We start from the raw sequence: 111,202 nt of genomic DNA, 5'->3' as shown, positions 1-111,202 counted from the left end.
CTCCAGCTCCAGGTATGCCGCTGAGCCGGGCGGCAGCGTCCCCAGGCGGCGCGTTCCCTTGATGAGTTTCCAGAATTCGAGGAACAGGCCGCCCAGCTTGAAGTACGTGTCGAGATCCTCGGCGAACGTTTTGGACGGAACGTTCCTCGCCGTCTCGATCTGGCCGACGAACTGCGGGCTGTAGCCCAGGGTCTCCGCGAGTTCGGTCCTGGTGAGGCCGGCGGCCTCGCGCATCTTCTGGAGCGCGATACCGAACGCTTGAATCGCCGGAGAGTCATGCGGATCGCGTTGCGCTGCCATGAGAAATGGGGCTCCTGTCCGTAAATGTCGCATCGCCGTATATCGCGGTTTCGCGTATCAGCATTGCGAGGACGGACTTATATGTCACCATTCCCAGGTACTTCTGGAACTTCTCCCCCTGGAGTGTGCGCCGATGAACATCAATGAGTCGCCCGACCCGCGATCGTCGCTGTGGGCATTCATGGCTTACCTGCTGCGCTTTCACCGGATGGAGCGCGGCATGTCCGGCGCCGCGCTGGCCGACCTGCTCAACTGCGCCCGCTCGTCGATTTCCCGACTGGAGAACGCCGACGCCAAGCTCACCGAGGCGCAGGCCGCGCAGGTGGACGACGAGTGGAGGACCGGCGGCCTGTTCGGCGTGCTGCTGTTCTTCGCGCGCCTGGGCCACGACCCCAACTGGTTCAAGTCATTCACCGACGCCGAACTCCGCGCCCTGGTCATGAAGATCTACAGCGGCCAACTGATCCCGGCCCTGTTCCAGACCCCCGAGTACGCCAGAGCGGTCCTGACGGCCGGTCGATGGCCGGATGTGGAAGGCGCGGTGGAAGCACGAATGGCGCGGCAAAGACTGCTGACGAAGAAGGACCCGCCCGAGGTCTGGCTTCTGCTCGCGGAAACGGCTCTGCTCGTTCATGTCGGCGGCAAGAAGGGCATGCGCGCTCAACTCGCCCACCTGCTGGAACTCTCGGAGTTGCCTAACGTGACCCTGCGCGTGGTCCCGAACTCGGCAGGCGCGAACTTCGGTCTCGATGGACCTTTCAAGATCGTCACGTTGAGGAAGAGCGTATTGGCTTATGTGGAGGCGCTGAACGGCGGAAGGCTGGTGCCCGAGGAAGCCGAGGTAGGCGAGCTTGAGACGAGATTCGACCGAATCGGGGCTGTGGCCGAGCCCGTAGACTCCTCCCGTCGTCTGATTCGGGAACTGATGGAGACCTATACATGACCTCCCCGGTATGGCGAAAGAGCAGTTGGACGAGCGACGGCACGCAGGGCAACTGTGTGGAAGTGGCGGAGCTACCGAGCGCGGGATTCTCGGGGGAGCGCGATGGACCTTCCACTGACGGAGTTCGAGCCGAGCGGTGACGGTCTGGTCCCGCCGACCCCTCCGCCGCTGAGCGAGCAACTGCCCGAGCGCGTCGTGATGTGCTTCTTCCCCGAGATCGTCGACGGCCTCGGAGAGACGCACGGCGCGCGACGCATCGGCGCGTACTCCCGCGAACTCGGCGGTCACGCCGTCTACCGGCTCGTCCATGACGGTGTGCCGGTCGCCGTGTTCCACCCCGGCGTCGGCGCGCCCCTCGCCGTGCAGCACTTCGAGAAGGCGATCGCCGCCGGCGGACGGTACTTCGTCGCCTGCGGCGGTGCGGGCGCCGTACGGCCCGGCCTGGCGCTCGGTCACGTCGTCGTGCCGGACGCCGCCGTACGCGACGAGGGCACTTCGTACCACTACGCCGCGCCCTCCCGCCTGATGAGCGCCGACCCGTCCGCGGTGGAGACGGCCGTGGCCACGCTCGCCGCACACGACATTCCCCACGTCACCGGCACGACCTGGACGACGGACGCCCCGTTCCGCGAGACCCCCGAGCGCGTACGGGCGCGCCGCGAGGAGGGCTGCCTGACGGTCGAGATGGAGACCGCCGCGTTCCTCGCCGTCGCACGCTTCCGTGACGTGCGCTTCGCTCAGTACCTCTACGCGGGCGACGACGTGAGCGGCCAGGCCTGGGACCACCGCGCATGGACGACGGCCGCCGTACGGCCGGAACTGCTCGGGCTCGCGATCGAGACGGTCACCAGGCTGTGAACGCCAGAGCCGGCCAAGAGACGGCGGCGACCTACGGTGATTCCCACGGAGCCCCGGACCTGACCGGCCACCCGGTCACCCGGCTGATCATCGGGATCAGCCGGGAGGCGACCTTGAGATGGCCCGCGACCGTCGGATGGACCGTGTCGGTGTAATCCGCGGTGCTGTGCCGGTCCAGCCAGCCATCGGTGTCGACGAAGACCATCCGCGGATCGGCGGCGTCCGCCACGTCGGACTGGATCGCGGCCGTGTGCCGGCCGATGAGCGGCTCCATCGCGAAGATCCAGGCATGCGGGTTCGCCGCGCGGACCTCGCTCAGGTAGCTCACGTACGCCGGCGCGAACTGCTCATCCGTGACCGTGCTGTCGTTGGAGCCTTGCAACACCACCACGACGTCCGGGACGAACCCGGAGTCGGCGGGCGATCCGGCGAAGTTGTACGGGAAGGACTCCGGCGCCGTCGGCACGTTGCCGACGCCCTCGCGCATGACGCCCTGCTTGCCGAAGCCCACGAGCTGCATGTCGGCGCCGAAGGCACGGGCGGTGACCGCGGCGTACGTGCGCGTGCCGTCTGCTCCGTCCGGGGTCAGCGGTTGCCCGAGCGCGCGGATGCCCTCGGTGATCGAGTCGCCGAAGAAGGCCATCCGCACGGGCGCCGGCCGCGGCGGCGAAAGCAACCGCCCGCGGGGCGCGAGGCGGAACCCGCGAATGATCACGGCGTCGCCGAGCGGCGGCAGCCAGCGGTTGGTGACCTGGTCGGTGTCCTTGACGTCGACGCGCAGCGTGTGCGCGCCCGGACGCAGCCCGGGCGGTGCGAGGTCGATCTCCGGCCGGTCCACCGTCACCAGTGACCGAGGCCCACCGTCGACGGTCACCCACAGCTGTGGCGGCACCGCGACGGTGGAGACGTCGAACAGGCCGGTCACCTGCCCGCCGGTGAACCGCAGGCGTACCCGCGATCCCGAGTTCACCGTGGCCGCCTCGTCGCCCGCGTAGTGGCGCTCCCAGCGCCCGACGAATCCGATCCGCGGATCGGAGGACGCGACGGTCGTGCTCGCCTGCGCCACCGCGCTGGGCGTGCCGAGCAGTGCTCCGGCCAGCAGGGCGGCCGGGAGTGCCCCGGCCGCCGCTGCCCGATCGCTCCTCATGTCAGCGCGCGGAGAAGGTGATGATCTGAGCGGTGCCCGGAGCCACCGTGATGGTCGACCTGCCGCCGGAGACCCGCACCGGCGTGGTGCCCGGCCGGCCGGACGGGACGCCGCGGTCGGAGAGGGTACGGTCGCCGAGCGAGATGGCGGAGGCGTCCACCGAGGCCAGGCCGTCCGTGGCGGAGGTCCGCAGCGTCACCGCGTCGCCGCTGCGGTAGGCGGACGGAAGGTTCACCGTCACGTCGTCGTCGCCGGTCGAGGCGGCCGGGTCCTGGACGTTGATCAGGACCATCGTCAGCGCCCCGTTCCGCCCTTCGACCGCGTACGCGCGCAGCCGCGACAGGGCGGTGTCCGGCAGGCCGACGTCGAGGAACCTTCCCTCGGGGACCTGGTGGAACGCCCACAGCCCGTAGTACAGCGGCGCGGCCGACAGGCGGTTGGAGTCCAGCGCGTGCTGGTCCGCGGCGCAGAACGCCCCGTAGTACCGGTAGGAGATCGGGTAGTCCTTCGAGTCACGCGCCTTGAAGTCGCCGCAGATCGCCGCGGTGTTGGTGTGGAACTGCACCTGGGAGACACGGCTCTGGGCGGTCTGCAGGAGGTAGTCCAGCGACCACAGGCTGGTCGCGTAGGCATTGCTGACTCCGGGCTGGCCGCTGCAGGACGCGCTGTTGGACTCATTGATCACCGCGGGTATCCCGCTGTTCAGGCGGCCGGTGATGTCCATGATGCCGGTCAGCTTGTTCCGGTCGGTGACGTACGTGTCCGGCGACAGCAACCCCGCGATCGTGGCGTTCGACGAACCGCAGTGGCTCTGCGGGTACAGGTGGTTGGTGAACTCGGCGATCATCTGCCGCGGGTCACTGCCCGTGTCGGCCTGCACGGCGGCGACGAACCCGTCGAGCTGGGTGTTGGTCTTGGCGGTGTTCGCCGACGGTCCGGTGACCTTGATGTTCGCGTGCGGCACCGCCTGCTCGATGGCGGCGTGGTACTGCTTCATCGTCGCGTAGTACTCGGCCGGGGTCAGCGTCGTGACGTTGTCGTACTCGTTGCCGATCTCCACGGCCAGCAGGTCGTCGCCGAGGATCTCGTGCGCCGCCTTCACCTCCGCGACGGCCTGGTCGAGCGTCACCGGCGGGGACGGATCCTTGGTGGGAGACTTGATCTTCGACGGATCGATGATCTTCTTCAGCGGCACGCCGAGGGTGGCCTTCCAGCCACTGTCGCGCAGCAGGGCCTTCAGCCGGATGAGATCGGACCGGTCCACCCGGCCGCCGATCGCCTCCGGGGGCGTGGGGGCGTCGCGGTAGGCGCCGAACGCCGGCCAGACCAGGTCCATCGAGTAGCCGCCCAGCCGCAGCACGCCGTGCCGGCCGAGCGTCTTGAGCCACTGCGACATCCGCGGCTTGGTCAGGAACCCGTGCGCGAGGTCGGCCGACTCGACCGAGAAGCCGAGGTTCTCGCCGGTGATCGCCCCGGTGTCCGGGACGCCTCTCGGGGTCAGGGTGATCGCGGTGGAGTCGGCCGGAGCGGCCGGTGCCGCCACCGCGACCGAGGCGGTCAGCGCGGTCGCCAACCCGACGGCCGACAACGATCTCCGGATGACTCCGCCCGTACCGCGACGACTCACGATCTCTCTCACCATGTGCAGGCTCCCAGTGTCCATGTCGCTGCCGTCGTGAGACGGACTCGTCTGAGGTCAGCCCCGAGAAACCGGTTTCTGAGGGTGCAGTCCAGCACCGTTCGCACCGCGCGTCAATAGATCACCGACCCCCGTTCGGCGGGCCTGACCCGTATCGGCCCTCGTCGCGCCCTCGACGGTTACCGTTGGCGTGTGCCTGCGAAACGCGATCCGTCCGGTGCCGGCGGGCGCCGGGTGACCATCGCCGACGTCGCCCGGAAGGCCGGCGTCTCACGCGCCACCGTGTCACGGGTCCTCAACGGCCAGGACACCGTGGACCCGGTGCTGGCCGGACGTGTCCGCCAGGTCAGCCGCCGCCTCGGCTACCACCCGAGCGCCATCGCGCAGGGCTTGGCGCGCGGGGCGAGCCACACGGTCGGCGTCGTCGTCCCCGACCTGGCCAACCCGTTCTTCCCCGAGGTGGTCAAGGCGCTGACGGTCGCGGCCGGCAAGGACGGCTTCAGCGTCGTGGTCGCCGACTCGGACGAGGACCCCGAGGCCGAACTGCGCCTGATCCAGGACGTCTCCCGCCGGGTGGACGGTCTGGTCCTGTGCTCCCCGCGCGCCGGGATCGCGGACCTGCGCCGCGTCGTCCGCAAGGGGCTGCCGACGGTGTGCACCAATCGGATGGTCGACCCGCCGCTGACCGCCTCGGTCATGATCGACTCAGGCCGGGGAATGCAGGCGGTCATCCGGCACCTGACCGAGCTCGGGCACCGCAGGATCGCCTACCTGGCCGGGCCGTCCTCTTCCTCGTCGAACGCCGACCGGCTGGGCGCGCTGGAGCGGGGCCTGCCCGGCGCGGTCGTGATCCCGACCGGCTCGAAGAGTCAGGAGGGCTACGCCTCGGCCGCCGCGGCGGCCGAGGCCGGCGCCACCGCCGTCATCTGCTTCAACGACCTGGTCGCGTTCGGGGCGCTCGCCCGGCTCCGTGCGCTCGGCGTCGCGGTCCCGGGGGAGATGTCGGTGGTGGGGTTCGACGACATCCCCGCCGCCGACTTCGTCCATCCCGCGCTGACGACCGTCCGCCTGCCAAAGGCCGAGCTGGGCCGGAGGAGCTGGGAGGTCCTGCGCGACCAGCTCGGCGACCACGGGGCCGGCGCGTCGGTCCGCCTGGAGCCGACCCTCGTCGTGCGGGAGTCGACCGGCAAGGCGATCGGTGCCACGGAGGACGCGGTCGCCGTCGGGGAACGCGCGGGCGGCTGAACGCCCGGCCGGATTCACGGCCGGCTATTGACCCCTTCCGTGATCGGTGCTGAACTGCCTCCTCAGAAACCGGTTTCTCGGGGCTGACCTCGGGAGGAGTTCCATGACGGTGAGCCATCGACGCTGCCTTGCCACCCTGATCGCGTTCGGTGCGCTGGTCATCGCGCCCGCCACGAGCGCCGCGGCGGTGTCGTCACCGCCGCGGGCGTCCGTGACCCTCGACCCCGCGCACGAGGACCAGGGCCGCGTCCCGAGCCATTTCGTCGGCTTCAGCGTTGAATGGTCGCTGGTCGAGCGGTACATGGGGCCGGCCGCGCGCAACGCCTTCGCGAACCTGCTGGGCAACCTGGGCACGGGCGTGCTGCGCGTCGGCGGCTCTTCCCAGGACCTCATGCCGTTCGAGCCGGACGCACCCGACAGCGACCAGGTGATCACCCCGGTGGACCTGAACGCCATCCGCTCCACACTCGACGCGGTGAACGGCCGGCGCCGGACCCCGTCGTGGGGCGTCGTCCTCGGCACCGCGATGGCGCCGCCCAGCGCGTCGCGGCCGTTCGCCGGCCCCGACCATGCCCGCGCCTTCGTCCGGCAGGGCGTCGAGCCGGCGTTCGCCGGCGCGGAACGGGACATCGCCGGCATCGAGCTCGGCAACGAGCCGGACCTGTCCTACCACTCCGACCTCGACGCCTACCTGAGCGACCTGAACGCGTACGCCGACCCGGACGTCACGGGTCCCCTCCCCGTGATCGTCCCCAACACCAGCGAGGACATCCTGCCCTGGCAGGACATCGACCAGCGCACCGTGCCCACGCGGTTCTTCTGGGACTGGCAGCGGATCCTCGACACGGCCGCGCCGCTGACGCGGGCACGGGCCGGGGCGTTCGGCGCGTACGCGAGCGACCACTTCTACCCGCTGGCGCGCACCTGCCCGAACAAGCCGTACCGCTGTCCGAGCATCGGCGCCCTGCTCTCCGACGAGCACATGGCGAGCCTGGACTACCAGGTGTACGCCCACGCGGGCGAGGCACGCGATCACGGTCTCGGCTACCGCCTGGAGGAGACGAACACCGCGGCGGGGCGCGGGGCGGACGGCGTGAGCAACGTCGCGGCCGCCGCGGCGTACGGGCTCGACCTGATGTTCCACGCGGCCTGCCCGCAGCCCCCCGCCGACCCCGCCGCGAACGCCACGTGCGGCACCGGCGCCGTCGGGGTCAACTTCCACAACGCCGAGGTACGCGCGTTCTTCGCGCCGGAGGAGGGCAACGGCTACTACAACGCGATCGACTACGACGTCACCCCCGCCATGGGCGCGCCGGCGGCCGCGCCGCTGTACTACGCCGCCCTGGTGTTCGGCCGGTTCGCCCAAGGCGGCACCGGCCTGCGCCCGGTGCCGGTGACGGCGGACGATCCGGGCACGGCGCAGGTCAAGGCATGGCGCGTCGAAGGCGGATCCGGCGAGCGGCGGCTGTTCCTCATCAACAAGGGCGATCACCCGGTGACGCTCACGGTGTCCGCGCCCGGCTCCACCGCGCTGGTCGACCGGATGACCCCCTACGATCCGTCCGGCGCCGGCCGTACGCTCGACGCGCCGCAGGTACGGGTCGACGGCCGCCAGGTCGCCGCCGACGGGAGCTGGCCGGGATTCCGCCCTGCGGCCCAACGGATCCACGGCCACCGGATGACCGTGACCGTCGCGGCCGGCGAGGCCTGCGTGATCACCGGCGGATAGCGCGGTCGCCAGGGCGTGAGCGTCAGTGCAGCGCGGCGTCGGCCGGGCCGAGGACGAAGCCGGTGAACCGTACGGTCAGGCCCTCGCGCTGCGGTGAGCAGCAGAACGGCCCGGCCGCCGCCGTCGCGTCGGGATCGAGCGGCGCGAGCCGGACCATCCGCCACGGCTCGTCCTCGCAGCGCGCCCGTACCGTGACCGCGTCACCGGCCCGGCTCGCCCGTACCGTGACCCGGCGCCCGGACCACTCGGGCACGGGCGCCACCGACCAGTCCGAGACCCCGCGCGTCACGACGGCCCCGAGCTGGGGCAGCCCGTCGCTGACCTCGATCCCGGCCTTGATCCAGGTCTGCGCGTCGACCCGGATCATGAGTCCGGCCTGGTCGTACAGCTCCTCGAACCGCGCGACGAACTCCACCTCGACCGCGGACCCGGAAGGGAAGCCGGTGAGCAGCGCGTGCCCGTCGTCCCGTACGAAGCCGTAGCTCGTCGTACGCCAGAAGTCACTCTCGCGCCGGGTCGTGACCAGCAGCGCGTCCCCGTCCGTCTCGACGCGCAGCGGCGGGTTGAGCCACGCCGCGTCGGACCACCCGACGGTCTCTCGTTCGTCCATGTTCGCCTCCTGAGATCCCGGTCGTGTTCTCGGGGTTCAGCATGATCTATTCGGCGTATGCGGGCGGGGAACTCAGGGTGCAGGCAGCGGGCGGACACACCTCTGAGGGACCCGACCGGCCAGGGCAGGTCCGCGCAGCCGTATGACGACCGGTGCTTGTCGTGGCAGTACGACGCCGGGACCGTGGCGGTGTGGACCGTCGACGGCCGGGTGAAGAACGTTCCCTTCGTCTGTTCTCCGGGTGCGCTCAAGACGCTGCGGGCCTACCGGCAGGGTGAGTCCGATCTGGTCCAGCGTGATGGGGTGTTCTATCTGATCGCCACGTGTGAGGTGCCCGAGGCCGAGCGGCATGAGCCCTCGCGCGTCCGGGATCTCCCTGGATGACCTCAAGGGGATCCGGCAGAGGGTACGGCTCCGCAAGCCCCAACGGGTCACTCTCCATTCCAGGGCCTTCGCCCAGCTCGCAGACTTCATCGTCTACAAAGCCCGGCGGGCCGGTGTGCCCGTGGTCTTCGTCGATCCGGCCTACACCTCACAACAGTGCTGCGAGTGCGGCCACATCGACAGCGACAACCGGGTCAGTCAATCGGTTTTCCTTTGCCGGAACTGCGGGGTCGTTGCCCACGCGGACCGGAACGCCTCCCGCAACATCGCCCGCACGCGTCTCTGTCACCCCATAGAGGTGCCTGAACGGAGGAGCCCACCCAGCGGCCAGCCGGGCGCTACCTCCAAACCCGGTCCATTGGGGCCGGATAAAGTTGACTATCGGACCTCGCTCCGCAGCAACGGTGGATACACGGAGGACGGTTCACCATCGACGGTGGTGCCCGCGAACTGCAGCATCGCCCGCAACGCTCCGTGCATCGGCGCCGGGTAGTCCAGGTCCGGAGCCGACACCTCATCGAGCGTGCGAAGGTGCTCGGGGGTGAGGGCGACCTCCAGGCCGGCGAGGTTGTCCTCCAAGTGGCCCACACGGCGGGCGCCGAGGATGGGCACGACCGTGCCCTCGCGAGCGCGCAGCCAGGCCAGCGACACCGCCGCCGAGGTGGTTCCGAGCTCGTCGGCGACCGCGGCGACGGCGTCGATGACGGTGTACTCGTCCTCACCGGGGCCGCCGACGTAGGCCGTGCGGGCCGAGTCGGTGACCGGCGTGCCACGGCGGTACTTGCCGGACAGGAAGCCGTTCTTCAGCGGGCTCCAGGCGACCAGGGCCATGCCCTGGTCGCGGGCGAGCGGCCCGAGCTCTCCCTCGACGGTACGGGCCAGCAGCGAGTACTCGACCTGCAGCGCGATGAGCGGGGTCCAGCCTCTGAGCAGCGCCGTGGTCTGCGCCTGGGCGGTGACCCAGGCCGGCGTGTTCGAGAAGCCCACATAGCGGATCTTCCCGGCCTGGACGAGGTCGTCGAGGGTGCGGAGGGTCTCCTCGATCGGAGTGTTCCGGTCCCAATTGTGCAACCAGTACAGGTCGAGATGGTCGGTCCGCAGCCGGCGCAGGGTCTGGTCGAGCTGAGCGATGATCGACGAGCGGCCGGCACCGCCGCCGTTGGGGTCGCCGGGGAAGAGGTTGGTGAAGAACTTCGACGCGAGCACCACGTGCTCACGCCGCCCCGGCCGGGCGGCGAAGAAGTCACCGAGGATCTTCTCCGAGTGGCCGTTGGTGTAGAAGTTCGCGGTGTCGATGAAGTTCCCGCCGCGGTCCAGGTAGGTCGCCAGGATCCTCTCGGACTCCTCGACGCCGCACCCGGCGCCACCGGGATCCTCCCCGAAGGTCATCGCGCCGAGGGCGAACGGGCTGACCCGCAGCCCCGACCGGCCGAGGGTGACGTAGTGATCGAGCGGCATGAACGTGCTCCTGTGCCGTGGGGAATGGACCCGCTCATCGAAACGCGCACCGGGTGGTCGGCGGTAGACCGATCCGCGCGAGCTCTTGCCCGATCCTGCCGACCTCGCTCCGATCGGCTTTGCCCCGTGTGCGTGCCTGTGGTTCCGTGAGGTGTGCGCTCCACCTCCGACGTCCTGGACGAGATCCGCCGCCTCATCGCGGTGCACGCCCGGCCGGACCTGCGGGCGCCGATCGACGGGTTGCGGCTGTCGAAGGTGGAGACGGCGCCACCGGACTATTCGCTGACCGAGCCGCTGCTGGTCGTGATGGCGCGGGGCCGCAAGCGTCTCCTGCTCGGTGACCAGGTGTTCGAGTACCGGGCGGGGCAGCTTCTCGTGGTCACCGCCGACCTGCCCGTCACCGGCCACTTCCTCGGTGCCCGCCCGGAGGACCCGGCGCTGGGCCTGGGCCTGGTGTTGCGGCCGGAGGCCATCGCCCCGCTGCTGCTCGACGCACCGCCCGGACGCTGGGCCGAGTCCAGAGCCGGCGCGCCCGCGATCGCGACCGGCGCCGTCGGGCCCGAACTGCTCGACGCCGTGGTGCGGCTGCTGCGGCTGCTCGACCACCCCGCGGACATACCCGTGCTCGCCCCGCTGATCGAGCGGGAGATCCTCTGGCGACTGCTCACCGGGCCGCACGGCGGCATGGTCCGCCAGATCGGACTGGCCGACAGCAACCTGTCCCACATCAGCCGTGCGATCCGGTGGATCCGCGACAACTACGCCGAGCCGATGCGAATCTCCGACCTGGCCCGGCTGGCCGGGATGAGCCCGTCGGCGTTCCACCGGCACTTCCGCGCCGTCACGACCCTGAGCCCCCTGCAGTTCCAGAAACGCATCCGGCTCCAGGAGGCCCGGTCCCTGCTGGTCACCAGCCCCGGTGACGTCGCCGGCGTCGGACATCTCGTCGGCTACGACAGCCCCACGCAGTTCAACCGTGAGTACCGGCGACTGTTCGGCGTTCCGCCGGGCCAGGACGCCACGCGCCTGCGTGCGGACCCCGGCGCGCACGGCACCCGGCACTTGCCCTGACGGCGTCGGACCGCGCTGTCCTGTCTTGTGTGATCCGGGTGGTGTCGTCCGGCAGCGTCTCGCCGTACGCTCATCCGTCATGGAACCGGATGTTCTGGGCGCGGACTACGAGGCGCTGCGGCTGAGTTTCGAGGACGACGGCGAGGGTGAGGTCGTCGCGACGCTGGTACGCCGGCGCGCCCCCGGGCGTAAGGCCGTGCTGTACGTCCACGGCTTCGTCGACTACTTCTTCCAGGCGCACCTCGCGGACTTCTACGTCGAGCGCGGCTACAGCTTCTACGCGCTCGACCTGCGCAAGTACGGCCGGTCGCTGTTGCCGCACCAGACCCCGTACTTCGCCCACAGCATGGCCGACTACTTCCCCGAGCTCGACGAGGCGGTACGGCTGATCCGGGAGGAGAACGACGTACTGCTCGTCAACGGGCATTCGACGGGCGGGCTCATCACGGCGCTGTGGGCCGACCGGGTGCGCGGTCAGGGGCTGGTCGACGGGCTGTTCCTCAACAGCCCTTTCCTGGAGCTGAACGTCCCGGCGGCCGTGCGGGTGCTCGCCGGGCCGCTCGTGCGCGCGGCCGCCCGGGTGCGGCCCAAAGGGGTGTTCCCGGCCCCGTCGGCGGAGTCGTACGTGCGGACCATCCACCGCGACCACGACGGTGAGTGGGACTTCGACCTGGCCTGGAAGCCCGAGAAGGGCACCGTGCGCCTGGGCTGGCTGGCCGCGATCATCCAGGCGCACCGGCAGGTGCACGCCGGGCTCGCCATCGACGTGCCGGTGCTCGTGATGGCCTCCACGCGCAGCGCACGGCGCAAGAACGACGACCGGACCAGCGCGGACGCCGTGCTGAACGCCGACGACATCGCCCGCTGGTCGACGCGGCTCGGACCGCACGTGACCTGCGTGCGCGTCGACGGCGGCCTGCACGACCTGTCCCTGTCCGCCGCGCCGGTACGGGAACGGTTCTTCGCGGAACTGGACCGCTGGCTGGCGGCCTACATGGACGTCAGAACTCCTGCTGCCCACCCTCCTGGCTCACCGTGAAGATGTGCCGGCTCGCGGCGCAGACCGACTCGAGGATGTGCACCGGCGTGTCGTCGGTGGAGTAGGACGCCCGCAGCACCTGGACGGCCCACTCGCCCAGGTCGAGCTCCAGGGCGTCGGCCTCCGGGCGCGTCGCGGGCCGGGCCATCAGGGTCTCCTCCGCGTGGCCGAAGGCGTGCCCCAGCTCCTCCAGGCACTCGCGCAGCGAGGGCCGGACGGGGCCCGGTTCGGCCACGGGCGTGCCCGCGAACAGGTCGGCGCGGAAGTAGGAGGTGACCAGGCGCACCGGCACGTCGTCGGCGAGGATCAGCCGCCGGCGCGCGATGACCTCGTCGCCCGTCTGCACGCGCAGGCAGGTCGCGACGTGCTCGCTCGACGGCTCGGTGCCGACGAACAGCACGCGGTGACCGGGGCGTACGCCCTGGCGCTCCGCCGCGGTGACGAACGCGGCCCCGTTGCCGAGGGCGCCCGGCGCGCTGGGCAGCGCGCGGTGCACGATGACCTGCGGTCTGGTCTCCGGCGGCGGCTGCGGGGCGCGCGACGCCGGGCCCTTGCGCATCTGGGAGATGCGGCCGGGCGAGACGCCGAGGACGCTCGCGATCTCTTCGAGCCGATGGCCGCTCTCGCGGGCTTCGGCGATCGCCTGGCGGCGCATGCGCGCCGCCTCCTCGACGAGGTTCTGCTGTTCGGTCATGGCCCGGCCCAGCGCGCTGGCGCGCTCGATCGGGTCGGAGATCGTGGCGATCTCATGGAGGGTGTTGAGGTTCACTGCGTCGGCACTCCGGTGTTCGAGACGAACTCGGCCCCCTGTTGCATGGTCACACATTGTGGTCGTATGCTCACAGCATAGTTCCTTTACCCTCCCTAAAACTCGGCGTGAAGGGTGATGTCGCCATGCGCGAAACACCGTTCGGTCATCCCCGCGAGCGTGATATAGGCGAAACGGACCCCGGTGGCGGGATCGATGCGGGCACCGGGCGGTCCGGCATCCCGGCCGGCGCCGGCGGGCCGGTGCTCGGCGCGATCACGCTCGCCCGCCGGCCCGAGGAGGTGGCGACCGCCCGCCGGTTCGTCGCCAAGATCCTCGGCGACCGGCCGGAGACCGCCACCGCACTGCTGCTGACCAGCGAGGCGGTCACCAACGCGGTGATCCACACCACCGGTCCGGCCGTGACCGTCGCGGTCGCCGAGACCGCCGCGGGCCTGCGCGTGGAGGTCGGCGACGGCGGGGCCGGCACCGTCCCCACGCTCCATGAGCGCGGCGACCTCCCGGCGGACGGCGAGCTCCGCGAGGGCGGCCGGGGCGTGCTGCTGATCCGGCGGCTCGCGGCCCGCTCCGGCTTCCGCGCCGACGAGAGCGGCCTCACCTACTGGTTCGAGTTATGAGACCGGGGAGGCGGTGAGGTCAGTCGATCTGGGCCAGATCGAAGTTGTCGAACAGCACCTGGGTGCCGTCGCTCGCGCCGTTGTCGAGCCGGGCCATCAGGCCGGCGCCGCCGTTCGCCAGGGGAGCGTCGTCGTCGGTGGTCTCGGCGGCGAGCTTCCCGTTGACCCACAGGCGCAGGCGGACCTCCTTGTCGTCCTGCTCACACGCCGCTTGCAGGCGGTTCTTCGCACCCTTCTTGAACCCCGGCGCGGAGTTCTTCCGCACCAGTTCCTTCGACCCCGCCTTGCCGGCCTCCTTGCGGATCAGCGCGCCCCGTCCGTCGGCCCGGACGAAGAAGTCGTAGGAGGACGAGTCGCTGCCGTCGCCGGCGCCGCGGCAGTAGACGCCCATCAGACCGTACGGCGGGCTCTGCTTGACCGTCGCGTCCGCGCTGACCAGGAGCCTGGTCGGCAGAGCGTTGTCGACCGGAGCCTTCGACCACTGCTCCGCCGAGACGCCGCCCGCGTCGATGCGATAGCCGGTTCCGTAGTAACCGCTGTCGGCGATCCATGTCGAGCCGGACCAGCCGGAGTTCGTGTTGGAGAAGTCGTCGGAGAAGACCGTGGTGGGATTGGACGGCGGCCCGCCGTCCCGCGTGTCCAGGTACACCGCGCCGCCCACCAGGGCCACCAGGACGACCACGGCCGCGGCCAGCACGGGCGGCCGCCGCCACAACGGCTTACCGGACGGCGCCGGCGCCTGCCCCGGCCACGCCTGCGTCCGCGATCCGGGCGGAGACCATCCCTGCGTCGGGCCCGTTCCGGGTGGCGGCGGGCCGTCCGGCACCGTGTGCGCCCACGTGCGGCCGATGGTCTCGGCGGCGGCGGACGCCTCGGCGTGCGGCCGGCCGGTGAGCACGTCGAGCAGCTCCTGCGCGGAGGGACGCCCCGCCGGGTCCTTGGACAGGGCGCGGGCCACCAGGTGCCGCAGGCCCTCGTCCAGACCGTCCAGAGACGGCTCGCCGTGCGTGATCTGGTAGAGCACGGACGGCACGGTCGGGCCGTCGAAGGGCGCCCGCCCCGTGCCCGCGAAGGCCACCACGCACCCCCACGCGAACACATCGGACGCCGGTGAGGCCTTGCCGCCGGAGATCAGCTCCGGCGCCATGTACGCCGGGGTGCCGATGAACTGGCCCGTGCGCGTCGCGCCGGACACGGTGTCCAGGGCGCGCGCGATGCCGAAGTCGATGACGCGGGGGCCGACGGAGGACAGCAGGACGTTCGCCGGCTTGAGGTCGCGGTGCACCACCCCGGCGCCGTGGATCGCCGTGAGGGCGGTGGCGACGCCGACCGCCAGGTGCTCCAGGCTGGAGCCGCGCATCGGACCGCTGCCGGTGACGAAGTCATGGAGGTTCGCGCCGTCGACGAACTCGGTGACGACGAACAGGGTCTCGCCCTCGAGCTCCGCGTCGAGCACCGGGGCGGTGCAGAACCGCCGGACCTTGCGGGCCGACTCGACCTCCCGGCGGAACCGGTCGCGGAACGTCTCGTCGTCGGCGAGCTCGGGACTGATCACCTTGACGGCGGCGCGCTCACCCGTCGCGGACTCGGCGAGGTAGACGATGCCCATCCCACCGCGTCCGAGCCGCCCGACGATCCGATAGTCCCCCAGCTGTTGCGGATCGCTGGGCCGCAGAGGGCTTGTCACGTGGTTTTGGGTCACAGCGGTCCAGATCCTCCCGTGTCAACAGTCGATAAGACTAGTGGGCGGATCGCGCTGGTTCCCGGTGATTGATGCCGAGTGCGATTGAGCGTCTCTGATCAGTTTAGGGATCCGTAGTCACATTGAGTGTTGTGGTTGGGGGATCTGTCCACCGGGGTGGGGTGGCGTGGGCGTGTAGGTGGAAGCCTGCGCCCAGTGCCGCTCCTTTGGGCCGGTGCCGTGGGTGGTGCCGGCGGGTGGTGGGTGTGCTGATCGTGTGCACGCCCTGGTGCCGGCAGGCCGCCCGGGGCGGTCTGGGGTCCGTGTGAGCGTGTCCCTCCGGACGCTGACCCGCCGGCCCGCGGGGGCCGGGGGTGGAGGGTGCCCCGCGTCGCCTGGGCACGGGGCGTGGAGTTCGGCGAGGGGTGGGTCCGGTCTTGGACCGATCACCCCCGCTGGCCTGGTGTTGCCGGGTCGTGGTCGGGGTGATGACCGCGCCCGCTTCGAGCGTGTCGATGACGCGGGGGATGGTCATGTGGCCGGTGGCGCGGTCGATGGTGGTGGTGGGCTGGTGGGTGAGGCCGCGGGCGGCGATGCGCCGCCAGGCGCCGTGGTCGCGGTCGCCTTGCCAGCCGCATTGCGGGTCGGGGCAGATCGCCCATTTCCATCCGGGTGTGGCAGGCCGGTCGGGTGCCTTGCAGTGCCGCAAAGGGACCAGGCACTGCGGGCAGTGCTTGGAAGTGTGGCGGGCCGGGACGGTGACCACGGCGATGCCGGCCTCGGCGGCCAGATGCCGCATGTTCTCGGTGATCTGCCCGCGCACCGTTTGGGAGAGGCGGGTGTTGAGGGTGCGGCCCATGCCTTTGGCCTCCATCGACCGCAGGTCTTCCAGGTAGATCACGCTCGCGCCGACGGCGATCGCCTGATCCACTGCCCAGCGTGCGGCCGACCAGGAAAGCGCGTCGTTCAGCCCCGACCGCCGGTCGGCCACGTGTCGGCGTTCGGCCGTCAGGACGGCGTGTTTGGCGGACAGGTAGTGAGCCCCCTGGCCGCCGGTGAGGCGGGCGTAGGTGCCGGTTTTGGCGTGCAGGTGTTCGCTGTGGCGGCGGAGCCGGTGCTGCCGGGCCATCACCCCGGCGGCCCGGAACATCGCCCCGGCCCCGAGTGCGGTGATGGCGCCGTCATTGTGGCGGCGCACCGCGCCTGCCGACAACAAGGTGTTCAGGCCCCAGTCCACCCCCAAAGCCGTCGTGTGACCCATCGGCTCGCTCTTGGGGACGGGATGGGAGAACGCCAGATCCGCGCGTACTTTGTGGTCTTGGGGGCGGAGTGTGGGCAGGTGCAGCACCGCATCGGGCGGGACGGTGGGCGGCAACGTGAGCGGGCAGGCCACCCAGGTCCAGTCTGCGTAGGAACGCGGATCCGGGCGCACAGGCAGTTGTAGCCGCAGCAGCACCCTGGCCGGGTCGTCTTCGGCGCGTTCCAAGGTGGCCTGCTGGCGGTCGACCGCCGCCAGCACCAGCATCCGCGCCGCCCGCGGCGCCTCTTCCAGTTCGAACACATCGACCGGAAACCGCCCATGCTTCTGGGTGAAGGCAGTGATCTGCCTCGTCCGCGCCTTGATCACGCTACCGGGCAGGGACCGGCCGCCGGGGACCGCTTCACGGACGGCATCCCACTCAGCCGGCGTGCGTTTGCCCGCGTCGGCGGGCCAGGTCCTCAAGATTCCGGTGGTCAGTTGGGCGCGGTGCTGCGCACCACGCAGAATCCGCCCAGCCTGTTCCTGGGCCATCCGCACGATCCGGTCATTGACCCTGAGTCCCGCAGGGACCCTCGCACCCCAGCCCAAACGCCGCAACGCCATCCACGCATTCGACGGCAACACCCGACCCGCTCCATCCACCCCACCGGCCAGCCTGGCCACATCACCGGCATTCCAGCGCTCGGCAAGCAGACCGGCGGTCATCCCCGCGACCAGATCCGCGGCCCACCCCACCCGCTCAGCCACCATCCGCGCCGTCAGGGCCTCCCCGGTCTTCTCATCAACCCCGCCACGCAGCAACATCCGGGCGGTCGCCGTCCGGGCCACCTGACCCTCAGCCAGCGGAAGTTTCCGGCTCATGCGACACGACCGGATGACACGCAACCAAGCATGCACGCACAGTAACAATCCGTGTCGATGCCCCGCGTGACGATTCGAAAATTCAAGCGAAGCCAGCTCGTCAGGACGTCGACCATCTACCCGGGAAACCCCACCGAGCGCACCCCGCCGTCGCCATCTTGAGCAACCACCGCAACTCGACACCCTCTTGTGACCGCTATGTACGAATCCCTAAGCAAACCCGTTAGCCTTTGTCAAGGGAAAACGGCGGCGGCCCCTCGCGGGGCCGCCGCCGAGAATCACGCGTAGACGGCGTCGTCGGTGATGTCCACGCGGGAACGGTCGGGCAGCAGGGCGGTCGCGATCAGCGTCAGCACGGACGCCAGCACCATCATCGCCGAGATCGCCCACCAGCCGTAGTCGTGCAGCAGCCAGGTCGCCAGCAGCGGCGCCGGCCCACCGGCGATCACCGAGGCGAGCTGGTAGCCGATGCCCGCGCCGCCGTACCGGAGTTTGGTCGGGAAGACCTCGGCGATGAGCGAGGCCTGCGGCCCGTACTGCAACGCGTGCGGCACTTCGGACAGCATGACGGTGAGGAAGATGACCACGCCGATGCCGGTATTGATCAGTGCGAAATATGGAAAGGCGATGATCGCGGTCAGGAGTGCCCCGGCGGCGTAGACCCGTTTGCGGCCGAGCGAGTCGCTGAGGTGCCCGGCCACCGGAATGATGACCAGCGCCACGATGGCGGCGGCCGCCACCGCGTTCAGCGCGAACGTGTTGGACCGGCCCGCGTCCTTCTCCATGTACGTCAGGGCGAAGGAGGTGAAGATGTAGAAGGGCGCCTGCTCCGAGCAGCGCAGCAGCGCGCTCAGCACGATCTCCTTGGGGTGGCGCCGGACGACCTCGGCCACCGGCACCTTGGCGACCTGGCGCTTCTCCACGACCTCGGCGAACAGCGGCGTCTCCATGACGCGGAGCCGCACCCACAGGCCGATCGCGACGAGCACGAGGCTGAACAGGAACGGCAGCCGCCAGCCCCAGTTCTTGAACGCGTCGCCGCTCGCGCTCGCCACCGAGGACATCGCGACCGTGCCGAGGATCAGCCCGATCGGCACGCCCATCTGCGGCCAGCTCGCCATGAGGCCGCGTTTCTTACGATCGCCCCACTCCATCGAGAGCAGGACCGAGCCGCTCCACTCGCCGCCGACCGCGACGCCCTGCAGGACGCGCAGCACGACCAGCAGGATCGGCGCGGCCACGCCGATGGAGTGCGTGCCGGGCAGCACGCCGATGAGCGCGCTGGACAGGCCCATGACGACCAGCGTGACGATCAGCGTCGCCTTGCGGCCGAGGCGGTCGCCCCAGTGCCCGAAGATCGCCGCGCCGACGGGGCGCGCGGCGAATCCCACGGCGTACGTCGCGAACGACGACAGCGTCCCGGCGTAGTCGCTCGACGACGGGAAGAAGACGTCCTTGAAGACGACCGCCGCCGCGGTGTTGTAGAGGAAGAAGTCGTACCACTCGATCGATGTGCCGACCACGCTCGCGATCGCGGCCATCCGGACCTGCGCTCCGCGTTCGTCGTCGCCGAGGGAGCGTGCTCGCCGTGCCTCGCCCGGCTCCAGGACCATGGATCCTCCTGTCGCCCCCGATGATCGATGAGAAATCGCCAGGACGTTTACCCGGGTTTCGGGCGACAGAACGCACCTAAAGTGACGAAAAGCACGCCGGACCGTTGGCAAGCCCGGTACGACGTCAGACGAGAGCCGCGGCCCCCTCCACCTGACGCCCGGCCCGTACGAGCAGGCTGAGCAGCGCGGCCACGAACATGATGCCGGCGCTGGCCGTGAACGCCAGGTGCATCCCGTCGATGAACGACAGGTTGCTGGCCCGGACCAGCAGCCGGGCCACCTCCGGCCGGGTGTTCGCGGGCACGGGCGCGACGCCCTGGGAGATGGCCTCCTTCATCAGGTCCACCTGCGCGGGGGTCGGCACCGGCAGGCCGGCGTCCTTCATGTGGCCCGGCAGCACGTTCGCCACCTTGGCGGTCATCACCGCGCCGAGCACGGACGTGCCGAGTGCGCCGCCGACCTGCATCGCCACCTGCTGGAGCCCGCCCGCGACTCCGGCCAGGGCGACCGGGGCGTTGCCGACGATGATGTCGGTGGCGGCCACGAGCACCGGACTCAGCCCGATGCCGAGCAGCGCGAACCACGGCGTCATCGCCCAGAAGCCGGCGTCGACGCCGATGTGGGTCAGCCCGAGGAACGCGACGGCGGCGAACACCATCCCGGCGACCAGCGGAACACGCGGCCCGACCTTGCTGATCAGCCCGCCGGCCGCGGGGGAGGCCACCATCATCGCGAGCATCATCGGCAGCAGCCGTACGCCGGTCTGCACGGGGGACAGCAGGTGGACGCTCTGCAGGTAGAAGGTCAGGAAGAACATCCCGCCGAACATCCCGAACGCCATGAGCATCATCAGCACGGCGCCGACCGACAGCGGGACGGACCGGAACAGCCCGAGCGGCAGCAGCGGCTCGCGGGCCTTGGCCTCCCGCAGCACGAAGAAGGCCAGCAGCACGACGGCCGCGCTCAGGAACGCCAGCGTCTTCACGTCGCCCCAGCCGTACGACGGCGCCTTGATCACGGCCCACACGAGCGAGAACAGCGTGCCCGACAACAGCAGGATGCCGGGGATGTCGAACGAGGAGCCCCGGTCGCCACCGCGGGCGTTCACCAGGAACAGGCCGCCGACCACCAGGGCGACGACGCCGACCGGGACGTTGATGAAGAACACCGACTCCCAGTTGATGTGCTGGACGAGCAGGCCACCGGCGATCGGGCCGGCCGCGGTCGAGGCCGCGATGCAGGCGCTCCAGATGCCGATGGCCAGGTTGAGGCGCTCGGCCGGGAACGCGGCCCGAAGGAGTCCCAGCGCGGTCGGCTGGAGCATCGCCCCGAAGAGGCCCTGAACGACGCGCAGGGCGATCATCAGCCCGATGTCCTTGGACAGGCCGATGCCCGCCGAGGCGAGGGCGAAGCCGACGACGCCGATGAGGAAGACCGGCTTGTGGCCGAGCCGGTCGCCGAGCTTGCCAGCGGTGATCAGCGACACCGCGAGCGCGAGTAGGTATCCGTTCGTCACCCACTGCAGGTCCGGCAGCGAGGCGCCGAGGTCGCGGGAGATCGCCGGGTTGGCGATCGCCACCACCGTGGTGTCGAGGGTGACCATGATCACGCCGAGTGCGACGGCGATCAGCGTCAGCCAGGGATTGCCGTGCCCGCGTCGGGCCGTACGGCCGGATGCGGCGGGTACGGAGTGCTGTGCGACCGGCTGAGACATCCATCCCCCTCGATCGGTATGAGCGCGGTCTCCTCTGAAAGTTATGGCAGCTACTGACAAATGACAAACGTCTCCGAAGAGTCACTTGCTGTCATATGGCAGAATCTGAAGGAGAAAGGGAGGCGAGAGCGCGATGGCAGGCATGACCGACGCCCACGTCGCCGGCCTGCGCGAACGCAAGAAGCAGCGGACACGCTGGGCGCTCGTCGACGCCGCGCTCGACCTGTTCCTGGCCAAGGGTTACGAGGCGACCACGATCGACGAGATCGTCGCCGCGGTCGACGTGTCGCAGCGCACCTTCTTCCGGTACTTCGCCGGCAAGGAGGACATCGCCCTGTCCTTGCTGACCGGCTACGACACCCTCTTCATCGCGGCCCTGGCCGAGCGCCCGCCCGGTGAGCCGCCCGTGGTCGCGCTGCGGGCCTCGCTCGACGTCTCCCTCGACGCCATCCGCGAGAGCGACGATGCGGACACGGCGCGGTTCCGCAAGCTCCACCGCCTGATCGACGGCACGCCCAGCGTCGCCGCCGGGCAGCTGCGCAGGTTCGCCGAGACCGAGCAGGCCGCGGCGCGGATCCTCGCGCGGCGCGCCGGCGTCGACGAGGTGACCGATCCGCGGCCCCACCTGGTGGTCGCCGCGTTCATGTCGGTCGTCCGGGTGGCCTACGAGACCTGCGTACGGGACGAGATCACCGAGCCCGCCGAGGTCGTGCCCCGCGTGCGCGGGTTCGTCGCGCTCGCCGCCGAGACACTGCCCGGCGCCTGGTCCGCGGTGCCCTGAGCCGTCAGGCGAGGGGCGCCGGAAGGTCGCGGGTGTGCAGCACGGTCAGGTGCGACACCGCGCGGGTCAGCACGACGTACAGCCGCCGCAGCCCCGGCGCGATCCCGCCGTCGCCGGGCGCGACGACCGGCTCGGCGTCGGCGATGTCCGCGGGTTCGACGACGATGACCTGGTCGAACTCCAGGCCCTTCGCCTGCGTCGCGGGCGTGAGGACCAGGCGCGCTCCGGCGAAGCCGTCGGTGAGCGTCACGTGGTCGAGCCCTTCGGCGGTCAGCAGCCGGGTGAGCGCGGGCACGCTCGCGTCGGCCGTGATCAGGCCGACCGAGCCCTCGTCGGCGAGCGCCTCCCGGCAGGCGGCCACGACCGCCGCGTCCGCGTCGCCGCCGTCGACCCGGCGGATCTCCAGCGAGCCCGGCGCGGAGCGCACTGAGGTCGGCGGGGCCAGCCCCGGCGCGATCGAGGGCAGCAGCCGGCTCGCGAAGTCGATGATCTGGCGCGGCACCCGGTAGCCGCGGTCCAGGACGGTGCGCTCCGCCTCTGGCTTGCCGAGGTGGCGCAGGAGCGTCGCCCAGTCGCCGACCGCCCACGGCGTCGTGCCCTGGGCGATGTCGCCCAGCACCGTGGCCGAGCCGGTCTCGCACCGCCGTCCCACCGCGCGGCACTCCATCGCGGACAGGTCCTGCGCCTCGTCCAGGACGACGTGGCCGAGGCTGGGCGTCCGGCTGATGATGTCGGCCGCCTCGTCCACCAGCACCGCGTCCGCGCGGGACCAGCGGGCCGACTTGGGGCCACGGGCGGGCCGGTCCCACAGCAGCGCGACCTGCTCGTCGGCGTCGAGCAGCCCGTCGGCCGCCGCGGCGAGGAAGTCCGCGTCGGACAGCAGCCGCATCACGACGCGTACGGGGTCGAGCGCCGGCCAGGCCTGGTCGACCATCGCCTTCACCGGCCGGGTGCGGCGCACGGCCTCGTGCGTACGGTCGTCGCACGCCTCGCCGGCCGACTCCATGCGGACGAGGATCGCGTGCGCGATGCGGTGGGAGAGCAGGTCGCGGCCCGCGCCGTACCGGACGCCGCGGGCCCGCAGCTCACCGGCCAGCTCGGCGACCTCGTACGCCGGGATCCGCCAGCGCCGGGTGCCGCGCGGCAGCACGAGCGCCTCGTCCGGCTCGCGCAGGTGGCTCCAGACCGCCCGCCGCAGCACCTCAGCCATCCGCGCGTCGCCCTTGATCCGCGCGGTCGCGGGGTCGTCCCGCCCCTTCACCGGCACGGCGTCGAGGAGCCCGTCGAGGGTCTCCTGCTTGACGTTGATCTCGCCGAGCGCGGGCAGCACGCCGCGGATGTAGTCCAGGAACGAGGCGCTCGGCCCGATGACGAGCACGCCGCCGCGGCGCATCCGCTCGCGGTGCGCGTAGAGAAGGTAGGCGACCCGGTGCAGGCCGACCGCGGTCTTGCCGGTGCCGGGCGCGCCCTGCACGCACAGGGTGTGCTCGGCGCCGGCCCGTACGATGTCGTCCTGCTCGGGCTGGATCGTGGCGACGATGTCGCGCATCGGGCCCACGCGGGGGCGTTCGATCTCCTCGATGAGGATGCGCGACTCCGCCTGCGTGGTGAAGTCCTCGTCCTCGAACGCGGTCAGCTCGCCGCCGGAGTAGCCGAACCGCCGCCGCAGCACGAGGCCCATCGGGTCGGCCGTGCTCGCCTTGTAGAAGGGCCGGGACATCGGCGCCCGCCAGTCGATGACCAGGGGTTCGCCGCCGTCGTCGTGGACGTGCCGGCGGCCGATGTAGAGGCGCTCGCCCGGATGGTCGAGGCGGCCGAAGAACAGCGCGGTCGAGGGGTCGTCGAGCAGCGCCTCCGCGCGCTTGGCCAGGTCGCGCGCCAGGACCTCCGCCGACACCCAGTCGCCGGCGGACGAGGCGTCGAGCGTGAGGACGTTCTCGCGCATCCGGCCCAGCGCCGCCCGGGAACGCCGGAGATAATCGCGCTCGGCGGTTATCTCGGCCTCGATGTCCTCGGCTTCCTGGGCAGGCATGACAGAACCCTTCCGGTAGGTGGGGGAGCGCAAAGTCACCAACTTAGTACGGGAGACGCGGCGGGCTCACCTCAATTTCCCCGCCGCCCGTGCGCTAAGTTCGAACGGGATCGAACCACCGCTCTGGGAGGTCACATGCGTGCGATCGTCATCACCGAGTTCGGCGGATCCGAGGTGCTCCGGGCCACCGACTACGAGGACCCGCGGCCGGGCCCCGGCGAGATCGTGATCGACCTCATCGCGAGCGGCGTCAACTATCGCGACACCTACGAGCGCACCGGCGCGTACCCCAAGGACCTCCCCTACGTCCCCGGCCTGGAGGGCGCGGGCCGGGTCAGCGCGGTGGGCGAGGGCGTGACCGGTACCGCCATCGGCGACGTCGTGGTGTCGGCCGACATCCAGGGCTCCTACGCCGAGCGCGCCGTCGTGCGCGCCGACCGCGCCGTGCCGGTCGGCGACGCCGACCCCGAGCAGGCCGCGGCCGTGTTCCTCCAGGGTCTGACCGCCCACTACCTCAGCCACTCGACATACGCCATCAAGCCGGGCGACATCGCCCTGGTGCACGCCGCGGCGGGAGGCGTCGGGCTGCTGCTCACCCAGATGATCAAGCTGCGGGGCGGCCGTGTGATCGGGACGGTCTCCACGGAGGAGAAGGAGAAGCTCGCCCGCGACGCCGGCGCCGACGAGGTGGTGCGCTATGACAACTTCGCCGAGGAGGTGCGCCACCTGACCGGCGGCGTGCACGTGGTGTACGACGGTGTGGGCAAGACGACCTTCGACGACAGCATGTCGGTGCTGCGGCCCCGGGGCATGCTGGCCCTCTACGGCGCGTCGAGCGGCCCGGTGCCGCCGGTGGACCCGCAGCGGCTCAACGCCGCCGGGTCGCTGTTCCTCACCCGGCCCACCCTCGTCCACTACACCGCCACCCGCGAGGAGCTGACCCTGCGCGCCCAGGACCTGTTCGGCTGGATCGCCGCCGGCGACCTGTCGGTGCACATCGGCGGGCGCTATCCGCTGGCGGAGGCCCGGCGGGCGCACGACGACCTGGAGTCGCGCCGCACCACCGGCAAGCTGCTGCTCATCCCCTGACCGGCGGGAGCACCCTCCACCGAGTCAGCGTCTCCACCAGGCCGGGGCTGGCCGGGAGGCGGCGCAGCTCCTCCGGGGCGACCCATCGGGCGTCGGACGCGTCGTCGCCGGGCGTGAGCGTGCCGCCCGTCACGACCGCGGCGTAGTCGTGGATGTCGTAGGTCACCCCGGCCGGACCCGCGCGCTCCACCGACCCGACGAGGCGGCCCGGCGCGACGACCAGGCCGGTCTCCTCGGCCAGCTCCCGCGCCACCGCCTCGGCGTCGGACTCGCCCGCCTCGACCCGCCCGCCCGGCAGCGACCACAGGCCCTCACCCGGGGGATGCCCCCGGCGGATGAGCAGGAGCCGGCCCTCGGCGTCGTGGACGATCGCCCCCACGCAACGCACGTGCATGCCGACAGAATGCCCCCGTGAGCGACCGCCGCGCACGCTCCGGGACGAAAGGGGAATCGGCATGACCGCACTGGAGCCGTTTCAGGACAAGCGGATCCGCGACAGCATCGCGCGTCAGACGCTGCTGACGACCCTGGGGCGTCGAGGTCGTCGAACTGGCCCCCGGACGGGTGACGCTGGGGCTGCCCTTCCGGCCGGACCTGTGCCGGCAGAACGGCTTCCTCCACGCCGGCGCCACCCTGATGGCGATCCCCCGTCCCTGACGCCCTGCGCGCCGGGGCATCGCCACCGGTCATCGCGTTACAGTTGTCCTCTCAGGAAAACCGGTTAAGTGAGCGCCGGCACATGGGGGAGTCCGAATGAAGCGTCCCACGATCGCGGACATCGCCCGGCGTGCCGGCGTCACCAAGAGCACCGTCTCGTTCGCGCTGAACGGCCGGCCCGGAGTGTCGGAGGCGACCCGGGCCCGCATCCTCGACATCGCCCGCGAGATGGGCTGGCAGCCGAGCCGGACCGCGCGGGCCCTGTCCGGCGGGCGCGCCGGCGTTCTCGGCCTCGTCGTGGACCGGCCGGCCCGCACGCTCGGCGTCGAACCCTTCTACATGCAGCTCATCTCCGGCATCGAGGCCGAGCTGTCGAGCCGCGACACCGCCCTGCTGCTCCAGGTCACCGACGACGCCGGCGCGCAGGAGGCGACGTACCGGTGCTGGTGGGCCGAGCGCCGCGTCGACGGGGTCTTCCTCGTCGACCTGCGCGTGGACGATGAGCGCACGAAGGTCCTGGCCGAGCTCGGCATGCCCGCGATCGTGGTCGGCGGCCCCCACGGCCTGGGCGGCCTGCCGGGGCTGTGGAACGACGAGATCGCCCCGGTCCGCGCGGTCTTGGAGTACCTGGTGGCACTCGGACACCGGCGCATCGCCCGGGTCGCCGGGCTGCCCGGCCTGTGGCACACGGTCATGCGCGACGAGGCATTCGAGCGGATCGCCCGCGAGCTGGGCGTGACGCCGTCCGGGGGCACCGCCGACTACACCGGCGACGCGGCCGCCCGCGTGACGCGGCGGCTGCTCGCCTCCTCCGCCCCACCGACCGCGATCGTCTACGACAACGACGTCATGGCCGTCGCCGGGCTGGGCGTCGCGGCCGAGATGAACATCCGCGTCCCCGACCGGCTGTCCATCGTCGCCTGGGACGACTCGGTGCTCTGCCGGCTCGTCCACCCGCCGCTGACCGCCGTCGGCCTCGACATCGCCGCGTACGGCGCGGAGGTCGCGCGGCGCCTGGCCGACCTCGCGGCCGGCCGGCCGGTGACGAGCGCCTGCCACGCGACGGCGGTCCTGTCGCCCCGGGGAAGCACCGGACCGGTCCGCTGACGCCGTCTCACATCACCTGTTGACGCTAAACCGGTTTAGTGGTCCGATGCATGGAACCAGAGCCGGGGGCGTCCTCACACGACTGACGGGTGACGGGAGACACAGGTGAAGGCACGCGGAATCGCGGCACTCGCGGCGAGCGTCACGCTCGCCGCCGGGTTGTCGGCCTGCGGCAGCGGCGGAGGCGACGACTCGTCGCCCAAGTCCCTGACCTACTGGGCGAGCAACCAGGGCCGCAGCATCCAGCAGGACCAGCAGGTGCTGGGGCCGGAGCTGAAGAAGTTCGAGGCCAAGACCGGTATCAAGGTCAAGCTCGAGGTGATCGGCTGGCCGGACCTGCTCAACCGGATCCTCGCGGCGACCTCCAGCGGCCAGGGGCCGGACGTCGTCAACGTCGGCAACACCTGGTCGGCCTCACTGCAGGCGACCGGTGCCTTCCAGTCCTTCGACGACGCGACCATCGCCAAGGTCGGCGGCAAGGCGAAGTTCATCCCCTCGACGCTGACCTCGACCGGGGCGGCCGGTAAGCCGCCCGCCTTCGTGCCCCTCTACGGCCTGGCGTACGGGCTGTTCTACAACAAGAAGCTGTTCGCCGACGCGGGCCTGAAGCCGCCGCAGAGCTGGCAGGAACTGGTCGCCGACGCGAAGAAGCTCACCGATCCCGCCAAGAAGCAGTACGGCGTCGTCATGGAGGGCGCCAGCTACACCGAGGGCGCGCACTTCGCCTTCATGTTCGGCCGGCAGAACGGCGCGAACCTGTTCCAGGGCGGGCAGCCCGGCTTCGACTCCCCGCAGATGGTCGCCGGGGTGAAGCAGTACGTCGACCTGATGGCCGGGCAGAAGGTCGTCAACCCGAGCAACGCGGAGTACCTCAACGACGCCGACATGCTCAAGGACTTCGCCGCGGGCAAGGCCGCGATGATGATGATCCAGAGCTACGCGCCCAAGGGTCTCGCGGAGAACGGCATGAAGGCCGGGGAGTTCGGCGTCGTGCCGATCCCGGCGCCCGACCCGCTGCCGCCCGGCGGGCACAAGGTCAGCAGCCACGTCGCCGGCATCAACATCGGAGTGTTCAAGAACACCAAGAACAAGGACGGCGCCCTCAAGCTGATCGACTTTCTGACCAGCCCCGACGAGCAGAAGATCCTCGACACCCAGCTGGGTCCCCTGCCGGTGGTGCAGCAGGCGTACAGCGACCCGAAGTTCCAGACGCCGGAGATCAAGACGTTCCGGGACATCCTCGCCAACGCCTCGGAGACCCTGCCGATGATCCCGCAGGAGGCCCAGTTCGAGACGCTGGTCGGCAACACCGTCAAGCAGCTGATCGCCGACGCCGCCGCGGGCAGGCCCGTCGACGATCAGACCATTCAGAGCCGCCTCGCCGCCGCGAACAAGAAGATGCAGTCCGGCGGATGAGCCGAACCGTCACCGCCCCCGGGGAGGCGCCCTCGCGCGCCCCGGGGGCACCCGCCCACCGGGTCCGCAGGCCCCGCCGCGCGCTACTGCCGTACCTGCTGGTCCTGCCGGCGCTCATCGCCGAGTTGGCCATCCACGTCATCCCCATGCTCGTCGGCGCGTGGATGAGCCTGCTGCACCTCACCCAGTTCTTCATCCGCAACTGGACCGCCGCGCCGTACGGCGGCCTGACCAACTACCGCGTCGCCGTCGACACGAACGGGCCGGTCGCCAAGGACCTCATCCACTCCTTCCTCATCACGGTCGCGGTCACCGTCCTGGTCGTGGCCCTGTCGTGGATGTTCGGGCTGGCCGCCGCGGTCTTCCTGGAGAAGCCGTTCCGCGGGCGCGGTGTGCTGCGGACGCTGTTCCTCGTCCCGTACGCGCTGCCGGTCTTCACCGCGGTGATCACCTGGCGGTTCATGTTCCAGCGCGACAACGGCATGGTGAACGCCCTGCTGTCCGACGAGCTGCACCTCGCCCACGGCCATCCGTTCTGGCTGCTCGGCGGCAACAGCTTCGTCGCGATCGTCGTCGTGAACGTCTGGCGGCTGTGGCCGTTCGCCTTCCTCACACTGATGGCCGGGCTGCAGAGCATCCCCGGCGACCTGTACGAGGCGGCGGCGATCGACGGCGCGGGCTTCGCGCGCCGGCTGCGGTCGGTGACCCTGCCGCTGCTGCGGCCGGTCAACCGGGTGCTGCTGCTCGTGCTGTTCCTGTGGACGTTCAACGACTTCAACACCGCCTACGTCCTGTTCGAACAGCCCCCGGCCGACGCGGACATGATCTCCATCCACATCTACAACGCCTCGTTCCTCACCTGGAACTTCGGCCTGGGCTCGGCGATGTCCGTGCTGCTGCTGGCGTTCCTGCTGGTCGTCACGCTCGGGTACCTGGGCGCCGGTCGGCTGAGGAGCCGTCATGCGTGAGTCGTCGGCGGTGCGCTGGGCGCGCCGGGTCGTGCTGACCCTCCTGACGGTCTTCACCGTCCTGCCGCTGTACGTGATGGTCGTCTCGTCGGTCAAGCCGCTGCGAGACGTGCAGGGCGCCTTCCACTGGATCCCGACGCACGTGACCGTCCGGCCGTTCGTCGACATGTGGCACACCGTGCCGCTGGGCCGTTACTTCATCAACAGCCTGGTCGTGTCGGGCTGCGCGACGGTCTGCTCGGTCATCATCGCGATCTTCACCGGATACGCGGTCAGCCGGTACCGCTTCGCCGGCCGCGGCACGTTCATGACGGCCGTGCTGTCGACGCAGATGTTCCCGGGCATCCTCTTCCTGCTGCCGCTGTTCCTGATCTTCGTCAACATCGACCGGTACACCGGCATCACGCTGTACGGCAGCCGGCTCGGGCTGATCATCACCTACCTCACCTTCGCGCTGCCGTTCTCGATCTGGCTGATCGCCGGCTATTTCGACACGATCCCGCGCGAGCTGGACGAGGCCGCGCGGGTGGACGGCGCCGGGCCGATGCGGACGCTGTTCCGGGTCATCCTGCCGGTGGCCGCCCCGGGCGTCGTCGCGGTCGCCATCTACGCGTTCATGACGGCCTGGGGCGAGGTGCTGTTCGCCTCCGTCCTCACCGACCACGCGACCCGCACCCTCGCGGTGGGCCTGCGCGAGTACTCCAACCAGGGGCAGGTCTACTGGAACGAGGTGATGGCCGCGTCACTCGTCATCAGCCTCCCGGTGGTGGTCGGCTTCCTCGCACTCCAGCGCTTCCTGGTCCACGGGCTGACCGCGGGCGCGGTCAAGTCCTGACGGGCTCCTGCAGAAAGGCACCTCTTTGCACCGCAACTTCGCCAAACTGCCCGGCGCCGCGTGGCTCGGCGTCAACTTCTGGTCGCGTACCGGCGGACCGCTGATGTGGCGCTCCTACGACCCCCGCGTCGTACGGGAGGAGCTGGACGTCCTGCGCGAGCACGGGCTGAACACCACGCGGTCGTTCTTCTACTGGCCGGACTTCATGCCCGAGCCCGACCGGATCGACGAGACCCTCGCCGGGCACTACGCCGACTTCCTGGAGGCGCACGCCGAACGCGCCATGGCGACCATCCCGACGTTCATCGTCGGCCACATGTCCGGGGAGAACTGGGACCCGGCCTGGCGGGCCGGCCGCGACCTGTACGCGGACGTGTGGATGGTCGACCGGCAGGCGTGGTTCGCCGAGGAGATGGCGCGGCGCTACGCCGGGCACCCGGCGGTCGCGGGCTGGCTGATCACCAATGAGATGCCCATCTACGGCGGTAAGGCGCCGACCGAGGAGGTGACGGCGTGGGCCCGGCTGATGGTGCGGGCGGTGCGCGCGGGCGGGGCGACCGAACCGGTCTCCATCGGCGACGGCGCCTGGGGCGTCGAGGTGACCGGGCAGGACAACGGCTTCTCGGTACGCGAGTTGGCCGCCGTCACCGACTTCGTCGGCCCGCACGTGTACCGCATGGAGGACGACCTGGTCCGCCAGCACTACGGCGCGGCGTTCATCTGTGAGCTGGCCGGGACGTACGGCCGGCCGGTCGTGCTGGAGGAGTTCGGCTGCTCCTCGGACTTCGTCTCCGACGACAACGCCGCGCACTACTACCGGCAGGTGCTGCACAACAGCCTGCTCGGCGGCGCGACCGGCTGGCTCGGCTGGAACAACACCGACTTCGACCTGGTGGACCAGCCCCCGTACAGCCACCATCCGTTCGAGCTGCACTTCGGGCTGACGGAGGTCGACGGCACGCCGAAGCCGGCGCTGGAGGAGATGCGCCGGTTCGGCGCGGCCCTCGACCGGATCGACCTGGCGGCCTGCGAGCGTGCCGCGACCGACATCGCGCTCGTCGTGCCCTCGGTGCTCGACGCCGGTTACCCCTTCACCCGGACCGCCGACCGCACCGACGTGTTCGGCGCGCTGCGGCAGGCGTACGTGACCGCGCGGGCCGCCGACCTGCCGGCCGGCCTCACCCGCGAGAGCGACGGCATCGCGCCGGACGCGCGGCTGTACCTCGTCCCGTCGGCCAAGCAGCTCACCGGGCCGGGCTGGCACCGGCTGGAGGAGCTCGCCGCGGGCGGGGCCGTCGTGTACGTCTCCTACTGCGCGGGCTCGCACGGCTGGCAGCGCGGACCGTGGTACTCCCACATGAATGCGATGTTCGGGGTCGAGCACCGGCTCCGGTACGGCCTGGCCGACCCGATCGAGGACGACGTCGTCGAGCTGACCTTCACCGCCGCCCTCGGCCCGCTCGCCGAGGGCACGACGCTGGCGTTCCGCGCCGCCGGCACCGAGCACAGCCGCTCGTACCTGCCGGTCCGGCCCACCACGGCGGAGGTCGTCGCGGTGGACGGGCACGGCCGGCCGGCCCTGCTGCGCCGCCGGCACGGCGAGGGCTCCCTCGTGCTGTGCGCGTACCCGCTGGAGCACATGGCGGCGGTCACCCCGCGGGTGAACCCCGAGCCCACGTACCGCCTGTACGACGCGCTCGCCACGCTCGCGGGGGTGCGCCGCCCGGTCACCGTCGCCGACCCGCGGGTGTCCGCGGACGTGCTGGTCCGCGCCGACGGCGCCCGGTTCGCGGTACTGGTCAGCCAGGCCGATGAGGAGCTCAAGGTGGTCGCCGAGGTCGCGGCCGCGTCCGCCGGGGCGGAACCCGCGCGTGAGGAGGTGGCGCTGGAGCCGTATGGTGTGCACGTGCTGGAGCTTCGACGTTGACCGACGTGCGTGAGACGGCGTCCACGACCCCCGCGACCGCCGCAGAGACCAATGGATCCTCCGTGAGCGAGCGGAGCGAGCGAACCGACGAACACAGCGCCTCTGGTCCCTCCACCGACGAAGGAGGGCTCTTGAGCGTGCTGGCCGTGGACATCGGCGGCACCAAGCTCGCCGCCGCGCTCGTCCACTCCGACGGGCGCATCGGCCCCCTCGCCACCCGCCCGACACCCAAGGGCGACGCCGAGGAGGTGTTCTCCGCCCTGGCGGCCGTCGCCACCGAGGCGGTCGGAGGCGAGGAGGTGTCCGGCGCGGGCATCGGCTCGGCCGGACCGCTCGACGCCATCGCCGGCACGGTCAGCCCGGTGAACATCCCGGGCTGGCGCGGCTTCCCGGTGCGCGACCGGCTCGCCGCCCTGCTGGGCGGCCGCCCGGTCGTCCTGGTGAACGACGCCGTTGCGGGCGCGATGGGGGAGTACCACCACGGCGCGGGCCGCGGCGTCCGCGCCATGCTCGGCATGGTCGTCTCGACCGGCGTCGGCGGCGGCCTGATCCTCGACGGGCGGGTGTACGCCGGGCCTACCGGCAACGCCGGGCACATCGGGCACACGGTCGTCGACCTCGGCGGCGACCCGTGCCCGTGCGGCGCGCGGGGCTGCGTCGAGACGATCACCTCCGGGCCCGCGATGGTCCGCTGGGCGCTCGCCAACGGCTGGTCCGGCCCGGCGGCCACCGGCGTGGCGCTCGCCGCCTCCGCCCGTGACGGCGACCCGGTGGCCCTGGCGGCGTTCGACCGGTCGGCGCGCGCGCTGGCCGCCGGCATCTCCTCCGCCGCCGCGCTGTGCGACCTGGACCGCGTGGTGATCGGCGGCGGCGTCGCACGAGCCTGGGACCTGCTCGAACCCCCGCTGACCGCCGCCATGGCCGACTACGCCGGACTCGCCTTCGTACGCCGCGTGGAGATCGTCCGATCCGCGCTCGACGGGCAGGCCGGCCTGCTCGGCGTCGCCGCCCTCGTCCACGACCCCGAAACGGCCTGAGATGGAACTTCTCGACAACCCGATCCAGGAGTACGCCTGGGGATCCCACGAGGTGCTCGCCGACTTCCTCGGCCGCCCCGGCCCCACCGAGGCGCCGGAGGCGGAGCTGTGGATCGGCGCGCACCCGGCCGCGCCGTCGCGGCTGCGGTCGGGCCGGCCGCTGGGCGACCTCATCGCCGCCGACCCCGGGGCGACGCTCGGCGACGCGGCCGTGTCGGCCTTCGGGCCCCGGCTGCCGTTCCTGCTGAAGGTGCTCGCGGTGGCCGAGCCGCTCTCCCTGCAGGTCCACCCCGACCGGGCGCAGGCCGAGCGAGGCTTCGCCGCCGAGACCGCTCCTGAGGGCGACCCGTCCCGCAACTACAAGGACTCCTGGCCCAAGCCGGAGATCCTGTGCGCGCTGACCGAGTTCCACGCGCTGTGCGGCCTGCGGGACCCGCGTGAGAGCGCCGAGCTGCTGGCCCCGATCGCCGCGCTGCGGCCCGTCGTGGACCTGCTCGCCGCCGGTGACCTGCGGGCCGCGGTCGAGACACTGCTGACCTGGCCGTCGCCGAAGGACGTGGTGACCGAGGCCGCCGCGGTCGCGCCCGAGCCGTACGCCTCGCTCGCCGCGCGTCACCCCGGCGACATGGGCGTGCTCGTCGCCATGCTGATGAGCGAGGTACGGCTCAGGCCGGGGCAGGCGCTGTACGTCCCGCCGCGCCGTCCGCACGCCTACCTCAGCGGCACCGGGGTGGAGCTGATGGCCGGTTCGGACAACGTGCTGCGCGCCGGGCTCACGCCCAAGCGCGTCGACGTGCCCGAGCTGCTGGCCGTCGCGTCGTTCGAGCCGGGCCCGCCGGACGTGCTCGACCCCGAGCACCGCGACGGCGAGGACGTCTTCGTCACCCCGGCGCCGGAGTTCCGGCTGTCGCGTCTCGACGCCGCCCGGCGGCCCGTGCTGCCGGCCGCCGGCCCGCAGCTGCTGCTGTGCGCGGACGGCGGCGTACGGCTCCGCCGCGACGGCGAGGAGCTGGAGCTGCGGCGCGGCGACGCGGTGTTCGCCGGGCACCGCGGCGGCCCCGTCGAGGTGACCGGGACCGGCACGGTGTTCCGCGCGAGCCTGCCCTCCGCGGGGTAGCTCAGGGCGTGAGGCGCTCGGCGAGCCAGGCGAGGGCCGGCGGATAGCGGTACTCGATGGCGCGGTGCCCGGCGTCGAACAGCTCGAAGTGGACATCGTCGTCGGCGACGCCGGCCGCCTCGACCGCGCGCCGGAACGCGACCGCGCCGAAGTCGAGGTGGAACTCATCGCGGGTGCCCGCGTCGATCCAGATGGCGCGCATCGACCGCAGCGCCTCGGCGTGATCGGGGCGCGCGGCCATGAGTACGGGGTCCCGGGCCAGCCAGCGCTCCCAGACCTCGGGGATCACGTCGCCGGTGTCGTCGAAGGGCAGCCGCACGGTCCCGTCCGCGTCGGCGGAGTAGGCCGCGGCGTAGCCGTACTGCTCGATCAGGGCGAAGTCGGTCTCCTTGGTGCCCGCGATGCGACCGCGGAAGTCGGCCAGGAACGCCTCCACCGACCCGTCGTAGGAGTCGCGCAGCTGCCGCGCCACCTTCGGGAAGTGCGGCCGGTAGCAGACGTCGAACAGGGCGTCGCCCGCGTGGGTGGCCAGCGCGCCGAACACGTCGGGTCGCAGCATCGGCGTGACCATGGCGCCGTAGCCGCCGCTGGACTTCCCGCTGATCGCGCGGTGGTCGCGGCTCGCCAGCGTGCGGTAGCGGGCGTCGACGAAGGACACGACCTCCTCGCACAGGTACGTGTGGTACCGCCCGGTGCCGGGCGAGTCGAGGAACTGGCTGCCGCCGACCGAGGTCCAGGCGTCGACGTAGACGACGATGACGGGTGGCGCCTCCCCGTTGGCGAACAGCCGGTCGACCAGCTCGGGAAAGGTCGGCCGCCACGGCGCGCGGTTGTGCCACATGGGCAGCTGGCCGGTGTACCCCTGGATCACGTAGACGGACGGGTAACGCCGCTCCGGCTCCTCGTCGTACCCCGGCGGGACGTACACCTCCAGCGGGCGCTCGTGGGGATCGCCGAGAGGGTTGCCGCGCAGTGCGTCGCTGTCGATGACGTGCTCGTCGAGGCGTCCGGCGGGTGCGGCCGACCAGGGTGGCATCCGTGCTCCTTCGCTCGGGTACGCGTCCGACCGTATCCCGAGCCGGAGACGGCCGCGGGAGATCGACTCCCGCGGCCGCCCGGCGCAGTTACGTCAGTGCTCGCTCACGATTTCGAGGACGCTCACTTCGACGCAGTCCGCCCCCTGCGAGCTGCGGCTGCTCGTACGCCAGCCAATGTCCGCGAGATCGGGGTCGCAACCCATCCCCCAGCTCTCCTTTCGTGGTGAACCGATCATCCCCGTGGGTACGGGGACGTTTTCTTGAGCTCATCCGCGACCGCGGCGATGAAGTCGGTCGACTCGTCCGGCGGTAGCGCGGCGGCTCGTAGATGGTCGAACCAGGTGGTGTGGCGGCGGACGTCTCTGTCCTTCTCCAGGAAGATGTTCCCCGCGGGCGAATCGACGTACACGACGTCCAGATCCGTCGGGTCGGGGAAGCCGATGATGGTGAACGCGCCGCCGAGCCCGGGATGGGCGCCACGGGCGAACGGCAGCACTTGGATCGTGACACTGGGGAGCTCCTCGGCCTCGAGCAGCCGGGCGAGCTGGGCGCGCATGACCGGGACGCCGCCGATCGGGCGGCGCAGCACCGCCTCGTCGAGCACGGCCCAGACCTCCAGGCTTCCGTCGTCGGCGAGCATGGCCTGCCGTCGCTGGCGCAGGGAGATCATGCGGTCGATGTTGGCGGTGCTCTCGGTGGGCCGGCCGACCTTTATCAGCGCGCGGGCGTACTCCTCGGTCTGCATGAGCCCGGGGATGAGATGGGTCTGGAACGTGCGGAGCGAGGCCGCCGACGCCTCCAGCCCGACGTAGGTGTCCAGTCCCGCGGACAGCACCGATTCGTACTCGGTCCACCAGCCTCGCTGCTGGGCGTCCTTGGCGAGGGTGAGCAGCTGTTCGCGCTGGGCCTCGTCGCCGACCTTGTACAGGTCGAGCATGTCGCGCACGTCCCGGATCCGGGCGACGGACTTGCCGGTCTCGATGCGGCTGACCCGCGACATCGAGCACTCGAGGTGTTTGGCGACGTCCTCGATCATGAGGTTGGAGGCCTCACGCAGCCTGCGGAGTTCCATCCCGAGGCGGCGTCGGCGGACGGTTGGGCTTTGCGCGTCGGACATCGAGCACCTCCAGAGCGACCGTCCGGGACGGAGGGGTTGAGCGGGGGCGGTGGACGGAACGAGGGGCCGCGGTGGGCGGTGGCGGCGGATGACGGATCAACTGCCTGGAGTCGCTGATCGCTGCGGAAGCGTGCGCGGGATCGGATCGAGGGGGACGGAGTTTTTGCCCGATACTACCGCTCTGCCTCATTTAAGCGGATTGTCGTGAAAATAAGCGTTACGCGCTGTTGTCGTACGAGTACCTCTTGCCACGACATCGCACTTTACCTGTTCAATGGTATGTCGCTCATCCTTTTGTCGGGTAAGGGAGCCCCGAAAGGGTGATCTGACGGCGGGAGGCGCCGGATCCGCACGGCGCGTCGCGGCCGGATCACCGATCGGTGCCGGGCGCCGCCCTCTTCCCAAAACGTTGAGCCGAACGTATGTTCGATGACGCCTGTCTTCCCCCGGGCACTTTCGGCGGCTTTTTGACCGGGAAGGTGGGCGGTCCGCGTGACCGGAGTCAGCGATCGGCGTCGACGCGACGCGTGGACGGTGTCCGGATGAGCCGGGCGTACGGCGACCCGGTCGAGGTCTGGCGGACCGACGGCCGGCCGTCGCGGTTCGTCTGGCACGGCCGTCTCTACACCGTGCTGCGCGTCCTGGACCACTGGGTGACCACCCGCGACTGGTGGCGCGACCGCAACCCGGAGTCCGAGGAGTCGACCGCCCGGGAGTTCTGGCAGGTGGAGGCCACCCCGGACCATGAGATCGGCGTGTACGAACTCCGCTACGACGAGGCGAGCGACACCTGGATGCTCTCCCGCGCCTGGGACTGATCGCCCGTTAGAGTTCGCCAGTTCCGATGTCGAGGCAGAACGGGAGAGCCCATGAGCCGGGTGGTGTTGCGGCCGGTCGAGGAGAAGGACATCGACGTCTTCGAGGCCGAGTTCGCCGGCCCCGAGGGGACCGGCGTCCACCAGTGGTTCGGGTACCGCAGCCCCCTCGACCTGCGGCGCCGGTTCGCCGAGACCGGCCTGCTCGCGCCGGACGGCGGAACCCTCACGGTCCGCGAGGACGACACCGTCGCGGGCCGGGTCGAGTGGTTCAGGAGCCTGTGGGGCCGCCCGGAGACGTCGTGGTGCTGGACCGTCGCGATCGGCCTGCGGCCGAGCTGCCAGGGCCGGGGTCTCGGCACCGAGGCGCAACGGCTCCTGGTGACCTACCTGTTCGACCACACCCGTGCCCAGCGGATCCAGGCCTTCACCGACAGCGGCAACGTCGCCGAACAGCGAGCGCTGGAGAAGGCGGGCTTCGAACGGGAGGGCGTCCTCCGCCAGGCCCAGTGGCGAGCCGGCGGCTGGCACGACCAGATCCTCTACTCGACGCTACGCCCGTAACCGGAGGCGTGCTAAGTACGTGCCGTACTTGATGTACTTGACGCCGGATGCCACTCTGAAGGCCCGCTCCGACGGAGGTATGCCCATGGGCGCCGTTCACTTCGACAGCTATACGGATGCCCGTGCGCATCTGAAGGCGCTCCTGGACGCGGCTGAGAGAGGCCTGGTGGCCACGGTGCGCCGCGAGTCCGCCACGACCGCCATCGTGGACGTCGAGCGGCTGCGCCACTACCTCGCGACGGTCACTCCGTCTCACGCGCAGGTGGTCCCCGAATCCGGCGGCTGGTCCCTCTTCATCCCGGGACTGCCCGTCGCCGCGGACGGCGCCACCTTCGACGAGGCCGTCGCCGAGATGATCGAAGCGCTGCGTGAGTACGCGGAGGACTGGCAGGACCACCTGCTCGACGCTCCGAGCCACCGTGAGAACTGGGGCCTTGTCCAGCTGATCAGCCTCAGTGATGACGCACAGTTGCGCGACTGGCTGGTGGGCGAGACCCGGTGACCTGGCCGCAACCGACCCGTGAGGATCACGAGCGCTTCTGCCAGACCGAGGGATGGCGTCCGGTACGGACCGCCCGGGGGCGGACGGGGACCCATCGCGTCACCTATGAACTGGACCTCCCCGACGGCCGGATCCTGAGGACCCGGATCTCCCATCCGGTCGACCGGAGTATCTACGGCCGCAGCATCTGGGGTCACCTACTCCGCGATCAACTCCAGGTGGATGAGGCGAGCTTCTGGGCCTGTGTCCAGGACAAGGTCGTGCCCGATCGCGGGATGCCCACGCCACCGCCGGAGGCGCTGCCCGCCGATCTCGTCCATCTGCTGATCTCCAGGGCCGGTCTCGACGAGCGAGAAGTCGCGGCGATGACCAAGGAGGAGGCCATCGCCCGGCTGCACCGGTACTGGATCGACGGCGTCTGATCGCCGGTGGCTTACGCGGGGACCATGGCGCGGATCGCCTTGAGGGTCGGTTCGTCCTTCACTCCGGCGATGAGCAGGGTGGTGACCGGGGAGTCCAGCCACAGCCGCAGGCGTTCGCGGATCCGGTCGAGCGGGCCGAGCAGGGAGATCCCGTCCGCCAGTGCGTCCGGTACGGCCCGGACCGCCTCGTCCCGGCGTCCCGCGAGGAACAGGTCCTGCACTCGTGCGGCCTCCTCGGCGTACCCCAGCCGGCCGATCAGGTCCAGGTGGAAGTTGCGGTCGCGGGCGCCCATGCCGCCGATGTAGAACGCCAGCGGGATCTTGGCCACCTCCAGCGCGGCCGTCAGGTCGTCGGTGACGATCGTGGTGACCGTCGCGGCGATGTCGAAGCCGTCCGGGCGGTCGCGCAGCGACGCGCCGAAGACCGGTTCGATCCGCTCCGGGTCGACGAACAGCGGTAGCCAGCCCTGGGCGATCTCCGTCGACAGCGCGACGTTCTTCGGGCCCTCCGCGCCGAGGTAGATCGGGATGTCCGGGCGCAGCGGGTGCGCGATCGACTTCAGCGGCTTGCCCAGGCCCGTCACCCCGTCGCCCACCCCGTACGACCGCAGCGGCAGGGGGTAGTGCGGGCCGGTACTGGTCACCGGTTCGGCGCGTCGCCACACGTCGCGCAGGATCCGGACGTACTCGCGGGTGCGCGCGAGCGGCCGGGCGAACGGCACGCCGTACCAGCCCTCCACGACCTGCGGCCCGGACGCGCCGAGGCCGAGCGTGAGCCGTCCGCCGGACAGGGCGTCGAGGGTCAGCGCGTGCATGGCGGTGGCGGCCGGGGTGCGCGCCGACATCTGCGTCACGGCCGTGCCCAGGCCGATCCGTGAGGTGCGTGCGCCGTACCAGGTCAGCGTCGTGAAGGCGTCGGATCCGTACGCCTCCGCGGTGAAGACCTGGTCGTAGCCGAGGCGTTCGGCGGCGAGCACGGTCTCGGTGTCGTCCACGGGGTCCCGCTGCCAGTAGCCGAGGTTGATGCCGAGCCTCATGCGCGCCTCCGGGAGAAGTAGAACCTGTTTCATCTAAACAGGAGCAGACCGGCGCACACCTGTCGAGCCGAGATCGGCCGTGTGCCATGCTGTGCATCGGCGGTACGCGGAGGAACCCGGTGAGATTCCGGGGCTGTCGCGCAACTGTGACCGGGGAGTCCGTCCTCAACCGACGGCCACGGCGTGAGCCGGAAGGCCGAGGACGGGCGACGATCCGGCAGCCAGGAGACTCCGGCCGCCACCTGCAGGCCACCTACGGGCGCGCAACCCGAGGAAGGACGAACACCGGGTGAACACCTACCCGTTCTCCGCCGTGGCGGGGCTGGAGGACCTCAAGCTCGCCCTGCTGATCAACGCGGTGTCGCCGTCGGTCGGCGGCGTCCTCGTACGCGGCGAGAAGGGCACCGCGAAGTCGACCATCGTCCGCGCGCTGGCCGGGCTGCTGCCGGCCGTCTCCACCGTGGCCGGCTGCCGGTTCTCCTGCGACCCGGACGCGCCCGACCCCGAGTGTCCCGACGGCCCGCACGACGAGGCGGAGCGGCAGGAGCGGCCCGCCCGGCTCGTCGAGCTGCCGGTCGGCGCGTCGGAGGACCGGCTCGTCGGCTCCCTCGACATCGAGCGCGCGCTCACCGAGGGCGTGCGCGCGTACCAGCCCGGCCTGCTGGCCGCCGCGCACCGGGGCGTGCTCTACGTCGACGAGGTGAACCTCCTCCACGACCACCTGGTGGACCTTCTCCTGGACGCCGCGGCGATGGGACAGTCCTACGTCGAGCGCGAGGGCGTCTCGGTGCGGCACGCCTCCCGGTTCCTGCTCGTCGGCACCATGAACCCCGAGGAGGGTGAGCTGCGCCCGCAGCTCCTCGACCGGTTCGGGCTGACCGCCGAGGTCGCCGCCACCCGCGACCCCGACGAGCGCGCCGAGGTCGTACGCCGCCGGCTGGCCTACGAGGCCGACCCGGGCGGGTTCGCGGCCGACTGGTCGCGCGCCGACGCCGAGCTGGCCTGGCACATCCGTGCCGCCCGTGACCGCCTGCCCGGGGTCGTGCTGTCCGACGGCGCGCTGCGGCAGATCACCGCGGTCTGCGCGGAGTTCGAGGTCGACGGCCTGCGGGCCGACCTGGTGATGGCCCGCGCCGCGATCGCGCTGGCCGCCTGGCACGACCGCGGCGCCGTCACGCCCGCCGACGTACGCCTCGCCGCGCGCCTCGCACTGCCGCACCGGCGGCGCCGTGACCCGTTCGACGCGCCCGGCCTGGACGAGGACCGGCTCGACGACGTGCTGGACCGCACCGGCGACTACGACACCGAGGAGGACCCGCGGCCCGGCTCCACCCGGCCGAAGCCGCCCTCGCCGCCTGTTCCCGAGCCACGGCCACCGGTCGAGGAGGACGACTCAGAGGCCGGCGCCGAGGTCACCACCGAGGACCCCGAGCCCGAGCCCGATCCGGACACCGATCCCGACGGTCCGGGCTCCGGCACGCCCGTGCCCGACGCGGTGGACCTGCCCGCCGAGGGCGCGCTGGTCGACATCGGCCAGGCGCTGTCGGGCAACGCGGGGCCGCGCCCCGACCGGCCGACGACGTCCCCGGCCGACGCCGCCTACCGCCCACGCCTGTTCGTCGTGCCGGGCATCGGCGAGGGCGCGCCCGGCCGCCGCTCCCGCGCGCGCACCCCGTACGGCCGCACGACCGGCGCCCGGCCGGGCTTTCGCACCGTGCACCTCGCCGGCACCCTCTTCGCCGCCGCGCCCCACCAGCGGTCGCGCGGACGCAGCGGACCCGGCCTGGTGATCCGCGCCGATGACATCCGTGAGCCGGTCCGCGAGGGACGCGAGGGCAACCTCGTGCTGTTCGTCGTGGACGCCAGCGGCTCGATGGCCGCCCGGCAGCGCATGCGCGCGGTCAAGGGCGCCGTGCTCAGCCTGCTCCTCGACGCCTACCAGCGACGCGACAAGGTCGGCCTGGTCACCTTCCGCGGCGGTTCGGCCGAGACGGCGCTGCCGCCGACCTCCTCGGTCGAGGCCGGCGCACGCCGCCTGGAGGACCTGCCGACGGGCGGCCGCACGCCGCTCGCCGCGGGCCTGTTGCGGGCCGCGGGCGTCCTGCGCGCCGAGCACCTGCGCGACCCGGCGCGGCGCCCGCTCGTCGTCGTCGTCACCGACGGCCGCGCGACGCACGGCTCGGTCGACGACGCGCTGCGCGCCGCCGCCCTGCTGCGGGAGGCCACCTCGGTGGTGGTCGACTGCGAGAGCGGCCCGGTGCGCCTCGGCCTCGCGGCACGGCTCGCCGAACGCCTCGGCGCCGAGATCGTCCGCCTGGAGGACCTGCCCGCCGACGGCCTGGCCGGCGTCGTACGCGATCGGAGGGTCGCCTGATGCCGCGCGGCAAACCCGAGAACGTCCCGGACGACGGGCTGACCACGCGGCAGCGGCGGAACCGCCCGCTCGTGATCGTCCACACCGGCCAGGGCAAGGGCAAGTCGACCGCCGCGTTCGGGCTGGCGCTGCGCGGCTGGAACCAGGGCTGGCCGATCGGGGTGTTCCAGTTCGTCAAGTCCGCCAAGTGGCGCATCGGTGAGGAGCGCGCGCTGCGCGTGCTCGGCGCGTCCGGCGAGGGCGGGACGGTCGTCTGGCACAAGATGGGCGAGGGCTGGTCGTGGATCCAGCGGCCCGGCACGGAGGAGGACCACGCCGCGGACGCCCGCGAGGGCTGGGAGCAGATCAAACGCGACCTCGCCGCCGAGACGTACACGCTTTACGTCCTGGACGAGTTCACCTACCCGATGAAGTGGGGCTGGGTGGACGTGGACGACGTCGTCGCCACCCTGGCGGCGCGACCGGGCCACCAGCACGTCATCGTCACCGGCCGCGACGCCGACCCCCGGCTCCTGGAGATCGCCGACCTGGTCACCGACATGGGCAAGGTCAAGCACCCCATGGACGCCGGCCAGAAGGGGCAGAAGGGCATCGAGTGGTGATCCCGCGGCTCGTGGTCGCCGCCCCCGCGTCCGGGAGCGGCAAGACGACGGTCGCCACCGGACTGATCGCCGCGCTGGCCGCACAGGGCCTCGACGTCTCGCCGCACAAGGTCGGCCCGGACTACATCGACCCCGGGTACCACGCGCTCGCCGCCGGGCGACCGGGCCGCAACCTCGACCCGTGGCTCACCGCCGAGGAGCTCGTCGCGCCGCTGTTCCTGCACGGCGCGCGGGACGCGGACATCGCCGTCGTCGAGGGCGTGATGGGCCTGTACGACGGCGCGGCCGGCGCGGGGGAGTTCGCCTCGACCGCGCACGTGGCCAAGCTGCTCGGCGCGCCGGTGGTGCTGGTGGTGGACGCCGCGTCCGCCGGCCGGTCCGTCGCGGCCCTCGTGCACGGCTTCGTGACCTACGACTCCGGTGTCCGGGTCGGCGGCGTGATCCTCAACCGGGTCGGCTCGGACCGGCACGAGGAGATCTGCCGCGCGGCGGTGGAGGAGACCGGGCTGCCCGTCCTGGGCGTGCTGCGCCGCCGCGACGACGCGGCCACGCCGTCACGTCACCTCGGCCTGGTCCCGGCCGCCGAACGCCGTCCCGAGGCCCTCGCGACCGTCGAACGCCTGGGCGCGCTCGTCACGGAGAGCTGCGACCTGCGCGGCCTGGTCGCGCTCGCGCACACCGCGGCGCCGCTGGCCGCCGAGCCCTGGGACCCGGCCGTCGCCGCGCCGGCCGGGCGCGCGCGGATCGCGGTCGCGGGCGGCGCGGCGTTCACGTTCGGCTACGCCGAGAACGAGGAACTGCTCGCCGCCGCGGGGGCCGAGGTCGTGCGGTTCGACCCGCTGCGCGACACCGCCCTGCCGCCGGAGACCGGCGGGGTGGTGATCGGCGGGGGATTCCCCGAGACGTACGCCGCGGAGCTGTCGGCCAACGAGCCGTTGCGTCGCGCGGTCGCGGCGTTCCGTGGCCCGATCTACGCCGAGTGCGCCGGTCTGCTCTATCTCGCCCGGCGGCTCGACGACCTGCCGATGTGCGGGGTGTTCGACGCGGAGGCGCGGATGACCGGGCGGCTGACGCTCGGCTACCGGGAGGCGGTCGCGGTGCGCGACTCGCCGGTGGCTCGGGCCGGTGAGCGGGTGCGCGGGCACGAGTTCCACCGCACCGTCTGCTCGCGGGGCGCGGACGCTCCACCCGCCTGGCAGTGGTCCGCCGAGGGACCGGATGGCTTCAGCTCGGCGAATCGCCTTGCCTCCTACCTTCATCTCCACTGGGCTGGGATGCCTCAGATGGCAACGCGTTTCGTGGGGGCGGCCGCATGACTTTCGACGAGGGTGTTCTGCTGGAGACCGAACGGCTGCTGCTGCGGCCCTTCGACAAAGACGATGCGGAGGACCTCCTGGCCGCCAGCCGCGACCCGGAGATCCGGCGCTGGATGCCGTGGGCGTCGGCGCAGACGACGCAGACCGCCGTCGACTGGTGCACGACGCACGCCCACACCGACCCGGCGCGGGCGATGAACTTCGCCATCGTCGCCGGCGAGCGGTTCGCCGGCTCGATCGGCATCGGCCGTACCGACTGGACCGACGGGCGCGCGGAGGTCGGCTACTGGATCGCGCCCTGGGCGCGCCGCAACCGGTACGCGGTGGAGGCGACGCGCGGCGTGGCCGCGTACGCCTTCGAGAAGGGCATGCACCGGATCGAGCTGCTCGCCGCCGTCGGCAACGTCGCCTCCCAGGGCGTCGCGGAGAAGGCCGGCTTCACCCGCGAGTCGGTGCTGCGCGAGGCGATGCTCATCGGATCCGGCCGCCGGTCCGACGCGGTCCTGTTCAGCCTCCTCGCCAGCGAGCTGTCATGACCTTCTTTGAACCCACCACGTTGCGGACCGAGCGCCTGGTCCTGCGGCCGCCCGAGGAGGGCGACGCGCCCGACTGCTTCGCCGCGGTCGACCAGGTCGTGCGGCGGTGGATGCCGTGGGCGCGCGGGTACACGCTGGAGAGCGCGCGCCGGTGGTGCGCCAAGGAGGCGTTCCGCGACCCGCGGCGGGAGGCGTCCTTCGCGATCGTGCCGGAGCGCACCGGCCGGTTCGGCGGCGTGATCGGGTTCAGCCGGGCCGACTGGGAGACGGGCGTGGCCGAGACCGGCTACTGGATCGGGCCCGCCGACCGGCGGCACGGCTACGTCACCGAGGCCGTGCGCGCGGTGGCGCGGTACGCCTTCGGCCTCGGCCTGTACCGGCTGGAGCTGCTCGCCGCCCCGGGCAACGTCGCCTCGCAGCGTGTCGCCGAGCGGGCCGGGTTCACCCGCGAGGGCGTGCTCCGCAAGGCGCGTCCCGCGCCGGACGGCCGCTCCGACATGGTGCTGTTCAGCCTGCTGGAGGGGGAGCTGTGATGGCCGGCTTCGCGCCCACGACGCTCCGCACCGGCCGCCTCACCCTGCGGCCGATCGAGGCGGGCGACGTCGACGCCTATCTCACCGCCGTGGACGACGAGGTCCGCCGCTGGATGCCCTGGTCAGAGGATTTCACGCGGGAGAAGGCCGTGCGCTGGTGCACCGAGGAGGCGGCCGGCGACCTGTCGCGGGCGCTCAACTTCGCGATCGTCCCGGGGGACGCCGGCCGGCTTGAGGGCGGGGTCGGCATCGGCCGGGCCGACTGGGAGACGGGCGTGGCCGAGACCGGCTACTGGCTGGGTCCGGCCGCGCGCGGGCGGGGCTACGCCACCGAGGCGGTGCGCGCGGTGGCACGCCACGCCTTCGGGCTGGGGCTGACACGCGTCGAGTTGCTCGCCGCCGTCGGGAACGTCGCGTCGCAGCGCGTCGCCGAGCGGGCCGGGTTCACCCGGGAGGACGTGCTCCGCGAGGCTCGGCCCCTGCCGGGCGGAAAACCGGCCGACATGGTGCGGTTCCGGCTGCTGAAGGACGAGCTGTGAGGCTCGTCGGCGTCGGGGTCGGGCCCGGCGATCCCGAGCTGGTCACCGTTCGCGGCGTACGGGTCCTGCGCGAGGCGGACCTCGTGCTGGTCCCGGTCATGGCGCCCGGCGAGCAGGGCCGCGCCGAGGCCGTCGTGCGGGCGCACGTCGCGGAGGCCGAACGCGTCGTCTTCGCGCTGAACGACCGGGGCGGGGTGACCGAGCGCCGCGCGAACGCCTGGGACGCCGCCGCGCGCCGCGTCGTCGAGGCCTTCGAGCAGGGCGCACGTACGGTCGCGTTCGCCACCATCGGCGACCCGAACGTCTACTCCACCTTCACCTACCTCGCCCAGGCCGTACGCGAGCGCGCGCCGGGCGTCGAGGTGGAGACCGTCCCGGGCGTCACCGCGATGCAGGATCTGGCGGCGCGCTCGGGCACGGTCCTCGCCGAGGGCACCGAGTCGCTCACCCTCCTGCCGCTCACCGGCGGCGCCGGCGGGCTGCGGACGGCGCTGGCCACCGGAGACACCGTCGTGGCGTACAAGTTCGGCCAGGTCGCGGACGAGGTGCTCGCCGCGGTCGCCGACGCCGGACGGCTCGGCGACGCGGTGTACGGCGCGCGGCTCGGCCTGCCCGACGAGGACGTCCGCCCGGCGAGCGAGATCACCGGCCCGGTGCCGTACCTGTCCACCCTGATCGTGCCCGGACGCCGTACGTCCCTGGGCGGGAAACTGAAGGCGAGGGACTCATGACCGACGGAAGGGTCGTGTTCGTCGGTGCCGGACCGGGCGCGGCGGACCTGCTGACCTTCCGCGCCGCACGGGCGATCGCCGAGGCGGACGTGGTGATCTGGGCGGCGAGCCTGGTCCACGAGGACGTTCTGGCACACGCCCGCGCGGACGCGGAGATCGTCGACTCGGCGGCGCTGCCGATGGAGGGCGTGCTGCCCTACTACGAGCGCGCCGCTGCCGAGGGGCTCACCGTCGCGCGGATCCACTCCGGCGACCCGGCGCTGTGGGGCGCGCTGCAGGAGCAGCTCGACCGATGCGCGGAGCTCGGCCTGGCCACGGAGATCGTCCCCGGCGTGTCGAGCTTCTCCGCGGTGGCCGCGGCGGTCGGCCGGGAGCTGACCATCCCCGAGGTGGCCCAGTCGGTCGTGCTGACCCGTCTCGGCGGTGGCAAGACGCCGATGCCGCCGGGGGAGGAGGTGCGGGAGTTCGCCCGGCACGGCACGACGATGGCGCTGTTCCTGTCGGCGGCCCGGTCGCGGCAGCTCCAGGAGGAGCTGCTGGCGGGCGGCTACCCGCCCGACACTCCGTGCGTGGTCGCCTACCAGTGCACCTGGCCGGACGAGCTGATCGTGCGCTGCCGTCTGGACGAGCTCGCCGAGACCACCCGCGAGCACCGGCTGTGGAAGCACACGCTCGTGCTCGTCGGCCCGGCGCTGGAGGCGGGCGGCACCCGCTCGCACCTGTACCACCCGGGTCACTTCCACGGTCACCGGCGTGCCGACCCCGCGGCGCGGAAGGTGCTCCGTGGCGGCTGAGCGGACCCCGTACGAACCGGACCTGCCCCGGACCATGAAGGTCCGGCAGCAGGCCCTGCGCACCGGCTGGACGACCGGCACGTGCGCGTCGGCGGCGGCCAAGGCGGCGGCCGAGGCGCTCGTGTCGCGGCGGGCGCAGGACGTGGTCGAGGTGGCGCTGCCGTCGGGCCGGCGGGTGACGTTCGCCGTCGACTCGTGCCTGATCCACGCCGACCGGGCCGAGGCAGTGGTGATCAAGGACGCGGGCGACGATCCTGACGTGACGCACGGTGCCCGGCTGACCGCGACCGCCCGCTGGCGGGACGAGCCGGGCATCGAGCTGGACGGCGGCATCGGGGTCGGCGTCGTCACCAAGCCCGGCCTCGGCCTGGAGCTCGGTGGCCCGGCGATCAACCCGGTGCCGCGCAAGATGATCGAACAGGCGGTGGGGGAGTCTGTGGACCTTAAGACGCGAGGGGTACGCGTCGTCATCTCGGTGCCCGACGGCGAGAAGATGGCGCGCAAGACGACGAACAAACGGCTCGGCATCCTCGGCGGGATATCGATTCTCGGCACGACCGGGATCGTGCGCCCGTTCTCGACGGCGTCGTGGCGGGCGAGCGTGGAGCAGGCGGTCGCGGTGATGGGCGCGCAGGGGGAGCGCACGCTCGTCCTGTGCACGGGGGGCCGCACCGAGAAGGGCGCGATGCGGCTGCTGCCGCAGCTGCCCGACGTGTGCTTCGTGGAGGTCGGCGACTTCACCGGGGCGGCGCTCCGCAGGGCCGTGGAGCACGGCGTCACCCAGGTGGTGTTCGTCGGGATGGCCGGCAAGCTGACCAAGCTCGCCTCGGGCGTGCTGATGACGCACTACACGCGCTCGAAGGTCGACACCGACCTGCTCGCCGAGATCACCCGCGTCATGGGCGGCTCGGAGGAGCTCGCCGCGCGGGTCGCGGAGGCGAACACGGCGCGGCACGCGTACGAGCTGTGGGAGGGCGAGGGGCTGCTGGGCCGGGCCGGGCGCGAGCTGTGCCGCCGGGTCGCCGAGGTCCTGGAGCAGTTCACCACGGAGGCCGGCCGGACGATCGCCGCCCAGGTGGTCCTCGTCGACTTCACCGGCCAGCGCATGATCGCGATGTACGGGCGGCTCAGCAGATGATCACGGTCGTGGGCTGCGACGGCTCCCCGCTGCCGCGGCGGGCGATGGACCGGCTGTCCTCCGCCTCCGTGGTGGCCGGGGGACGGCGGCACCTGGAGGCGGTACGCCCGCCGGCGCACGTCCGCCAGGTGGTCATGGGCGACGTCGCCGCGGCCCTCGACCAGGTCGGCGCGGCGGGTGACGCCGTCGTGCTGGCCAGCGGAGATCCCGGCTTCTTCGGCATCGTGCGGGCCCTGCGCGAGCGCGGTCACACGCCGGAGGTGCTGCCCGCGGTGTCCTCGGTGGCGGGCGCGTTCGCGCGGATCGGCCTGCCGTGGGACGACGCGGTGGTGGTGAGCGCGCACGGCCGCGACCCCCGTACGGCGGTGAACGCGTGCCGGGCGATGCCCAAGACGGCCGTGTTCACCGCGCCCGGGTACGGCCCGGCGGAGCTGGGCGCCGGGCTCGCCGGCTGGGACGTCACGCTGTACGTCGCCGAGCGGCTGGGCGCCGGCGACGAGCGGATCACCCGCTGCGCGCCGGCCGAGGCCGCGGCGCGCGCATGGGCCGAGCCGAACGTCGTGCTGGTCGTGCGCGAGTCCGAGTCGGCCGCGCGGACGCACAACCAGCCCGCCGCGCCGCCGGGCGACTGGATCGGCGACGGCTACCGGCACCGCGCCGGGATGATCACCAAGTGGGAGGTGCGCGCGGTCGCCGTGGCCCGGCTCCGGCCGACCCTCGGCATGCTCGTCTGGGACGTCGGCGCGGGCAGCGGCTCGGTCGGCGTCGAGTGCGCCGCGCACCACGCCGCCGTCATCGCGGTCGAGCGCGACCCGTCCGCCTGCGAGCTGATCCGGCAGAACGCCGGACCGGCCGTACGGCTCGTGCCGGGGAGCGCGCCGGAGGCCTTCGAGGGGCTGCCCGACCCGGACGCGGTGTTCGTCGGCGGCGGGGGACTGGCCGCGCTCGGCGGCGTGCTCGCCCGGCGCCCGCGGACCGTCGTCGCCACGTACGCCGCGGTCGACCGCGCCGTGCGGGCCCGCCGCGCGCTCACCGACGCCGGGTACGCCGTCGAGGGCGTGCAGCTCGCCGCCTCGCGCTTCGCCGACCTGCCGGGCGGTTCGTTCCGCCTCGACGCGCAGAACCCGGTGTTCCTGCTGGCGGGGAGGCTCTCATGATCGGAGTGGTCGCCGCCACGGCGGGCGGGCGTACGGCCGCGGCGACGCTTCAGGCGGCCTGGCCGGACGAGGTGCGGCTGCTGACCGACCAGAAGGCCGCCGACGCGCTGCGCGAGGCGTGGCGCACCTGCGACGCCGTGGTGAGCTTCCTGGCCGTCGGCGCGACCGTGCGCGTGCTGGCGCCGCTGCTCGGCCACAAGACGACCGACCCGGCCGTCGTCTGCGTGGACGAGTCGATGACGTTCGCGGTCGCCGTGCTCGGCGGCCACCACGGCGCGAACCTTCTCGCCCACCGGCTGACCGGCGTGCTCGGCTGCACGCCGGTCGTGACGACCGCGAGCGAGGCGAGCAACGTCACCCCGCTCGACTCCTACGGCGCCGACCTGGGCTTCACCGTGCACGACCCCGGGCTGCTCGCGCACGTCGGAGCCGCCGTGCTGTCGGGGGAGCCGGTGCGCCTGGAGGGCGCCGACGGCTGGCCGCTGCCGCCCCTTCCGCCGAACGTCTCGCCCGACGCGCCGCCCGGCGGCCACCGCATACTCGTCACCGACCAGGCCGCGTACGACTGCATGTGCCACGAGGGCCGGTTCGACGGCGCCCTCGTCTACCGCCCGAAGTCCCTCGTCGTGGGCGTCGGCTCGGCGCGCGGGGTGCCCGCGGCCGAGGTGACCGCGCTCGTGGACTCGGTGCTGGCCGAGGGCGAACTGGCGCCCGAGTCGGTGCGGTACCTCGCGACCGCCGACCTGAAGGCCGACGAGGAGGGCATCCTCCAGGCGGCGCGCGAACGCGGCTGGGAGGTCGTCACGCACCCGGCCGACGCGCTGGCCTCCGTGGCGGTCCCGAACCCCTCCGACGTCGTACGCGCCGAGGTCGGCACGCCCAGCGTCGCCGAGGCAGCCGCGCTGCTCACCGCCGGGCCGGGCGCCCGGCTCGTCGTGGAGAAGCGCAAGTCCGCGCACGCCACCGCCGCCGTCGCCCGGCTGAGGCCGCGCGGGCGGCTCGCGATCGTCGGGCTCGGCCCCGGCGCCCGTGACCTGCTCACGCCACGGGCGGTCGCCGTGCTCCAGCGTGCCTCCGTCATCGTCGGCCTGGACCAGTACGTCGAGCAGGTGCGCGACCTCATCCGCCCCGGCGCGCGGGTGCTCGCCTCGGGCCTCGGCCAGGAGGAGGAACGGGCCCGTACCGCCGTCTCGGAGGCGGCGGCGGGCCACGCCGTGGCGCTCATCGGCTCCGGCGACGCGGGCATCTACGCGATGGCCAGCCCGGCGCTGGAGTTCGCCGGGGACGACATCGACGTCGAGGGCGTGCCGGGCGTCACCGCCGCCGTGGCCGCCGCGAACCTCCTTGGCGCGCCGCTCGGTCACGACCACGCGTACATCTCCCTGTCGGACCTGCACACGCCGTGGGAGGTGATCGAGCGCCGCGTCACCGCCGCCGCGGAGGGCGACTTCACGGTCTGCTTCTACAACCCGCGCAGCCGGGCGCGCGACTGGCAGCTGCCCAAGGCGCTGAGCGTCCTCGCCGCCCACCGGCCGCCCTCGACACCGGTCGGATACGTGCGCAACGCCGGCCGCCCCGACGAGTCGGTCACGCTGACCACCCTGGCGGACGTCGACCCCGCGCGGGTCGACATGTTCACCGTCGTGGTCGTCGGTTCCAGCCGCAGCCGTACGGTGGCCGGGCGCTTCGTCACCCCGCGGGGGTACCGATGGGCGTGACCGTGCGCGTCACCTCGCGTTGCACCGGCTGCGGCGCGTGCCTGCTGACCTGCCCCGAACGCGCCATCCGGCCCCGCGCGGGCTGGGCCGGCGACCGCATGAGCCCCCTCCACGTCCTTTCCCGCTGCACCGGCTGCGGTGACTGCGTCGAGGTCTGCCCCGCCGACGCCATCGAGGAGTCTTGACGTCCTCCCCCGCCTGAAGGCGGGGGATTCCAACCCGATCCCCCTACGCAGAAGAGAGAACAGGTTGAGGTTCGCGGTTCATGGCCCCGCCCAGTGGCTGGAGGGCTCCCCGCACGGGGGGTCGGTCGGGGTCGGTTGGTCGGGGCAGGCACGTCACGGCACGCCCTGCCGCGATATTTTTCGCCGCGTTCACGTCCGCGTGATCGACATGCCCGCAGACGCGACAGCGAAAGACCGCTTGGCTCTCACGGTTGTCCGCTGCGCAATGCCCACAGGTATGACAGGTCTGGGACGTGTACGCGGGATCGATCTTCTCCACCCGGCCCGGAGCCTTCTGCTCCAGGCGGGCCGCCAGCCGACCCCACCCGGCTGCGTGGATGGCCCGGTTGAGTCCGGCTTTGGCCCGCGCGTTCTTCCCCGGCGCGGCGGGGGTGCCGCGCGCGGAACGGACCATATTTTTGATCTTCAGGTCTTCGACACGGATGAGGTCGAAGCGGCGGGCCAGATCGGTGGAGGTCTTCTCGACCCAGTCCCTGCGCCGGTCAGCTTCACGCGCCTTCAACCGGGCGATCGCGGTCTTGACCCGCTTGCGCCGGTTCGACCCCCGCTTGGCCCGCGCCAGCCGGCGCTGCAATCGCAACGAACGCCTGGCCTCGGTATTGCGCAGGCCAGGCGCGGGCAACAGCTCACCGGTGGACAGCGCTGCCGAGACGGTCACGCCACGGTCGGCACCGACGACCTCACCCGTACCGGGACCGTCGATCGGTGTGGGGATCATCGCGAAGCAGACGTGCCAGCGTCCCGCCCGATCCCGCTTTACCCGAAACGACTTGGCCTCGGCGGGAACATCGCGGGACCAGCGGAATCGCACCCAGCCCACCTTCGGGACCCTCACCTGACCCACCTTGCGGGACAGGCGACGCACGTCCCAGTGGTTGCCGCGTTGCCCGACGATCCGGAAACCTTCGTGCATGCCCGCTTTACGCCAGGTGGGTCGTCGATGTGTCCCGGCGAAGAAATTCGTCATGGCCTGGGCGAAGTCACGCAACGCCTGCTGCTGCACCGTCTGGGAGCCCGCCGCCAGCCAGGCGAACGCTTTCCTCGCCTCGGTCAACTGGCGGGACTGCGCCATATGGCCCGGCGCGCTCACCCGGCCCGGCCGCCAATGCTGATGCTGCTCGACGGCGAGGTTCCACACATATCGGGCGTGCGCGCAGTGCTCCAGCAACGCCGCCTCTTGGGCGGGCGTGGGCTGGAGCCGAAATCGCATGCCAGGACGCTAACCACCACCACCGACATTCTGAGGAGGGGGCGGCGTTTCCTCCCCGGCCCGAAGGCCAGGGTCTCCACGCCGCGCAAGCGATGAGAACCGTCCACCCCATCGAGGCGCGGTCCCTGGAGATCCTGCGCTCGCGCGTCGACCTCGGCGCGCTGCCACCCCTCACCCGGGCCGTCACCGAACGCGTCATCCACGCCAGCGCCGACCTGGAGTACGCCACCGACCTGGTCACCGACGAGGAGCACCTCCGCCAGGGCCTGCGCGCGCTGCGCGACGGCGCGCCGATCGTGACCGACGTCGCCATGGTCGCCGCCGGGATCACCGCGCGGCCGGCCATCTGCTCGATCTCCGACCCGGCCGCCGCCGGCGTCGAGGGGCTCACCCGTTCGGCCGCGGCGATCCGGCTGTCCTACGCCGAGGCCGGACCGGGCGCGGTCTGGGTCGTCGGCAACGCGCCGACCGCCCTGGAGGAGATCATCGAGCACGGCGTCGCGCCGGCCCTCGTGATCGGCCTGCCGGTCGGGTTCGTCGGCGCGGTCGAGTCCAAGGCCGCGCTGCGCGACAGCGGCCTGCCCGCCGTCAGCAACGTCTCGGAGAAGGGCGGGTCGGCCGTCGCCGCCGCCGCGCTCAACGCCCTGCTGTACTTCGAGGGGGACGCGTGACCGAGCGAAGCGAGGGAACCGGAAAGCGCGCCTCCGTGGTCACCTTCCCCGACGAAGGAGGGCTCGTGACTCCCTTGCTGGTGGTCGGCCACGGTACGCGCGACGACGCGGGCGTGGCCGAGTTCGGCCGCTTCGTCGAACGCCTGCGCGGGCGGCTGCCCGTGGACGTCGCCGGAGGGTTCATCGAACTCTCGCCGCCCCCGCTGACCGACGCGGTCGCCTCGCTGTACGCGGCCGGGCACCGGCACGTCGCGGCGGTTCCCCTCGTCCTCGTGGCGGCCGGGCACGCCAAGGGCGACATGCCCGCCGCGCTGGCCCGCGAGCGCGCCCGTCAGCCGGGCCTGACGTACGCCTACGGCCGTCCGCTGGGCCCGCACCCGACGCTGCTGCGGCTGCTGGAGGAGCGCCTGGACGCCGTGCTTGACCCGGCCGAGCGCGCCGACACCGCGGTACTCCTCGTCGGCCGCGGCTCCACCGACCCGGACGCCAACGCGGAGGTCTGCAAGGCGGCCCGGCTGCTGTGGGAGGGCCGCGGCCTGGCCATGGTGGAGACCGCGTTCGTCTCCCTGGCCCGCCCCAGCGTGCCGGAGGGCCTCGAACGCTGCCGCCGGCTCGGCGCCCGTCGCGTGGTCGTCCTGCCGTACTTCCTGTTCCCGGGCGTGCTGCCGGACCGGGTGGCGGAGGAGGCGCGGGCGTTCACGGGCGCCGAGGTGCGCTGCGCGGAGGTGATCGGCGACTGCGAGGGGCTGGCCGACCTCGTGCTCGAACGCTACGACGAGGCGCTGCACGGCGACATCCGCATGAACTGCGACACGTGCGTGTACCGGCTGCCGATGCCGGGCTTCGAACACCGCGTCGGCGCGCCGCAGCGCCCGCACCACCACCCCGACGACCCGTCCCACGTCCATGCACACTGACGTCGACCTGCGGCACCACGGCGACGCCGAGGTCGGCCCCGGGCTGGTCGACCTCGCGGTGAACGTGCGGCACGGCACGCCGCCGGAGTGGCTCGCCGGCCTGCTGCGCGACAGCGTCGCGGGCCTCGCCGCCTACCCCGATCCCGCCCGCGCGCGGCGCGCGGTCGCGCGCCGCCACGGACGGGACGAGGACGAGGTCCTGCTCACCGCCGGCGCCGCCGAGGCGTTCGTGCTGCTCGCCCGCGTGCTGCGGCCCCGGCACGCCGTGGTCGTGCACCCGCAGTTCACCGAGCCGGAGAGCGCCCTGCGCGCCGTCGGCCACGACGTGGCACGCGTCGTCCTCACCGGCGGCTTCCGGCTCGGCCCGGTCCCCGGCGACGCCGACCTGGTGATGGTCGGCAACCCCACGAACCCCACGTCGGTGCTGCACCCGGCGGAGGAGCTCGCCGCGCTCGCCCGCCCCGGCCGGACGCTCGTCGTGGACGAGGCGTTCATGGACTGCGTCCCCGGCGAGACCGAGAGCCTCGCGGGCCGCCGCCTGCCCGGCCTGGTCGTCGTGCGGAGCCTGACCAAGACCTGGGGCCTGGCCGGGCTCCGCGCCGGGTACGTGCTCGCCGAACCCGAGCTCGTCGCGCGCCTGGCCGCGGCGCAGCCTCTCTGGTCGGTGTCCACGCCCGCGCTGGTGGCCGCCGAGGCCTGCGTGAGCCCGCGGGCGGTGGCCGAGGCCGACGCCTGGGCCCGCGAGCTCACCGTGGACCGCGAACGGTTCGCCCGGGCCCTGACCGGCCTCGGCCTGCACGTCGTCCCCGGCGCCCGCGCGTCCTTCCTGTGCGTCCGGGCGCCCGGCGGCTCGGGGGTGCGCGCGGCGCTGCGCGAGCGCGGTTACGCCGTGCGGCGCGGCGACACGTTCCCCGGCCTGGGCCCCGACTGGTTCCGCGTCGCCGTGCGCGACGAGTCGACGGTCACGGCCTTCGTGGCCGAACTGGCCGACGTCCTCCGGCTCTGACTCGACCCTCACCCCTCAGTCAAGGAGACCTCATGGACCTCATCGCCGAGACGATCGCCGCTATCCGTCCGCTGGACGAGGCGGCCATGACCGCGGCACGGGCGCACCAGGACCGGCTGACCAAGCCGCGCGGCGCGCTCGGCGTGCTGGAGGAGCTCTCGGTGCGCCTCTCCGGGCTCGCCGGCGCCTGCCCGCCGCCCATGCCCGAGCCGGCCGCCGTCGCGGTCTTCGCCGCCGACCACGGCGTCCACGCCCAGGGCGTCACCCCCTGGCCGCAGGAGGTCACCGGCCAGATGGTGGGCAACTTCCTCGCCGGCGGGGCCGTGGTCAACGCCTTCGCCCGCCAGACCGGCGCCGACGTCCGCGTCATCGACGTCGGCGTCCGTACCGACCTGCCCGCCGCCGACGGACTGATCGTCCGCAAGGCCGCCCACGGCACGGCGGACATGACCCGCGAACCCGCCATGACGGACGGACAGGTGCGCGCGGCGGTCGGAACCGGCATCGAGCTCGCCCGCGACCTGGTCGCCGACGGCCACCGCTGCCTGGTGACCGGCGACATGGGCATCGCCAACACGACCGCCTCCGCGGCCCTCATCGCCGCCTTCACCGGCCGCGCGCCGGAGAACGTCACCGGCTACGGCACGGGCGTCGACGAGGCCACCCGCACCCGCAAGATCGAGGTCGTGCGCGCCGCGCTGGAGCGCGCCGGCCTGGACGAGCGCAGCGACCCGCTCACCGTCCTCGCGGAGGTGGGCGGCCTGGAGCACGCGGCGATCGCCGGCTTCGTCCTCGGCGGTGCCGCCGCGCGGGTGCCCGTCGTGCTCGACGGCGTGATCGCCGGCGCCGCCGCGCTGGCCGCCGCGGCCCTCGCCCCCGACGTACGAGGCGCCTGCGTCGCGGGCCACCGCTCCGCCGAACCGGGTCACGCGGCCGCGCTCCAGCACCTCGAACTGCGTCCGCTCGTCGATCTCGAACTCCGGCTCGGCGAGGGCACCGGGGCCCTGCTCGCGCTTCCGCTGGTCCAGAGCGCCGTACGCGTGCTGCACGAAGTCGCGACCTTCGACTCCGCCGGTGTGGCGGACAAGGCTTGACCAGGGACGAGTACCTTGGTGCCTGAACATGGTGGCGAAGAACCCGTGATGGCCGGTGCCCGTGGCCGTGCCTGACCCGAGCTCGACTCAGGAGACCCGAGAGTTGCCCCCCTACCTGCTCGGCCTGCGCCTCGACGGACGCCGCGTCGTCGTCGTGGGCGGCGGGCGCGTCGCCCAGCGGCGCGTGCCCGCGCTGCTGGCCGCCGGCGCCGAGGTGCTCCTCGTCTCGCCGGAGGTCACCCCGGCTCTGGAGGACCTGGTCGCGCGCGAGGAGCTGACCTGGGAGCGCCGGCCGTACCGCACGGGCGACTGTGACGGCGCGTGGCTCGTGCAGGCCTGCACCGACGACGGCGAGGTCAACGCCGCGGTCGCCGCGGAGGCCGAGGCGCGGCGGATCTGGTGCGTGCGGGCCGACGACGCGCAGGCGTCCGCGGCCTGGACCCCGGCGAGCGGCCGCGTCGGCGAGACCTCGGTGGCGGTGCTGGCCGGCGGTGACCCGCGGCGTGCCGCCGGTGTGCGCGACGCGGTCCTCGACGGCCTGCGCGACGGCGGCATCACCGCCCGCCACTCGCGCCGCAAGCCCGTCGGCGTCGCCCTCGTGGGCGGCGGGCCCGGCGACCCGGGCCTCATCACGGTGCGCGGCCGCCGGCTGCTCGCCCAGGCCGACGTGGTCGTCACCGACCGGCTCGCGCCGCGCGAACTGCTCGACGAACTCCCCGGCGACGTGGAGATCGTCGACGCGGCCAAGATCCCGTACGGCCGGTCGGTCACACAGGAGCACATCAACGCCGCGCTGGTCGAGCACGCGCGCGCCGGCCGGTTCGTCGTGCGCCTCAAGGGCGGCGACCCCTTCGTGTTCGGGCGGGGCGCCGAAGAGGTGCTCCACTGCGTACGGGAGGGCATTCCGGTCACCGTGGTGCCCGGCATCACGAGTGCGATCGCCGTACCCTCCGCGGTCGGCATCCCGGTCACTCACCGGGGCGTCGCGCAGGAGTTCCACGTGGTGTCCGCGCACGTCGCCCCCGGAAACCCGGCCTCGACGGTGGACTGGGAGGCGCTCGGGCGCTCCCACGGCACGCTCATTCTCCTCATGGCCGTCGAGCGGATGCGTGTGATCGCCGACACTCTCATGCGCTATGGTCGGTCGCCGGACACACCTGTCGCGGTGATCCAAGACGGTACGCTGCAGAGCCAGCGCACGCTCATGGCGAGCCTCGCGACTGTTGCGGACGAGATGACGGCCAGCGGAGTACGGCCACCGGCGATCGTCGTCGCCGGCGAGGTCGTTCAGGTGGCTCAAGAGATCGAATTGCTGCGAGCGGATATGGGGCGGCTCCGTGACACCCCCGGCTGATCAGGGCGCCGCCAAGCACAGGGCGGCGTCCCTCCCACTCGACGAGGTCCTGGCCGAACTGCGGGACCAGATCGCCTCTGTCCGGTTCGTCCTTGACGCACCGGGCACCGAAGAGGCGGAGACCACACAGCAGGACCTGCTGAACCAGCTCGACGACTACGTGCTGCCCAGAGTGCGGCGCACCGACTCCCCGCTGCTCGTGGTGCTGAGCGGCTCCACCGGCGCGGGCAAGTCCACGCTGGTGAACACGCTCGTCGGCGCCCGGGTCAGCGCCACGGGCGTGCTACGGCCGACCACGAGCAGCCCGATCCTGGTCTGCCACCCCGACGACGCCGACTGGTGGCTGGACGAACGCTACGTCCTGCCGGGGTTCGGCCGGGTGCCCGGACCGGCGCCCGACGCCGTCGTCGGCGACCAGCTCGTGATCATGAAGAGTGAGGTGCTGCCGCGCGGGCTCGCGCTGCTCGACAGCCCCGACGTCGACTCGGTGTTCGAGGACCACCACGAGTTCGCCGCCCAGTTCCTGGCCGCCGCCGACATCTGGATGTGCGTGACGACCGCCGCGCGGTACGCCGACGCGCAGGTCTGGCGGCTGCTGCACCGGGCGCGCGACCACGGCGCCACCCTCGGCATCGTCCTGTCGCGGGTGCCCGAGGAGGGCGGCGAGGAGGTCGTGGCCCACTTCGCCGAGATGCTCAAGGACAACGGCCTCGAGGCGGCGGCCCAGTTCACCATCCCCGAGACCAAGGTCTCCGGCGGCATGCTGCCCAAAGAGATGTCCGACGAGGTGCAGGAGTGGCTGACCGGCATCACCGAGGACGAAGATGGCCGGGCCGACGTCATCAGGTCTACGCTGGGTAGCGTGCTGGACACCTTCCGCACTCGCGTCCCCGAGCTCGCCAAGCGGGTCGAGGAGCAGGTCGCCCTGCGCACGGTGCTGCGCGACGAGGCCGAGGCCGCGTACGCCGAGGCCCTGGCCGAGCTCGACGAGGCCACGCGCAACGGCTCCCTGCTGCGCGGCGAGGTGCTGGCACGCTGGCAGGACTTCGCCGGCACCGGTGATCTCGAGCGCGCCCTGCAGTCGCGGGGCGGCCAGGCGGGCCACCGGGGCGGACGCCGCCGTCGCGCCCCGGCCCGCGTACGCGCGCTGAAGGTCGCACTGCGCAGCGGCCTGGAGTCCCTCGTCATCGCCGCCGCCGAACGCGCGGCGGAGGACGTCGTGGCCCGGTGGCGGGACCGCCCGGCCGGCGCCAAGCTGCTCGAAGGACGCGCCGACGAGCTCGGCCGCGCCTCCGCGGAGCTGGCCCGCCGCGCCACCCGCGCCGTCAGCTCCTGGCAGGAGCACATCATCGACCTGATCCGCACCGAGGGCGTCACCAAGCGGTCCGTCGCCAAGTTCGTCTCCTACGACGACGAGGCGCTGTCGCTGGTGCTGATGGTCGGGCTCCTCGGGTTCGGCACGAGCGACGCGCCCGTCGAGACGGGCACCAGCGCCGTGCCGCAGCGATTGCTCAAGGCGCTGTTCGGGGCCGAATCCTTGCGTAGCATGAGCGCCAAGGCCAGGGCCGACCTGCGTGGCCGGATCGGGATGCTCTACGACGAGGAGGCCATCCGGTTCGGGCAGGCCCTCGACGGCGCGGGCGTGCCGGACGAGACCACACCGGTCCAGCTCTACCAGGCCACATACAACCTTGAGGTCGCCCGGTGAGCCACTCCCGGGTACTTTCCCGACACGACGAGGAGCGCGACCGATGACGGCGACGACACCGCCGGTCTCCTCGCTTGAGGAGATCCAGACTCCACCGCGGCCCGCGCCGTCCGGCCTGTCCACCCGCCTGGACGTCCTCGACCGGCTCGTCGCCCTCGGCGAGGGCCGGATCGACCAGTCGCTCATGGACGACGCGGCGGCGCTGCTCACCCGCGCCGGCGAGCGCCTGCGGCTGTCCGGTGAGCACACGGTGGTCGCCCTGGCCGGCGGCACCGGCAGCGGCAAGTCATCGCTGTTCAACGCGGTGTGCGGCCTGGAGCTGTCACCCACCGGCCTGCGCCGTCCGATGACCAGCTCCGCCCACGCCTGCGTCTGGGGCCTCGGCGGCGCCGGCCCGCTGCTCGACTGGCTGGAGATCGAGTCGCGTCACCGCTACGCCCGCGCCAGCGCCCTCGACGGCGAGGGCCAGGTGGGCTCCCTGCAGGGCCTGGTGCTGCTCGACCTGCCCGACCACGACTCGATCCGCGCGGCGCACCTGGCCGAGGTGGACAAGTACGTCAGCGTCGCCGACCTCATCGTCTGGGTCCTCGACCCGCAGAAGTACGCCGACTTCGCCGTCCACCGGCGCTACTTCGAGCAGCTCTCCGGCCACACCGGCGTGACCCTGATCATCCTCAACCAGATCGACCGCCTGGAGCCCGAAGAGGTCACCGAGTGCGTCAAGGACCTCCGGCGCCTGCTGGAGGCCGAGGGCATGGGCGGCCCGACCATCCTGACCACCTCCGCCAAGGCCGGCACGGGCGTCGACGGCTTCCGCGAGGTGCTCGCCGACGCGGTCGCCGCCCGCCAGGCCCGGCTCGACCGTCTCGTCGCCGACATCGACCGCCTGGTCAAGCGCTTCGAGGGCCAGTACGGCCCCGCCGAGCCTGCCGAGAAGGTCGACGACCGCCGCGCCGCGGCTCTCGTCGAGGCCCTCGCGGACGCCGCCGGGGTTCCGGCCGTGGCGGAGTCGATGGAGAGCGCCTACTCCCTGCGCGCCCACGACTACGTCGGCTGGCCGGTCGGCCGCCTGGCCGCCCGCATGCACTCCGACCCGCTGCGCCGCATGCGGCTGGGCGAACTGCGCCAGGAGCTGCGCGCGGCCTTCACGACACCGGTGAACGCCCAGCAGGCGCACGTGGACAACGCCCTGCAGGAGGTGACGGAGGGGGTCGTGGAGGACCTGCCGCCGTCGTGGCAGCGTTCGGTCCGCGAGGCGGGCCGGTCGAAGGCGGAACAGCTTCCGGAGTCCCTCGGCAACGCGCTCCGCGACGTCGTGCCGACCTTCAACCAGATCCCGGCGTGGTGGTGGATCGTCCGCGCCTGGCAGTGGGTCCTCATCGCCGCCTCGGTTTTGGGCCTGGTCTGGCTCGGCACCATCGTGGCCTACGGTGCGCTGAAGCTGGGCCACGCACCGTGGACCGTCCTGGGCGACACGGGCCTGATTCCGTACGTCTGCCTGCTGATCGTCTGTGCGTTGGGCCTGGGCGCCTTCACGTCCTCGGCCGCCCGCAACATGATCGCCCTGTCCTCGGTCCGCCACAGCGAACGCCTGGAAGAACGAATGCGTTCGGGCATCAACGAGTCCGCCCGCACCCTGGTCCTCGAACCGGTCGAACGCGAGCTGGCGGTGTACAAGACCTTCCGCGAAGAACTCTCCACCGCCATCAGCCCACTCGTCCACTGAGCTGCCGGACCGTCTCACTCCGGTCCGGACGCTCCTTGCGGTCGGCCGCGCCATGCCGGGACGCCGGTCGGCATCGGGTGAGCGCGGGGCGCGTTCGCATTCATTACGTTCGCCTGAGCTGCGCAGCCGTACCATCCCGTCTCCGCTTGGGCCGGGACCGGTCGTCCGGGACGACGGTCAGTACAGGCTGAGCGCCGGGCGAGCCATGCGCCATCGTTCGCTCACGATGAGTTATCCACAGGCTGCGCAGGGGTCTGGTGGTGCCCACTCGATGTCCGTCACCGTGGTTGTCACATCGGCGGCACCGGACCGCCACTGACAGACCGGAGGACCCCTTCGTGAACGAGGCAGTCGTCACCGTGATCGGCTTCGTCGCCCAAGACCCCATCTTCGAAGTTCTCGCGAGCGGCACGTCGCTGATGTCGCTGCGGATCGGCAGCACCCCACGCCGCTACGACCGGGAGATCGGCCAGTGGCGCGACGACGACCCGATGTTCCTGACCGTGACCTGTTGGCGCACGCTCGCCGACAACCTGCAGTCCTGTGAGCTCCAACGCGGAGACCCGATCATCGTCACGGGCAAGCTCCGCATCCGCGAGTACGTCAAGGATGGGCAAAAGCGCTTCTCCGCCCAGATCGAAGCCACCACCGTCGGCCATGACCTCAGCCGGGGAGTGGCCCGCTTCCAACGCGCCCAGCGCTCCGCCTTCCCAGAAGACCGCCGCGAAGCGGACGACATGGCCGACCGCTGGCTCGAAGCCGACCTGGATGAGGACGCCGAAGAACTCACCACCCAGATCACCGACAAGTCCGAAAACATCGACGACACGGACGAGGACGGCGACACGCCCCCGTTCCGCGCCGCCGCCTGACCGACCATCCGTCTACCAGCACCGACTCCGACCACGGCAACCGCACCGGCCCCGACCACGCCAGACCGACCGGTCCCGGCTGCGGCAGGCACCTCGGTCCTGGCCGCGGCGGGCCCGCCGGTTCCGACCCGTGGCAGGCGGACCGCTCCCGACCTGTGGCAGGCTGGCCGGCCTCAACCTGCGGCGGGCGCCTCGATCCTGTCTGCGGCGAGCCCACCGGTCCTGGCCGCGCAGGTCATCGACCCTGGCCGTGGTTGCCCGTCGGACCGGTGTCGCTGAACCATGCCGATGCCGCCGTGGATGAGGTCGTGCCGGTCCCAACATGGCTGAGGCCGTGGCGCTCCCGCCAAGCCCGACGTGCCGATCCCCGAATGGAGAACCATCGCTCATGTCAGTCGAGTCGCACACCAACGAGACGAGCCGAAACACGCCCAGGAAGCCGAGAGGGCCGGGAACATCCACCCCGGCCGACCGGTGCGGCCGAGAGCCGCCCGGGCATCCCGTGGCCGGCGGGAGACCCCCATTCACCCTTTCAAGGTGTCGGAGGAGGGAGACGATGCAATTCCCGCGAGCCGTCTCCTGGATCTGAGAGGCGAGGCCCCGGGGGAGAGCCAGATGCTCCGCCGAGCCTCACCACAGGACTGAACGCTGCTGTCGGTGAGCCGCCGACCGACGTGCAACCTGTCCTGGATGAGCCCCGAGGTCGCGGCAGGGATGCCCTTAGCCGTACTCGTCCCCGGAGCCCGCCCTCAACCGCGTCGCGCCCGTCGAGAGCCGATTTCGGAAGACGCCAAAGCCCACGGACCCGAAGCGACAGCCGGAGAGCGAAGGAGGGCAACCAGGGAGCCAGCCGGAATCGGGCAGAGAGGGCGGCCGGAGAGGGGCGGCCGGACAGCCCGGTGAAAGAGAGCAGCCATCGATGCCAACTGGAGATGCAGCCAGAGAGGCAGCCAAGAGCCCGAACCACCTGGAAGCGTTCTCGCGCTTCCCCCTGCGAGGTCTGCGTGGGAGGACACCACTAGCTCTTGACGGAGACAGAGAGACGGCATGGAGAGGCAGCCGGAGAGGAGGTTGGCCGCGGGACGCATCATCCGACCGCAGGAGGGGGCGCCGCGCAGCGGCCCGTGCGGGCGACGCGCCTGACGGTGCTTCACCCCGCAAGGCCGCTGCGCGGCGGCGGACCAGGGTAGGGAACATCGGATCGGTGTCGGACCGACTCCGGTGGACGGTCGCTGCGCGGCGGCGGACCAGGGTAGGGAACATCGGATCGGTGTCGGACCGACTCTGGCAGACAGCGATCGCCCGCAGGCGACGCGCCGCGGCCCAGCGCCACCCGCACGACGGTGGTGGCGTGACTTGCCACCGCACCGGTCCGCGAGTTCCCTCCGTCCCGGGTGGTCAGTAGCTCCGGACCGCTCGTGGGCACGGCACCACCGGTTCCCAGGTGGCAGTAAACCTGCGGATCGTAAACGTTTGTCTGGATTTGCGATCTCACGATCACCGCAAGTGAAACGACGCGGCTGCGGTTGCGCCGGCCATGTGCCGTCGGGATTGTTGTCGCAGCCGGCGGGCCGGCCGTCGGGTGATTCTGTGAGCGTGCGGTGGTTGTCGGCGTGGCGCTGGCGGCCATGCGGTGGTCGCCCGCGATGCGTCGTGGGCAGTGCTGGCGTGCGAGGCGTGATGGCTCGGCCCAGATGGACGTTGGCCAGCGGGGTCGGGCAGGCGGCAGGGCGGTGGCCCTGTCCACGTCAGATCCAGGAGACTCCGCGCATCCTGATTCCCTTTCCGGAAATGCTGCGTCCCACCCGGCGTCGGGCCGGACGGGGTGACGGGGCACTCAGGGGGGCGATGAGCGCCTGCGGGCCTGAGCGTACGCCCTTCATCCGACGGGCGCTCTAAGAAGCTACAGCTTTTCCCGCCCACTCCGCACACATTGCAACTATCCTATTACTGAATGTGATTCGATGATGAGGTGAGCGCGGGCCCGTCCTCAGCCAGGGGGCAGTCCCGACGTGCGGCTTTGGCCCGATCCGTTGGGGGAATGATGACGGCACTGCATCAGTCGGCCGCCGAGGGCCGGGGCGACGTGACCAGAAAGCCTCCACGCTGGCCACTGTTGGCCCAGCCCGCGCCGACCATCGCGTACGTCGTCGTGGTGGTGGGGCTGCATTTCGTACTGATCGGCATGCTCGCCGCGCGTACGGAGTGGCGGCCGGCGGCGCTGCTCACGTTCGCGGCTCTGATGGGGGCCGGTGCGCTCTGCATCGAGGCCTCACGGCGGCTCGGCATGCCCGCGGGCATCGCGCGTGACCTGCTCTCCGCCTGGTGGCTTCCCGTGGCGCTGCTCCTGCCACCGGTGTACGCGCTGCTGATCCCCATCCCGATGCAGGCGCTGCTGCAACTGCGCGTACGCCGCACCCTGCTGCATCGGCGCGCCATCGTCGCCGCTGCTCACGGCCTCGCGGGCGCCGCGGCCTCGGTGACCTTCCACCTCGTCGTACCGGATCCGCTCCAGGCCGGCACCCGATGGCTCGCCGATCTCGACTCGGTCATCCCGGTGATGGTCGCCTGTGCCGTCCTGTTCACGGTGATCAACACGGCGATCGTGGCGGTCGCCGCGCACAGCTCCGCGCCGGGCTGCCGCTGGCACGAGCACCTGCGCAACCGCGAGCACCTGGTCCTCGACGTCGTCGAGCTCTGCCTCGGCGTTCTCGTCACGATCGCCTGCGCGCTCAGCCCCGCGCTGATTCTCGTCGCGCTGCCGCCGGTGATGCTGCTTCAGCGCAGCCTCATGCACCAGCAGCTCCAGGCCGCCGCCCGTACGGACGCCAAGACCGGCCTGCTCAACGCCGCGGCCTGGCAGCGCGAGGCCGACACCGAGATCGCTCGCGCCAACCGTACGGGCGAGTCCCTCGCCCTCCTGCTGATCGACATCGACCACTTCAAACGGGTCAACGACGTTCACGGGCACCTGGCCGGCGACCAGGTGCTGATCGGCGTCGCCGGCACGCTCGTCAGCCAACTGCGCGAGTACGACGTCGTCGGCCGGTTCGGCGGCGAGGAGTTCGTCGTCCTCCTGCCGGGCGCCGACATCCTCGAAGGCTGCCGCGTGGCCGAACGCCTCCGCAACCGCGTACGCCGGCTCTCCGTACCGGCCGACGACGAGTCGGTCACCGTCACGGTCTCGGTCGGCGTCGCCCTCTTCCGTACGCACGGCCAGGATCTCCTCGAACTCCTGGCCTCCGCCGACCTCGCCCTCTACCGAGCCAAGAAGTCCGGCCGCGACCGCATCTGCCTCCCCGCGACCCAGAAGGCCTGACCCCCCGCACGACAACGCCGGACTCGCACGCGAAGGGTCCGGCTTCTGCACGGGAAGGGTGACGCGGACGGCGAGGAGAGGGCAGCGGAGAGGGGCGAAACGCATCCATCAGGCGTCCGCGACTGCGCGCGGATCCCCTCTGCGGACGCTGCTCGGACGCAGTGGTCGATGACCGCGGGGCAGGAGCGACGCCGCGCCGTACGACATTGATCGGTGGTCGTGGCGGGCTGACGACGATCCCTGGGCCAGAGAAGGTCGCCGACGCGCGAGGAGTAACCGGACTCCTCACGCCCGAAGTGGCCGGGCTCTCATCCGGCGGTGCAGGGCCTTGCCGGCGATCAGCTCGACGCCGTCAATGCCTTGGCCGCGGCCAGCTCCAGCACACGTTGAGGCGTGGCGCTCGTGGGGACCTGGCAAAGTTCGCGCCTGAAATATGAGCCCACATGTAAGCGAGAACGGACGTCTCACGTGACCTCTGGGCCTCGCGTGAGCGTGACCGGGCTTCGTCGGATAAGGCGTGGCGGGGTTTCTCTCCGGTTCCCCGCACAGGCAAAAGATGATCACGCCGAGCCGCCCGAACTTCCAAATCCCGCTCCGCTGCAGCGCCGCGGGTCACCTGGAAAGACGAATCCCCGGCTCAGCGGCGCCGCCGAGCCGAGAACGCCGGAGCGTCGCAAGGCGAGAGGACCCAGACGGCGGAAACGGCGGAAAACGACCCCGCGACATCCGCTCAGGCCGGTAAGGCCACCGCCTCGGAGGCCATAGGCTTGGGTACATGCCGGAGTACATCTACACGATGCAGCGTGCGCGCAAAGCGCACGGTGACAAGGTCATTCTCGACGATGTCACCCTCAGCTTCCTGCCCGGAGCAAAGATCGGTGTCGTCGGACCCAACGGCGCCGGCAAGTCCACGCTGCTCCGGCTGATGGCCGGTATCGAGCAGCCCTCCAACGGCGAGGCCCGGCTGATGCCCGGGTTCACCGTCGGTCTCCTCCAGCAAGAACCCCCGCTCAACGAAGAGAAGACCGTTCTCGGCAACGTCGAGGAGGGAGTCGCCGAGACCAAGGCGATGCTCGACCGGTTCAACGAGATCGCCGAGAAGATGGCGACCGACTACTCCGACGAGCTGCTCGAGGAGATGGGCAAGCTCCAGGAGCAGCTCGACCACCGCAACGCCTGGGACCTCGACAGTCAGCTCGAGCAGGCGATGGACGCCCTCCGCTGCCCGCCTCCGGACGCGGACGTCACGAAGCTCTCCGGCGGCGAGCGCCGGCGGGTGGCCCTGTGCAAGCTCCTCCTCGAGGCACCCGACCTCCTGCTCCTCGACGAGCCCACCAACCACCTCGACGCCGAGAGTGTGCAGTGGCTGGAGCAGTTCCTGGAGAAGTACGAGGGCACCGTCCTCGCCGTCACCCACGACCGGTACTTCCTCGACAACGTCGCCGGCTGGATCTGTGAGGTCGACCGCGGCCGTCTCGTCGGGTACGAGGGCAACTACTCCACCTACCTGGAGAAGAAGGCCGAGCGCCTGAAGGTCGAGGGGCAGAAGGACGCCAAGAAGAAGAAGCGTCTGGAGCAGGAGCTCGAGTGGGTCCGCTCCAACCCGAAGGCCCGCCAGACCAAGAGCAAGGCCCGGCTCCAGCGCTACGAGGAGATGGCGGCCGAGGCGGCCAAGACCCGCAAGCTCGACTTCGAGGAGATCCAGATCCCGCCGGGCCCGCGCCTGGGCACCACGGTGATCGTCGCCGAGCACCTCACCAAGGGCTTCGACGACCGTCTCCTGATGGAGGATCTCACCTTCAACCTGCCGCCGAACGGCATCGTCGGCGTCATCGGCCCGAACGGCGTCGGTAAGACCACGCTGTTCCGCATGATCGTGAACGCGGCCGGCGCGGGCGCCCCGGAGGGCGTCACCGCGGACGAGAAGCCGGACGAGGGCAGCCTCAAGGTCGGCGACACGGTCAAGATCTCCTACGTCGACCAGAGCCGTGGCGGCATCGCCCCGGACAAGAACGTCTGGCAGGTCGTCTCCGACGGGCTCGACCACATCAAGGTCGGCCAGGTGGAGATGCCCAGCCGCGCGTACGTCGCGGCCTTCGGCTTCAAGGGCCCGGACCAGCAGAAGCCCGCGGGCGTGCTGTCCGGCGGTGAGCGCAACCGGCTCAATCTGGCGCTCACCCTCAAGCAGGGCGGCAACGTCCTCCTGCTCGACGAGCCCACCAACGACCTCGACGTCGAGACGCTGAGCTCGCTGGAGAACGCCCTGCTGGAGTTCCCCGGCTGCGCCGTGATCACCTCGCACGACCGGTGGTTCCTCGACCGCATCGCCACGCACATCCTGGCGTGGGAAGAGGGTTCGAGCTGGTTCTGGTTCGAGGGCAACTTCGCGGACTACGAGAAGAACAAGATCGAGCGCCTGGGCGCCGACGCGGCCCGCCCGCACCGCGTCACCCACCGCAAGCTCACCCGCTGACCACCGGCGCTCGACACATCGGCGGCACGGTCGCGGATGGCACCGCCATCCGCCGGCCGTGCCGCCGATGGCGTTCAGGTTCGGCCTCTGGCTATGATTACAAAATTACAGTTGCTTCAGAGGCGAGGGCCGCATGACTGTCGAGTACATCCGTTACCGGATCGGCCGGCAGGACGCCGAGGAGTTCGAAGCCGCCTACGCACGTGCCGCGGTGCCCTTGGCGGCCGCGCCACAGTGTGTGGACTACGAGCTGTCTCGCTGTGTCGAAGAGCCCGAATGGTACGTCCTGCGTATTACGTGGACCTCCGTCGAGGACCACGCGCAGGGTTTCCGCGGCGGAGAGCACTTCGGGGCGTTCTTCGCGGAGATCAAACCGTACGTTCAGCAGATCGAGGAGATGCGGCACTACGAGCGCACCGCCGTGTGCGGCACCGGCTCCTCGACGCCCAGCCTGTACGACTGGGCGGGTGGCGCCGAGGCGTTCGAGCGGCTCACCGAGTCGTTCTACGTCCAGGTCCTCAAGGACGACCTGATCGGTCCCCTCTTCGCTCACATGGATCCGGGCCACCCCGAGTACGTCGCGATGTGGCTGGCCGAGGTCTTCGGCGGCCCGTCCCGCTACACCGACGAGCGAGGCGGCTATCACCACATGCTCGCCCGCCATATCGGCAAGGCCATCAGCGAACCCCAGCGCCGCCGCTGGGTCGCCCTCCTCATGGACGCTGCCGACGAGGTCGGTCTGCCCGCCGATCCGGAGTTCCGCGCCGCGTTCGCGAGCTACATCGAGTGGGGAACCCGCCTCGCCTTCGCCAACTCCCAGCCGGGCGCCCGCCCCCCGCAGCAGGCTCCCGTCCCCCGCTGGGGCTGGGGTGTGGCCCCGCCGTACACCCCCACCGCCTGATCATGTCCACCCCGCCGTACGCCGGCCGAGGCGGGGCGGGGAGACTTGGGGCGACCTGTACGGCCTCGCGAGATGGATGACGCATGGTTCAGCCTGCCCTCGACACCGACCGGCGAGACGAGGTGCGCCGCCACATCCACGAGTTCCAGGTGCGGTTCGGCGACATCGACGTGCTCGGGCACGTGAACAACTGCCGCTACCTCACCTACCTCGAGGACGCGCGCGTGTCGATGTTCCGGCTCGATCCCCTGCGCCAGGGGACGGCGCCGCTCAAGGGGCTGGTCGTCGCCCGGCACGAGATCGACTACAAGCGCCCGCTGCTGTTCCGGCCGGAGCCGGTCCGCGTGGAGACCTGGGTGACCGAGCTGCGCGCCGCCTCGTTCACGCTGGCGTACGAGATCCGGGACGACGAGCACGTCTACGTTCGCGCTTCCTCGGTGATCGTCGCGTACGACCTGGAGAACACCCGCTCCCGCCGGCTCGATGAGGACGAGATCGCGTTCCTCGAGGCATACCGGTGAGTGAAACGTCGCTGACGACATTTTAGTAACAAACCCGACAGAAGCGCCGCTTTACCCATTCTTGCCCGTAATGTCACGCCTGCCCATTGGCGCGATCACATAGGGGTGAGGATGCGAAGGGTCTCACGAGGGTTGCTGGCCGTGATGCTCGCGGCGGGTCTCAGCGGTGTCTCGGGCACCGCGCACGCGACGACCGCCAAGGCCGACGGCGACATCCTGGCCAGGCTCAAGGCGATTCCCGGCATGACGGTGCAGGAGAAGACCTCCTCTCTCACGGGCTACCGGTGGTTCTGGCTGGACTACCGCCAGCCGGTCGACCATCGGCACCCGGACAAGGGCTGGTTCGAACAGCGCGTCCTGCTCGAGCACAAGTCCGACGACCGGCCCATGGTCCTTTACACCAGCGGTTACAACACTCCCGAGACGATGTTCCTGTCCGAGCCGACCGCGCTGGTCGACGGCAACCAGATCTCGGTGGAGTACCGGTTCTTCGACCCGTCGATCCCCCAGCCCGCACAGTGGAGCAAGGACACCATCTGGCAGGCCGCGACGGACGAGCACGTGCTCATCAAGGCCCTCAAGACGATCTACCACGGCAAGTGGATCTCCACCGGGGCGAGCAAGGGCGGCATGACCGCCACGTACCACAAGCGCTTCTACCCGAACGACGTCGACGGCACGGTGGCCTACGTCGCGCCGAACGACGTGAACAACAAGGACGACAGCGCGTACGACCGGTTCTTCAAGACCGTCGGCACCGACCCCCAGTGCCGTACGGACCTGCAGAACCTCCAGCGCGAGCTGCTCAAGCGCCGCACCGAGATCGAGGCGCGGATGACGGCCGCCGCCCAGCAGGCGGGCTACACCTGGAACATCATCAAGTCCGTCGACGTCGCCTTCGAGAATTCGGTGATGGACTTCGAGTGGGCGTTCTGGCAGTACCACCTGCAGGCGGAGTGCAAGGACGTGCCGTCCACGACCGCATCGACCGATGCGATCTACGACTACTTCGACCTGATCTCCGGGGCCCTGACCTACACGGACCAGAGCCTGCAGCCGTTCATCCCGTACTACTACCAGGCGGGCACCCAGCTCGGCTGGCCGTCGCCGAGCTTCAAGTACCTGCACCCGCTGCTCCGCCACGAGAGCACCTACCAGCCGCGGACGTACGTCCCGCGGGACATCCCGATGACGTTCGACCCGAACGCGATGAAGGACGTCGACCACTGGGTGCGGACGAGCGCGACGCACATGGCGTTCATCTACGGCCAGAACGACCCGTGGGGCGCCGAGGCGTTCAGCGTCGGCCCGCACGCCCGTGACTCGAAGGTCTACGTGTCGCCGGGGCAGAACCACAGCTCGCATCTCATCGCGACGCTGCCGGCCGCGCAGAAGGCGGAGGTGACCGCCGACCTGCTCCGCTGGGCCGGTGTCTCCTCGGCGGCGCAGCAGGCCAAGGCCCTGACCGGTCCGCAGGTCACCGAGGACCCGATTCTGGCGCGGCACCCGCGCCTCTGACCGAGACGACCCCCGTCGAAGACCTTCGGCGGGGGTTTCTCTCACCCTGAAGGCGTCTCATCATTCGAGACGCTAGTATCGCATTATGAACAGGCGGTGGTTGATCCTCATTGTCGGGCTGTTCGCGATGATCGCCGGATGCGCGTACCAGTACGGCCTTCCCTACCTGATCCCGGCGCTCCGGGCCGACAAGGGGCTCTCCCTCCGCGAGGCGGCGACGCTCATCTCCTGTCCCGTCGCCGGGCTGCTGATCGCGCTGGCGCTCTGGGGGATCGCCGCCGACCGCTGGGGTGAGCGGATCATCCTCTCCACCGGCCTGACCGTCGCCGGCCTCGCGCTGCTGGCCGCCACCACCGCGACGGGCATCCCGGCGCTGGGCGCCTGCTTCTTCGTCGCCGGTGCGGGCGGCGCGTCGATCCATGCCGCCAGCGGGCGGCTGATCCTCGGCTGGTTCGCCGCGCACGAACGCGGCCTGGCCATGGGCGTACGGCAGACGGGCCAGCCGCTCGGCGTCGGGCTGGCCGCGCTCACCCTGCCGCCGCTGGCGTCCCGCGCGGGCCTGCACGGCGGCCTGTACCTGCTGGCCGCCTGCTGCCTGGCGGCCGCCCTCCTGGTCGGCGTGCTGGTCCGCGACCCCGAGCGGCCGGAGGCGGGCGACGACGAGCACCGCGGGCGGTCGCCGTACCGCACGCCGGTGCTCTGGCGGATCCACGCGGCGAGCGCGCTGCTGGTCGTGCCGCAGTTCGCGGTGTCCGCGTTCGCCCTCGTCTACCTGGTCGACGCGCGCGGCTGGGACGCCGCGACGGCCGGCCGGGTGCTGGCGGTGGCGCAGGTCGGCGGGGCGGTCGCGCGGCTCGCCGTCGGCCACTGGTCGGACCGGGTGGGCAGCCGCGTACGGCCCATGCGCACGCTCGCCGTGGCGATCGGCGTCATCGTGCTCGTGCTGGCGGCCGGAGCGCTGTCCGGCTCGGCCGCCGCCACCGTCGCGCTGCTCGCCGCCTCCGTGCTCACGGTGACCACGAACGGGCTCGCCTTCACCGCGGTGGCGGAGTACGCCGGGCGGTCGTGGGCCGGGCGCGCCCTCGGCATCCAGAACACCGGCCAGAACCTGCTGGCCGCCGCCACCCCGCCGGTGCTCGGCACGCTCGTGGCCGGCGCGTCGTACGGTGCGGCGTTCGCCACCGCGGTGGCGTTTCCCCTGGTCGCGGCGCTGCTGGTGCCCGGCCGTCTCGGCACGGGACGAACGGCCGAGCCCGAGCCCAGCCTCGACCGGTCGTGAGCCGTCAGTCCAGCGTGTTGATCATGCTGTTGGCGGCCATGACGAGGTAGTCCCAGAGCATCTTCTCGAGCGGCTCCGGAAGTGCGATCTCATCGACCGCGTCGCGCATGTGCGCCAGCCACGCGTCGTGCTCGGCGCGGCCGACCCGGAACGGGGCGTGCCGCATCCGCAGCCGCGGATGGCCGCGCCGTTCGCCGTACGTGCGGGGACCGCCCCAGTACTGGATCAGGAACAGCCGCAGCCGCTCCTCGGCCGGGCCGAGATCCTCTTCCGGGTACAGCGGGCGGAGGACCGGGTCCGCCGCGACGCCCTCATAGAACCGGTGGACGAGCCGGCGGAAGGTCTCTTCGCCGCCGACCGCCTCGTAGAACGTGACTTCATCTGCCATGGCGTGCCCCACCCTATGCGGCGGTGAAGGTGGCCATGTTCACCCCGGCCGAGTCGAACGCCTTCTTCACGCGTTCGCGCAGCTCGCGGGCGACGTCCGACTGCCGGCCCGGCGCCGTCTTGCACACGACCCGCACCACCACGGCCTCGCCGGACAGCGCCTGGACGCCCCACACCGTCGGCTCGTCGAGGATGGCCTCGTCCCAGGGCACGTCGATCGCCATCGCGCCCGCGGTCTCGGCCAGGATCGTACGGACCTTGTCCAGGTCGACGTCGTACTCCACCGGCACGTCGAGCACGACGCGGGCCCAGTTCTGCGACTCGTTCCCGATCCGCTTGATCTCGCCGTTCGGGATGTACCAGACGACGCCGTTGACGTCGCGCAGCCGTGTCGTGCGCAGCGTGACCGCCTCGACGGTGCCCTTGGCCGAGCCCACGTCGATCACGTCGCCCACGCCGTACTGGTCCTCCAGGAGCATGAACATGCCGGTGAGGAAGTCCTTGACGAGGTTCTGCGCGCCGAAGGCCACGGCGACGCCGATGATGCTCGCGCTGGCGAGGAACGGCGTCACGTCCAGGTGCAGGTAGCGGAGAATGTTGATCGCTGCGCTGCCGAGGATGATGATCGAGGCGACGCTGCGCAGCACCGAGCCCGTGGTCTCCGCGCGCTGCCGGCGGCGTTCGCTGACCAGCACCGGGCTGCCGTCGAAGACGGTGCGCGTGCGTTCGCGGAGGCGTTCGGGCATCGTGCCCTCGGCCATCCGGAGCGTGATCCGTGTGATCAGCCGGTTCACGATGCGGCGCAGGATCATCGCGATGACGACCGAAATGATGATCTTCAGCGCGATGGTGAGGGGCTTGTCGATCCAGTTGCTGAACGTACTGGTGACGTCGGAATTGTGGCTGATGTTCCAGGTCAGCCGGCAGCCCGTGGTCACCGGCTTCCGGCAGAAGTCCCCGGCGCTGCCCTTGCTCGTGAAGAACACCATGGGAACAGCGGAAGACGCGAGCACAGAAGAACCCTCCCCGGTCGGTCCTCGACCGCCTAGCCTGCGAGCGTCTCCGATGTTAAGCGAACGGGAGGACCCCGACGGCCCCTATGGGTGTGCGCCTTCTCATGCCCGGTCACGTGCTGTTTTCGGTCGTCTCCGCCCCGTGGGCGGACGGCCGTCTGCTATGGACGGTCCCGCGGGACCGGTCAGTCCGCGCCACCGGTCGCGGTCCCGCGGGACGCGTTCCCCCCTCGAACGCGCGGGAGAAGTTCCTCTAGCCGTGCCGCGTCTCGAGCACCCGCGCCACCTTCGCCGCGGCGCCGTACGGGTCCTCCACGGCGTGCAGTGGTTCCCCCCAGGACCACCAGAAGTACCAGGGCGGCTGGGCGGCGTCGCCGGGCGCGGGCGCGCACATGACGTTCTCCGACAGGCTCGCCGCCTCGGGGTTGACCACCCGGCAGAAGGCCGGCCCGGAACGGGAACGGACCACTTTGGCGACCAGGCCCCGGTCGGCTAACTCGCGGACCAGGCCTTCGAGGTATCCGACCCGGCGTTCATCCGGCATCACCGCGACTTCCCTTCACATTATGGACGCGATCGACTACGCGCAGCGAGAATCGCAAGGTCGTCGGGGAGGGTCAAGGAACGTCGCCGGTTCCCGGCGCACGAATCCTCAACGGGGCCGAACGATCCTCCACCGGTGCATGACGAAGCTGTGCCGCCGGAGCGGGGAATGCGACCCGTCTCATGCAATTTCACGGCGATTCGGTTGGCGCATGGCGACGGCGGCGTTACGCTGCGTACGCTCGTTGTCTCGCTTTAGTAGCCGTTCGGCTCCTTCCCCCCGAGGAGGCCGGAGATGACAGAACCCGAAAAGCCCGGACCGCCGAGGAAAGAAGCGGACCTGGCCCGCCAGATGCGGGCCCGCGGACTCGCGCTCGGTCATGCGCCTCCGCAGATCGCCCGAGAGATCCACGAGGTGTGCGCGCCGATCCACGGCACCAGCCAGATCAAGGCGCACCGCCTGGCACACGGCATCGCGCTCTCCGACGTCGTGGCCCAGGTCCGCGCCCTGTACGAACTCGAGGGCCGTCCGCCGCCCAAACTGGGCGAGACGCTCCTGTCCGCGTACGAGAGCGGCTACAAGCGGCCGGGGCCCGCCTACCTGCACGATCTCTGCCGCGTCTACCACGCCGAGCCCGCCGACCTCGGGTTACGGGGGCCGTGCGTCTGCGGACACCCCCATGCCCGTCTCCTCGAGCCCGGCGTCGTGCTCCAACCCGACACGCTGACGACATCACGACAACCGTTCTCCGTGCCGCCCATCACCGGGGTCCAGTACCGCGCCGAGGACCCCCGCGGCGGCGCCGGAGAGGAGGAGGAGACAGTGCTTCGGCGAACGCTTCTGCAGATCCTGGCCGGGGCGGGCGTGGCGCTCGATGGCCAGATCCTGGGCGCGGTGGACGGTGTCCGCCGCAAGATGGACGACACACTGGTCAACGCGTCGGTCTCCCCGACGATGCTCGACCAGTGGGAGGAGACCGCGCTCGGATACGGCAAGCAGTACACCTCGACGCCGCCGCTGCGGCTGCTCTGCGACGTCCTGCTCGACTTCAGCGAAGTACGCCGCATGTGCGAGCAGCGGCAGCCCATCGAGCTCCAGGAGCGACTCTGCCGCCTCGCCGCCCAGCTGTCCGGGCTGGCAGGCGCCCTGATGATCAACCTCGGCGACCACCGCCTGTCCCGTTCCTTCTTCCGTACGGCCCGCACCGCCGCCGACGAGACCGGCGACCGGAGCCTGCGGTCGTGGGTGAGCGTGCGCGAGGCGCTGGTGCCGATGTACTACGGAGACCCGCGCGAGTCGCTCCACCTGGCCCGGCGCGCGCAGGACCTGGCCGGCCGTACGCCGAGCGCCGCCGCCGCCATGGCCCCCATCGTGGAGGCCCGCGCGCTCGGCATGCTCGTCAAACGCGGCCGCAGCGACGCCGCCGGCAGCGCCAAACGCGCCATCGCGCGCGGCCAGGCCGTCTTCGGTCAGCTCGGCAAGGAGCACGTGGCCGACACGGCGTTCGGCTACACCGAGCGGCAGCTGGCCTTCCACGTCGGCGACACCTACACCAACATGGGCGACCACACGCACGCCGAAGAAGCCCTGCGCCGGGCGCTCACCCTCTATCCCTCCACGTCCGAGCTCGACCGCACCCTCATCTGGCTGGACCGCGCGACGTGCCGCCTGCAGAAGGGCGAGCCGGAGGAGGCGCTGCGCACCGCCACGGAGACCGTGCTCGCCCTGTCACCGGGCCAGTTCACCGACATCATCGCCCAGCGTGCCCGTCAGCTCGTGGGAGCCGCGGTCGCGCAGTACGGCGAGACCAACGAGACGAAGGAGTTCCGTGCGATCCTGGCGGCGCCGACCAGGAGCGGCGCCGGCGAGAAGCAGACCTGACCGATGGCACGTGTGCTCGACGCCGGCGCACCCAGGCGCCGGTGTCAGGATCCGCCTGTCTGGACCTTCTGCGCGATGCGCATCCGCCGCTACGCGCCGGCCGACCACGCCACGGTCCTGACCCTCCACCGGGAGGGCCTGGCCCAGGTCGGCCTGCGGCCCGGTGACGGGGTCTACTACGACGACGACCTGGCCGACGTGGAGGGCGTCTACCTGCGGGCCGGCGGTGAGTTCCTGGTCGGCGAGGTCGCCGGGGAGATCGCCGCGATCGGCGGTCTTCGCCGGGTGAGCGACCGGGTGGCGGAGATGGTCCGATTACGGGTGCGCCCGGATCGGCAGGGCCGGGGGTACGGCGCGGCCGTGGTGACGGTGCTGGAGGAGCGGGCGGTGGAGCTGGGCTACCACGTGCTGCGCGCGGACACGACGGTGAAACAGCCGGTCGCGATGGAGCTGTACCGCTCGTCGGGCTGGCAGGAGCTCGACCGCCGGGTCACCGGCCCGACGGTCACGGTGTACTTCGGCAAAAGTCTCGTGCGCTGAGCGGACGGTCAGCCGCAGCAGCCGCCTCCGCAGCAGCCGCCGCCGGCCTGCGGCGGGGCGGCCGCCCCGCCGGTCATCGCGACGGTGGACAGCAGCTTGACGGTGTCGTCGTGCCCGTCCGGGCAGGTGGCGGGGGCGGAGGCCTCGGCCATCGGGCGGCTCAGCTCGAACGTCGAACCGCACGCGCGGCAGCGGTAGTCATAACGTGGCACCCGCTCAGAATACGTCCTCTGCCCGCGTCCGCCAGGGGTGAGACGCACGCTCCGGCAGTTAAGCGGCGGGCTCGCTGACGTAGGGCGCCCACTGGGGGTCGCCGTCGTGGACGAGGCCGATGAGACGCCAGTGGGCGCCACGGGGGACGGCGGGCGCGACCGGGAGCTGCCAGCCCAGCTCCTCCAGCAGCTTGTCCGCCTTGCGATGGTTGCAGGGCGTGCAGGAGGCGACGCAGTTCTCCCAGAGGTGCTTGCCGCCACGGCTCCGGGGGATCACGTGGTCGATCGTCTCCGCGCGCCGGCCGCAGTAGGCACAGCGGTAGTTGTCGCGCCTCATGAGCGCGGCACGGGTGAGCGGCACCCGTTGTCGGTAGGGGATCCGCACGTAGCGCAGCAGCCGGATCACCGACGGCATCTCGACCACCACGGTCGCCGAGTGCAGGCGGGCACCCGAGATGTCGTGGTGGACGATCTCCGCCTTCTCCCGCAGGACGAGACAGACGGCCCGTCGCAGGGGCAGCGTGGTCAGGGGTTCGTAGGTGGCGTTGAGGAGCAAAACCTGTCTCATCAGACGGCCTCCGGGACGCAGGCGCCGGTCGCCCCGCGGGGCACGCTCCAGCGCGCCTCGAGACGAGGCTCAACGATCATCAGCACCAGCGCACCCGCCACGAGGACCTCCTCACGGGTGATACTCGAACTGAAATCAGTGTGGCCGCTGAGATGCGGATTTCGCTACCCCATAAGACCGCAATCGCTGTAAAGGGGTCTTGATCCTGGATCGGTCAACGAGCGTCCGTGCCGGTCATCGGGCCGCCGGGCGCCGCGACGCCGGCGTCCACCGGGGAGGGGGCGCCGATGCCGGGCAGGATGCCCGGCGCCTGGTGCCATGTCACCTGGGCGTTGACGCGCAGCGTGCCGCCCGCCGCGGCCACCGTCGTCCGGATCCAGCCGCTGCGGCTCTCGCCGGGCTTGATCGAGTCGAACCGGCACACGATGTCGCCCGCCTGGCCGGCGGCGCACGGCTGGGAGACCCCGACGATCTTCTGGTCGGCCGAGACCCGGTGGGTCGCGACGACCGTCTCGGCGCCCGCGGTGCCCTTGTTCGTGAGCACCCAGTGCCAGGTGACGCCCGAGTTGTCCGTGGCGATCTGCGGATGCCCGTACTCCATCCGCAGGTCGGCCGCCGGCGACGGAGCCGCGTACGCCGGCGGGACGATCCCCGTGGCGGCCAGCGCCGGAATCGCGGCGAGCGCGATGTATCCCCTCATGTCCAACCCCCCGATCGACATGCAAGGCCCAGGCTACGGCTCTCCTGACCGGGCGGGCCGTCCGGCTCCACCGGTGTCCGTCATCATTCGGTCACGAACGCCCCGCGGCCCGTCCACGGCGGACGATCCCACGGAAACCACCGAACGGCCCGGCCATCATCGGCAAAAGCCCTGGTGTCGAACATTTGGCGTTAAACCGCGATGCCGCGTCCTGTCCCGCCTCACGACCTCGTAGAGTGCGTTCATGAGCGAGCGGAGCGAGCGAATCGACAAGCACAGCGTCCCTGGTCACTCCTCCGACGGAGTCGGACTCGGGGATCGAGAGCTGTATCCGTTTGCACGGCGTGAGGACCTCGTCGAGGAGATCCACGGCCACCGCGTACCCGACCCGTACCGCTGGCTCGAGGACCCCCACGGTGAGGAGACCAAGACCTGGCTGACGGAGCAGGACGAGCTGTTCCACCGCGAGGTGGACGACCTGCCCGGCCGCGACCGCCTGCGCGCCCGCATCCGTGAGCTGCTGGGCGCCGGCACCGTGGGCGCGCCCGTCTGGCGCGGCGAGCGGCGGTTCTTCATGCGCCGTACGGCCGAGCAGGAGCACGCCGTTCTCTACACGGTCGACCCTCCGGCGAATGAGGGGGAAGAGGGGACCGAGCGCGCGCTCATCGACCCGATGGCGCTCGACCCCACCCACACCACGACGCTCGACTCCTGGCAGCCCGACAAGGAGGGCCGGCTTCTCGCATACCAGCTGTCCCACGGGGGCAACGAGGAGTCGAAGCTGTACGTCATGGACATCGCCACCGGCGAGCGGGTGGAAGGGCCCATCGACCGGTGCCGCTACACCGCGGTCGCGTGGCTGCCCGGCGGCGAGGCCTTCTACTACGTCCGCCGCCTGGCGGCCGACCAGGTGCCCGCCGGCGAGGAGCAGTACCACCGCCGCGTCTACCTGCACCGGGTCGGCACCGACCCGGAGACCGACGACGTGATGATCTTCGGTGCGGGCCTGGAGAAGACCAACTACTACGGTGTCTCGGTGAGCCGCGACGGCAACTGGCTCACGCTGTCGGCCTCCCAGGGCACCGCGCCGCGCAACGACCTGTGGATCGCCGACCTGCGCACCTCGTCGCTGGAGGCGCCCGAGTTCACGGCCGTGCAGGAGGGCGTCGACGCGGAGACCGGCCTGTACGTGGGCCGCGACGGCCGCGCGTACGTCTTCACCGACCGCGACGCACCCCGCAGCCGGCTGTGCGTGACGGACCCGGCCTCGCCGTCGCACGAGACGTGGCGCGACCTGATCCCGGAGGACCCCGAGGCGGTCCTGTCCGACTTCGCGATCCTGGACGACCTCGACCGGCCGGTGCTGCTCGCCGGCTGGACCCGTCACGCGCTCAGCGAGATCACGATCCACGACCTGGAGACCGGCGAGCGCATCGGCGAGGTGCCGTTGCCGGGGCTCGGCTCGATCGGCCGCATCGGCGAACGCCCGGAGGGCGGCCACGAGGCGTGGTTCGTCTACTCCGACAACACCACGCCCGTCTCGGTGCACCGCTTCGACGCGCGGACCGGCGAACTCTCCCTCTGGGCATCGGCGCCGGGCGCGGTCGAGGTGCCCGACGTGGAGGCGCGGCAGCTCACCTACACCTCCTACGACGGCACCGAGGTCCGGATGCTCGTCGTCGCGCGCCCCGGCGGCGAGGGACCGCGCCCGACCATCCTGTACGGCTACGGCGGCTTCAACATCCCGCTGACCCCGGCGTACAACGCCACGACGCTCGCCTGGGTGGAGGCCGGCGGCGTGTTCGTCGTGGCCAACCTGCGCGGCGGCTCGGAAGAGGGCGAGGAGTGGCACCGGGCGGGCATGCTGGACAAGAAGCAGAACGTCTTCGACGACTTCCACGCCGCCGCCGAGAAGCTCATCGCCGACGGCTGGACCACCCCGGACCGGCTGGCCGTCTCCGGCGGTTCCAACGGCGGCCTGCTGGTCGGCGCGGCGATCACCCAGCGGCCGGACCTGTACGCCGCCGCGGTGTGCTCCGCGCCGCTGCTGGACATGGTGCGGTACGAGAAGTTCGGCCTCGGCCAGACGTGGAACGTGGAGTACGGCTCCGCCGACGACCCCGAGCAGTTCGAGTGGCTCTACGCCTACTCGCCGTACCACCACGTACGCGAGGGCGTCGCCTACCCGGCCACCCTGTTCACGGTGTTCGAGAGCGACACCCGGGTCGACCCGCTGCACGCGCGGAAGATGTGCGCGGCGCTGCAGCACGCGACCTCCGACGCCGCGCGGCCGATCCTGCTGCGCAACGAGGCCGACGTCGGCCACGGTTCCCGCGCGATCAGCCGCTCGGTCGAACTGACCGTGGACACGCTGTCCTTCACGGCCGCCCACACGGGGCTGAGGATTCCGGATGGTCGCTGACGACGCTCTGGATCGGGTGCTGAAGCTGCTCGCGTCGCCCCCGGCGCGTCCGGAGGTCTCCCACGGCTATCTGGACCTGCTGGGGGAGGAGGGGACGCACGACACGCTCGCGCAGCGGCTGATGCGCTCCTCCGGGCTGCCGCGGATCTACGAGCAGGTGTGGCGGCCGGTGCTCTTCGGGCTCGCCAAGGGCGGCCCGCTCGGGCCGAGCACCGATCAGGAGTACGCCCTGGCCCGTGCGTGGCTGGACCTGGCCGCGACGCCGGGCGCGACCGTCCTGGACGTGGCCTGCGGTCCGGGCAACGTGACCCGCGCGCTGGCCGAAGGGGTCACGGACGGCGGCCTGGTGATCGGCGCCGACGCGTCGGCCACGATGCTGAGCCGCGCCGTGGCCGACACGCCCGCCTCCGCCCCGGGGACGGCGGAGGTGGCGTACGTCCGGTGTGACGCGGCGGACCTGCCGTTCGCCGACGCGGCGTTCGACGCGGTGTGCTGCTACGGCGGGCTGTACCTGTTCGCCGACCCCTGGGCGGCCCTGGCGAGCATGGCCCGTGTGCTCCGGCCGGGCGGCCGCCTGGTCGTGCTGACCACGCACCGGCCGGGACTGCCGCTCCTCGGCCCGGGCCTGGGGGCCGTGAGCGGGGCGACCGGCATCCGCATGTTCGGGGCGCGCGAGCTCACCGAAGGTCTGAGCGCGGCGGGCTTCTCGGCCGTACGCCGCCGTTCCCACGGCCTCATGCAACTCGCCGGCGCGACCCGGCCGTAGGGCCTGTCTCAAAGCCCCGCTGTCCTACTGCGGCGCCCAGACGACGCCTCGCCGCGTTGTCGTCGGTCGCCAGCCAACACCAGGCTGACTCCCTCCTCCGCCTTGCGACGCGCCGCCTGGACACCGCTCGCTACGGACGGGGACCTTTGAGACAGGCCCTAGCTGTGCTGTCCGGGGACGTTGGTGACAGGCGACACGCCCTGGGTGGTTCTTGAACAAGGGGAGGGCCTTCTGGTTTCGGTGTGGATTGCGACATCTGCACCGACGTCCAGGAGGCCCTCATGCCCCACCGTAATGCCCCGCTGACCCCGACCGGCCGCCTGCGCCTGGCCCAGTGCATCGTTGAGGACGGCTGGCCACTACGCCGGGCCGCCGAACGCTTCGGCGTCAGCCACACCACCGCCGCACGCTGGGCCACCCGCTACCGGCAACTGGGCGCCGCCGGCATGCATGACCGCTCCAGCCGCCCGCACCACAGCCCGCGCCGAACCCCACCACAAATCGAGGCACACGTGGTCGCGCTGCGCCGGGCGCACCGCATCGGCCCGCTCCGGCTGGCCGCCCGCACCGGCATCGCGCCCTCCACCGCTCACCGCATCCTGACCCGCCACGGCCTGCCACCCCTGGCGGTCTGTGACCGCGCCACCGGCGAACCCATCCGCCGCTACGAACGCCAACGCCCCGGCGACCTGGTCCACATCGACGTCAAGAAACTCGGCCGCATCCCCGACGGCGGCGGACACAAGACCCTGGGCCGCGCCGCCGGCCGCAAAAACCAGCGACGTGCCGGCATCGGCTACCTGTACCTGCACACCGCCCTGGACGACCACTCCCGCCTGGCCTACACCGAAACCCTCACGGACGAGACCGCCGCCACCTGCGCCGCCTTCCTCGTCCGCGCCACCGCGTGGTTCGCCGCCCGCGGCATCACCATCCAACGGGTCCTGACCGACAACGCCTGGGCCTACACCAAGACCACCTGGCGCACCATCTGCGACGAACTGGGCATCAGCCCTCGCTGGACCCGGCCCTACCGGCCCCAGACCAACGGCAAGGTCGAACGATTCCACCGCACCCTGACCGAGGAATGGGCCTACCACCAGCCCTACACCTCAGAAACCGAACGCCAAACCGTCCTCATCGACTGGCTGGACTGGTACAACTACCACCGACCCCACACCGGCATCGGCGGCCAAACCCCAGCCAGCCGCGTCACCAACCTGTCCGGACAGCACACCTAGCCGTGGTCAGGCGGAGACGAGCAGCACGCCGCCGGCGACGGCGGCGAGGCCGGCGGCCCGTACGGGGGTGAGGCGTTCGCGGAGGATCACCACGCCGAGGACGACGTTGAGGGTGCGGCCGGTGGCGACCGCGCCCACCGGCTCCAGGGACATCGCGACCAGCACGAGGCCGTAGCTCGCCGGGACCAGCGCGGCGACCGGCAGCGCCCGGCGCCACTGGGCCAGGACCCGGCCCGCCCGGCGGTGACGCGGTGCGACGACCGCCGAGAGCACCGCCACCTGGCCGAGGTCGCCCACCGCGAGGCAGTACCCGTGCCCCGAGCCCGGCCACGGCGTAGGCGTCCCACAGGGTGTAGGCGCAGCTGCACGCCGCGACGGCGAGCCCCAGGACGGAGCCGCGCGACATCTCCGACCGCGTCCACCGGTCATCCGTGAGGACCACGCCGCACAGCACGAGGCCGGCGCCGCACCACGCCTTCGGCGCCGGCCGGCCCGCCCACGGGATGGCGGCGAGCGTGACGAACACGGGAGTCGTTCCCCGGCCGACCGGGTAGACGACCGAGAACTCGCCTCCTCCGTACGCCTTCTGCAGGACGACGGCGTAGCCGGTGTGCAGGACGGTGCTCACCCGCCCGGACCACAGGGCCACGGACGACGATCTGCGGCAGCGGTTGCTCGACGCCGCCGCCGGGCTCCTCGACGACAGCGGCATCGAGGCCGTGACCATTCGCGAGACGGCGCGACGGTGCGGGGTCTCACACGGAGCGCCGCGCCGCCACTTCCCCTCCCGTACGTCGCTGCTGGGCCATCTCGCCAACGCGCGTCGCCGTCGAACTGGGCGGCGAACTCGACGCCACCGACGAGACGCCGCTCCGGCTCGCCCGCGCCTACGTCGGGTTCGCGGCGCGCCGGCCGCACGCCTTCGACCTGCTCCTGCGGCACGACCTGCTCGAGGCCTCCGGCGCCGACCTGCGCCCGAGATCCGCGCCGGCCTTAACTCGGGGCGCTGACTTTTGTTTCGGAGAGATTTCTCCGATGAGTAAACCTTTGTCGCGTTGTCGCTGTCTGAGTAAAAGGGACGGTTTCCTCGTCCCTCCCGCTTAAAGCGGGATCGTTCTGATCGGAGAGTGAGAGCGACAGGTGAAGAAAAGTATGACGATCGCTGTTGCCGGATTCGCCGGAATCGTCGGAATCGCCGCCATGGCGGCGCCGGCGCAGGCCACGGCGGTGGGCGCGCAGTCGCACGCCTGCTCGTTCACCGCGGATCGGCTTACCGTCGCGTTCGCTCACCCGTACGAGATCGACGGCGGGCTGGACCAGCCGCTGTCCGTCACGGCCGGGGGCGACGGGAGCTGCGTGCTGACGGGCCGCGCGAAGATCTCGCTGCTCGACGAGAACGGTAAGGCGCTGCCCTACCGGTTCCGCAAGGGCGCGGACGGAATCACCACCGAGGTCGGCCCCGACCAGCAGGCCGTGTTCGACCTGACCTTCGCGACGGGGAGCGGCGACCACACGAGCCCGTCGAAGATCCGGATAACGCTGCCGAACGGCGGCGGAAGCCGCGTCATCGACTGGAGTTCCAGCACTCCCGCCTCGAAGACGATAACGGTCGGCGGCTTCCGCCCCTGGCTCGACTGACCGAAGCGCGACGGCCGGCTGCGGTCTGTCTCAAAGCCCGACTTTGAGACAGACCCTAGCCCTAGCCCTGGCCGCCGCCGAGCTGGGAGATGTCGCGGGCGGCGCCCGTGGAGGCGGAGGTGGCCATCGCGGCGTACGCCTGGAGGGCCGCGCTCACCGGGCGGTGCCGGTCGCGGGGGCGGTAGGAGCCCAGGTCCTTCAGCAGGCGCTCGCGGCGGGCGCGAAGCTCGTCGGCCGGCACGTCGAGGCGCAGCTCGCGGCCCGGGATGTCGATCACGATGCGGTCGCCGTCCTCGACCAGGGCGATGTCACCACCGCCCGCGGCCTCCGGTGAGGCGTGCCCGATCGACAGGCCGCTCGTGCCGCCCGAGAAGCGGCCGTCCGTGATCAGCGCGCAGGCCTTGCCGAGGCCGCGGCCCTTGAGGAACGACGTGGGGTAGAGCATCTCCTGCATGCCCGGGCCGCCCTTGGGGCCCTCGTAGCGGATCACCACCACGTCACCCGGCTTCACCCGGTCGCCGAGGATGCCCTCCACGGCGTCCTCCTGGCTCTCGAACACCACCGCCGGGCCCTCGAAGCGCCACAGCGCCTCCTCCACGCCCGCGGTCTTGACGACCGCGCCCTCCACGGCGAGGTTGCCGTAGAGCACGGCCAGCCCGCCGTCCTTGGTGTAGGCGTGCTCGGCGTCGCGGATGCAGCCCTCGGCGCGGTCGAGGTCGAGGGCCTCCCACCGGTTGTTCTGGCTGTACGGCCGGGTGGTGCGGACCCCGCCGGGCGCGGCGTGGAACAGCTCCGTCGCCTCGGCCGACACGCTGTCGGAGCGCACGTCCCAGGCGTCCAGGAACGCACCGAGCGAGTCGCCGTGGATCGTGTGGACCGTACGGTTGAGCAGGCCCGCGCGGTCGAGCTCGCCCAGGATGGCCGGGATGCCGCCGGCGCGGTGGACGTCCTCGATGTGGTACTTCGCGGTGGCCGGCGCGACCTTGCAGACGCACGGCACGCGGCGGGACAGCTCGTCGATCTCCTTCAGGCCGAAGTTCACGCCCGCCTCGCGGGCCGCCGCCAGGAGGTGCAGGATCGTGTTGGTCGAGCCGCCCATCGCGACGTCGAGCGCCATGGCGTTCTCGAACGCGTCGCGAGTGGCGATGTTCAGCGGCAGCACCGAGTCGTCGTCACCGGCGTAGTAGCGCTGGGCGATCTCCACGACCCGCCGGCCGGCGTCCTCGAACAGCTTCTTGCGGTCCGCGTGGGTGGCCAGCACCGTGCCGTTGCCGGGCAGCGCCAGGCCGATCGCCTCGGTCAGGCAGTTCATGGAGTTGGCGGTGAACATGCCCGAGCAGGACCCGCAGGTCGGGCAGGCGTTCTCCTCCATCTGCGCGAGCGTGTCGTCGGAGACGGACTCGTCGGCGGAGGCGATCATCGGGTCGATCAGGTCGAGCTTGGTCGTGCCGTCGACCGGCTTGCCGGCCTCCATCGGGCCGCCGGAGACGAAGACGGTGGGGATGTTGAGCCGCATGGCCGCGATCAGCATGCCCGGCGTGATCTTGTCGCAGTTGGACACGCAGATCAGGGCGTCCGCGCAGTGCGCGTTGACCATGTACTCGACCGAGTCGGCGATGAGCTCGCGGGACGGCAGGGAGTAGAGCATGCCGCCGTGGCCCATGGCGATGCCGTCGTCGACCGCGATGGTGTTGAACTCGCGGGGCACGCCGCCCGCCTCCTTGACGGCGGCGGCGACCACCTGGCCGACCTCGCGCAGGTGCACGTGGCCGGGCACGAACTCGGTGAAGCTGTTGGCCACGGCGATGATGGGCTTGCCGAAGTCCTCACGGGCCACACCGGTGGCCCGGAGAAGCGCCCGTGCGCCCGCCATGTTCCTGCCGTGCGTAACCGTTCGTGACCTCAGCGGCGGCATGACCTCTCCATCCCTTGTGCTCAGACTCCGATCGTACGGGGTAGAAGCACAGCGTTGAGACAGTGCGTCTTACATCGCGGGCACAACTAGGACGGCCATGACACTCGACCATCTCGTCTACGCGACTCCGGACCTGGAGGAGAGCGTCCGGCAGCTCGCCAAGCTGACCGGCGTACGGCCGGTGGAGGGCGGGCCGCATCTGGGCCTCGGCACGCGCAACCACCTCATCGGCCTGGGCGAACTCCGCTATCTGGAGATCATCGGACCGGATCCGGAGCAGCCGGAGCCCGAGGGGCCACGGCCGTTCGGCATCGACGAGCTGACCGAGCCGCGGCTGGCCGCCTGGGCGGTGCGGGCCGCCGACATCGAGGCGCGCGTCGCACGGTCCCGCACGCTGGGGTACGACCCGGGCCCGATCGAGCCGCTGTCACGCCGCACGCCGGACGGGGAGGTGCTGCGCTGGCGGCTGACCTACCCGTACGAGGCCGTCGTGCCGTTCCTGATCGACTGGGGGAGGACGCCGCATCCGGCGCGCCGCCTGCCGGTCGTGCCGCTGACGGCGTTCGCCGCCAGCCATCCCGAGCCCGCGCTGGTACGCGAACGCCTGGCCGCCCTCGGCGTCGAGCTGGACGTGCGCGAGGGCGAGCCGGCGCTGGTCGCGGTGATCGGCGGCACCACGACCCTGACCTGAGGAGCTCAGTCGTCGTCCGACGGGTACTTCGGCGGGAGCACCCGTTCGGCGGCCTCGTAGATGCGGTCGATGTCCGTCGAGGAGAGGATCTTCGGGCGACGGCGCAGGTAGTTGCGGGCGCGGGCGCCAGCGTACACGTCGACGTCGCGGACCATCAGGACCTTCCAGGAGATGGCCGGACCGTAGATGGCGAGCGAGGGCTGCACCGGCACCTCGTAGCCGAGCGCGCCGCTGATCAACTTGCTGGCCTGCTCGGACTCCCAGCGTGCCTCGTCGAGGCGCTCCTTCTTGTTGAAGGGGCCGAGGAACAGCTTGCGGTGCGACATCGCGCGCACCGGCAGCCGCTTGTCCCACTTCTCGGAGTCGACCGCGTACACGCCGGTGGGCCCGATCACCAGGTGATCGATCTGCCCGTCACTGACGCCCTCGTCGTCGCGCGGGACGGCGCGGGCGTGCAGGGTGCGGTAGCCGGACTTCTCCATGCCGCGCAGCTGCCGTTCGGTCTTGCGCTCGGCGACGGACGGCTTGCGCCACGCCTCGACGCTCGACTCCTTGCGGTTCTTCAGCGCGACGTCGGCGACCACCACCACGATGGCGACGAGGAGGCCGACCGGAAGATTGACCAGCAGCGCGAACAGCAGCCCGAGGGCCAGCGCCGCGACCGACCGGCGGATCCACCTCTGGACCTGGGGATCACCGATCATGTCGCCGTACGTTTCCTGCTTGGGGCGCTCGCGTTCGAACGGACTCTGTTCCTCCGGCCGGGATGCGTCATCCTGCTCGCGTGTGGAGGTCTGGGTGGACGTATCCCGCTCCACAGGGGCCATTTCCGACACTCCCTGCTCGATCGACGGCAGCGAACATGATCTTCCTTGGGGAAGGGTAACGAGGCTTCGCGCCGAGTGCCTAGTCGTGTCATGTCGACAGTTTTGTCCCCCTGAGTCGTTGATTAGCCCCGGTAAGACAGGGGTAGATTTCGCATCATCCCCCACGGTGGCCGTGCAACTTTCGGTGGGCGTACCGTCTTCACTTGTGACCCAAATTCATGACCTCAGCGCGCGCGAGCAGGCCGCCGCGATCCGCGACCGCGAACTCTCACCCGTCGACGTCACCGAACACTACCTGAATCGCATCGACCGGCTGGGCGACCAGGTGGGCGCGTTCGTGACGGTGACCGCCGACATGGCACGTGAGCAGGCGAAAACCGCCGAGAAGGCGGTCGCGCAGGGGGACACGCCGCCTTTGCTGGGCGTGCCCGTGCCCATCAAGGACCTGAACATGGTGAAGGACGTGCCGATGACACTCGGCTCGGCCGCCTTCGACGATTTCCAGGGATTCGCCGACGACAACGTCGTCACGTCGCTCCGTGAGGCGGGCACGATTCTGCTGGGTAAGACCAATACGCCGGAATTCGGACTGCCCTGTTATACCGAGAACGACGTCGCGCCCCCGGCGCGTACCCCTTGGGATCTGTCCCGGTCCGCCGGCGGGTCGAGCGGGGGAGCCGCCGCCGCGGTCGCCGCGGGTCTCGCGCCGATCGCCCAGGGCAGCGACGGTGGCGGGTCGATCCGGATCCCGGCCAGCGTGTGCGGCCTGTTCGGCATCAAGCCGACGCGCGGCCGGGTCAGCCACGGCCCGATCGTGCCCGACCTGACCGGGCTCGCCACGAACGGCCCGATCGCCCGCGACGTGCGCGACGCCGCGTTGATGCTCGACCTGATCTCCGGCAACCGGCCGGGTGACATGTATCACGCCGCCCCGCAGGAGGGCACCTTCCTGGAGGCCGCCGACCGCGCGCCCGGCCGGCTGCGCATCGGCCGCAGCATGGCCTCGGCCGTCCCCGGCGCGGAGATCCACCCCGACTGCGTGGCCGCCTACGAGGCCGCCACGGAGCTGCTCACCGAGCTGGGACACGAGGTCGAAGAGTTCGACATGCCGTTGGGCGCCGACCTGGTGCCGCACTTCGAGACGCTCTGGGCGGCGATGGCCACGCTCACCCCGGTGCCGCCGGACCGCGAGGAGCGCCTGCGGCCGCTCACCCGCCACCTGCGCGAGCGCGGCAACGCCATCACCGCGCCGGAGCTGTTCATGGCACAGGGCGCGCTGCAGCTCGCGGTGCGCCTGGCGATGCCGGTCGCCGAGCAGTACGACGTGATCCTGCACCCGACCCTCGCGCAGCCGCCGGTGCCGATCGGCCACTTCGACGACGTCGACCCGGCCGAGAACTTCGAGCGGCAGAAGCGCTTCACGCCCTTCACCTCGATCTACAACATCACCGGCCAGCCGGCCGTCAACGTCCCGCTGCACTGGAGCGACGACGGACTGCCGATCGGCGTGATGCTCGTCGGCCGGATGAGCGACGAGGCCACCCTCATCTCGCTGTCCGCGCAGCTGGAGGCGGCCCGTCCCTGGGCCGACCGGCATCCTCCGATTTGGGACTGACCCGTCGATTCGACCGCCGGGCTCGGGGCATCGTAGGCAGCGTGAACGATCTCAACGAGCTGGCCGCCGCGTACGGCGTCGAGACCTCCTACACCGACTGGCGGAGGCGACCGGCCGACGTCTCACCCGACACGATCAGGACGGTCCTGACCGCGCTGGGCGCGGACGTCTCCTCTCCGGCCACCGTCCGCGCCGAACTGGAGCGTCTCGCGCACGAGAGGCGCACCCGGCTGCTGCCGCCGTCCCTCGTGGCGTACCCGGGTGAGAACCTGTCCGCTCCGGCGGGAGCGGACCTGCGGGTGGAGCTGCCGGGCGGCGGCGAGATCGGTCTCGCCCCGTCCGGCGCCGGCTCCTACCGGCTGCCCGCCGACGTCCCGCCCGGCGACCACGCCGTGCACGCCCGCCTCGGCGACCGTACGGCGAGCGCCCCGCTGCTGGTGGCCCCACCACGCGCACCCGATCCGGGAACGCGTGCGTGGGGCTTCATGGCGCAGCTGTACTCCGCGCGGTCGCGCGGCTCCTGGGGCCTCGGCGACCTGGCCGACCTGCGGAGCCTGGCGCGCTGGAGCGCGCAGGACCTCGGCGCCGGGTTCGTGCTGGTCAACCCGCTGCACGCCGCCGAGCCCGCCGCGCCGATCCGGCCCTCGCCGTACCTGCCGGTGAGCCGCCGCTTCACCAGCCCCCTCTACCTGCGGCCCGAGGACGTGCCCGAGTACGCCGGGGCCGACCCGGACCTGCGGCGGCGCGTCGACGAGCTCGCGGCTCCCGCACGGGCCCGCGACCACACGGCCGACATCCTCGACCGTGACGCGGTCTGGGCGGCCAAGGGCGCCGCGCTGGAGCTGCTGTACGCGTTGCCGCGCTCGCCCGGCCGCGAGGCCGCCTACGCCGCGTACCGCGAGCGGGAGGGCGAGGCGCTGACGGCCTTCGCGACCTGGAGCGCGCTGGCCGAGCTCCACGGCGCCGACTGGCGCTCGTGGCCGGCTCCGCTGCGCGACCCCGCCTCGGCCGCGGTCGCCGCCGAACGCGAGCGGCTCGCGGACCGGATCGGCTTCCACTCGTGGCTGCAGTGGCTCCTGGACGACCAGCTCGCCTCGGTCCAGTCGGCCGCCCGCGCCGCGGGAATGCCGATCGGCGTCATCCACGACCTCGCCGTCGGCGTCGACCCCGGCGGCGCGGACACGTGGGCGTACCAGGACCTGTTCGCCCAGGGCATCACCGTCGGCGCGCCGCCGGACGCGTTCAACCAGCGCGGACAGGACTGGGGACAACCGCCGTGGCACCCGCAGCGGCTCGCCGGCTCCGGCTACGCGCCGTACCGCGCCATGCTCCGCCACGTCCTGCGGCACGCGGGCGGCCTCCGCCTCGACCACGCGATGCAGGTGTTCCGGCTGTGGTGGGTGCCGGAGGGCGCGCCGGCCTCCGAGGGAACGTACGTCGCCTACCCGCACGACGAGATGCTCGGGGCACTGCTGTACGAGGCGCACCGGGCGGACGCGGTCGTCGTCGGCGAGGACCTCGGCACGGTCGAGGACTACATGCGCGAGGTGTTCGCCGAACGCGGCGTGTTCGGGACGTCGATGGCCTGGTTCGAACGCGACCCCGGCGGCGGACCGCTGCCGCCCGGCAAGTGGCGCGAGCTGTGCCTGGCCACCGTCGGCACCCACGACATGCCGCCCATCGAGGGGTACCTGAACGGCGACCACGTCGCGCTGCGCGAGCGCCTCGGCCTGCTGACCCGGCCGGCCTCGGAGGAGTACGAGGAACTGGAGGAGGGCCTGCGGGAGTGGCGCGAACTGCTGACCTCCCTGGGCCTGGACCCGGCCGACATGACCACCGCCCTGCACGCCTTCCTCGCCCGCACCCCGTCCCGCCTGATCGGCGTCTCCCTGGCGGACGCGGTCGGCGAACGCCGTACCCAGAACCAGCCGGGCACGACGGATGAGTACCCGAACTGGCGGGTCCCGCTGACCGACGCGGAGGGCCACCCGGTCCTTCTGGACGACCTCCCCGACGACCGCCACGTCCGCGCCGCCACGGAACCGGTACGGCCCCCGGGGACCTGAGCCGGGGTTCTTCCCGGGAGCACCGCGGCTCGCCTGGAGTGACGTGCCGTTTCTGGGGGCGTGAGGCCCGGAGGCGTCCCCGGGCCTCACGCGTGTCGTGTTTCCGGTTACCGGCGGGCCGGGGGGCCGCCCTGGCCGCCGTTGGGTGCGCCGGTGGGGCGGAGTGACGCGCAGGCCTGGGCGGCCTTCTTCTGCTTCGCCGACATGGTCGGCATGCCGCTCGGGCGGCCCGACGGACGGGCCGTCGGGGTGCCGCTCGGTGCTCCGCTGGGCGCGCCGTTACCCGGGCCGCCGCCCGGTCCGCGGCCGGGCGTCGAGACGCCCTGTTTCCGCATGCACTCGCGGTACGCGGCCATCGCCTCGTTCGACCCGCCGCTCTTCGCGGCGGTCGGACTCTGGCCGGAACCGCTCTGGTCCGAGCCGCCGCAGGCCGCGCTGAACAGCAGCGCGGCCGCGACCGCCGCCCCGCCGAACAGCCGGACCGCCGCCTGACCATCGATCATCGTCGTCTCCTGGAATGGGTTTCCGTACGTCAGCGGCCGGAGGAGCGGCCCTGGCTGACGGATGTCGCGGTGACCGTGCCGTCCTTGGCCTGGTCACCCTGCACGACGACGCTCGTTCCGGCCTTGAGGTCCGTGGCCGAACCGCTACGGAGCACGCTGACGTCGGTACCGCCGGTCAGCGTGACCTTCACGACGTCGCCGTTCGCCGTCCGGACGTAGATGGTCCGGCCGGAGATCTTCTGCACGGTGCCGGCGGTCACGCCGGCCGTGGCGGAGGCGCCCGGAGCACCGGACTGTCCGGTGCCTCGAGTGCCGCCCTGGCCCGGCGGCGTGCCGTTCTGGCCCCGGAGACCGCTCCCGGCAGGCGTGCTCGGCGCGGCGCTCTGACGCGCCGCGTGACGGTCCACCTGGGCGCCGATGACGAAACCGGCGGCGACCAGCACGCCCGCGCCGAGGACGGTGGTCAGGCCCGGCCGCCTGCGGACGCGTGGCGCCCTGGCCGGTTCCTCGGCCAGATCGTCCTCGAACGGCGGTTCGGAGAGCTCCTCGCCCTCCGCGGCGGCCGGTGCGCGTACGGCGCGTCGGGTGCGGGCGCTCATCTTCTCTCTCCTCGCGCTCATTGGTGTCGCAGCGCCTCGATGGGGCGCAGCCTCGCGGCCCGGCCGGCGGGATAGCCGCCGAAGAACAGGCCGATCGCCACGGACACGGCCAGGGCCAGGACGATCGACGAGGGCACCAGCACGGGCCGTACGCCGGCGAGGGGGAACAGGCTCGCGACGACCCCGATCGCCACCCCCGACAGGCCGCCGAGCAGGCTCAGCACGGTCGCCTCGGCGACGAACTGGCCGAGGATCGCGCCCCGCGGCGCGCCGATGGCCTTGCGGACGCCGATCTCGCGCGTCCGCTCGGTGACGGTGACCAGCATGATGTTGGTGATGCCGATCCCGCCGACCAGCAGGCTGATGGCGGCGACCGCGCCGAGGAGCACGGTGAAGGTCTTACCGGAGTCGCTCACCGCCGACCGCAGGCTCGCCTGGCTCTGGATCTGGAAGTCGGCCGTGTTGGACCCGGAGATCCCGTGCCGCTGGTCGAGGATGTCGGTGACCTCGCTCTGCGCCTCGTCGGTGACCTTCGCGCTCTCGGCCTCGACGACGATGTCGCTCAGCCCTCCGAACCCGGTGAGGTTCGACTGGACGACCGGCAGCGGGGCGATCGCCACGTCGTCGGCGTCCTGCATGCCCGACGACCCCGACTCCCGCAGCACCCCGACCACGGTGAAGAGCGCGCCGCCCACGTTGATCTGCTTGTTCAGCGGGTCGACGGTGCCGAACAGGTCCTCGGCCACCGTGGTCCCGATCACCACGACCTTCCGGCCGCCGGTCACGTCGTCGTTCGTGAACCCCGTTCCCCGGTCGACGACCTTGTCGGCGGCGGCGAAGTAGGCCGGATAGGTGCCGACGAACTGGCTGATCGCGTGACTCGTGCCCACGTACGTCGTCGTCACCGACGAGGACGTCACGACCGGGGAGGCGCTCTTGACCGCGGGCGCGTTGACCGGGTCGACCAGGGCCTTGGCGTCGTCCACCGTGAGGTCGTGGGCCTGCGTCCGCGGGCCGTTGCTCTGCCCGCCGGCGGCCCCGCCGAAGCCGCCGAACCCGCCGCCGGGACCGCCCATGCCGCCACCGCGCCGGCCCGCCGACGTCGACGGCGTGACGGTCAGCGAGTTCGCGCCGAGGCGGGAGATGCTGTTTTTGATCTGCTGGGACGAGCCGTTCCCGACCGCGACCAGCACGATCACGGCCGCGACGCCGATGAGGACGCCGAGCATGGTCAGCGCGCTGCGCGGCTTGTTGGAGGTCAGCCCGCGCACGGCGAACCGCAGGATCTCCCAGGGGTTCACCGGGCGCCGCCCGCCACCCGGGCCGCCGCGGGCGGCGGACCGGCCACGGCCGCCTGCCGGCGGTCGTCGATCACGCGCCCGTCGACCAGGCGGATCACGCGCTTGGCCCGCGCGGCGACCTCGTCCTCGTGGGTGATCAGCACGATCGTGCGCCCGGACGCGCTGAGCCCGTCCAGGATGTCCAGGACGTCCTCGGTGGACCGCGTGTCCAGGTTGCCGGTCGGCTCGTCGGCCAGGACGAGCGCCGGAGCGGTGACCAGCGCCCGTGCCACGGCGACGCGTTGCTGCTGGCCGCCGGACAGCTCGTTCGGCTCGTGGCCCATCCGCTCGCCGAGGCCGACCTGGCGCAGCGCGGCCTCGGCCCGCCGCCGGCGTCGCGACGGCCGCACGCCGCCGTACGCCAGGGGCAGCTCGACGTTGGCCAGCGCCGACATCCGGGGAATCAGGTTGAACGACTGGAAGATGAAACCGATCTTGCGGTTGCGCAGGATCGACAGCCGGCGTTCGTCGAGCGCCCCGACATCGGTGCCGTCGAGCAGGTAACGGCCGTCGCTCGGCACGTCGAGGCAGCCCAGGATGTTCATGAGCGTCGACTTGCCGGATCCGGACGCCCCCATGATGGCGACGTAGTCGGACCGCTCGACGCGCAGCGAGACGCCGCGCAGGGCGTGCACGGCCGTGTCGCCCGCGCCGTAGACCTTGGTCACCTCGCGCACGTCCAGGACCGGCGCGGTCACGGCCGTCCTCCGCCGCCGATGCCGCCACCGGCGCCGCCGATGCCACCGCCCCCGCCGCCGGGGAACCCGCCGGAGGAGCCGCTGTCGCCGCTGCCGGTGGTCGTGGTGATCACGACCTCGTCGCCCTCGTTCAGCCCCGACTTGATCTCCGTGCCCTGGTCGCCGGAGACGCCGGTCTGAACCTGCTCGGCGACCTGCTTCCCGCCCTGCCGGACGGTCACGGTGCTCTGCCCGCCGGCCGTCCGCACCGCGGCCGCCGGTACGTACAGCACGTTCTCCGCCGAGGCCGTGGTGACCCGTACGGTCGCGGTCTGGCCGAGCCGCAGGGAGGACGGCGGGTCGGTGAGCTCGACGGTGGCGCCGTACTGGACGACGTTGTCGCTCGTGGTCGGCGACATGTCGATCTCGGTGACCTCGCCGGTGGCCGTGACGCCGGTGAGCGCGTCGAAGGAGACCGTCGCGGACTGGCCGGTCTTCAGCTTGGTCGCGTCCGACTCGGTGAACTCCCCGGTGACCTCCAGCCGGCCCGGATCGGCCAGCTCGATGAACCCGGAGGAGCTGGAGCCGTCAGTGCTGGATGAGCTGGAGGAGCCCGACGACCCGGTCGAGCCGCCGGATGAGCCCTGCCCCGACGAGGACGAACCGGACGAGGAGGAGGCGGAGCCGCCGGAGGAGCCGCCGACGGCGCCGTTGACCGCGACGATCGTCCCGCTGAACGGCGCGACGATCCTGGTGCCCTCGAGCGCCCGTACGGCCTGTTCGTAGGAGTTCTTGGCCGAGACGTACTGGGAGTAGCCCGAGGCGCTGGAGGTGTCGCCGGACTCGGCGGCGGCCAGGCTCGCCTTGGCCGAGGTGACGTTCTCCTCGGCCTCGGTCCGGTCGAGCCTGGCCAGCACCCGGCCCTTCCTGACCTTGTCGCCGGCCGCCACGTTGATCTCGGTGACCGTGCCGGAGGTCCCGAAGGTGAGCGCCCGCGTACGGGAGCTGGCCACGGAGCCGGAGGCGGACACCGATGACACGACGTTGCCGCGCGCGACCCGCGCGGTGCGGGTGGAGGACGCGCCGGCCGCGTCGTCCCCACCGCTGAGCGAGAGATATCCGACGGCGATCCCCACGGCCAGCAGAACGGCGAGCGCACCGTTGAGCAGGAGAACGCGGCGTCTGAGCAGACGTTTCACCCGGCCTAATGTGGAGACGTTCGATGGGACCAGGCTGATGTGACCATGAGAAATGGATGAGTGGCGTTTCAAAGGCCTTTCTCATGTGCCGCTCATACCGCTCTCACGCGGACCTGGAACCGAAGGCCGGACGCGCCATTGCGCAGCCTCGATGACCGACTCGTGCTGAGCAAGGCGGTTGGGATCGTTGTTCGCCTCAGACGCGGTCGTGGAGGGTGATCTGATAGCCGTCGGGGTCGGCGAAGGTGAATGTCCGACCGAAGGGGCCGTCGATCGGTGCAGAGACGATGGTGTGCCCGTCGGCGACCAGAGCATCGTGAATGGCCTGGACGTCTGTGGCGTGGAGCCAGATCGCGGTGCCGATGCCGGGCTGGGCAGCGGATGTGAGGTCGGTGCCGGCAATGACGTCGCGGAGTGCGAAGGCGATCGGTTTCGTCTCGAAGACGACGGCGTGCGGAGGCCCGGCCTGCGAGCGGACGAGGCCGAGGTAGTGCTCGTAGAACGCCTGCGAAGCCTCGAGGTCGCGCGCTTGGAGCGAGATGAAGTCGGGGCCGGTGGCCGGCATGAGGATACTCCTTCTTTCGTGTCAGCATTCTGACACAGGCCAACCTATGTCAGAATGCTGACATGAGTCAAGACGGTGTCGGCGTCGACCTGGAGACGTCACTGGGCTACCTGCTGAAAGAGGCGTCGAGCGCCCTCCGCGCAGCCATGGAAGAGGTGCTGCGGCCGCTCGGGCTGAGCGTGACGCGCTACGCCTGCCTCGAGTTGCTGGCTCAACGGCCGGGCTTGTCGAACTCCGAGCTCGCGCGGGGCGCGTTCGTGACACGGCAGTCGATGAACGTCCTGCTCCAAGCCCTGGAACGAGAGGGCTACGTGACCAGGCCGGCGGAGGCGCCCGTCGGGAAGGTTCTTCCCACGCGACTCACGCCTCGCGGTCGACGGAGCCTCGAGAAGGCGACCGTGGCGGTCCGGTCGGTCGAGGTCAGAATGCTGGCCGGCATGACCGAGACCGAGCAGTCAGACGCGTTCCGGATCCTGCGGAGGATGATCCATTCCCTGCGCGACGGCAACGACGGTTCGTAGTTCATTCCCCCGGCCCGGCTGTCTCCGCGCTCGGCTCCGCCCGAGCAGCCGACCGGGTGGGGCGGGCCCGTCTCCATGTGGACGGGCTCACATCCGTCAGTCGCGCTCGTCCTCTTGATCCATCCGGCGGAACTCCTCGTACATGGCCGTCCCTGGTCCCGCCACATACATCTCGAAACCCGCCCAGTCGGAGCCGTGGAATTCAATGAAGGACAAATTGCCGAGGCTGTCGTTGATTTCGAGGTTGGTCATATGCAGGGCCGGAACGCGAAACGGCTCCTCACGAGGCCAGGACTCGTCGCCCGCGTCGTTCACATGGATGTCGATGCCGAGCAGCGGCAGATCGTCGGAGGCGAAGGTCTCCGCATCGGCCAGATAAAGGTGGTCGTACGGCAGGTCGTGGCCAGTGTCGGGGGCCGCGGCAAGCACCGTCGCGGGCAGCAGGCCCTGGTACTCCTCCTCGGCGTCGTGTTCCTCGACAACGACGCCAGGTGGTAGGTGCCGGATGTGTAGTTGTTCAGGCCACCGGGTGTGCATCGGCCGCAGGGAGACGCCGGCGTGCCGCAGATTTGGTCACCTCGATCCAAGGTCTCTCAGCGCTTCCGCCAGCACGCTTTCTGTTGGGAGTTCTCAGCGGGCTCTCGCGGGGGCGCGGAGCTGTTCGGTCAGCCGCTCGAGTTCGGCCGCCGTGGCAGGCGAGGGGTCGTTGAGTCCGCTGTGCACGGCCGTCGAGCTCTTCAGGAAGCGCCGGAGCACGGCCACGAGGAGCCCTTGCGGCAGAGCCCGCAACGCGGCGAACGCGCGAGGTACCGGCGGCGTCTCCATCGCGGCGAGGTTCTGCCGCATGAGGTGGAGCATGCCGCGGACCGCGTCCGGGTCGTCGGCCAGCGCTACCGGGCCGCCCGCCGCATGTACCGCCTGTCCGAGCGGCACCTCGAATGCGGCGTGCGTCCTGAGCCAGGCGTCCATCTGCGGCTCGGCCTTGGCGTTGATCCCGGCGGTACGGAACGTCTCCACGATCCGTTCCAGTCGCGGGGTGGTGCGGCCGTCGGGCTCGCCGATCGGCATCGCGACCCGACGGGTGATGAAACTGCTCTTGCTGTAGCGGATCACGTCGCCGTCCATCGTGCCGCCCGCCGTGGGGAAGCCGAGCAGCACCCGTTCGTGGCCGATCACCGCGCCCAGCGTCTCCGGGCCGGCTGCCCAGTTGAGCAGGAACAGCACGTCACCTTGGACGCCGGCGAGTGATTCCAGCACCGCGTCCACCTGGTGGGTGCGGACGAAGACGGTGATCAGGTCGTACTCGCTGCCCGCGTGCTCGATCACCGGTACCGGTACCCGCCTGACGGCTGGACCGTCTCCCTCGGCGAGCTGCACGCCGTGCCGGCGCAGAGCGGTCAGGCGCCCGCCCCGGGCGAGGAGCGAGACGTCGTGGCCGGCCTCATGCATGCGGGCGGCGAACAGGCTGCCGCAAACCCCGGCGCCGTACACGAGCAGCTTCATGACCGCCTTCTTTCATACGTTCGATTGAATCATACGTTCGTTTCATTCAAACATATGTATAGTCCCTCGTGTGGCGACCCCGGACACCCGCACCCAGCTCCTCGACGCGGCCGAGCACCTCTTCGCCGAGCACGGATACCGCGGCACCTCGGTCCGCGCGATCACCAAACTCGCCGGAGCGAACCTGGCCGCCGTCGGCTACCACTTCGGGTCGAAGGCGGAGCTGATGGCCGCGGTCGCCCGCCGCGTGATCGAGCCCATCAACGCTGCCCAGTGCGCAGGGCTCGACAAATTGCTCGCCCGGACCCCCGACCCATCGGTCAGCGAACTGGTGGAGGCATTCGCGGGGCCGCTGTTCGACGAGATGTCGGCCGGCGACGAGGGCGGCTCCCGGACGTCCCGGCTGATCGTGACGATCCTCAGCGACCCGGCCGAGGAGGCGCGCGGCTGGACCGGCCCGGGCGAGGACACGGTCCGCGAGCGCTACCTCGCGGCCTTCGCGCGCGTACTGCCCGGCCTTTCCCCGGAGGAGCTGCGGTTCCGGATACGGGGGATCCTCGCCGTGACGGCCGTCGACCGCCTCGAGGTCCACCAGCAGCCCTCCCCGGGCTGCACGTCCCCGGTAGCGGGCGAGGCGGCCCGGCGATGGGCGATCACGTTCCTGACGGCAGCGATGAGTGCGCCACCGACCCGGACCTGATGTGGGTGGCGTGACACGCTAGCTCTGCAGGATGGCGACGAGGTGGTCGGAGAGGTCGCGCAGCAGCGTGTCCGGCACGATCTCGTGACCGGCCGCGGCGGAGAAGGCCTCCGGCAGGCCCGGCAGGGGATAGTCGGCGACGTCGCCCACCACACGGTCGCCGAGGGGAAGCCGGCCCAGTGACGTGCGGGTGCGGTTCCAGGCGTCGGAGACCTCGTCCGGATTGGGCACGCCGAAGCCGTGACCGACCGGCGCCGCGTGCCGCAGGCGTACGAGCGCGCCGTCGGCGAACTCCTGCGCCACCCGGCAGCGTTCGGACAGCGCGGACAGCACGTCCGGGTTCAGGCGCGTGACGACGTCGCAGGGCGTACGGCACGACACCGCGCAGGTGCACAGGGCCGAGGCGACCGTGCTGTGCTGGCGGTCGAGGTAGTTGCGCCAACCCGGTCCCGGCTCGCGGGCGACGCGCAGGGCGCGTTCGGCGGCCGACTGCTGCGGCCGGGTCAGCGAGCAGTCGCGCGGCCGGGTGGCGCCGCCGGGCACGCCGAACCGGCTGCCCGGCCCCGACACCGACGTCGGCAGCAGCGCCGGGTCGCCGGCGTGGCCGAGGACCGGCTGCCACGCGAGCAGCGGGAGGTACTCCGAGGCGATGTGCACGGCGGCCACGAGCGGTGCCATCTCGCGGCGGTGCCAGCGCGCCGCGATCACCTCGAGCAGCAGGCCGTACGCGGGGCGCAGCGTGCGCAGCGCCCCGCGGGAACGTTCCTTCGCCGACTGCGGCATCCGGCTGGCGCGGGCGCGGGCCAGCAGGTGCTCGGGCACGGTGTACTCGTCGACGACCGGGTCGCCGGTGCGCTCGGGCATGCCGAAGTCCTCGGCGTCCAGGTCGATCAGTCGCTGGCCGAACGAGCACAGCAGCCGCACCTCGGCAGCGACGCCCGACGGCAGCCTCGCCGCCCCGGCCTCGCAGAGCGCGGCCAGGTCGCCGAAGGCGTACCGCCGGGCGAGCGTCGTCAGAACATCGCGGGCGGTTTCCACCCGTTCACTCTGTCACGACCAACCGTGGCACAGCCGCACCAACCCGGTGATCAGCGCGCAGAACGGTCCTTCTCCTGGGCCCGGATCGCGCGGGCGACACCGTCGCGGCCCTCCAGGAGCAGCCGCCGCAGCGCCGGCGGCGGGTTCTGCTCGTCGAGGTAGGCGGTGGTGCGCTCGATCGTGCTCGGCTCGGTCACCAGGAACGGGTAGGCGTGCTCGGCGAACGTGCTCGACATGTCGCTCGACCACGCCGACCAGACCCGCCCGACCTCGGCGAAGTACTTCTCGACGTACGGCTCCACCAGCGAGGTGTCGTCCACGTCGAACAGCCCGCCGAGCGTGGCGCGGAACACGGCGTTGGGCAGGTCGCCGGCGATGATGCGGTCCCAGGCGGCGGCCTTGGCCTCCGCGGTCGGGACCGCCGCGCGGTCGCCCGCCGCGTGGCGCTCGCCCGCGGCGGTCGGGTCGCGCTCGAGCTCGGCGGCGATCTCGGGCTCGCCGGCCGCGCCGCGCACGACGAGCCGGCGCAGCAGCGCCCAGCGCAGGTCGGTGTCGATGACCAGCCCGTCCAGGACGACGGAGCCGTCGAGCAGCCCGCGGACGTACTGGAGGTGCTCGTCCGAGGTCGCCACGGCCACGAACGCCTGGGCGTAGGTGAGCTGCCGGTCCGAGCCGGGCTCGGCCTCGGCCATCAGCTCGCGCAGCGTGTCCGCCTGCAGGGCGAAGCCGGTCGCGCGCCACTCCGGGTCGGCGTACTGCCGCGTCGCCGTGCGGGCCTGCCGGAGCAGCGACTGGGCGACGGAGACGTCGGTGACGCCGCGGATGCCGGACAGCACCAGGCGCACGTAGTCGCGCGCGGCCACCTCGGCGTCGCGGCACATGTCCCATGCGGCGGACCAGCACAGCGCGCGCGGCAGCCCGTCGGTGATCTCGCCGATGCCGTCGATGAGCGTGCGCATCGAGTGGTCGTCGAGTCGGATCTTGGCGTAGGTCAGGTCATCGTCGTTGACCAGCACCAGGTCGGGCCGGGCCTCACCGACCAGCTCCGGCACGTCGGTGCGGGCGCCGACCACGTCGAGCTCCACGCGCCTGCGCCGCACGATGCCCTCGGGCGTGCGGTCGTACAGGCCCACGGCCACGCGGTGCGAGCGGAGCGTGGGGTACGCCTCCGGGGCCTCCTGCAGCACGGCGAAGGAGGTGAAGGCGCCGTCGTCGCCGACCTCGTACGCGGGGCGCAGCGTGTTGACGCCGGCCGTCTCCAGCCACTCCTTGGACCAGGACGTCAGGTCGCGGCCGGAGGTCTCCTCGAGCGCGTCGAGCAGGTCCGACAGCGAGGTGTTGCCCCACGCGTGCCGGTCGAAGTAGCTGCGGACGCCGCTGATGAAGTTGTCGCGGCCGACGTAGGCGACGAGCTGCTTGAGCACGCTCGCGCCCTTGGCGTACGTGATGCCGTCGAAGTTGACCTCGACCGCCCGGATGTCGGGGATGTCGGCCGAGATCGGGTGCGTCGACGGGAGCTGGTCCTGCCGGTACGCCCAGGTCTTCCACAGGTTCGCGAACGTGGTCCACGCGCCGGTCCACTGCGTGGCCTCGGCCTCGCACAGCACGCTCATGTAGGTGGCGAAGGACTCGTTGAGCCACAGGTCGTCCCACCAGCGCATGGTGACGAGGTCACCGAACCACATGTGCGCCATCTCGTGCAGGATCGTCTCGGCGCGGCGTTCGTACGCGGCGTCGGTGACCCGGGACCGGAAGACGTAGTCCTCCAGGAACGTCACGCAGCCGGCGTTCTCCATCGCGCCCGCGTTGAACTCCGGCACGAAGAGCTGGTCGTACTTGTCGAACGGGTACGGCCGGGCGAAGGTCTTGCGGAAGAAGTCGAAGCCCTGCTTGGTGACCTCGAAGATCGCGTCCGCGTCGAAGTACTCGGCCAGGCTCGCCCGGCAGTACGCCCCGAGCGGTATCACCTGGTCGTCCTGCCGATATTCGTCGCGCACGACGTGGTACGGCCCGGCGACCAGCGCGGTGATGTAGGTCGAGATGCCCGGCGTGGCCGGGAAGTGCCACCGGCCGCCCTCGGCGGAGTCGGGCGCGCTGTTGGTGATGACCTGCCAGTCCTCCGGCGCGGTGACGCTCAGCTCGAAGCGCGCCTTGAGGTCGGGTTGGTCGAAGCAGGTGTACATCCGGTGCGCGTCGCAGGTCTCGAACTGCGTGTAGAGGTAGACCTTCTGGTCGACCGGGTCGACGAACCGGTGCAGCCCCTCACCGGTGCGGGAGTAGGCGGCGTCGGCGATCACGCGCAGCTCGTTGGAGGCGGCCAGCCGGGGGAGCGGGACGCGCCCCTTCTCGGCGTCGTAGGAGCCCGGGTCGAGACTCTGACCGTTGAGCGTGATCTCGCGGACCTTCGCTCCGTGGAGATCGACGAACGTCGAGGCGCCGGGTTCCGCGCAGCCGAACCTGATCGTGGTGTCCGAGACGAACGTCTCCGAACCCGTCGTCAGGTCGAGATCGACGTTGTACGACTCGACGGTGAGCAGCCGGGCGCGGTCGCGCGCCTCATCGCGCGTCAGGTTGCCAGCCAAGTGAACTCCTCGCCTCAAGTGCATGAATGCGACGTCATTGTCCATCCCACCGTACGGCGCGCCGACACGCGCACGGAACGGCACGCCGCCACACCATCTAACCCGCCGGGCGGGGATCTTGGTCCAAACTCTCAGCAAACCCTAAGGTTGGAATGCTTCGGAGAGCGCGCCGGTTGAGCCCCGTACGACAAGACGCACGAACACTGTGGAGGTTGCGGTGGCCGACGCCGAGCGCACGCCGGTGGACTTCTGGTTCGACCCGAGGTGTCCCTGGGCCTGGATCACCTCGCGGTGGATCCTCGAAGCCGAGAAACTCCGCCCGATCGAGGTCCGCTGGCACGTCATGAGCCTGTCGGTCCTGAACGAGGGCCGGGACCTGCCCGAGCACTACCGGAAGGTGATGGACGAGGCGTGGGGCCCGGTTCGCGTCTGCATCGCCGCCCGGGAGAAGTACGGCCAGGAGGTGCTCGGCGAGCTGTACACCCAGCTCGGCACGCGCTTCCACAACGAGAAGCTCCCGCCGAACCGCGAGGCGATCGAGGCCGCCCTGGAGGCGGCCGGCCTCGACCGTGACCTGGCGGACGCCGCCGACACCGACGAGTACGACACCCTGCTCCGCGCCTCGCACAAGGACGGCATGGACCGGGTCGGCTACGAGGTCGGCACCCCGGTGATCTCGGTGGAGGGCGCGTCGTTCTTCGGCCCCGTCGTCTCTCCGATCCCACGTGGCGAGGCCGCCGCGAAGCTGTGGGACGGCGTACGCCTCGTCGCCGGCACCGACGGCTTCTTCGAGCTCAAGCGGAGCCGCACCCGCGACCCGATCTTCGACTGACGGTTTCGCGCTGGTTCGTGCGGGCGGACGCCGGGCGCCCGCCCGCACGTTCTACAAGTGCGGTGCGCGGCCTCCCCGCGCGTCCGTGGCCACCACTGGCCGATCGGCGCGCCTCGATCGTCACGCCGGGGCCGTCAGCCCTCGGAGTCCTGCAGGGCGGCGGACCAGCGCTGCTCGATGTGGCCGAACTTCCAGATCGCGATCGCGCCGATCCACAGCACCAGCAGGACGCCGGTGATGACGAACCCGGCCGTGTTGAGGTCCAGGCCGGCCACCCAGTCCCAGAACGTCCCGCGAAGGCCGAACCGGTCCTGGGCGACCTGGAGGAGTTCCGTGCCGCCGATGACGAACGCGAAGGCCACCGAGACGCCGGTCAGCACGATGTTGTAGAAGATCTTGCGCACGGGGTTGGAGAAGGCCCAGCCGTACGCGAAGTTCATGAACGTGCCGTCGATGCTGTCCCACAGCGACATGCCGGCGGCGAAGATGATCGGCAGGCACAGCACGGCGTACCAGGGCAGCGAACTCGCGGCCGCCGCCGAGCCGGCCAGGGCGAGCAGGCCCACCTCGGTGGCGGTGTCGAAGCCGAGCCCGAACAGGAAGCCCAGCGGGTACATCTGCCACGGCTTGGTGATCGCCTTGGTGAACCGGCCCAGGATCCGGTTCATGAAGCCGCGGTTGTTCAGCTGCTCCTCCAGCGCCGCCTCGTCGTACACGCCGCGCCGCATGTCGCGGAAGACCTTGAGGATGCCGACCAGGATCACCAGGTTGATCACCGCGATGACGCCCAGGAACGTGCCGGAGACGGTCGGGCCGATCGTGCCGGTCACGGTGTGGAGGCCCGAGTGCTCGTCGGAGATGCCGTTGGACAGGGCCTTGATCCCGAAGCCGAGCAGCACGCACGCGGTGAACACCACCGAGGAGTGCCCGAGGGAGAACCAGAACCCGACCGAGAGCGGACGCTGCCCGTCGGACATGAGCTTTCGGGTGGTGTTGTCGATGGCCGCCAGGTGGTCGGCGTCGAACGCGTGACGCATCCCCAGCGTGTACGCGGTCAGCGCGATGCCGACGCCGAACAGCTTGCCGTCGCCGAGGTGGTAGCGCCCGGGGAGGACGACCAGGAAGAGCAGCCCCCACCCGACGGCGTGCAGCAACACCACGAAACCGGTCATGCCGGCCAGCCGCCCCCACTCGGCACGGCCGAGCCGGGTAGGTGTCGTGGACCGTGCCATCGCCATGGTCGCTCCTCGGTCGGGGGTAGGTCCTGCCATTCAATCCTTGTTGCAAATCCTTTGCAACAGCTACCTGCGCGCCATCTGGGGCCGGAAGTCCATTAACCGGTCTGGGTGGTCCCCGTACGTTCACCGGGGAAGGATGAGCACATGCGCGATGTGATCTATGCGGGCGGCTCGTGGGCGGACTCCTCGGCTTCGGACACCATCGACGTCGTCAATCCGGCGACGGAGGAGGTCATCGATCGGGTCCCCGCGGGCACGGCCGCCGACGTCGACCGTGCGGTGGCCGAGGCGCGCCGCGCCCTGCCCGCCTGGGAGGCGACCCCGCCCGCCGAGCGCGCCGCCCTCCTGCGGGTGGTCCTCGACGGCATCACCGCCCGCCAGGAGCACCTCGCCACGCTCATCGCCACCGACCTGGGCGCGCCGTACCAGGTCGCGCTGAAGATCCACGTCGGTACGCCGATCGCCGTGCTGAGCGGCATCCTCGACATCCTCGACGGCTACGACTTCACCGGCGAGCGCTGCGGCAACTCCCTCATCGTGCGCGAGCCCGTCGGCGTGGTCGGCGCGATCACGCCGTGGAACTACCCGCTGCACCAGGTCGTCGCCAAGGTCGCGCCGGCGCTCGCGGCCGGCTGCACGGTCGTGCTCAAGCCGAGCGAGGTCGCGCCGCTCGCCGCGTACGCCCTGGCCGACATCATCGACGAGGCCGGCCTGCCGCCGGGCGTCTTCAACCTCGTCTCCGGGTACGGCCCGGTCGTCGGCGAGGCGATCGCCGCGCACGAGGGCGTCGACATGGTCTCCTTCACCGGCTCGACCCGCGCGGGCCGGCGGGTGGCCGCGCTGGCCGCCGAGTCGGTCAAACGCGTCGCGCTCGAACTCGGAGGCAAGTCGCCGAACCTCATCCTCGACGACGCCGACCTGCCGCTCGCCGTCAAGGTCGGCGTGGCCAAGGCGTACGTCAACTCGGGGCAGACCTGCAACGCGCTCACCCGCATGCTCGTGCCCGACGCCCGCTACGACGAGGCCGTGGAGCTCGCCGCGAAGGCGGCCGAGCGCTACACGCCGGGCGACCCGTTCGCCGACGGCACCCGGCTCGGCCCGCTCGTCTCACGCACCCAGCTCGACCGCGTGCGCGGCTACGTCGACCGCGGCGTCGCCGAGGGCGCGCGGCTCGTGACCGGCGGCACCGAGACCACGCTGAGCCGCGGCTACTACGTCCTGCCGACCGTCTTCGCCGACGTCACGCCCTCCATGACCATCGCCCGCGAGGAGATCTTCGGGCCGGTCCTGTCCGTCATGGCCTACGGCTCCGAGGACGAGGGCGTCCGCATCGCCAACGACACCCCGTACGGGCTGGCCGCCGCCGTCTGGTCGGCGGACCAGGACCACGCGATGGCGGTCGGACGGCGGCTCAAGGCCGGCCAGGTCGAGATCAACGGCGGCCGGTTCAACCCGCTCGCGCCGTTCGGCGGCTACAAGCAGTCCGGCGTCGGCCGCGAACTGGGCGTGCACGGGCTGGAGGAGTTCTGCGAGATCAAGTCTCTCCAGCTTTGAGCTGGTCCCGTGCGCGTCGGCGGCACCGCACCTGACAGACTCTGCGGCATGCACGTCTATCTCGGTTCCGACCACGCGGGCTTCGAGCTGAAGCGACACCTCATCGAGTGGCTGACCGCTCACGGTCACACGGCCTTCGACTGCGGCCCGGAAGAGTACGACGGCGAGGACGACTACCCGCCGTTCGTCCTGCTCGCCGCGTCTCGCACGGTGGAGGACCCGGGCGCGCTCGGCATCGTCATCGGCGGTTCGGGCAACGGCGAGGCCATCGCGGCGAACAAGGTCAAGGGCGTACGCGCGGCGCTGGCGTGGAGCGAGGAGACGGCACGCCTCGCGCGCGAGCACAACGACGCGAACATCATCAGCGTCGGCGCCCGCATGCACACGCTGGAGGAGGCGACGCGGTTCGTCGAGGTCTTCCTCACCACGCCGTTCACGGGCGCCGAACGACACACGCGGCGCATCGCGATGCTGAGCGCGTACGAGCGGACCGGCGAACTCCCCACGCCCTGAGACGCCTGAGCCGCCGCCGGGTCAGGTCGTCTTGGCGGCGCGGCGCTTGGCGAGCCGGCGCCTCTCGGCGCGGCGGAGCCGGGTGGGCTGGGATCCGGGCTGCGGGGCCTCGGCCGACGAGTCATCGGCGGGTCGCGGATCCTCGTCCTGCGGCCGGATGCGAGAGACGTCGCGGGCCCGCATCGCCGCGTCGACCGTGACACGCATCCCCTGACCCATCAGTGCCTCCATCGCGTCGTCCAGTGCCTGTCCGGCGGTCCGGCCGGGCTCGGGGGACGCACGGGGCAGGTCCTAATGATCTCCCCGGGGTGGCCCGGGCGAAACCCGGCGGCCCGGTCGGCGGCGTGGTCGGCGGGGCGTTGAGGCCGCGGTGTCGCGGCCCTTCGGCCGGATTCGGCCACTACATTTCGGGCGGTCTTGATTTGGGTATGGTGTGCCGCCTTCCAGCGCGGACACGGTGATGGTCGGTACAGTGCCCGCATCATGCTTAGCCGCCTCGTGCACCTGCTGCCGGCCAGAGTCCGCGTCTTCCTGCGCCGGATTCCCGTGTTGGTGTGGCTCTACCGGTGGGCGCGGCGAGGGCATCTCACCAGTGACCGAAATGCCCTGATAGGCCTGATAGTCATCACCGCGGCGCTCGCCATCTCCGCGCCCGTGTCGCAGACGTGGTTCTCCCCGAGCGGAGTGGTCCTCACCGTCCTCGCCGGCGGGCTCACCCTCCGCGTACGCGGCCTCGGCGTGCTGCTCGGAGTGGTCGCGGCCGCCCTGGTGTACGACGCCATCGCGGTCGGCTTCCACAAGGTCGGTCCCGGCGTCATGGCGACGATCGTCGTCACCGCGATCCTGGCCATCGTGCTGGCCCGCAGCCGCCAGCAGCTCGGCGTCAAGGGGCTGCGCGGCGAGCAGATGCTGCTCGAACTCCGCGACCGCCTCCGCCGCCACGGCGAGATGCCCGAGCTGCCGAAGGGCTGGGACGCCAAGGTCGTGCTGCTCCAGGCGGGCGGCTCCTCCTTCGGCGGCGACTTCGTCGTGTCGGTGTGCGACGGCAAGAAGCTCGAGGTGGCGCTGGTCGACGTCTCCGGAAAGGGCGTGGACGCCGGCACGCGGGCCCTCATGCTGTCGGGCGCGTTCGGCGGCCTGCTCGGCTCGGTGGAGCCCGAGCGTTTCCTCCCAGCGTGCAACGACTATCTCCACCGGCAGCGCTGGGACGAGGGGTTCGTCACCGCCGTGCACCTGGTCATCGATCTGACCACGGGGGAGTACACCGTCGAGTCCGCCGGCCACCCGCCGGCCGTGCAGTTCGACGCGGGCAGCGGCACCTGGCAGGTCAGCCCCGCCAAGGGCATCGTCCTCGGCGTCGTACCCCAGATGAGCGCCGTGCCCGAACGCGGCACCCTCCGCCCCGGCGACGCCCTCATGCTCTACACCGACGGCCTGGTCGAGGCGCCCGGACGTGACCTCGACGCGGGCATCGACCGGCTGGTCGGCGAGGCCGAGCGACTGATCCCCCGTGGCTTCCACGAAGGGGCCGATGAGCTCGTCGCGGAGATGGCGGCCGCGCGCGACGACGACTGCGCACTGGTGCTGATCTGGCGCAAGTGAGATACCGCTCGTGTCGGCGAGCGCGACGATCACATACCTGGCAGGCTGATCCCATGAGTACTGTCACGTTGCGGCAGATCGACGAGGAGCTTTTGCCGCGGGTCCTCGAGGCGGCCGTGTCCGGAACGGACCCCGCCGAGGCCATGCCTCCCGTCCCGGGCCCGCCCGGATGGACCCCCGAACGCCGCGCCGCGTTCGGCGACTTCCACCGCAGGACGGCCGGTCCCTCCTACGCGATCATGACCGGTGAAGAGATCATCGGCGCGACGCGCCTGACCCCGGCCGAGGCGCCCGGCGCCGCCGAGATCGGCATCTGGCTGACCCGTCAGGCCCGCGGCAAGGGACACAGCGTGGCCGCCCTCCACCAGCTGATCGAGGAGGCCCGCGCACACGGCAAGACGGCTCTGATCGCCGAGACGAACGCCGCCAACCCGGCCGCCGTCGGCCTGCTGCGCACCCTGGGCGCGAAACTCTGGGAGGACCCGGACACGGGCGCGGTCCACGCCACCCTGCGCGTCGGCGACTCGGTCGAACACGGCATCGGCCGCTGACCGCGCCGAGCATACGTTGAGGCCGGTCCCGCCAGGCGGACACCGGCCGTACCGTCACCGCGCCGACCGGCGGCGTCGCAGCACCGTACGAGCCGGCGGCGTCGCAGCACGGCGCCAAGCGGCGGCTTGGTGGCACCGCGTCGCGGGGCCGGGGACACCGTCGGCATGCCTCCGCTACGGGAAACGAGTCATCCCCGTGAACGGCGCCCGGCAACGACCCTGAACCACCGGTGCGATCCGGGTTCAGCGCTCGTGTGCAGGCTCGTGGTGCTGCCTGACGGCGTCGAGGACTTCACCGAGTTGGCCACGCGCCTGGGCGGAGCGCAGGTGGTCCAGGTAGTCACGGGATTCAACGATCTTCCCGTCACGGACCCGCATGACGAAGATCGCGGGGATTGTGAACGGCTCGCCGGTCTCCACCACGATCCCCTCGTACCGGAACTCGGCCACGATGACCTCGGGGTCCACTGTCTCGTGGACCGTGATGCCGGCCGGCTGACGTCGCAGGGTGTGCCCGGTATGGGCGCCAGGCGGGGCGTTGGCCCCGAAGTGCGCGCGCAGCTCATCGAGCGATCGAAGCGGGGGCGGCGCGAATGGATGGAAGGGATGCTCTACATGGGTCTGCTCGGCGTAGAGCTCGATCACCTCCTCCCAGCGTCCCTCGCAGACGCCGTGCACAAGCTTCAAAAAGACCTCGCGTGGAGTCAGGGGTTCGGGCACGAGACTTCTCCCATCAAGGATCGACCGCACCGCAGGTGAGGCACTGGTCGCAATATAGTTCGTTGACGAATTATTCGTCAACGAACTATCGGCTGGGGCTGAGAGTCAACAGCTGGCTCTTGTACGGTCGGACGGGTGCCTGAAACACCGATGCTGAAGACCGAACGGCTCATGCTCCGGCGCTGGCGACACGGCGACCGGGCGCCTTTCGCCGCGATGAACGCCGACCCTGAGGTCATGGAGCACTTTCCCGCCACGCTCACTCCGGAAGAGAGCGACGCGGTGATCGACCGGATCGAAGCCCGTTTCGAGGAGCACGGATTCGGGCTCTGGGCTCTGGAGGTCGCCGAGACCGGGCAGTTCATCGGGTTCACGGGTCTGTCGGTGCCGGACTTCGAAGCGCACTTCACTCCGGCGGTGGAGATCGGCTGGCGGCTGACCCGATCGAGCTGGGGCCACGGCTACGCCAGCGAAGCCGCCCAGCGCGCGCTGACCTTCGCCTTCGACGACCTCCGACTCGCCGAGGTCGTCTCGATGACGAGCCACACCAACCTGCGCTCCCAGATGGTCATGAAGCGCATCGGCATGTCCAATGACCCCGCCGACGACTTCGACCACCCACTGGTGGACGAAGATCATCCGCTACAGCCGCACGTCCTGTGGCGAATGACGGCTGAGCGCTGGCGCGATCGCCATCCCGGCTGAGGTCGTGCCCGATCCAGTTGGCTTCCGCCCAGCACCCGGAAGTGATCATGGGCGGAGACCCCTGTGGCGGACCTGTTCTCGCCCATCGGATCTGGCGCAAGGACGACCGCGGGCGGCACCGCCGGTCGTCGCCATGGGCGATGAAGGCGGAGTCCACCTCGTCGCCCGCGACGTCCGGGAGTTCTACCAACTGATCGCCGGCCCCACCGACACCGGCTGACGACCCGGCCCGCCCGAGGCTGAGAACCGAGTCGGACCGGTTGAAGATCGAAGGCCCAGGTCCCGGAACTCCGGTTGACCTGGGCCTTCGTCGTTGGAGCGGGCGACGGGAATCGAACCCGCGTAGCCAGTTTGGAAGACTGGGGCTCTACCATTGAGCTACGCCCGCGTGGCCGTCGAGACCGGCCGGAACGACCGGACCCCAACACGTCACCCGCGTAGCGTACCGGTTCCCGGCACCACGGCGCGCAACTCACAGGCGTGATCAGGTGCGCCGATTAATGTGACCCTCGACCGGCGCAAGCCGGGCTACACTCGACACGTTCACGGGCTGTAGCGCAGTTTGGTAGCGCACCGCGTTTGGGTCGCGGGGGCCGCCGGTTCAAATCCGGCCAGCCCGACGAGGCGGCTACGCATGCTCGCCGCTGGGGCGGCTTCGCTCTGGCCCGCGATTTTGCCCGGGGGGACGACCCCCCGGAGCCCCCCGATGTTCGCTCGCCTTCGGCTTTGCTCACTCGGTTCTCACGGCTCGCGGCTTCGCCTCTCGGCTCCCGCCTCTCGCCTCTCGCCTCTCGCCTCTCGCCTCTCGCCTCTCGCCTCTCGCCTCTCGGCTCTCGGCTCCCGGCTCCCGGGTTGTGCTCTCGGCTTCGGCTCTTGGGTTGGTTGGCTCTCGGGTCAGGCTTCTTTTGGTTCTTGGTTTTTGGTTTTTTGGGTTTGGGCTTGTTCTTTTGGGGTGGGGAGGCGGCGGCCGGAGATTAGTTCTGGGGTTATGGCGATGTAGTGGGCGGGTTCGCCGGCGGTCCACGGTCTCAACGGGAGGTCGCGTAGGCGGGAGATCTCGCCGTCTTCCGCTATCACTCGGGCGTGGCCGATGATGACCACTGACCAGCCGGTTTTGATCTCGTGGTCGAACTGGTCGATCTCGAAGGCGACGACCGCGTTGCGGGCGGCGGCGGCGAGCTTCGACCCCGCCGACGTCAGGATCACCACCTCGCCGCCGGCCATGACGAAGTTGACCGGCTGGACGGCGGGCAGGGCTCGGTCGGTGTAGACGATGCGGCCTAGGGGGACGCTGCCGAGCAGTTCACGGCATTCTCGCTCGGTCAGTATCTTCAAGCCTTCCGAGTCGTACACGAGGTCAGCGCCTTCAACCTGTCTCCCGCGTTCCCTGCGCGGCGGCGGTCCGGGTCGAGATGGTCGGAAGGGATCTCGGCCGCCATGGTTTCGACGCTAACGACGATGGCCTCGGTGCCGGTGGTCCGAAACGCCCCGGTTGCAGGGACGAAGGTCCCCGGCGTCTCCGGCGGTCACCTCCGGCCCTTCGCCCAGGTCGGGTCACCTCCGACCACCCGGTCACGCCCGGT

The 111,202-nt window shown here is 71.4% G+C and carries 106 protein-coding genes, 2 tRNA genes and 1 riboswitch (1 of these 109 cut by a window edge); of the genes, 68 read left to right on the top strand and 40 right to left on the bottom strand.

Annotated elements, in window-relative coordinates:
- Nucleotides 1-333, bottom strand: partial view of a helix-turn-helix domain-containing protein gene (locus tag ACQEV1_RS41090; RefSeq protein WP_433401922.1) — the 5' end (the start) only. It extends 522 nt beyond the left edge of the window; the window shows 333 of its 855 coding nt (coding positions 1-333); its start codon is at nt 331-333; its stop codon lies off the left edge, out of view.
- A gap of 100 nt (nt 334-433) precedes the next feature.
- On the opposite strand from ACQEV1_RS41090, the gene ACQEV1_RS41085 reads away from it, so the two are divergent.
- Genes ACQEV1_RS41085 through ACQEV1_RS41075 form a run of 3 tightly spaced genes read left to right on the top strand, consistent with a single transcriptional unit; the run spans nt 434 to nt 2,101 of the window.
- The gene (locus ACQEV1_RS41085) at nt 434-1,243 is read left to right on the top strand and encodes a helix-turn-helix domain-containing protein (protein ID WP_433401920.1); all 810 of its coding nucleotides are present in this window, start codon (nt 434-436) and stop codon (nt 1,241-1,243) included.
- Complete coding sequence (locus tag ACQEV1_RS41080) at nt 1,240-1,383, top strand: DUF397 domain-containing protein (protein ID WP_433401918.1); 144 nt, start codon at nt 1,240-1,242, stop codon at nt 1,381-1,383. Before ACQEV1_RS41085 ends, ACQEV1_RS41080 begins: the two co-directional genes overlap by 4 nt.
- Nucleotides 1,346-2,101 (top strand): nucleoside phosphorylase, encoded by a 756-nt coding sequence (locus ACQEV1_RS41075; protein WP_433401916.1) that lies wholly within the window; start codon nt 1,346-1,348, stop codon nt 2,099-2,101. The genes ACQEV1_RS41080 and ACQEV1_RS41075 overlap by 38 nt, the downstream gene beginning before the upstream one ends.
- 31 nt (nt 2,102-2,132) lie before the next feature.
- On the opposite strand, the gene ACQEV1_RS41070 is transcribed toward ACQEV1_RS41075, so the two are convergent.
- Together ACQEV1_RS41070 and ACQEV1_RS41065 are read right to left on the bottom strand one after the other, a co-directional pair.
- Complete coding sequence (locus tag ACQEV1_RS41070; protein WP_433401914.1) at nt 2,133-3,248, bottom strand: GDSL-type esterase/lipase family protein; 1,116 nt, start codon at nt 3,246-3,248, stop codon at nt 2,133-2,135.
- Between the two features lies 1 nt (nt 3,249).
- The gene (locus ACQEV1_RS41065) at nt 3,250-4,911 is read right to left on the bottom strand and encodes a glycosyl hydrolase family 79 C-terminal domain-containing protein (protein ID WP_433401912.1); all 1,662 of its coding nucleotides are present in this window, start codon (nt 4,909-4,911) and stop codon (nt 3,250-3,252) included.
- A gap of 168 nt (nt 4,912-5,079) precedes the next feature.
- Here ACQEV1_RS41065 and ACQEV1_RS41060 point away from each other — a divergent pair, with 168 nt between their 5' ends.
- Nucleotides 5,080-6,132, top strand: coding sequence for a LacI family DNA-binding transcriptional regulator (locus ACQEV1_RS41060; RefSeq protein ID WP_433401910.1), 1,053 nt, complete (start codon nt 5,080-5,082; stop codon nt 6,130-6,132).
- Between the two features lie 103 nt (nt 6,133-6,235).
- A complete protein-coding gene (locus ACQEV1_RS41055; RefSeq protein WP_433401908.1) occupies nt 6,236-7,861 on the top strand; it encodes a hypothetical protein in 1,626 nt (541 codons plus the stop codon).
- A gap of 22 nt (nt 7,862-7,883) precedes the next feature.
- Here the strand turns inward: ACQEV1_RS41055 and ACQEV1_RS41050 are convergent, their stop codons facing one another.
- Nucleotides 7,884-8,471: a DUF1349 domain-containing protein gene (locus ACQEV1_RS41050; RefSeq protein WP_285630960.1), complete on the bottom strand. Its 588-nt coding sequence runs from the start codon at nt 8,469-8,471 to the stop codon at nt 7,884-7,886.
- A gap of 156 nt (nt 8,472-8,627) precedes the next feature.
- Between ACQEV1_RS41050 and ACQEV1_RS41045 the strand changes: the two genes are divergently transcribed.
- Together ACQEV1_RS41045 and ACQEV1_RS41040 are read left to right on the top strand one after the other, a co-directional pair.
- The gene (locus ACQEV1_RS41045) at nt 8,628-8,855 is read left to right on the top strand and encodes a hypothetical protein (RefSeq protein WP_433401906.1); all 228 of its coding nucleotides are present in this window, start codon (nt 8,628-8,630) and stop codon (nt 8,853-8,855) included.
- Nucleotides 8,821-9,348, top strand: a complete 528-nt coding sequence (locus tag ACQEV1_RS41040; protein ID WP_433401904.1) for an RNA-guided endonuclease TnpB family protein — start codon at nt 8,821-8,823, stop codon at nt 9,346-9,348. Before ACQEV1_RS41045 ends, ACQEV1_RS41040 begins: the two co-directional genes overlap by 35 nt.
- Here ACQEV1_RS41040 and ACQEV1_RS41035 read toward each other — a convergent pair.
- Nucleotides 9,234-10,313 (bottom strand): aldo/keto reductase, encoded by a 1,080-nt coding sequence (locus ACQEV1_RS41035; protein ID WP_433401902.1) that lies wholly within the window; start codon nt 10,311-10,313, stop codon nt 9,234-9,236. The two genes, ACQEV1_RS41040 and ACQEV1_RS41035, sit on opposite strands and share 115 nt — an antisense overlap.
- Before the next feature lie 153 nt (nt 10,314-10,466).
- Here ACQEV1_RS41035 and ACQEV1_RS41030 point away from each other — a divergent pair, with 153 nt between their 5' ends.
- On the top strand, nt 10,467-11,384 hold the full coding sequence (locus ACQEV1_RS41030; protein WP_433401900.1) for an AraC family transcriptional regulator N-terminal domain-containing protein: 918 nt from the start codon (nt 10,467-10,469) through the stop codon (nt 11,382-11,384).
- 79 nt (nt 11,385-11,463) lie between these two features.
- The gene (locus tag ACQEV1_RS41025) at nt 11,464-12,423 is read left to right on the top strand and encodes an alpha/beta hydrolase (protein WP_285574145.1); all 960 of its coding nucleotides are present in this window, start codon (nt 11,464-11,466) and stop codon (nt 12,421-12,423) included.
- Here the strand turns inward: ACQEV1_RS41025 and ACQEV1_RS41020 are convergent.
- The gene (locus tag ACQEV1_RS41020; protein ID WP_285630969.1) at nt 12,386-13,192 is read right to left on the bottom strand and encodes a GntR family transcriptional regulator; all 807 of its coding nucleotides are present in this window, start codon (nt 13,190-13,192) and stop codon (nt 12,386-12,388) included. The two genes, ACQEV1_RS41025 and ACQEV1_RS41020, sit on opposite strands and share 38 nt — an antisense overlap.
- Nucleotides 13,193-13,317: 125 nt before the next feature.
- Between ACQEV1_RS41020 and ACQEV1_RS41015 the strand changes: the two genes are divergently transcribed.
- Entirely contained in the window at nt 13,318-13,809 is a 492-nt protein-coding gene (locus tag ACQEV1_RS41015; RefSeq protein WP_285630973.1) for an ATP-binding protein, read from the top strand.
- 19 nt (nt 13,810-13,828) lie between these two features.
- On the opposite strand, the gene ACQEV1_RS41010 is transcribed toward ACQEV1_RS41015, so the two are convergent.
- The 4 genes from ACQEV1_RS41010 to ACQEV1_RS40995 all read right to left on the bottom strand — a co-directional run bounded on the left by ACQEV1_RS41010 (nt 13,829) and on the right by ACQEV1_RS40995 (nt 20,939).
- The gene (locus ACQEV1_RS41010) at nt 13,829-15,496 is read right to left on the bottom strand and encodes a serine/threonine-protein kinase (protein ID WP_433401897.1); all 1,668 of its coding nucleotides are present in this window, start codon (nt 15,494-15,496) and stop codon (nt 13,829-13,831) included.
- A 118-nt stretch (nt 15,497-15,614) separates the two neighbouring features.
- Nucleotides 15,615-17,612, bottom strand: a complete 1,998-nt coding sequence (locus tag ACQEV1_RS41005) for a zinc ribbon domain-containing protein (RefSeq protein ID WP_433401894.1) — start codon at nt 17,610-17,612, stop codon at nt 15,615-15,617.
- A gap of 278 nt (nt 17,613-17,890) precedes the next feature.
- Nucleotides 17,891-19,225 carry an MFS transporter gene (locus ACQEV1_RS41000; protein WP_285630978.1) on the bottom strand — a complete coding sequence of 445 codons (1,335 nt, stop codon included), beginning with the start codon at nt 19,223-19,225 and terminating at the stop codon, nt 17,891-17,893.
- A gap of 124 nt (nt 19,226-19,349) precedes the next feature.
- Nucleotides 19,350-20,939: an MFS transporter gene (locus ACQEV1_RS40995; protein ID WP_433401891.1), complete on the bottom strand. Its 1,590-nt coding sequence runs from the start codon at nt 20,937-20,939 to the stop codon at nt 19,350-19,352.
- A 133-nt stretch (nt 20,940-21,072) separates the two neighbouring features.
- On the opposite strand from ACQEV1_RS40995, the gene ACQEV1_RS40990 reads away from it, so the two are divergent.
- The gene (locus tag ACQEV1_RS40990; protein WP_433401889.1) at nt 21,073-21,720 is read left to right on the top strand and encodes a TetR family transcriptional regulator; all 648 of its coding nucleotides are present in this window, start codon (nt 21,073-21,075) and stop codon (nt 21,718-21,720) included.
- Between the two features lie 4 nt (nt 21,721-21,724).
- Here ACQEV1_RS40990 and ACQEV1_RS40985 read toward each other — a convergent pair whose 3' ends face one another.
- Nucleotides 21,725-23,752, bottom strand: coding sequence for a HelD family protein (locus ACQEV1_RS40985; protein WP_433401888.1), 2,028 nt, complete (start codon nt 23,750-23,752; stop codon nt 21,725-21,727).
- 135 nt (nt 23,753-23,887) lie between these two features.
- Here ACQEV1_RS40985 and ACQEV1_RS40980 point away from each other — a divergent pair, with 135 nt between their 5' ends.
- Nucleotides 23,888-24,841: a quinone oxidoreductase family protein gene (locus ACQEV1_RS40980; protein WP_433401886.1), complete on the top strand. Its 954-nt coding sequence runs from the start codon at nt 23,888-23,890 to the stop codon at nt 24,839-24,841.
- On the opposite strand, the gene ACQEV1_RS40975 is transcribed toward ACQEV1_RS40980, so the two are convergent.
- Nucleotides 24,831-25,235 carry an NUDIX hydrolase gene (locus ACQEV1_RS40975; protein WP_285630992.1) on the bottom strand — a complete coding sequence of 135 codons (405 nt, stop codon included), beginning with the start codon at nt 25,233-25,235 and terminating at the stop codon, nt 24,831-24,833. The genes ACQEV1_RS40980 and ACQEV1_RS40975 overlap by 11 nt on opposite strands.
- 359 nt (nt 25,236-25,594) lie before the next feature.
- Between ACQEV1_RS40975 and ACQEV1_RS40970 the strand changes: the two genes are divergently transcribed.
- The 7 genes from ACQEV1_RS40970 (at nt 25,595) to manA (ending at nt 33,905) form a co-directional block, all read left to right on the top strand.
- Nucleotides 25,595-26,605: a LacI family DNA-binding transcriptional regulator gene (locus tag ACQEV1_RS40970; protein WP_285630997.1), complete on the top strand. Its 1,011-nt coding sequence runs from the start codon at nt 25,595-25,597 to the stop codon at nt 26,603-26,605.
- Nucleotides 26,606-26,710: 105 nt separating this feature from the next.
- Nucleotides 26,711-28,021 carry an ABC transporter substrate-binding protein gene (locus tag ACQEV1_RS40965; RefSeq protein ID WP_433401883.1) on the top strand — a complete coding sequence of 437 codons (1,311 nt, stop codon included), beginning with the start codon at nt 26,711-26,713 and terminating at the stop codon, nt 28,019-28,021.
- On the top strand, nt 28,018-28,989 hold the full coding sequence (locus ACQEV1_RS40960) for a carbohydrate ABC transporter permease (RefSeq protein ID WP_285631003.1): 972 nt from the start codon (nt 28,018-28,020) through the stop codon (nt 28,987-28,989). Before ACQEV1_RS40965 ends, ACQEV1_RS40960 begins: the two co-directional genes overlap by 4 nt.
- Nucleotides 28,982-29,824 carry a carbohydrate ABC transporter permease gene (locus ACQEV1_RS40955; protein WP_285631006.1) on the top strand — a complete coding sequence of 281 codons (843 nt, stop codon included), beginning with the start codon at nt 28,982-28,984 and terminating at the stop codon, nt 29,822-29,824. Before ACQEV1_RS40960 ends, ACQEV1_RS40955 begins: the two co-directional genes overlap by 8 nt.
- Before the next feature lie 25 nt (nt 29,825-29,849).
- Entirely contained in the window at nt 29,850-31,751 is a 1,902-nt protein-coding gene (locus ACQEV1_RS40950; protein ID WP_433401880.1) for a glycoside hydrolase 5 family protein, read from the top strand.
- Between the two features lie 137 nt (nt 31,752-31,888).
- Nucleotides 31,889-32,788 (top strand): ROK family protein, encoded by a 900-nt coding sequence (locus tag ACQEV1_RS40945; protein ID WP_349498024.1) that lies wholly within the window; start codon nt 31,889-31,891, stop codon nt 32,786-32,788.
- Nucleotide 32,789: 1 nt separating this feature from the next.
- Entirely contained in the window at nt 32,790-33,905 is a 1,116-nt protein-coding gene (manA, locus tag ACQEV1_RS40940) for a mannose-6-phosphate isomerase, class I (protein ID WP_285631017.1), read from the top strand.
- 1 nt (nt 33,906) lies between these two features.
- On the opposite strand, the gene ACQEV1_RS40935 is transcribed toward manA, so the two are convergent.
- Together ACQEV1_RS40935 and ACQEV1_RS40930 are read right to left on the bottom strand one after the other, a co-directional pair.
- Nucleotides 33,907-34,941: an alpha/beta hydrolase gene (locus ACQEV1_RS40935; RefSeq protein ID WP_433401878.1), complete on the bottom strand. Its 1,035-nt coding sequence runs from the start codon at nt 34,939-34,941 to the stop codon at nt 33,907-33,909.
- Nucleotides 34,942-35,174: 233 nt separating this feature from the next.
- Entirely contained in the window at nt 35,175-36,059 is an 885-nt protein-coding gene (locus ACQEV1_RS40930) for a helix-turn-helix domain-containing protein (protein WP_285574199.1), read from the bottom strand.
- Nucleotides 36,060-36,601: 542 nt separating this feature from the next.
- Here ACQEV1_RS40930 and ACQEV1_RS40925 point away from each other — a divergent pair.
- The 4 genes from ACQEV1_RS40925 (at nt 36,602) to ACQEV1_RS40910 (ending at nt 38,362) form a co-directional block, all read left to right on the top strand.
- Nucleotides 36,602-36,877 carry a DUF6504 family protein gene (locus ACQEV1_RS40925; protein WP_433401876.1) on the top strand — a complete coding sequence of 92 codons (276 nt, stop codon included), beginning with the start codon at nt 36,602-36,604 and terminating at the stop codon, nt 36,875-36,877.
- A 51-nt stretch (nt 36,878-36,928) separates the two neighbouring features.
- The gene (locus ACQEV1_RS40920) at nt 36,929-37,438 is read left to right on the top strand and encodes a GNAT family N-acetyltransferase (protein ID WP_433401874.1); all 510 of its coding nucleotides are present in this window, start codon (nt 36,929-36,931) and stop codon (nt 37,436-37,438) included.
- 85 nt (nt 37,439-37,523) lie between these two features.
- Nucleotides 37,524-37,940 (top strand): prevent-host-death protein, encoded by a 417-nt coding sequence (locus ACQEV1_RS40915; RefSeq protein WP_285631030.1) that lies wholly within the window; start codon nt 37,524-37,526, stop codon nt 37,938-37,940.
- Entirely contained in the window at nt 37,937-38,362 is a 426-nt protein-coding gene (locus tag ACQEV1_RS40910) for a cytotoxic translational repressor of toxin-antitoxin stability system (protein ID WP_433401872.1), read from the top strand. Before ACQEV1_RS40915 ends, ACQEV1_RS40910 begins: the two co-directional genes overlap by 4 nt.
- A gap of 11 nt (nt 38,363-38,373) precedes the next feature.
- On the opposite strand, the gene ACQEV1_RS40905 is transcribed toward ACQEV1_RS40910, so the two are convergent.
- Nucleotides 38,374-39,399, bottom strand: coding sequence for an LLM class F420-dependent oxidoreductase (locus tag ACQEV1_RS40905; protein ID WP_433401870.1), 1,026 nt, complete (start codon nt 39,397-39,399; stop codon nt 38,374-38,376).
- A gap of 109 nt (nt 39,400-39,508) precedes the next feature.
- Nucleotides 39,509-39,631, top strand: a riboswitch (cobalamin riboswitch).
- Between the two features lie 57 nt (nt 39,632-39,688).
- Here ACQEV1_RS40905 and ACQEV1_RS40900 point away from each other — a divergent pair.
- The 12 genes from ACQEV1_RS40900 to ACQEV1_RS40845 are packed head-to-tail and all read left to right on the top strand — an operon-like array spanning nt 39,689 to nt 51,022.
- Complete coding sequence (locus ACQEV1_RS40900; RefSeq protein WP_433401868.1) at nt 39,689-41,773, top strand: magnesium chelatase subunit D family protein; 2,085 nt, start codon at nt 39,689-39,691, stop codon at nt 41,771-41,773.
- Entirely contained in the window at nt 41,773-42,375 is a 603-nt protein-coding gene (gene cobO / locus ACQEV1_RS40895) for a cob(I)yrinic acid a,c-diamide adenosyltransferase (protein ID WP_285631038.1), read from the top strand. Before ACQEV1_RS40900 ends, cobO begins: the two co-directional genes overlap by 1 nt.
- Nucleotides 42,372-43,691, top strand: coding sequence for a cobyrinate a,c-diamide synthase (locus ACQEV1_RS40890; RefSeq protein WP_433406065.1), 1,320 nt, complete (start codon nt 42,372-42,374; stop codon nt 43,689-43,691). Before cobO ends, ACQEV1_RS40890 begins: the two co-directional genes overlap by 4 nt.
- Nucleotides 43,688-44,227 (top strand): GNAT family N-acetyltransferase, encoded by a 540-nt coding sequence (locus tag ACQEV1_RS40885; protein WP_285574229.1) that lies wholly within the window; start codon nt 43,688-43,690, stop codon nt 44,225-44,227. The genes ACQEV1_RS40890 and ACQEV1_RS40885 overlap by 4 nt, the downstream gene beginning before the upstream one ends.
- Complete coding sequence (locus ACQEV1_RS40880) at nt 44,224-44,760, top strand: GNAT family N-acetyltransferase (RefSeq protein ID WP_285631042.1); 537 nt, start codon at nt 44,224-44,226, stop codon at nt 44,758-44,760. Before ACQEV1_RS40885 ends, ACQEV1_RS40880 begins: the two co-directional genes overlap by 4 nt.
- Nucleotides 44,760-45,299 (top strand): GNAT family N-acetyltransferase, encoded by a 540-nt coding sequence (locus ACQEV1_RS40875; RefSeq protein ID WP_433401865.1) that lies wholly within the window; start codon nt 44,760-44,762, stop codon nt 45,297-45,299. The genes ACQEV1_RS40880 and ACQEV1_RS40875 overlap by 1 nt, the downstream gene beginning before the upstream one ends.
- Nucleotides 45,296-46,030 (top strand): precorrin-2 C(20)-methyltransferase, encoded by a 735-nt coding sequence (cobI, locus tag ACQEV1_RS40870; RefSeq protein ID WP_285631046.1) that lies wholly within the window; start codon nt 45,296-45,298, stop codon nt 46,028-46,030. Before ACQEV1_RS40875 ends, cobI begins: the two co-directional genes overlap by 4 nt.
- The gene (cobM, locus tag ACQEV1_RS40865; RefSeq protein WP_285574235.1) at nt 46,027-46,824 is read left to right on the top strand and encodes a precorrin-4 C(11)-methyltransferase; all 798 of its coding nucleotides are present in this window, start codon (nt 46,027-46,029) and stop codon (nt 46,822-46,824) included. The genes cobI and cobM overlap by 4 nt, the downstream gene beginning before the upstream one ends.
- Nucleotides 46,814-47,962, top strand: coding sequence for a cobalt-precorrin-5B (C(1))-methyltransferase (locus ACQEV1_RS40860; RefSeq protein ID WP_285574236.1), 1,149 nt, complete (start codon nt 46,814-46,816; stop codon nt 47,960-47,962). The genes cobM and ACQEV1_RS40860 overlap by 11 nt, the downstream gene beginning before the upstream one ends.
- Nucleotides 47,959-49,119 carry a precorrin-6y C5,15-methyltransferase (decarboxylating) subunit CbiE gene (gene cbiE / locus ACQEV1_RS40855; protein ID WP_433401862.1) on the top strand — a complete coding sequence of 387 codons (1,161 nt, stop codon included), beginning with the start codon at nt 47,959-47,961 and terminating at the stop codon, nt 49,117-49,119. Before ACQEV1_RS40860 ends, cbiE begins: the two co-directional genes overlap by 4 nt.
- A complete protein-coding gene (gene cobJ, locus ACQEV1_RS40850) occupies nt 49,116-50,837 on the top strand; it encodes a precorrin-3B C(17)-methyltransferase (RefSeq protein WP_433401860.1) in 1,722 nt (573 codons plus the stop codon). Before cbiE ends, cobJ begins: the two co-directional genes overlap by 4 nt.
- The gene (locus ACQEV1_RS40845) at nt 50,828-51,022 is read left to right on the top strand and encodes an ATP-binding protein (RefSeq protein ID WP_285631052.1); all 195 of its coding nucleotides are present in this window, start codon (nt 50,828-50,830) and stop codon (nt 51,020-51,022) included. The genes cobJ and ACQEV1_RS40845 overlap by 10 nt, the downstream gene beginning before the upstream one ends.
- Before the next feature lie 43 nt (nt 51,023-51,065).
- Here the strand turns inward: ACQEV1_RS40845 and ACQEV1_RS40840 are convergent, their stop codons facing one another.
- Nucleotides 51,066-52,292 (bottom strand): RNA-guided endonuclease InsQ/TnpB family protein, encoded by a 1,227-nt coding sequence (locus ACQEV1_RS40840; protein ID WP_433401858.1) that lies wholly within the window; start codon nt 52,290-52,292, stop codon nt 51,066-51,068.
- A 92-nt stretch (nt 52,293-52,384) separates the two neighbouring features.
- Between ACQEV1_RS40840 and ACQEV1_RS40835 the strand changes: the two genes are divergently transcribed.
- From ACQEV1_RS40835 to ACQEV1_RS40770, 14 genes are all read left to right on the top strand, one after another.
- Nucleotides 52,385-52,963, top strand: coding sequence for a precorrin-8X methylmutase (locus ACQEV1_RS40835; RefSeq protein WP_433401856.1), 579 nt, complete (start codon nt 52,385-52,387; stop codon nt 52,961-52,963).
- Between the two features lie 65 nt (nt 52,964-53,028).
- Nucleotides 53,029-53,880 carry a sirohydrochlorin chelatase gene (locus ACQEV1_RS40830; RefSeq protein ID WP_433401854.1) on the top strand — a complete coding sequence of 284 codons (852 nt, stop codon included), beginning with the start codon at nt 53,029-53,031 and terminating at the stop codon, nt 53,878-53,880.
- A complete protein-coding gene (gene cobC / locus ACQEV1_RS40825) occupies nt 53,870-54,886 on the top strand; it encodes an Rv2231c family pyridoxal phosphate-dependent protein CobC (RefSeq protein ID WP_433401852.1) in 1,017 nt (338 codons plus the stop codon). Before ACQEV1_RS40830 ends, cobC begins: the two co-directional genes overlap by 11 nt.
- Before the next feature lie 32 nt (nt 54,887-54,918).
- Complete coding sequence (gene cobT, locus ACQEV1_RS40820) at nt 54,919-55,980, top strand: nicotinate-nucleotide--dimethylbenzimidazole phosphoribosyltransferase (protein ID WP_433401850.1); 1,062 nt, start codon at nt 54,919-54,921, stop codon at nt 55,978-55,980.
- 103 nt (nt 55,981-56,083) lie between these two features.
- Nucleotides 56,084-57,334 (top strand): uroporphyrinogen-III C-methyltransferase, encoded by a 1,251-nt coding sequence (gene cobA, locus ACQEV1_RS40815; RefSeq protein ID WP_285631062.1) that lies wholly within the window; start codon nt 56,084-56,086, stop codon nt 57,332-57,334.
- A complete protein-coding gene (locus ACQEV1_RS40810; RefSeq protein ID WP_285631065.1) occupies nt 57,318-59,042 on the top strand; it encodes an AAA family ATPase in 1,725 nt (574 codons plus the stop codon). The genes cobA and ACQEV1_RS40810 overlap by 17 nt, the downstream gene beginning before the upstream one ends.
- Nucleotides 59,043-59,085: 43 nt before the next feature.
- The gene (locus ACQEV1_RS40805; RefSeq protein ID WP_433401847.1) at nt 59,086-60,768 is read left to right on the top strand and encodes a GTPase family protein; all 1,683 of its coding nucleotides are present in this window, start codon (nt 59,086-59,088) and stop codon (nt 60,766-60,768) included.
- Between the two features lie 359 nt (nt 60,769-61,127).
- Nucleotides 61,128-61,640 (top strand): single-stranded DNA-binding protein, encoded by a 513-nt coding sequence (locus ACQEV1_RS40800; RefSeq protein WP_433401845.1) that lies wholly within the window; start codon nt 61,128-61,130, stop codon nt 61,638-61,640.
- A 2,044-nt stretch (nt 61,641-63,684) separates the two neighbouring features.
- Nucleotides 63,685-64,959 carry a GGDEF domain-containing protein gene (locus ACQEV1_RS40795; protein ID WP_433401843.1) on the top strand — a complete coding sequence of 425 codons (1,275 nt, stop codon included), beginning with the start codon at nt 63,685-63,687 and terminating at the stop codon, nt 64,957-64,959.
- A 775-nt stretch (nt 64,960-65,734) separates the two neighbouring features.
- The gene (gene ettA / locus ACQEV1_RS40790; protein WP_433401841.1) at nt 65,735-67,432 is read left to right on the top strand and encodes an energy-dependent translational throttle protein EttA; all 1,698 of its coding nucleotides are present in this window, start codon (nt 65,735-65,737) and stop codon (nt 67,430-67,432) included.
- 133 nt (nt 67,433-67,565) lie between these two features.
- Nucleotides 67,566-68,333 carry a group II truncated hemoglobin gene (locus ACQEV1_RS40785; RefSeq protein ID WP_285631077.1) on the top strand — a complete coding sequence of 256 codons (768 nt, stop codon included), beginning with the start codon at nt 67,566-67,568 and terminating at the stop codon, nt 68,331-68,333.
- An 83-nt stretch (nt 68,334-68,416) separates the two neighbouring features.
- Nucleotides 68,417-68,854: an acyl-CoA thioesterase gene (locus tag ACQEV1_RS40780; RefSeq protein ID WP_285631080.1), complete on the top strand. Its 438-nt coding sequence runs from the start codon at nt 68,417-68,419 to the stop codon at nt 68,852-68,854.
- 111 nt (nt 68,855-68,965) lie between these two features.
- Complete coding sequence (locus tag ACQEV1_RS40775; protein WP_285574274.1) at nt 68,966-70,372, top strand: S28 family serine protease; 1,407 nt, start codon at nt 68,966-68,968, stop codon at nt 70,370-70,372.
- Between the two features lie 85 nt (nt 70,373-70,457).
- Nucleotides 70,458-71,651, top strand: a complete 1,194-nt coding sequence (locus ACQEV1_RS40770) for an MFS transporter (RefSeq protein WP_285631090.1) — start codon at nt 70,458-70,460, stop codon at nt 71,649-71,651.
- A 4-nt stretch (nt 71,652-71,655) separates the two neighbouring features.
- Here the strand turns inward: ACQEV1_RS40770 and ACQEV1_RS40765 are convergent, their stop codons facing one another.
- The 3 genes from ACQEV1_RS40765 to ACQEV1_RS40755 form a co-directional block, all read right to left on the bottom strand.
- The gene (locus tag ACQEV1_RS40765) at nt 71,656-72,039 is read right to left on the bottom strand and encodes a globin (RefSeq protein ID WP_285631093.1); all 384 of its coding nucleotides are present in this window, start codon (nt 72,037-72,039) and stop codon (nt 71,656-71,658) included.
- A gap of 13 nt (nt 72,040-72,052) precedes the next feature.
- A complete protein-coding gene (locus ACQEV1_RS40760; RefSeq protein ID WP_285574281.1) occupies nt 72,053-73,027 on the bottom strand; it encodes a mechanosensitive ion channel family protein in 975 nt (324 codons plus the stop codon).
- Between the two features lie 277 nt (nt 73,028-73,304).
- Complete coding sequence (locus tag ACQEV1_RS40755; protein ID WP_285631099.1) at nt 73,305-73,595, bottom strand: hypothetical protein; 291 nt, start codon at nt 73,593-73,595, stop codon at nt 73,305-73,307.
- A gap of 294 nt (nt 73,596-73,889) precedes the next feature.
- On the opposite strand from ACQEV1_RS40755, the gene ACQEV1_RS40750 reads away from it, so the two are divergent.
- Nucleotides 73,890-75,476: a tetratricopeptide repeat protein gene (locus tag ACQEV1_RS40750; RefSeq protein ID WP_285631101.1), complete on the top strand. Its 1,587-nt coding sequence runs from the start codon at nt 73,890-73,892 to the stop codon at nt 75,474-75,476.
- Between the two features lie 75 nt (nt 75,477-75,551).
- Nucleotides 75,552-76,016, top strand: a complete 465-nt coding sequence (locus ACQEV1_RS40745; RefSeq protein WP_285631104.1) for a GNAT family N-acetyltransferase — start codon at nt 75,552-75,554, stop codon at nt 76,014-76,016.
- Nucleotides 76,017-76,024: 8 nt separating this feature from the next.
- Here the strand turns inward: ACQEV1_RS40745 and ACQEV1_RS40740 are convergent, their stop codons facing one another.
- From ACQEV1_RS40740 to ACQEV1_RS40730, 3 genes are all read right to left on the bottom strand, one after another.
- Nucleotides 76,025-76,228, bottom strand: coding sequence for an FmdB family zinc ribbon protein (locus ACQEV1_RS40740; RefSeq protein WP_285574288.1), 204 nt, complete (start codon nt 76,226-76,228; stop codon nt 76,025-76,027).
- Nucleotides 76,229-76,286: 58 nt separating this feature from the next.
- Entirely contained in the window at nt 76,287-76,796 is a 510-nt protein-coding gene (locus tag ACQEV1_RS40735; RefSeq protein ID WP_285574290.1) for an HNH endonuclease, read from the bottom strand.
- Nucleotides 76,797-77,010: 214 nt separating this feature from the next.
- Entirely contained in the window at nt 77,011-77,496 is a 486-nt protein-coding gene (locus ACQEV1_RS40730) for a hypothetical protein (RefSeq protein ID WP_433401835.1), read from the bottom strand.
- 244 nt (nt 77,497-77,740) lie between these two features.
- On the opposite strand from ACQEV1_RS40730, the gene ACQEV1_RS40725 reads away from it, so the two are divergent.
- From ACQEV1_RS40725 to ACQEV1_RS40715, 3 genes are all read left to right on the top strand, one after another.
- The gene (locus ACQEV1_RS40725) at nt 77,741-79,918 is read left to right on the top strand and encodes a prolyl oligopeptidase family serine peptidase (RefSeq protein ID WP_285631110.1); all 2,178 of its coding nucleotides are present in this window, start codon (nt 77,741-77,743) and stop codon (nt 79,916-79,918) included.
- A complete protein-coding gene (locus tag ACQEV1_RS40720) occupies nt 79,908-80,684 on the top strand; it encodes a class I SAM-dependent methyltransferase (protein ID WP_285631113.1) in 777 nt (258 codons plus the stop codon). Before ACQEV1_RS40725 ends, ACQEV1_RS40720 begins: the two co-directional genes overlap by 11 nt.
- 281 nt (nt 80,685-80,965) lie before the next feature.
- The gene (locus ACQEV1_RS40715) at nt 80,966-81,925 is read left to right on the top strand and encodes an IS481 family transposase (protein ID WP_433393274.1); all 960 of its coding nucleotides are present in this window, start codon (nt 80,966-80,968) and stop codon (nt 81,923-81,925) included.
- A 6-nt stretch (nt 81,926-81,931) separates the two neighbouring features.
- Here ACQEV1_RS40715 and ACQEV1_RS40710 read toward each other — a convergent pair whose 3' ends face one another.
- The gene (locus tag ACQEV1_RS40710; protein WP_433401833.1) at nt 81,932-82,222 is read right to left on the bottom strand and encodes a hypothetical protein; all 291 of its coding nucleotides are present in this window, start codon (nt 82,220-82,222) and stop codon (nt 81,932-81,934) included.
- Nucleotides 82,223-82,533: 311 nt separating this feature from the next.
- Here ACQEV1_RS40710 and ACQEV1_RS40705 point away from each other — a divergent pair, with 311 nt between their 5' ends.
- Together ACQEV1_RS40705 and ACQEV1_RS40700 are read left to right on the top strand one after the other, a co-directional pair.
- Nucleotides 82,534-82,935: a TetR/AcrR family transcriptional regulator gene (locus ACQEV1_RS40705; RefSeq protein WP_433401831.1), complete on the top strand. Its 402-nt coding sequence runs from the start codon at nt 82,534-82,536 to the stop codon at nt 82,933-82,935.
- A gap of 142 nt (nt 82,936-83,077) precedes the next feature.
- Nucleotides 83,078-83,563 carry a DUF4232 domain-containing protein gene (locus tag ACQEV1_RS40700; RefSeq protein WP_433401829.1) on the top strand — a complete coding sequence of 162 codons (486 nt, stop codon included), beginning with the start codon at nt 83,078-83,080 and terminating at the stop codon, nt 83,561-83,563.
- Nucleotides 83,564-83,624: 61 nt separating this feature from the next.
- On the opposite strand, the gene ilvD is transcribed toward ACQEV1_RS40700, so the two are convergent.
- Nucleotides 83,625-85,478: a dihydroxy-acid dehydratase gene (gene ilvD, locus ACQEV1_RS40695; RefSeq protein WP_285574303.1), complete on the bottom strand. Its 1,854-nt coding sequence runs from the start codon at nt 85,476-85,478 to the stop codon at nt 83,625-83,627.
- Nucleotides 85,479-85,575: 97 nt separating this feature from the next.
- On the opposite strand from ilvD, the gene ACQEV1_RS40690 reads away from it, so the two are divergent.
- On the top strand, nt 85,576-86,169 hold the full coding sequence (locus tag ACQEV1_RS40690; protein WP_285637168.1) for a VOC family protein: 594 nt from the start codon (nt 85,576-85,578) through the stop codon (nt 86,167-86,169).
- Between the two features lie 5 nt (nt 86,170-86,174).
- On the opposite strand, the gene ACQEV1_RS40685 is transcribed toward ACQEV1_RS40690, so the two are convergent.
- Entirely contained in the window at nt 86,175-86,996 is an 822-nt protein-coding gene (locus ACQEV1_RS40685; protein WP_433401826.1) for a nuclease-related domain-containing protein, read from the bottom strand.
- 205 nt (nt 86,997-87,201) lie between these two features.
- Here ACQEV1_RS40685 and ACQEV1_RS40680 point away from each other — a divergent pair, with 205 nt between their 5' ends.
- Both ACQEV1_RS40680 and malQ read left to right on the top strand, forming a co-directional pair.
- The gene (locus tag ACQEV1_RS40680; RefSeq protein ID WP_285637162.1) at nt 87,202-88,611 is read left to right on the top strand and encodes an amidase; all 1,410 of its coding nucleotides are present in this window, start codon (nt 87,202-87,204) and stop codon (nt 88,609-88,611) included.
- 41 nt (nt 88,612-88,652) lie between these two features.
- Nucleotides 88,653-90,677, top strand: a complete 2,025-nt coding sequence (malQ, locus tag ACQEV1_RS40675; RefSeq protein ID WP_433401824.1) for a 4-alpha-glucanotransferase — start codon at nt 88,653-88,655, stop codon at nt 90,675-90,677.
- A 107-nt stretch (nt 90,678-90,784) separates the two neighbouring features.
- Here the strand turns inward: malQ and ACQEV1_RS40670 are convergent, their stop codons facing one another.
- The 6 genes from ACQEV1_RS40670 to ACQEV1_RS40645 all read right to left on the bottom strand — a co-directional run bounded on the left by ACQEV1_RS40670 (nt 90,785) and on the right by ACQEV1_RS40645 (nt 95,560).
- Complete coding sequence (locus ACQEV1_RS40670) at nt 90,785-91,180, bottom strand: hypothetical protein (protein ID WP_433401822.1); 396 nt, start codon at nt 91,178-91,180, stop codon at nt 90,785-90,787.
- 29 nt (nt 91,181-91,209) lie between these two features.
- Nucleotides 91,210-91,779: a hypothetical protein gene (locus ACQEV1_RS40665; RefSeq protein ID WP_433401820.1), complete on the bottom strand. Its 570-nt coding sequence runs from the start codon at nt 91,777-91,779 to the stop codon at nt 91,210-91,212.
- A gap of 17 nt (nt 91,780-91,796) precedes the next feature.
- Entirely contained in the window at nt 91,797-93,080 is a 1,284-nt protein-coding gene (locus tag ACQEV1_RS40660) for an ABC transporter permease (protein WP_433401818.1), read from the bottom strand.
- Entirely contained in the window at nt 93,077-93,817 is a 741-nt protein-coding gene (locus tag ACQEV1_RS40655; RefSeq protein ID WP_433401816.1) for an ABC transporter ATP-binding protein, read from the bottom strand. Before ACQEV1_RS40655 ends, ACQEV1_RS40660 begins: the two co-directional genes overlap by 4 nt.
- Entirely contained in the window at nt 93,814-94,995 is a 1,182-nt protein-coding gene (locus tag ACQEV1_RS40650) for an efflux RND transporter periplasmic adaptor subunit (RefSeq protein ID WP_433401814.1), read from the bottom strand. Before ACQEV1_RS40650 ends, ACQEV1_RS40655 begins: the two co-directional genes overlap by 4 nt.
- Nucleotides 94,996-95,191: 196 nt before the next feature.
- Nucleotides 95,192-95,560, bottom strand: coding sequence for a VOC family protein (locus tag ACQEV1_RS40645; protein ID WP_433401812.1), 369 nt, complete (start codon nt 95,558-95,560; stop codon nt 95,192-95,194).
- Between the two features lie 62 nt (nt 95,561-95,622).
- Here ACQEV1_RS40645 and ACQEV1_RS40640 point away from each other — a divergent pair, with 62 nt between their 5' ends.
- Entirely contained in the window at nt 95,623-96,081 is a 459-nt protein-coding gene (locus ACQEV1_RS40640) for a MarR family winged helix-turn-helix transcriptional regulator (RefSeq protein WP_433401810.1), read from the top strand.
- Nucleotides 96,082-96,177: 96 nt separating this feature from the next.
- Here ACQEV1_RS40640 and ACQEV1_RS40635 read toward each other — a convergent pair whose 3' ends face one another.
- Together ACQEV1_RS40635 and ACQEV1_RS40630 are read right to left on the bottom strand one after the other, a co-directional pair.
- Entirely contained in the window at nt 96,178-96,618 is a 441-nt protein-coding gene (locus tag ACQEV1_RS40635) for a DUF6924 domain-containing protein (RefSeq protein WP_433401808.1), read from the bottom strand.
- A 93-nt stretch (nt 96,619-96,711) separates the two neighbouring features.
- On the bottom strand, nt 96,712-97,584 hold the full coding sequence (locus tag ACQEV1_RS40630; RefSeq protein WP_433401806.1) for a ketopantoate reductase family protein: 873 nt from the start codon (nt 97,582-97,584) through the stop codon (nt 96,712-96,714).
- A gap of 70 nt (nt 97,585-97,654) precedes the next feature.
- On the opposite strand from ACQEV1_RS40630, the gene ACQEV1_RS40625 reads away from it, so the two are divergent.
- Complete coding sequence (locus ACQEV1_RS40625) at nt 97,655-98,284, top strand: TetR/AcrR family transcriptional regulator (RefSeq protein ID WP_285637130.1); 630 nt, start codon at nt 97,655-97,657, stop codon at nt 98,282-98,284.
- A gap of 18 nt (nt 98,285-98,302) precedes the next feature.
- On the opposite strand, the gene ACQEV1_RS40620 is transcribed toward ACQEV1_RS40625, so the two are convergent.
- Nucleotides 98,303-99,322, bottom strand: coding sequence for a hypothetical protein (locus ACQEV1_RS40620; protein WP_285637127.1), 1,020 nt, complete (start codon nt 99,320-99,322; stop codon nt 98,303-98,305).
- Between the two features lie 50 nt (nt 99,323-99,372).
- Complete coding sequence (gene pepN / locus ACQEV1_RS40615) at nt 99,373-101,904, bottom strand: aminopeptidase N (RefSeq protein WP_433401803.1); 2,532 nt, start codon at nt 101,902-101,904, stop codon at nt 99,373-99,375.
- A 217-nt stretch (nt 101,905-102,121) separates the two neighbouring features.
- Between pepN and ACQEV1_RS40610 the strand changes: the two genes are divergently transcribed.
- A complete protein-coding gene (locus ACQEV1_RS40610) occupies nt 102,122-102,736 on the top strand; it encodes a DsbA family protein (RefSeq protein ID WP_285637121.1) in 615 nt (204 codons plus the stop codon).
- A 134-nt stretch (nt 102,737-102,870) separates the two neighbouring features.
- Here ACQEV1_RS40610 and ACQEV1_RS40605 read toward each other — a convergent pair whose 3' ends face one another.
- Nucleotides 102,871-103,974, bottom strand: coding sequence for a HoxN/HupN/NixA family nickel/cobalt transporter (locus tag ACQEV1_RS40605; RefSeq protein WP_433401801.1), 1,104 nt, complete (start codon nt 103,972-103,974; stop codon nt 102,871-102,873).
- A gap of 144 nt (nt 103,975-104,118) precedes the next feature.
- Here ACQEV1_RS40605 and ACQEV1_RS40600 point away from each other — a divergent pair, with 144 nt between their 5' ends.
- Nucleotides 104,119-105,528 (top strand): aldehyde dehydrogenase family protein, encoded by a 1,410-nt coding sequence (locus ACQEV1_RS40600; protein WP_433401799.1) that lies wholly within the window; start codon nt 104,119-104,121, stop codon nt 105,526-105,528.
- A 48-nt stretch (nt 105,529-105,576) separates the two neighbouring features.
- Nucleotides 105,577-106,041, top strand: a complete 465-nt coding sequence (locus ACQEV1_RS40595) for a ribose-5-phosphate isomerase (protein ID WP_433401797.1) — start codon at nt 105,577-105,579, stop codon at nt 106,039-106,041.
- 21 nt (nt 106,042-106,062) lie between these two features.
- Here the strand turns inward: ACQEV1_RS40595 and ACQEV1_RS40590 are convergent, their stop codons facing one another.
- Nucleotides 106,063-106,260: a hypothetical protein gene (locus ACQEV1_RS40590; RefSeq protein ID WP_285637114.1), complete on the bottom strand. Its 198-nt coding sequence runs from the start codon at nt 106,258-106,260 to the stop codon at nt 106,063-106,065.
- 264 nt (nt 106,261-106,524) lie between these two features.
- On the opposite strand from ACQEV1_RS40590, the gene ACQEV1_RS40585 reads away from it, so the two are divergent.
- On the top strand, nt 106,525-107,643 hold the full coding sequence (locus tag ACQEV1_RS40585) for a PP2C family protein-serine/threonine phosphatase (RefSeq protein ID WP_433401795.1): 1,119 nt from the start codon (nt 106,525-106,527) through the stop codon (nt 107,641-107,643).
- 53 nt (nt 107,644-107,696) lie between these two features.
- A complete protein-coding gene (locus tag ACQEV1_RS40580; RefSeq protein WP_285637109.1) occupies nt 107,697-108,194 on the top strand; it encodes a GNAT family N-acetyltransferase in 498 nt (165 codons plus the stop codon).
- A 243-nt stretch (nt 108,195-108,437) separates the two neighbouring features.
- Here the strand turns inward: ACQEV1_RS40580 and ACQEV1_RS40575 are convergent, their stop codons facing one another.
- Nucleotides 108,438-108,914 (bottom strand): nuclear transport factor 2 family protein, encoded by a 477-nt coding sequence (locus ACQEV1_RS40575; RefSeq protein WP_433401792.1) that lies wholly within the window; start codon nt 108,912-108,914, stop codon nt 108,438-108,440.
- Nucleotides 108,915-109,049: 135 nt separating this feature from the next.
- On the opposite strand from ACQEV1_RS40575, the gene ACQEV1_RS40570 reads away from it, so the two are divergent.
- Nucleotides 109,050-109,619 carry a GNAT family N-acetyltransferase gene (locus ACQEV1_RS40570; protein ID WP_285637104.1) on the top strand — a complete coding sequence of 190 codons (570 nt, stop codon included), beginning with the start codon at nt 109,050-109,052 and terminating at the stop codon, nt 109,617-109,619.
- 314 nt (nt 109,620-109,933) lie between these two features.
- Here the strand turns inward: ACQEV1_RS40570 and ACQEV1_RS40565 are convergent.
- Nucleotides 109,934-110,007: transfer RNA gene (locus tag ACQEV1_RS40565), tRNA-Gly, on the bottom strand.
- A gap of 158 nt (nt 110,008-110,165) precedes the next feature.
- Here ACQEV1_RS40565 and ACQEV1_RS40560 point away from each other — a divergent pair.
- Nucleotides 110,166-110,239: transfer RNA gene (locus ACQEV1_RS40560), tRNA-Pro, on the top strand.
- Nucleotides 110,240-110,513: 274 nt separating this feature from the next.
- Here the strand turns inward: ACQEV1_RS40560 and ACQEV1_RS40555 are convergent.
- The gene (locus ACQEV1_RS40555; RefSeq protein WP_433401790.1) at nt 110,514-110,972 is read right to left on the bottom strand and encodes a pyridoxamine 5'-phosphate oxidase family protein; all 459 of its coding nucleotides are present in this window, start codon (nt 110,970-110,972) and stop codon (nt 110,514-110,516) included.
- Between the last annotated feature and the right edge of the window lie 230 nt (nt 110,973-111,202).

The sequence above is a fragment of the Actinoallomurus sp. CA-142502 genome (assembly GCF_050936355.1).
Classification (GTDB): Bacteria; Actinomycetota; Actinomycetes; order Streptosporangiales; family Streptosporangiaceae; genus Actinoallomurus; species Actinoallomurus iriomotensis.
This window is presented reverse-complemented; position numbering and strand designations above follow the sequence as displayed.

Bases quoted from the DNA above. Each gene is read 5' to 3' on its own strand.
- ACQEV1_RS40785 (WP_285631077.1), top strand. From the start codon at position 67,566: ATGACTGTCGAGTACATCCGTTACCGGATCGGCCGGCAGGACGCCGAG.
- ACQEV1_RS40690 (WP_285637168.1), top strand. From the start codon at position 85,576: ATGACACTCGACCATCTCGTCTACGCGACTCCGGACCTGGAGGAGAGC.
- ACQEV1_RS40835 (WP_433401856.1), top strand. From the start codon at position 52,385: ATGAGAACCGTCCACCCCATCGAGGCGCGGTCCCTGGAGATCCTGCGC.
- ACQEV1_RS40640 (WP_433401810.1), top strand. From the start codon at position 95,623: ATGAGTCAAGACGGTGTCGGCGTCGACCTGGAGACGTCACTGGGCTAC.
- ACQEV1_RS41070 (WP_433401914.1), bottom strand. From the start codon at position 3,248: ATGAGGAGCGATCGGGCAGCGGCGGCCGGGGCACTCCCGGCCGCCCTG.
- ACQEV1_RS40915 (WP_285631030.1), top strand. From the start codon at position 37,524: ATGGGCGCCGTTCACTTCGACAGCTATACGGATGCCCGTGCGCATCTG.
- cobT (WP_433401850.1), top strand. From the start codon at position 54,919: ATGGACCTCATCGCCGAGACGATCGCCGCTATCCGTCCGCTGGACGAG.
- ACQEV1_RS40885 (WP_285574229.1), top strand. From the start codon at position 43,688: ATGACTTTCGACGAGGGTGTTCTGCTGGAGACCGAACGGCTGCTGCTG.
- ACQEV1_RS40935 (WP_433401878.1), bottom strand. From the start codon at position 34,941: ATGCCACCCTGGTCGGCCGCACCCGCCGGACGCCTCGACGAGCACGTC.
- manA (WP_285631017.1), top strand. From the start codon at position 32,790: ATGGAACTTCTCGACAACCCGATCCAGGAGTACGCCTGGGGATCCCAC.
- ACQEV1_RS40795 (WP_433401843.1), top strand. From the start codon at position 63,685: ATGACGGCACTGCATCAGTCGGCCGCCGAGGGCCGGGGCGACGTGACC.
- ACQEV1_RS41050 (WP_285630960.1), bottom strand. From the start codon at position 8,471: ATGGACGAACGAGAGACCGTCGGGTGGTCCGACGCGGCGTGGCTCAAC.
- ACQEV1_RS40990 (WP_433401889.1), top strand. From the start codon at position 21,073: ATGGCAGGCATGACCGACGCCCACGTCGCCGGCCTGCGCGAACGCAAG.
- ACQEV1_RS40905 (WP_433401870.1), bottom strand. From the start codon at position 39,399: ATGAGGCTCGGCATCAACCTCGGCTACTGGCAGCGGGACCCCGTGGAC.
- ACQEV1_RS40925 (WP_433401876.1), top strand. From the start codon at position 36,602: ATGAGCCGGGCGTACGGCGACCCGGTCGAGGTCTGGCGGACCGACGGC.
- ACQEV1_RS40605 (WP_433401801.1), bottom strand. From the start codon at position 103,974: ATGGCGATGGCACGGTCCACGACACCTACCCGGCTCGGCCGTGCCGAG.
- ACQEV1_RS41040 (WP_433401904.1), top strand. From the start codon at position 8,821: ATGAGCCCTCGCGCGTCCGGGATCTCCCTGGATGACCTCAAGGGGATC.
- ACQEV1_RS40745 (WP_285631104.1), top strand. From the start codon at position 75,552: ATGCGCATCCGCCGCTACGCGCCGGCCGACCACGCCACGGTCCTGACC.
- ACQEV1_RS40970 (WP_285630997.1), top strand. From the start codon at position 25,595: ATGAAGCGTCCCACGATCGCGGACATCGCCCGGCGTGCCGGCGTCACC.
- ACQEV1_RS40955 (WP_285631006.1), top strand. From the start codon at position 28,982: ATGCGTGAGTCGTCGGCGGTGCGCTGGGCGCGCCGGGTCGTGCTGACC.
- cobO (WP_285631038.1), top strand. From the start codon at position 41,773: ATGCCGCGCGGCAAACCCGAGAACGTCCCGGACGACGGGCTGACCACG.
- ACQEV1_RS40845 (WP_285631052.1), top strand. From the start codon at position 50,828: ATGGGCGTGACCGTGCGCGTCACCTCGCGTTGCACCGGCTGCGGCGCG.
- ACQEV1_RS40805 (WP_433401847.1), top strand. From the start codon at position 59,086: ATGACGGCGACGACACCGCCGGTCTCCTCGCTTGAGGAGATCCAGACT.
- cobM (WP_285574235.1), top strand. From the start codon at position 46,027: ATGACCGACGGAAGGGTCGTGTTCGTCGGTGCCGGACCGGGCGCGGCG.
- cobC (WP_433401852.1), top strand. From the start codon at position 53,870: ATGCACACTGACGTCGACCTGCGGCACCACGGCGACGCCGAGGTCGGC.
- ACQEV1_RS40595 (WP_433401797.1), top strand. From the start codon at position 105,577: ATGCACGTCTATCTCGGTTCCGACCACGCGGGCTTCGAGCTGAAGCGA.
- ACQEV1_RS40670 (WP_433401822.1), bottom strand. From the start codon at position 91,180: ATGATCGATGGTCAGGCGGCGGTCCGGCTGTTCGGCGGGGCGGCGGTC.
- ACQEV1_RS41055 (WP_433401908.1), top strand. From the start codon at position 6,236: ATGACGGTGAGCCATCGACGCTGCCTTGCCACCCTGATCGCGTTCGGT.
- ACQEV1_RS40765 (WP_285631093.1), bottom strand. From the start codon at position 72,039: ATGGCAGATGAAGTCACGTTCTACGAGGCGGTCGGCGGCGAAGAGACC.
- ACQEV1_RS40700 (WP_433401829.1), top strand. From the start codon at position 83,078: ATGACGATCGCTGTTGCCGGATTCGCCGGAATCGTCGGAATCGCCGCC.
- ACQEV1_RS40880 (WP_285631042.1), top strand. From the start codon at position 44,224: ATGACCTTCTTTGAACCCACCACGTTGCGGACCGAGCGCCTGGTCCTG.
- ACQEV1_RS41015 (WP_285630973.1), top strand. From the start codon at position 13,318: ATGCGCGAAACACCGTTCGGTCATCCCCGCGAGCGTGATATAGGCGAA.
- ACQEV1_RS41085 (WP_433401920.1), top strand. From the start codon at position 434: ATGAACATCAATGAGTCGCCCGACCCGCGATCGTCGCTGTGGGCATTC.
- ACQEV1_RS40590 (WP_285637114.1), bottom strand. From the start codon at position 106,260: ATGGGTCAGGGGATGCGTGTCACGGTCGACGCGGCGATGCGGGCCCGC.
- ACQEV1_RS41005 (WP_433401894.1), bottom strand. From the start codon at position 17,612: ATGAGCCGGAAACTTCCGCTGGCTGAGGGTCAGGTGGCCCGGACGGCG.
- ACQEV1_RS40685 (WP_433401826.1), bottom strand. From the start codon at position 86,996: ATGGCCCCTGTGGAGCGGGATACGTCCACCCAGACCTCCACACGCGAG.
- ACQEV1_RS40755 (WP_285631099.1), bottom strand. From the start codon at position 73,595: ATGCCGGATGAACGCCGGGTCGGATACCTCGAAGGCCTGGTCCGCGAG.
- ACQEV1_RS40840 (WP_433401858.1), bottom strand. From the start codon at position 52,292: ATGCGATTTCGGCTCCAGCCCACGCCCGCCCAAGAGGCGGCGTTGCTG.
- ACQEV1_RS40715 (WP_433393274.1), top strand. From the start codon at position 80,966: ATGCCCCACCGTAATGCCCCGCTGACCCCGACCGGCCGCCTGCGCCTG.
- ACQEV1_RS41025 (WP_285574145.1), top strand. From the start codon at position 11,464: ATGGAACCGGATGTTCTGGGCGCGGACTACGAGGCGCTGCGGCTGAGT.
- ACQEV1_RS40980 (WP_433401886.1), top strand. From the start codon at position 23,888: ATGCGTGCGATCGTCATCACCGAGTTCGGCGGATCCGAGGTGCTCCGG.
- ACQEV1_RS40960 (WP_285631003.1), top strand. From the start codon at position 28,018: ATGAGCCGAACCGTCACCGCCCCCGGGGAGGCGCCCTCGCGCGCCCCG.
- ACQEV1_RS40665 (WP_433401820.1), bottom strand. From the start codon at position 91,779: ATGAGCGCCCGCACCCGACGCGCCGTACGCGCACCGGCCGCCGCGGAG.
- cobJ (WP_433401860.1), top strand. From the start codon at position 49,116: ATGATCGGAGTGGTCGCCGCCACGGCGGGCGGGCGTACGGCCGCGGCG.
- ACQEV1_RS41080 (WP_433401918.1), top strand. From the start codon at position 1,240: ATGACCTCCCCGGTATGGCGAAAGAGCAGTTGGACGAGCGACGGCACG.
- ACQEV1_RS40635 (WP_433401808.1), bottom strand. From the start codon at position 96,618: ATGCACACCCGGTGGCCTGAACAACTACACATCCGGCACCTACCACCT.
- ACQEV1_RS40580 (WP_285637109.1), top strand. From the start codon at position 107,697: ATGAGTACTGTCACGTTGCGGCAGATCGACGAGGAGCTTTTGCCGCGG.
- ACQEV1_RS40735 (WP_285574290.1), bottom strand. From the start codon at position 76,796: ATGAGACAGGTTTTGCTCCTCAACGCCACCTACGAACCCCTGACCACG.
- ACQEV1_RS40920 (WP_433401874.1), top strand. From the start codon at position 36,929: ATGAGCCGGGTGGTGTTGCGGCCGGTCGAGGAGAAGGACATCGACGTC.
- ACQEV1_RS40930 (WP_285574199.1), bottom strand. From the start codon at position 36,059: ATGTCCGACGCGCAAAGCCCAACCGTCCGCCGACGCCGCCTCGGGATG.
- ilvD (WP_285574303.1), bottom strand. From the start codon at position 85,478: ATGCCGCCGCTGAGGTCACGAACGGTTACGCACGGCAGGAACATGGCG.
- ACQEV1_RS40725 (WP_285631110.1), top strand. From the start codon at position 77,741: ATGAGCGAGCGGAGCGAGCGAATCGACAAGCACAGCGTCCCTGGTCAC.
- ACQEV1_RS40875 (WP_433401865.1), top strand. From the start codon at position 44,760: ATGGCCGGCTTCGCGCCCACGACGCTCCGCACCGGCCGCCTCACCCTG.
- ettA (WP_433401841.1), top strand. From the start codon at position 65,735: ATGCCGGAGTACATCTACACGATGCAGCGTGCGCGCAAAGCGCACGGT.
- ACQEV1_RS40760 (WP_285574281.1), bottom strand. From the start codon at position 73,027: ATGGTGTTCTTCACGAGCAAGGGCAGCGCCGGGGACTTCTGCCGGAAG.
- ACQEV1_RS40780 (WP_285631080.1), top strand. From the start codon at position 68,417: ATGGTTCAGCCTGCCCTCGACACCGACCGGCGAGACGAGGTGCGCCGC.
- ACQEV1_RS40645 (WP_433401812.1), bottom strand. From the start codon at position 95,560: ATGCCGGCCACCGGCCCCGACTTCATCTCGCTCCAAGCGCGCGACCTC.
- ACQEV1_RS40775 (WP_285574274.1), top strand. From the start codon at position 68,966: ATGCGAAGGGTCTCACGAGGGTTGCTGGCCGTGATGCTCGCGGCGGGT.
- ACQEV1_RS41065 (WP_433401912.1), bottom strand. From the start codon at position 4,911: ATGGACACTGGGAGCCTGCACATGGTGAGAGAGATCGTGAGTCGTCGC.
- ACQEV1_RS40730 (WP_433401835.1), bottom strand. From the start codon at position 77,496: ATGAGGGGATACATCGCGCTCGCCGCGATTCCGGCGCTGGCCGCCACG.
- ACQEV1_RS40985 (WP_433401888.1), bottom strand. From the start codon at position 23,752: ATGCCTGCCCAGGAAGCCGAGGACATCGAGGCCGAGATAACCGCCGAG.
- ACQEV1_RS40585 (WP_433401795.1), top strand. From the start codon at position 106,525: ATGCTTAGCCGCCTCGTGCACCTGCTGCCGGCCAGAGTCCGCGTCTTC.
- ACQEV1_RS40975 (WP_285630992.1), bottom strand. From the start codon at position 25,235: ATGCACGTGCGTTGCGTGGGGGCGATCGTCCACGACGCCGAGGGCCGG.
- ACQEV1_RS40720 (WP_285631113.1), top strand. From the start codon at position 79,908: ATGGTCGCTGACGACGCTCTGGATCGGGTGCTGAAGCTGCTCGCGTCG.
- ACQEV1_RS40995 (WP_433401891.1), bottom strand. From the start codon at position 20,939: ATGTCTCAGCCGGTCGCACAGCACTCCGTACCCGCCGCATCCGGCCGT.
- ACQEV1_RS40630 (WP_433401806.1), bottom strand. From the start codon at position 97,584: ATGAAGCTGCTCGTGTACGGCGCCGGGGTTTGCGGCAGCCTGTTCGCC.
- cbiE (WP_433401862.1), top strand. From the start codon at position 47,959: ATGATCACGGTCGTGGGCTGCGACGGCTCCCCGCTGCCGCGGCGGGCG.
- ACQEV1_RS41035 (WP_433401902.1), bottom strand. From the start codon at position 10,313: ATGCCGCTCGATCACTACGTCACCCTCGGCCGGTCGGGGCTGCGGGTC.
- ACQEV1_RS40600 (WP_433401799.1), top strand. From the start codon at position 104,119: ATGCGCGATGTGATCTATGCGGGCGGCTCGTGGGCGGACTCCTCGGCT.
- ACQEV1_RS40770 (WP_285631090.1), top strand. From the start codon at position 70,458: ATGAACAGGCGGTGGTTGATCCTCATTGTCGGGCTGTTCGCGATGATC.
- ACQEV1_RS41000 (WP_285630978.1), bottom strand. From the start codon at position 19,225: ATGGTCCTGGAGCCGGGCGAGGCACGGCGAGCACGCTCCCTCGGCGAC.
- ACQEV1_RS40750 (WP_285631101.1), top strand. From the start codon at position 73,890: ATGACAGAACCCGAAAAGCCCGGACCGCCGAGGAAAGAAGCGGACCTG.
- ACQEV1_RS41075 (WP_433401916.1), top strand. From the start codon at position 1,346: ATGGACCTTCCACTGACGGAGTTCGAGCCGAGCGGTGACGGTCTGGTC.